Origin of the sequence: Nostoc sp. FACHB-892 (assembly GCF_014698795.1) — a bacterium.
GTDB lineage: Bacteria > Cyanobacteriota > Cyanobacteriia > Cyanobacteriales > Nostocaceae > Nostoc.
In genome coordinates, this window is record NZ_JACJTR010000021.1 from 1 (window position 1) to 115,343 (window position 115,343).

General features: G+C 41.2%; 98 protein-coding genes and 1 riboswitch (1 of these 99 running past the window's edge). Of the genes, 56 read left to right on the plus strand and 42 right to left on the minus strand.

The annotated features are described in order from the left end of the window. The 5 genes from H6G96_RS24120 to H6G96_RS24140 all read right to left on the minus strand — a co-directional run. A partial coding sequence (locus tag H6G96_RS24120; protein WP_199339727.1) for a hypothetical protein occupies nucleotides 1–496 on the minus strand: 496 nt, incomplete at its 3' end. Between the two features lie 367 nt (nucleotides 497–863). Continuing rightward, entirely contained in the window at nucleotides 864–1,058 is a 195-nt protein-coding gene (locus H6G96_RS41540) for a hypothetical protein (RefSeq protein ID WP_347242277.1), read from the minus strand. Between the two features lie 204 nt (nucleotides 1,059–1,262). Then, complete coding sequence (locus tag H6G96_RS24130) at nucleotides 1,263–2,003, minus strand: hypothetical protein (protein WP_190914214.1); 741 nt, start codon at nucleotides 2,001–2,003, stop codon at nucleotides 1,263–1,265. 450 nt (nucleotides 2,004–2,453) lie between these two features. Next, nucleotides 2,454–3,128, minus strand: a complete 675-nt coding sequence (locus H6G96_RS24135) for a hypothetical protein (RefSeq protein WP_190914216.1) — start codon at nucleotides 3,126–3,128, stop codon at nucleotides 2,454–2,456. A gap of 151 nt (nucleotides 3,129–3,279) precedes the next feature. Then, nucleotides 3,280–5,208, minus strand: a complete 1,929-nt coding sequence (locus tag H6G96_RS24140) for an alpha-amylase family glycosyl hydrolase (RefSeq protein ID WP_190914218.1) — start codon at nucleotides 5,206–5,208, stop codon at nucleotides 3,280–3,282. A 326-nt stretch (nucleotides 5,209–5,534) separates the two neighbouring features. On the opposite strand from H6G96_RS24140, the gene H6G96_RS24145 reads away from it, so the two are divergent. The 5 genes from H6G96_RS24145 (at nucleotide 5,535) to H6G96_RS24165 (ending at nucleotide 13,120) form a co-directional block, all read left to right on the plus strand. Beyond that, nucleotides 5,535–6,749 (plus strand): RNA-guided endonuclease TnpB family protein, encoded by a 1,215-nt coding sequence (locus tag H6G96_RS24145; protein ID WP_190914220.1) that lies wholly within the window; start codon nucleotides 5,535–5,537, stop codon nucleotides 6,747–6,749. A 193-nt stretch (nucleotides 6,750–6,942) separates the two neighbouring features. Further along, the gene (locus H6G96_RS24150) at nucleotides 6,943–7,980 is read left to right on the plus strand and encodes a hypothetical protein (RefSeq protein WP_190914222.1); all 1,038 of its coding nucleotides are present in this window, start codon (nucleotides 6,943–6,945) and stop codon (nucleotides 7,978–7,980) included. A gap of 221 nt (nucleotides 7,981–8,201) precedes the next feature. Next, nucleotides 8,202–9,188, plus strand: coding sequence for an AraC family transcriptional regulator (locus H6G96_RS24155; RefSeq protein WP_190914224.1), 987 nt, complete (start codon nucleotides 8,202–8,204; stop codon nucleotides 9,186–9,188). Nucleotides 9,189–9,379: 191 nt separating this feature from the next. Next, complete coding sequence (locus H6G96_RS24160; protein WP_190914226.1) at nucleotides 9,380–11,959, plus strand: TonB-dependent siderophore receptor; 2,580 nt, start codon at nucleotides 9,380–9,382, stop codon at nucleotides 11,957–11,959. A gap of 171 nt (nucleotides 11,960–12,130) precedes the next feature. Further along, nucleotides 12,131–13,120 (plus strand): iron-siderophore ABC transporter substrate-binding protein, encoded by a 990-nt coding sequence (locus H6G96_RS24165; protein WP_190914229.1) that lies wholly within the window; start codon nucleotides 12,131–12,133, stop codon nucleotides 13,118–13,120. 77 nt (nucleotides 13,121–13,197) lie between these two features. On the opposite strand, the gene H6G96_RS24170 is transcribed toward H6G96_RS24165, so the two are convergent. Then, the gene (locus tag H6G96_RS24170; protein WP_206757674.1) at nucleotides 13,198–13,350 is read right to left on the minus strand and encodes a hypothetical protein; all 153 of its coding nucleotides are present in this window, start codon (nucleotides 13,348–13,350) and stop codon (nucleotides 13,198–13,200) included. A gap of 149 nt (nucleotides 13,351–13,499) precedes the next feature. Here H6G96_RS24170 and H6G96_RS24175 point away from each other — a divergent pair, with 149 nt between their 5' ends. Both H6G96_RS24175 and H6G96_RS24180 read left to right on the plus strand, forming a co-directional pair. Then, nucleotides 13,500–15,305: a serine/threonine-protein kinase gene (locus tag H6G96_RS24175; RefSeq protein WP_190914231.1), complete on the plus strand. Its 1,806-nt coding sequence runs from the start codon at nucleotides 13,500–13,502 to the stop codon at nucleotides 15,303–15,305. A 385-nt stretch (nucleotides 15,306–15,690) separates the two neighbouring features. Continuing rightward, nucleotides 15,691–15,906 (plus strand): hypothetical protein, encoded by a 216-nt coding sequence (locus tag H6G96_RS24180; RefSeq protein WP_190914233.1) that lies wholly within the window; start codon nucleotides 15,691–15,693, stop codon nucleotides 15,904–15,906. A gap of 43 nt (nucleotides 15,907–15,949) precedes the next feature. Here the strand turns inward: H6G96_RS24180 and ribD are convergent, their stop codons facing one another. The 3 genes from ribD to H6G96_RS24195 all read right to left on the minus strand — a co-directional run bounded on the left by ribD (nucleotide 15,950) and on the right by H6G96_RS24195 (nucleotide 18,654). Then, nucleotides 15,950–17,164, minus strand: a complete 1,215-nt coding sequence (gene ribD / locus H6G96_RS24185; RefSeq protein WP_190914235.1) for a bifunctional diaminohydroxyphosphoribosylaminopyrimidine deaminase/5-amino-6-(5-phosphoribosylamino)uracil reductase RibD — start codon at nucleotides 17,162–17,164, stop codon at nucleotides 15,950–15,952. Nucleotides 17,165–17,384: 220 nt separating this feature from the next. Continuing rightward, nucleotides 17,385–17,930: a GNAT family N-acetyltransferase gene (locus H6G96_RS24190; RefSeq protein ID WP_190914237.1), complete on the minus strand. Its 546-nt coding sequence runs from the start codon at nucleotides 17,928–17,930 to the stop codon at nucleotides 17,385–17,387. A 124-nt stretch (nucleotides 17,931–18,054) separates the two neighbouring features. Beyond that, entirely contained in the window at nucleotides 18,055–18,654 is a 600-nt protein-coding gene (locus H6G96_RS24195; protein ID WP_190914238.1) for an MBL fold metallo-hydrolase, read from the minus strand. Between the two features lie 646 nt (nucleotides 18,655–19,300). On the opposite strand from H6G96_RS24195, the gene H6G96_RS24200 reads away from it, so the two are divergent. Beyond that, the gene (locus H6G96_RS24200; RefSeq protein WP_190914425.1) at nucleotides 19,301–19,672 is read left to right on the plus strand and encodes a four-helix bundle copper-binding protein; all 372 of its coding nucleotides are present in this window, start codon (nucleotides 19,301–19,303) and stop codon (nucleotides 19,670–19,672) included. 124 nt (nucleotides 19,673–19,796) lie between these two features. Here H6G96_RS24200 and modB read toward each other — a convergent pair whose 3' ends face one another. Next, entirely contained in the window at nucleotides 19,797–21,599 is a 1,803-nt protein-coding gene (gene modB, locus H6G96_RS24205; protein WP_190914240.1) for a molybdate ABC transporter permease subunit, read from the minus strand. Nucleotides 21,600–21,770: 171 nt separating this feature from the next. Then, a complete protein-coding gene (locus H6G96_RS24210; RefSeq protein ID WP_190914242.1) occupies nucleotides 21,771–22,673 on the minus strand; it encodes a class I SAM-dependent methyltransferase in 903 nt (300 codons plus the stop codon). A gap of 264 nt (nucleotides 22,674–22,937) precedes the next feature. Here H6G96_RS24210 and H6G96_RS24215 point away from each other — a divergent pair, with 264 nt between their 5' ends. Continuing rightward, entirely contained in the window at nucleotides 22,938–24,449 is a 1,512-nt protein-coding gene (locus H6G96_RS24215; protein ID WP_190914244.1) for an FAD-dependent oxidoreductase, read from the plus strand. Nucleotides 24,450–24,556: 107 nt separating this feature from the next. After that, nucleotides 24,557–24,922, plus strand: a complete 366-nt coding sequence (locus H6G96_RS24220; RefSeq protein WP_190914246.1) for a DUF6464 family protein — start codon at nucleotides 24,557–24,559, stop codon at nucleotides 24,920–24,922. A gap of 40 nt (nucleotides 24,923–24,962) precedes the next feature. On the opposite strand, the gene fmt is transcribed toward H6G96_RS24220, so the two are convergent. Beyond that, nucleotides 24,963–25,961 carry a methionyl-tRNA formyltransferase gene (fmt, locus tag H6G96_RS24225; RefSeq protein ID WP_190914248.1) on the minus strand — a complete coding sequence of 333 codons (999 nt, stop codon included), beginning with the start codon at nucleotides 25,959–25,961 and terminating at the stop codon, nucleotides 24,963–24,965. A gap of 872 nt (nucleotides 25,962–26,833) precedes the next feature. On the opposite strand from fmt, the gene H6G96_RS24230 reads away from it, so the two are divergent. Continuing rightward, complete coding sequence (locus H6G96_RS24230) at nucleotides 26,834–28,153, plus strand: hypothetical protein (protein WP_190914250.1); 1,320 nt, start codon at nucleotides 26,834–26,836, stop codon at nucleotides 28,151–28,153. 91 nt (nucleotides 28,154–28,244) lie between these two features. Here H6G96_RS24230 and H6G96_RS24235 read toward each other — a convergent pair whose 3' ends face one another. From H6G96_RS24235 to H6G96_RS24260, 6 genes are all read right to left on the minus strand, one after another. Continuing rightward, nucleotides 28,245–28,790 carry a DUF3592 domain-containing protein gene (locus H6G96_RS24235; RefSeq protein ID WP_190914252.1) on the minus strand — a complete coding sequence of 182 codons (546 nt, stop codon included), beginning with the start codon at nucleotides 28,788–28,790 and terminating at the stop codon, nucleotides 28,245–28,247. A 198-nt stretch (nucleotides 28,791–28,988) separates the two neighbouring features. Continuing rightward, on the minus strand, nucleotides 28,989–29,279 hold the full coding sequence (minE, locus tag H6G96_RS24240) for a cell division topological specificity factor MinE (protein WP_190731996.1): 291 nt from the start codon (nucleotides 29,277–29,279) through the stop codon (nucleotides 28,989–28,991). Nucleotides 29,280–29,314: 35 nt separating this feature from the next. After that, nucleotides 29,315–30,121 (minus strand): septum site-determining protein MinD, encoded by an 807-nt coding sequence (gene minD / locus H6G96_RS24245; RefSeq protein WP_190914254.1) that lies wholly within the window; start codon nucleotides 30,119–30,121, stop codon nucleotides 29,315–29,317. Nucleotides 30,122–30,307: 186 nt separating this feature from the next. After that, complete coding sequence (gene minC, locus H6G96_RS24250; protein WP_190914256.1) at nucleotides 30,308–31,357, minus strand: septum site-determining protein MinC; 1,050 nt, start codon at nucleotides 31,355–31,357, stop codon at nucleotides 30,308–30,310. Between the two features lie 148 nt (nucleotides 31,358–31,505). Then, entirely contained in the window at nucleotides 31,506–32,828 is a 1,323-nt protein-coding gene (locus H6G96_RS24255) for a four-carbon acid sugar kinase family protein (protein WP_190914258.1), read from the minus strand. 57 nt (nucleotides 32,829–32,885) lie between these two features. Continuing rightward, entirely contained in the window at nucleotides 32,886–33,548 is a 663-nt protein-coding gene (locus H6G96_RS24260; RefSeq protein WP_190914260.1) for a hypothetical protein, read from the minus strand. A 956-nt stretch (nucleotides 33,549–34,504) separates the two neighbouring features. Here H6G96_RS24260 and H6G96_RS24265 point away from each other — a divergent pair. Together H6G96_RS24265 and H6G96_RS24270 are read left to right on the plus strand one after the other, a co-directional pair. Further along, nucleotides 34,505–34,978, plus strand: coding sequence for a hemerythrin domain-containing protein (locus H6G96_RS24265; RefSeq protein ID WP_190914262.1), 474 nt, complete (start codon nucleotides 34,505–34,507; stop codon nucleotides 34,976–34,978). A 101-nt stretch (nucleotides 34,979–35,079) separates the two neighbouring features. Then, on the plus strand, nucleotides 35,080–36,201 hold the full coding sequence (locus H6G96_RS24270; protein WP_190914264.1) for a Gfo/Idh/MocA family oxidoreductase: 1,122 nt from the start codon (nucleotides 35,080–35,082) through the stop codon (nucleotides 36,199–36,201). A 244-nt stretch (nucleotides 36,202–36,445) separates the two neighbouring features. Here the strand turns inward: H6G96_RS24270 and H6G96_RS24275 are convergent, their stop codons facing one another. The 5 genes from H6G96_RS24275 to H6G96_RS24295 form a co-directional block, all read right to left on the minus strand. Further along, entirely contained in the window at nucleotides 36,446–37,006 is a 561-nt protein-coding gene (locus tag H6G96_RS24275; RefSeq protein ID WP_190914266.1) for an SH3 domain-containing protein, read from the minus strand. A 401-nt stretch (nucleotides 37,007–37,407) separates the two neighbouring features. Then, nucleotides 37,408–38,697 (minus strand): Glu/Leu/Phe/Val dehydrogenase, encoded by a 1,290-nt coding sequence (locus tag H6G96_RS24280; protein ID WP_190914268.1) that lies wholly within the window; start codon nucleotides 38,695–38,697, stop codon nucleotides 37,408–37,410. A gap of 358 nt (nucleotides 38,698–39,055) precedes the next feature. Next, on the minus strand, nucleotides 39,056–40,201 hold the full coding sequence (locus H6G96_RS24285) for a beta-ketoacyl-ACP synthase (RefSeq protein WP_190914270.1): 1,146 nt from the start codon (nucleotides 40,199–40,201) through the stop codon (nucleotides 39,056–39,058). Between the two features lie 74 nt (nucleotides 40,202–40,275). Then, entirely contained in the window at nucleotides 40,276–41,073 is a 798-nt protein-coding gene (locus H6G96_RS24290) for a peptidylprolyl isomerase (RefSeq protein ID WP_190914272.1), read from the minus strand. A 119-nt stretch (nucleotides 41,074–41,192) separates the two neighbouring features. Next, nucleotides 41,193–41,762 carry a photosystem I assembly protein Ycf4 gene (locus H6G96_RS24295; protein WP_190914274.1) on the minus strand — a complete coding sequence of 190 codons (570 nt, stop codon included), beginning with the start codon at nucleotides 41,760–41,762 and terminating at the stop codon, nucleotides 41,193–41,195. Nucleotides 41,763–42,679: 917 nt separating this feature from the next. Here H6G96_RS24295 and psbD point away from each other — a divergent pair. The 4 genes from psbD to H6G96_RS24315 all read left to right on the plus strand — a co-directional run bounded on the left by psbD (nucleotide 42,680) and on the right by H6G96_RS24315 (nucleotide 46,092). After that, nucleotides 42,680–43,735 carry a photosystem II D2 protein (photosystem q(a) protein) gene (gene psbD / locus H6G96_RS24300; protein ID WP_100900373.1) on the plus strand — a complete coding sequence of 352 codons (1,056 nt, stop codon included), beginning with the start codon at nucleotides 42,680–42,682 and terminating at the stop codon, nucleotides 43,733–43,735. Continuing rightward, nucleotides 43,719–45,110, plus strand: a complete 1,392-nt coding sequence (gene psbC / locus H6G96_RS24305; protein ID WP_190914275.1) for a photosystem II reaction center protein CP43 — start codon at nucleotides 43,719–43,721, stop codon at nucleotides 45,108–45,110. The genes psbD and psbC overlap by 17 nt, the downstream gene beginning before the upstream one ends. A gap of 130 nt (nucleotides 45,111–45,240) precedes the next feature. Next, nucleotides 45,241–45,426 (plus strand): PCP reductase family protein, encoded by a 186-nt coding sequence (locus tag H6G96_RS24310; protein ID WP_190914277.1) that lies wholly within the window; start codon nucleotides 45,241–45,243, stop codon nucleotides 45,424–45,426. Nucleotides 45,427–45,447: 21 nt separating this feature from the next. Beyond that, on the plus strand, nucleotides 45,448–46,092 hold the full coding sequence (locus tag H6G96_RS24315) for a Uma2 family endonuclease (protein WP_190914279.1): 645 nt from the start codon (nucleotides 45,448–45,450) through the stop codon (nucleotides 46,090–46,092). Between the two features lie 20 nt (nucleotides 46,093–46,112). Here the strand turns inward: H6G96_RS24315 and H6G96_RS24320 are convergent, their stop codons facing one another. Together H6G96_RS24320 and H6G96_RS24325 are read right to left on the minus strand one after the other, a co-directional pair. Then, nucleotides 46,113–46,949: an SWIM zinc finger family protein gene (locus H6G96_RS24320; RefSeq protein WP_190914281.1), complete on the minus strand. Its 837-nt coding sequence runs from the start codon at nucleotides 46,947–46,949 to the stop codon at nucleotides 46,113–46,115. Between the two features lie 69 nt (nucleotides 46,950–47,018). Beyond that, a complete protein-coding gene (locus H6G96_RS24325) occupies nucleotides 47,019–50,282 on the minus strand; it encodes a DEAD/DEAH box helicase (protein WP_190914283.1) in 3,264 nt (1,087 codons plus the stop codon). Nucleotides 50,283–50,425: 143 nt separating this feature from the next. On the opposite strand from H6G96_RS24325, the gene H6G96_RS24330 reads away from it, so the two are divergent. The 4 genes from H6G96_RS24330 (at nucleotide 50,426) to H6G96_RS24345 (ending at nucleotide 55,462) form a co-directional block, all read left to right on the plus strand. Then, nucleotides 50,426–50,986: an N-acetyltransferase gene (locus H6G96_RS24330; RefSeq protein WP_190914284.1), complete on the plus strand. Its 561-nt coding sequence runs from the start codon at nucleotides 50,426–50,428 to the stop codon at nucleotides 50,984–50,986. Between the two features lie 117 nt (nucleotides 50,987–51,103). Continuing rightward, nucleotides 51,104–53,260 (plus strand): polyribonucleotide nucleotidyltransferase, encoded by a 2,157-nt coding sequence (locus H6G96_RS24335; RefSeq protein ID WP_190914286.1) that lies wholly within the window; start codon nucleotides 51,104–51,106, stop codon nucleotides 53,258–53,260. A 341-nt stretch (nucleotides 53,261–53,601) separates the two neighbouring features. Next, nucleotides 53,602–54,951: a 5-histidylcysteine sulfoxide synthase gene (ovoA, locus tag H6G96_RS24340; RefSeq protein ID WP_190914288.1), complete on the plus strand. Its 1,350-nt coding sequence runs from the start codon at nucleotides 53,602–53,604 to the stop codon at nucleotides 54,949–54,951. A gap of 16 nt (nucleotides 54,952–54,967) precedes the next feature. Next, on the plus strand, nucleotides 54,968–55,462 hold the full coding sequence (locus H6G96_RS24345; protein ID WP_190914290.1) for a DUF427 domain-containing protein: 495 nt from the start codon (nucleotides 54,968–54,970) through the stop codon (nucleotides 55,460–55,462). Between the two features lie 144 nt (nucleotides 55,463–55,606). On the opposite strand, the gene H6G96_RS24350 is transcribed toward H6G96_RS24345, so the two are convergent. From H6G96_RS24350 to H6G96_RS42450, 3 genes are all read right to left on the minus strand, one after another. Next, a complete protein-coding gene (locus H6G96_RS24350; RefSeq protein WP_190914427.1) occupies nucleotides 55,607–57,181 on the minus strand; it encodes a mechanosensitive ion channel domain-containing protein in 1,575 nt (524 codons plus the stop codon). Between the two features lie 231 nt (nucleotides 57,182–57,412). Beyond that, a complete protein-coding gene (ilvC, locus tag H6G96_RS24355) occupies nucleotides 57,413–58,408 on the minus strand; it encodes a ketol-acid reductoisomerase (protein ID WP_190914429.1) in 996 nt (331 codons plus the stop codon). 96 nt (nucleotides 58,409–58,504) lie between these two features. After that, nucleotides 58,505–58,639: a hypothetical protein gene (locus H6G96_RS42450; protein ID WP_277932944.1), complete on the minus strand. Its 135-nt coding sequence runs from the start codon at nucleotides 58,637–58,639 to the stop codon at nucleotides 58,505–58,507. 13 nt (nucleotides 58,640–58,652) lie between these two features. On the opposite strand from H6G96_RS42450, the gene H6G96_RS24360 reads away from it, so the two are divergent. The 5 genes from H6G96_RS24360 (at nucleotide 58,653) to H6G96_RS24380 (ending at nucleotide 65,217) form a co-directional block, all read left to right on the plus strand. Then, complete coding sequence (locus H6G96_RS24360) at nucleotides 58,653–59,573, plus strand: DUF4349 domain-containing protein (RefSeq protein ID WP_190914292.1); 921 nt, start codon at nucleotides 58,653–58,655, stop codon at nucleotides 59,571–59,573. A gap of 235 nt (nucleotides 59,574–59,808) precedes the next feature. Then, nucleotides 59,809–61,164 (plus strand): NAD(P)/FAD-dependent oxidoreductase, encoded by a 1,356-nt coding sequence (locus H6G96_RS24365; RefSeq protein WP_190914294.1) that lies wholly within the window; start codon nucleotides 59,809–59,811, stop codon nucleotides 61,162–61,164. A 127-nt stretch (nucleotides 61,165–61,291) separates the two neighbouring features. Then, nucleotides 61,292–62,527: an LL-diaminopimelate aminotransferase gene (locus H6G96_RS24370; protein WP_190914296.1), complete on the plus strand. Its 1,236-nt coding sequence runs from the start codon at nucleotides 61,292–61,294 to the stop codon at nucleotides 62,525–62,527. A 112-nt stretch (nucleotides 62,528–62,639) separates the two neighbouring features. Next, nucleotides 62,640–63,278: a Uma2 family endonuclease gene (locus tag H6G96_RS24375; protein ID WP_190914298.1), complete on the plus strand. Its 639-nt coding sequence runs from the start codon at nucleotides 62,640–62,642 to the stop codon at nucleotides 63,276–63,278. A 238-nt stretch (nucleotides 63,279–63,516) separates the two neighbouring features. After that, nucleotides 63,517–65,217: an AIPR family protein gene (locus H6G96_RS24380; protein WP_190914300.1), complete on the plus strand. Its 1,701-nt coding sequence runs from the start codon at nucleotides 63,517–63,519 to the stop codon at nucleotides 65,215–65,217. Between the two features lie 76 nt (nucleotides 65,218–65,293). Here the strand turns inward: H6G96_RS24380 and H6G96_RS24385 are convergent, their stop codons facing one another. Both H6G96_RS24385 and H6G96_RS24390 read right to left on the minus strand, forming a co-directional pair. Then, on the minus strand, nucleotides 65,294–65,590 hold the full coding sequence (locus H6G96_RS24385) for a hypothetical protein (protein WP_190914302.1): 297 nt from the start codon (nucleotides 65,588–65,590) through the stop codon (nucleotides 65,294–65,296). Between the two features lie 512 nt (nucleotides 65,591–66,102). Beyond that, nucleotides 66,103–67,731, minus strand: a complete 1,629-nt coding sequence (locus tag H6G96_RS24390) for a cation:proton antiporter (protein ID WP_190914304.1) — start codon at nucleotides 67,729–67,731, stop codon at nucleotides 66,103–66,105. A gap of 95 nt (nucleotides 67,732–67,826) precedes the next feature. Next, a riboswitch (Fluoride riboswitch) is annotated at nucleotides 67,827–67,913 on the minus strand. A gap of 416 nt (nucleotides 67,914–68,329) precedes the next feature. On the opposite strand from H6G96_RS24390, the gene H6G96_RS24395 reads away from it, so the two are divergent. From H6G96_RS24395 to H6G96_RS24410, 4 genes are all read left to right on the plus strand, one after another. Then, on the plus strand, nucleotides 68,330–69,199 hold the full coding sequence (locus H6G96_RS24395) for a zinc metalloprotease HtpX (protein WP_190914306.1): 870 nt from the start codon (nucleotides 68,330–68,332) through the stop codon (nucleotides 69,197–69,199). Between the two features lie 102 nt (nucleotides 69,200–69,301). Beyond that, nucleotides 69,302–69,724, plus strand: a complete 423-nt coding sequence (locus H6G96_RS24400) for a hypothetical protein (protein ID WP_190914308.1) — start codon at nucleotides 69,302–69,304, stop codon at nucleotides 69,722–69,724. A 163-nt stretch (nucleotides 69,725–69,887) separates the two neighbouring features. Next, nucleotides 69,888–71,168, plus strand: coding sequence for a pitrilysin family protein (locus H6G96_RS24405; RefSeq protein WP_190914310.1), 1,281 nt, complete (start codon nucleotides 69,888–69,890; stop codon nucleotides 71,166–71,168). A gap of 154 nt (nucleotides 71,169–71,322) precedes the next feature. Continuing rightward, a complete protein-coding gene (locus H6G96_RS24410) occupies nucleotides 71,323–72,183 on the plus strand; it encodes a fructosamine kinase family protein (RefSeq protein WP_190914312.1) in 861 nt (286 codons plus the stop codon). A gap of 60 nt (nucleotides 72,184–72,243) precedes the next feature. On the opposite strand, the gene H6G96_RS24415 is transcribed toward H6G96_RS24410, so the two are convergent. Next, complete coding sequence (locus H6G96_RS24415) at nucleotides 72,244–72,561, minus strand: TMEM14 family protein (protein ID WP_190914313.1); 318 nt, start codon at nucleotides 72,559–72,561, stop codon at nucleotides 72,244–72,246. 102 nt (nucleotides 72,562–72,663) lie between these two features. On the opposite strand from H6G96_RS24415, the gene H6G96_RS24420 reads away from it, so the two are divergent. The 3 genes from H6G96_RS24420 to H6G96_RS24430 all read left to right on the plus strand — a co-directional run bounded on the left by H6G96_RS24420 (nucleotide 72,664) and on the right by H6G96_RS24430 (nucleotide 76,959). Further along, nucleotides 72,664–74,001, plus strand: coding sequence for an ATP-binding protein (locus H6G96_RS24420; protein WP_190914315.1), 1,338 nt, complete (start codon nucleotides 72,664–72,666; stop codon nucleotides 73,999–74,001). A 243-nt stretch (nucleotides 74,002–74,244) separates the two neighbouring features. Further along, entirely contained in the window at nucleotides 74,245–75,534 is a 1,290-nt protein-coding gene (locus H6G96_RS24425) for a tellurite resistance TerB C-terminal domain-containing protein (protein ID WP_190914317.1), read from the plus strand. 96 nt (nucleotides 75,535–75,630) lie between these two features. Beyond that, nucleotides 75,631–76,959 (plus strand): ATP-binding protein, encoded by a 1,329-nt coding sequence (locus H6G96_RS24430; protein ID WP_190914319.1) that lies wholly within the window; start codon nucleotides 75,631–75,633, stop codon nucleotides 76,957–76,959. A 51-nt stretch (nucleotides 76,960–77,010) separates the two neighbouring features. On the opposite strand, the gene H6G96_RS24435 is transcribed toward H6G96_RS24430, so the two are convergent. Beyond that, nucleotides 77,011–78,387 (minus strand): serine/threonine-protein kinase, encoded by a 1,377-nt coding sequence (locus tag H6G96_RS24435; protein ID WP_190914321.1) that lies wholly within the window; start codon nucleotides 78,385–78,387, stop codon nucleotides 77,011–77,013. A gap of 199 nt (nucleotides 78,388–78,586) precedes the next feature. On the opposite strand from H6G96_RS24435, the gene H6G96_RS24440 reads away from it, so the two are divergent. Together H6G96_RS24440 and H6G96_RS24445 are read left to right on the plus strand one after the other, a co-directional pair. After that, nucleotides 78,587–79,006 carry a XisH family protein gene (locus H6G96_RS24440; protein ID WP_190914323.1) on the plus strand — a complete coding sequence of 140 codons (420 nt, stop codon included), beginning with the start codon at nucleotides 78,587–78,589 and terminating at the stop codon, nucleotides 79,004–79,006. Continuing rightward, the gene (locus H6G96_RS24445; RefSeq protein WP_190914325.1) at nucleotides 78,994–79,329 is read left to right on the plus strand and encodes a XisI protein; all 336 of its coding nucleotides are present in this window, start codon (nucleotides 78,994–78,996) and stop codon (nucleotides 79,327–79,329) included. Before H6G96_RS24440 ends, H6G96_RS24445 begins: the two co-directional genes overlap by 13 nt. Before the next feature lie 51 nt (nucleotides 79,330–79,380). On the opposite strand, the gene H6G96_RS24450 is transcribed toward H6G96_RS24445, so the two are convergent. After that, entirely contained in the window at nucleotides 79,381–79,968 is a 588-nt protein-coding gene (locus tag H6G96_RS24450) for a Uma2 family endonuclease (RefSeq protein WP_190914327.1), read from the minus strand. A gap of 71 nt (nucleotides 79,969–80,039) precedes the next feature. After that, the gene (locus tag H6G96_RS24455) at nucleotides 80,040–81,227 is read right to left on the minus strand and encodes an AGE family epimerase/isomerase (protein WP_190914329.1); all 1,188 of its coding nucleotides are present in this window, start codon (nucleotides 81,225–81,227) and stop codon (nucleotides 80,040–80,042) included. A gap of 187 nt (nucleotides 81,228–81,414) precedes the next feature. On the opposite strand from H6G96_RS24455, the gene H6G96_RS24460 reads away from it, so the two are divergent. From H6G96_RS24460 to H6G96_RS24495, 8 genes are all read left to right on the plus strand, one after another. Next, entirely contained in the window at nucleotides 81,415–82,293 is an 879-nt protein-coding gene (locus H6G96_RS24460; RefSeq protein WP_190914432.1) for an aspartoacylase, read from the plus strand. Between the two features lie 639 nt (nucleotides 82,294–82,932). Next, on the plus strand, nucleotides 82,933–83,964 hold the full coding sequence (locus tag H6G96_RS24465) for an iron ABC transporter permease (protein ID WP_190914332.1): 1,032 nt from the start codon (nucleotides 82,933–82,935) through the stop codon (nucleotides 83,962–83,964). Continuing rightward, nucleotides 83,961–85,001: an iron ABC transporter permease gene (locus H6G96_RS24470; protein WP_190914334.1), complete on the plus strand. Its 1,041-nt coding sequence runs from the start codon at nucleotides 83,961–83,963 to the stop codon at nucleotides 84,999–85,001. The genes H6G96_RS24465 and H6G96_RS24470 overlap by 4 nt, the downstream gene beginning before the upstream one ends. Nucleotides 85,002–85,092: 91 nt before the next feature. Continuing rightward, entirely contained in the window at nucleotides 85,093–85,896 is an 804-nt protein-coding gene (locus H6G96_RS24475) for an ABC transporter ATP-binding protein (protein ID WP_190914336.1), read from the plus strand. A 29-nt stretch (nucleotides 85,897–85,925) separates the two neighbouring features. Continuing rightward, nucleotides 85,926–86,948 (plus strand): AraC family transcriptional regulator, encoded by a 1,023-nt coding sequence (locus tag H6G96_RS24480; RefSeq protein ID WP_190914338.1) that lies wholly within the window; start codon nucleotides 85,926–85,928, stop codon nucleotides 86,946–86,948. Nucleotides 86,949–87,044: 96 nt separating this feature from the next. After that, nucleotides 87,045–89,606 carry a TonB-dependent siderophore receptor gene (locus tag H6G96_RS24485; protein WP_190914340.1) on the plus strand — a complete coding sequence of 854 codons (2,562 nt, stop codon included), beginning with the start codon at nucleotides 87,045–87,047 and terminating at the stop codon, nucleotides 89,604–89,606. Nucleotides 89,607–89,709: 103 nt separating this feature from the next. Continuing rightward, nucleotides 89,710–90,786: an iron-siderophore ABC transporter substrate-binding protein gene (locus H6G96_RS24490; protein WP_190914342.1), complete on the plus strand. Its 1,077-nt coding sequence runs from the start codon at nucleotides 89,710–89,712 to the stop codon at nucleotides 90,784–90,786. Nucleotides 90,787–91,142: 356 nt separating this feature from the next. Then, nucleotides 91,143–92,948, plus strand: coding sequence for an ABC transporter ATP-binding protein (locus tag H6G96_RS24495; protein ID WP_190914344.1), 1,806 nt, complete (start codon nucleotides 91,143–91,145; stop codon nucleotides 92,946–92,948). A gap of 39 nt (nucleotides 92,949–92,987) precedes the next feature. Here the strand turns inward: H6G96_RS24495 and H6G96_RS24500 are convergent, their stop codons facing one another. Next, nucleotides 92,988–95,204 (minus strand): hypothetical protein, encoded by a 2,217-nt coding sequence (locus tag H6G96_RS24500; protein ID WP_190914345.1) that lies wholly within the window; start codon nucleotides 95,202–95,204, stop codon nucleotides 92,988–92,990. A 526-nt stretch (nucleotides 95,205–95,730) separates the two neighbouring features. Between H6G96_RS24500 and H6G96_RS24505 the strand changes: the two genes are divergently transcribed. Beyond that, nucleotides 95,731–96,900 carry a glycosyltransferase gene (locus H6G96_RS24505; protein ID WP_190914347.1) on the plus strand — a complete coding sequence of 390 codons (1,170 nt, stop codon included), beginning with the start codon at nucleotides 95,731–95,733 and terminating at the stop codon, nucleotides 96,898–96,900. A gap of 212 nt (nucleotides 96,901–97,112) precedes the next feature. Then, a complete protein-coding gene (locus H6G96_RS24510) occupies nucleotides 97,113–98,297 on the plus strand; it encodes a glycosyltransferase family 4 protein (protein WP_190914349.1) in 1,185 nt (394 codons plus the stop codon). 85 nt (nucleotides 98,298–98,382) lie between these two features. Here H6G96_RS24510 and H6G96_RS24515 read toward each other — a convergent pair whose 3' ends face one another. Together H6G96_RS24515 and H6G96_RS24520 are read right to left on the minus strand one after the other, a co-directional pair. Then, nucleotides 98,383–98,754, minus strand: coding sequence for a hypothetical protein (locus H6G96_RS24515; protein WP_190914351.1), 372 nt, complete (start codon nucleotides 98,752–98,754; stop codon nucleotides 98,383–98,385). 370 nt (nucleotides 98,755–99,124) lie between these two features. Then, nucleotides 99,125–99,394, minus strand: coding sequence for a hypothetical protein (locus H6G96_RS24520; protein WP_069069307.1), 270 nt, complete (start codon nucleotides 99,392–99,394; stop codon nucleotides 99,125–99,127). 444 nt (nucleotides 99,395–99,838) lie between these two features. Here H6G96_RS24520 and H6G96_RS24525 point away from each other — a divergent pair, with 444 nt between their 5' ends. Then, nucleotides 99,839–101,137 carry a sodium:proton antiporter gene (locus H6G96_RS24525; RefSeq protein WP_190914353.1) on the plus strand — a complete coding sequence of 433 codons (1,299 nt, stop codon included), beginning with the start codon at nucleotides 99,839–99,841 and terminating at the stop codon, nucleotides 101,135–101,137. A gap of 190 nt (nucleotides 101,138–101,327) precedes the next feature. Here the strand turns inward: H6G96_RS24525 and H6G96_RS24530 are convergent, their stop codons facing one another. Both H6G96_RS24530 and H6G96_RS24535 read right to left on the minus strand, forming a co-directional pair. Beyond that, nucleotides 101,328–101,717 carry a hypothetical protein gene (locus H6G96_RS24530; protein ID WP_190914355.1) on the minus strand — a complete coding sequence of 130 codons (390 nt, stop codon included), beginning with the start codon at nucleotides 101,715–101,717 and terminating at the stop codon, nucleotides 101,328–101,330. Nucleotides 101,718–101,949: 232 nt separating this feature from the next. Continuing rightward, nucleotides 101,950–103,056: a saccharopine dehydrogenase NADP-binding domain-containing protein gene (locus H6G96_RS24535; RefSeq protein WP_190914357.1), complete on the minus strand. Its 1,107-nt coding sequence runs from the start codon at nucleotides 103,054–103,056 to the stop codon at nucleotides 101,950–101,952. 197 nt (nucleotides 103,057–103,253) lie between these two features. On the opposite strand from H6G96_RS24535, the gene H6G96_RS24540 reads away from it, so the two are divergent. Then, the gene (locus tag H6G96_RS24540) at nucleotides 103,254–103,991 is read left to right on the plus strand and encodes a class I SAM-dependent methyltransferase (RefSeq protein WP_190914359.1); all 738 of its coding nucleotides are present in this window, start codon (nucleotides 103,254–103,256) and stop codon (nucleotides 103,989–103,991) included. A gap of 18 nt (nucleotides 103,992–104,009) precedes the next feature. Here the strand turns inward: H6G96_RS24540 and crtD are convergent, their stop codons facing one another. Continuing rightward, nucleotides 104,010–105,518, minus strand: coding sequence for a C-3',4' desaturase CrtD (gene crtD, locus H6G96_RS24545; protein ID WP_190914361.1), 1,509 nt, complete (start codon nucleotides 105,516–105,518; stop codon nucleotides 104,010–104,012). 324 nt (nucleotides 105,519–105,842) lie between these two features. On the opposite strand from crtD, the gene H6G96_RS24550 reads away from it, so the two are divergent. The 7 genes from H6G96_RS24550 to H6G96_RS24585 all read left to right on the plus strand — a co-directional run bounded on the left by H6G96_RS24550 (nucleotide 105,843) and on the right by H6G96_RS24585 (nucleotide 111,243). Next, nucleotides 105,843–106,469: a chloramphenicol phosphotransferase gene (locus tag H6G96_RS24550; RefSeq protein ID WP_190914363.1), complete on the plus strand. Its 627-nt coding sequence runs from the start codon at nucleotides 105,843–105,845 to the stop codon at nucleotides 106,467–106,469. Then, a complete protein-coding gene (locus tag H6G96_RS24555; protein ID WP_190914365.1) occupies nucleotides 106,450–106,737 on the plus strand; it encodes a hypothetical protein in 288 nt (95 codons plus the stop codon). Before H6G96_RS24550 ends, H6G96_RS24555 begins: the two co-directional genes overlap by 20 nt. Before the next feature lie 310 nt (nucleotides 106,738–107,047). Then, the gene (locus H6G96_RS24565) at nucleotides 107,048–107,290 is read left to right on the plus strand and encodes a type II toxin-antitoxin system HicB family antitoxin (RefSeq protein WP_242063383.1); all 243 of its coding nucleotides are present in this window, start codon (nucleotides 107,048–107,050) and stop codon (nucleotides 107,288–107,290) included. Continuing rightward, nucleotides 107,287–107,511 carry a type II toxin-antitoxin system HicA family toxin gene (locus H6G96_RS24570; RefSeq protein WP_190914369.1) on the plus strand — a complete coding sequence of 75 codons (225 nt, stop codon included), beginning with the start codon at nucleotides 107,287–107,289 and terminating at the stop codon, nucleotides 107,509–107,511. Before H6G96_RS24565 ends, H6G96_RS24570 begins: the two co-directional genes overlap by 4 nt. Before the next feature lie 167 nt (nucleotides 107,512–107,678). Beyond that, nucleotides 107,679–109,466: an aspartate--tRNA ligase gene (aspS, locus tag H6G96_RS24575; RefSeq protein ID WP_190914371.1), complete on the plus strand. Its 1,788-nt coding sequence runs from the start codon at nucleotides 107,679–107,681 to the stop codon at nucleotides 109,464–109,466. Nucleotides 109,467–109,799: 333 nt separating this feature from the next. After that, nucleotides 109,800–110,243: a GNAT family N-acetyltransferase gene (locus tag H6G96_RS24580; RefSeq protein WP_190914373.1), complete on the plus strand. Its 444-nt coding sequence runs from the start codon at nucleotides 109,800–109,802 to the stop codon at nucleotides 110,241–110,243. A 250-nt stretch (nucleotides 110,244–110,493) separates the two neighbouring features. Next, nucleotides 110,494–111,243, plus strand: coding sequence for a Uma2 family endonuclease (locus H6G96_RS24585; protein WP_190914375.1), 750 nt, complete (start codon nucleotides 110,494–110,496; stop codon nucleotides 111,241–111,243). A gap of 134 nt (nucleotides 111,244–111,377) precedes the next feature. Here the strand turns inward: H6G96_RS24585 and H6G96_RS24590 are convergent, their stop codons facing one another. Then, nucleotides 111,378–111,533: a hypothetical protein gene (locus H6G96_RS24590; RefSeq protein WP_190914377.1), complete on the minus strand. Its 156-nt coding sequence runs from the start codon at nucleotides 111,531–111,533 to the stop codon at nucleotides 111,378–111,380. A 111-nt stretch (nucleotides 111,534–111,644) separates the two neighbouring features. Between H6G96_RS24590 and H6G96_RS24595 the strand changes: the two genes are divergently transcribed. Then, nucleotides 111,645–112,448 carry an SAM-dependent chlorinase/fluorinase gene (locus H6G96_RS24595; RefSeq protein WP_190914379.1) on the plus strand — a complete coding sequence of 268 codons (804 nt, stop codon included), beginning with the start codon at nucleotides 111,645–111,647 and terminating at the stop codon, nucleotides 112,446–112,448. Between the two features lie 151 nt (nucleotides 112,449–112,599). Here the strand turns inward: H6G96_RS24595 and H6G96_RS24600 are convergent, their stop codons facing one another. Next, on the minus strand, nucleotides 112,600–113,871 hold the full coding sequence (locus H6G96_RS24600; protein WP_190914381.1) for a DUF4255 domain-containing protein: 1,272 nt from the start codon (nucleotides 113,869–113,871) through the stop codon (nucleotides 112,600–112,602). Between the two features lie 519 nt (nucleotides 113,872–114,390). Here H6G96_RS24600 and H6G96_RS24605 point away from each other — a divergent pair. Beyond that, nucleotides 114,391–115,343, plus strand: the 5' portion of a protein-coding gene (locus tag H6G96_RS24605) for a serine/threonine-protein kinase (protein WP_190914383.1). The gene runs 940 nt beyond the window's last position; the window shows 953 of its 1,893 coding nt (coding positions 1–953); it begins with the start codon at nucleotides 114,391–114,393; the stop codon falls past the right edge of the window.

Consider the following 115,343-nt stretch of genomic DNA (forward strand, 5'->3'; position numbering starts at 1 on the left):
AAAGTTGACTACCAAAGGTGCCATCTCCATTAAAGAGATAGACTTGAGCCGTCAGGAACTCGTCAACAGCATATGCACCTTTTTCTTGGCGAATAAAGTCATCTTTGCCATCGCCGTTATAGTCTCCCACAATCACATTGGTTAAGTCACCACTCAGTATTGTGTAATCGTCAGTCAAAATTTGACTACTAAACGTGTCATCGCCATTAAAGATATCATCGTCTTGAACTGCCAGGAGATCGTCAAGAGGATCTCCACCTATTATTTCTGGGAAAATCAAGCCATCTTTACCATCGCCGTTATAGTCTTCCACAATCGGATTGGTTAAGTCACCACTCAGTATTGTGTAATCATCAGTCAAAATTTGACTACTAAACGTGTCATCGCCATTAAAGATATCATCGTCTTGAACTGCCAGGAGATCGTCAAGAGGATCTCCACCTATTATTTCTGGGAAAATCAAGCCATCTTTACCATCGCCGTTATAGTCTTCCACAATCGGATTGGTTAAGTCACCGCTCAGTATTGTGTAATCATCAGTCAAAATTTGACTACTAAACGTATCATCGCTATTAAAATTAAAAGGCATTGAGTTTTTTCCTTTTACAAAATAATTGTATTATGTTATGCTGTTTGTTAGCCTATTAATTGCATTATAGTTCCTATTTACATTTTTCCTATAGGACTCCTAGCTGAACAAGAATTTGGCAATCGTTGTCTGAATCAAATAGACATCTCCGAAAACAATCAAAGCCTTTGTATCACTAGCTTATAAGACGTAAATGCAATTATCATGAATTAGCTAAAAGGTACGATAAAATCAGGCTTTGAGATATTTGATGTTGATAATTAGGTCAAAATATCTAGGTTATATGCATAAATTTTAGCCTGAGGTCAGTGGATGTATTAATGTTGGTAATACTTAGCGTTCCAATTCGGAATCTTACTAGTCCACAAATGGTCAGAATTACCTCAGCATACTTTTGGAAGTTTAACCTAAATCGTTCTTGGACTAATCGAAATATTTTGACTGAACGTATGCGATGTTCTACAAAAATTCGTTTGGCTGAAAATGCCTTATTTTTTTTGCTTTCTGTTCAGTTGTGAATTTCCGATTTTTTGGTTTCTTAATTGGAGTGGTAATTAAATCCTCTCCCATATAAGCTTTATCTCCCTTAAATCTCTGTTTATGGTCAAACTGTGAACGATATTCACAGTGGAATGTCTTGAGAAAACTTTTCGATTTACAGAAATTATTATTTTTATTGCCTCTTCACAGCAATCGTATAACTAGGTAAATGTGAGGCATCTGTTTGAGTTTTCACAAGCCGCAAGTCATTATCTATATATAAATGCTCAAACACTTGAGAAGTTACTATGGATGTTTTTTGAAATCCATTAACATCATTTATCTCTATATTTTCTGATTTTAGAGTTTTAGGTAAAACCCCTTTTGAGGCGTTCAGTTTGACTTTATTGTTAACTACATGAGTAAACCAGTTGCAAACTGATTCTAAAGTTAGAGGAATTTCTCTATTGTTAAAAGCCTGAAACCTATCAATGTTCTGAAGATACCATCTACCATTTTGAACTTCATATTTTTGGATCAACATGAAATCATAAGCTGGTAATGTTGATTGAAAGTTCTGGGATGAATCCGGCTCTTTTCCCATTATATAGCGAGCTACACTGCCACAATAACCATCTTGCTGAAAAATTTGGAACGACTGCTCTTGTATTCTTTTCGGTAAACTTTCATGAAACGATATGGTAGACCAGATTGGTGTCCAAACACCCACTAAAAGCCGTAATTGTTCCGTAACACTGAAAACAGGATTATGTTGGCTCAACTTGATAAAATAGGGAAGTAATTCAGTTTTATAAAAATCTATTTCGTCATTTAAATCTTTTAGATTTCGACCTTGAACTCGTGCAAAAATTTCATTTTTAAATTTTACTTTCTTTGGAGCACTTAATTCATTTTTCAGTAATAGGTCTAACATTACCATTTACCTTTTTCTCATTTTTTTGATGACTTGGTTGGTAAGTATTAAAAACTGCTGACTTTAGCGCTCATAAAGATATCATCTATTCTTTTATATCGTAAAAGCTAAAGCCTTTTGTCCCTCTTTTTAGCAGTTTTGGGTGCTTATCTGCTTGATATTACCTATTTTTAATTACAGAGTGGTGTGATCCAGATCACTGTAAACTAAAATATATTGAAGAAGTATTTAGAAATCAGGGTATCGCATACATAGAGGTGTAGCGGCTGAATATCTGAAATTTCTACCATTTTCTTCCCTATACCCAAGTATGACGCTATTTTACAGTGCCTTCTTTCGTAATCACTCAACGACGATTTACAAGTAATGCACCAAAAGAGCCAACTTGATATGTTACGCTGACGCTAACGCATCCTACAATTGATCCGCAACTAATTTTCCAAAAGTAATCTAGCAATTACTCCTTTTATCAATTTTGTCATCTTGTCGGTCGCGTTGGGGACGGCAACTGCTTATATCTCGTTCTAAAGTATATTCCTTTTTGAGTTGGGGTTGACCATGTAATTGGTTAGGCGTGTAACCTAAATTATTGATCCAAGTAACAAATTCATCTATGTATGGCTGATTTGCTGTCGATTTGTGTCCTTGGTTTTTATGAACAAGTGGAGTGAACAAAGCAGGTAAATGAACAGTCTTGTCACCGAAGTAGTAGAAGTGCCGTGACATCAAAACATTTATACCGCCTAAATCTGTTTCTTGATTACTGATGTCATGAACACTTAGTCGCAATACTGGTTGTTCTCCTTGGCTGTAATCATAGATGCAATCACCAACACGATACTCAAATATTTCGCTGTTCCACTTTGGAATTTTGTGAGGACAATGAACTCGGCAAAACTCGTCGTATTTTCGCAATGTCATTTTGTCCGTTACCTGCATTGCATATACAATGCAATCGGTAATATTCCCAATTGGTGACTGTGTAGAGCCAAGTCCTACAACCCAATCTCCAATGTTTGCGGCTCGTCGGATAACAGGCTTGCAAATTGCGAGAGTGCAAAGTTCCCAGAATGGGTTAGGAGCCGCGCCATCATCATAACGTAGGCAGTAGGAGAAGAGTCTCATCAGTACAAAATTACTAAAGCATCTAACTACTACACTATGGCGCACACTGCGGCTAAATACGCTTATTTGTGTATTTTTTGTTACTTAAAATTTATAAATAATAAAAAGTGAAGAATCAAAATTTTAATCCTTCACTCTTCATTCTATATTTCTACGATTCTCTTCCCGATGCCCAGGTATCACGCCATTTTACAGTACCTTCTTTGGCAATCACCCAACGGCGATTTACCAAATTTTCCCGCAGAGGCGATCGCCCTTCTCGCCACATGGCATATTTATAAGCAATCAGCTTACCAGCACTCTCATCAAAGGGAATCTCAGCAGACCAGGTATTTTGGTTGATGTACTCTAAAGGATACGCTTTACTGATATCCCAGTTACCCAACTCTGGGCAATCTCCAGTTACCACAATAGTTTCGCCGGGTTGGGTATCCACGCCATTGAGTTGCACGCGCACAATTGTCTGTGCTCTGATGCGTTCCCCAACGTGGCTGAAAACAAGCACCCCTCGTTCTTCTAGTACTAGGTCATAAATCTTGCCGTCTTTCACTTCATACTTATTGCGAGTCACTACGCAGGTATGCTCCCCATCGGGCAATTCTGTTTCTACTTCTGGTAGAGTAACTTCTCCTCCCCGGTTTAAAGCTACAAAACACACGGAGTCACGATAGCGACGCACATAACAGTAAATGTCAGGTGTTAAGTATTTTTGCCAGTGGCTACCCATTGACACTGCGGGATTTAGTCGCCGTAGTCCAGACAGCAGCCTGATGCAACGATAAATCTCGCTCTCGGTATCCCAAGTTTCCATCATCGGGCGGTTATATGGGTCGTTACCGCCGTCGGTGTCGTCATGCAGATACTGTTCTGTGCCGTAATATATACAGGGAATGCCACGACAGGTCATAATTAAGGCGATCGCAACCTTCAACATCGCTGGATCGGGGTTCAGCGATTGGAAGCGGGACATATCATGGTTATCGATGAAGGTAACTAACTCTGTTGCCCCCTTGTAGCGATAATCCTGGTCAAAAATGTATTGAATTGTCTGGAATCCGTTTTCTGAACCTTGCGCCAGTGCGGCTCGAATTGCCACGCACAAACCAAAGTCTAGCAGTGTCATGCCTGAGTGGTTGGCAAATTCCACTGAGCGATCGTCACTAGGATTACTGTAAATCCATTCACCAAAAATAAATACATCTGGTTTGTGATTGCTCATATCGCCAGTAAATTCTTGCCAAAACCAGATGGGCATATGCTTGACAGTATCTACCCGCAGTGCATCCACACCCCGGTCGAGCCATTGTTTAATTGCTGACTTGATATACTCCCGATATTCAGTATTGTTTTCATTAAAAGTTGCTAGACCAGATAGCTCACAGTTTTGTACTTGCCAATCGTCTTCCCAGTCTTGCACTTCGCCATAGTGGTGATACCAATGATTGACATCATCATTAAAATCAGCAATTTTAACGCCATCATCATACAATTCGCCTTTGCTACCGCTAGTATCAGGGCTGCTATGGTTGCAGACAATATCCAGCACCAGCTTCATATTCCGCTTGTGCAGTTCCGCAACTAACCGATCAAAGGTCGTATTTTTTTCTTCTTGGGTAGCGTTTAAAGAAGGATTCTCCCCATCAGCAATGTACCGAGGATTGAGCCGCTTAAAGTCTTTTGTCCAATAGCCATGTAGCGCTGCATTGCCAACAAATAACTCTTCAACCTGCTCAAACAGAGGAGTTAACCAAAGGGCGGTAACTCCCATGTTTTTGAGATAATCTAATTTATCGATGACACCTTGCAAATCACCACCCCAGTACTTACCCCAATCTTGTCTAGTTGGATCGTACAGTTCTGAGTTTGCACCTTCGCTGTTATCTGGATCGCCATCATAAAAGCGATCAACTACAAGAAAGTAAATGGTTTCCTGACGAAATTCAATATCTCTAGTGTACAGAAACTCTAGGTCAATCTCAGTTTCTGATGGTGATGTTTCTATAAGAGCTTCTACTTTTTCTTGTGCAGAATCAACTTTGTATTGATCTGGTGAAAATTGAGATGCAGGGGTTTTTATCATAAAAAAACTCAAAATTAATCTAATTCACATTTGTAGAACCAACAGTACAATGTTTTGAGTATTGAGTGCTACTACAAATATTGGTATAGTGACATCTCACCCACGGTGTAAGTATCTATCGCTAGCTAGTTTATAATTCTATCGGTAGACATAATTCATTTGTCAGAGGATAAAAACAAAAGAATATAGTACTTATTAACGGTAATTGCTTTAAGTTTTTACCGAAAAACGGGGTCTAAAGCCCCGTCCTTCTAGGACGGCTTTTTATTCTATTTTTAATGAATCTTATACCCAACATGGTAGTATAAAGTGCGGGGGTATAGGCTATGCTAGTTTTTGAGTTTAAAGCTTATGGGAAGTCATCGCAATTTATAGCGGTAGATGATGCAATTCGGACTGCAAAGTTCATCCGCAATAGCTGTATTCGGCTATGGATGGACTTTAAAGGTACAGGTAAAAATGACTTGCAGAAATACTGCGCTGTGCTTGCAGCCAATTTTCCGTTTGCTAATGAACTCAACTCAATGGCTCGTCAAGCTTCTGCTGAACGAGCATGGTCTTCTATCTCTCGGTTTTATGACAACTGCAAGAAGGGCATTTCTGGTCTAAAAGGATATCCCAAATTCCAGAAAGATTGTCGTTCTGTTGAATACAAAACGTCAGGATGGAAGCTTGCAGGCAATCGAAAATCCATCACCTTTACTGACAAAAAAGGTATTGGACGATTAAAGCTCAAGGGTACTGGTGATTTGCACTTCTACCAGGTCAACCAGATAAAACGGGTAAGATTAGTAAAACGTGCCGATGGTGTGTATGTTCAATTTTGCATTGATGTAGACCGTTCTGAAAACATAGAACCGACTGGCAATACAGTTGGTCTGGATGTCGGTTTGAAGGAATACTACACCGATTCCAACGGCGCTATGATTGAGAATCCTGAGTTTCTGCGTAAAGGCGAAAAGATTCTCAAACGTTCACAGCGTCGTGTTTCCAGAAAGGTGAAAGGTTCAAAGAATAGAGGCAAGGCAAGACAGATTTTAGGAAATCGCCACCTCAAAATAAGTAGGCAACGTAAAGACCATGCTGTGAAATTAGCACGGTGCGTAGTTCAGTCTAACGACTTGATTGCCTATGAAGATTTGAGGATTAAAAACATGGTGAAAAATCATTGTTTAGCTAAGTCTATTAATGACGTATCTTGGTATCAGTTTCGTGTCTGGGTTGAGTACTTTGGAAAGGTATTTAAACGAGTCACGGTTGCGGTTAATCCGCAATATAGTAGCCAGCAATGCTCTCGCTGTGGTGAACTTGTGAAGAAAACACTATCCACTAGAACGCACGTATGTTTGTGTGGTTGTGTAATGAATAGGGACGAAAATGCAGCGAGAATCATCCTTAGTCGGGGATTGGGTACGGTAGGGCATACCGGAACCTTTGCACTAGATGCAAGTAACGCTTGGGGAGATGAAGCCTCTACTCCGGTTGGTGAAAACCTGCTTGAGCAAGTTTTGTCAGTGAGCCAAGAATCTCGGTCTCTTTAGAGCGGGGAGTGTCAAAACAAGATTTAATTAGTGCCGGATATTAGCTGTCTAAAAGGTTTTATTACACCTAAGCAATACTGAGTAAACCACTTATTAGCTAACTTTTTCTCTAGAAGATTCGCTCCATTGGTAAACTGACCATTGTCACTTTCAATCTGTTATTACTATCAACCAATTAATTCAGGTAGCAATTATGACAAAATATGACAAGGTTTTTAACTCACCAAAGACATCAGAGGAATCACTAAGTCCAGAGGAAGCGGTGGCGGCGATCGCAACTGTCACGGCGATCGCTGATTCATCTATTGAAGATGTAGATGCAGAAAGTTTAGCGGGTATCCTCTGGGAATTCGAGGTCTTCGAGGAATACTCAGAAGATGAAATCGCTGAAATAGTTGATAGACTCATAGGCATTATAGAAGAAGAGGGAATTGGGCCTCTGTTTAATGCCGCCAAAGTATCTCTATCGGATGAATTAGTGCTGGATGGTTTTGCAGCTGGAGTGATAGTGCTTTTAGACGAAGAACTCGCTATTCCCAAATCGAAACAAGCCTACCTCAAAAAGCTACAAACGGCTTTGGAACTTGAAGATGAAGAAGCAGAAGAAATTATCAAGGAGGTAATTGCAGCTTTTGAGGAAGAAGATGCAGATGATGAAGATGAGACGGTAGTCATAGAAGATTTTAGCGACCAGACATATCAATCTCCTTTAGGTAATTTTACTGTACCGATTCCGGTTGATCCGCAGCAAGGCGGCAGAATTCAAAGCCAGGAAGGAGTAGTTGGCTTTTCTGATGACATCGGTACTTTACTGAGAATCGATTATTATCCTTTCCCTTTAGAACAGTTAGAGGAACTGGAAGCTGTTGGACAAGAAGAATATTTACAAACAATTTTAGTAGACAAGTATGTACCCCAGGCGATTTTTGCCAATGTACCAGATGCTTCTGTAGAGTATACCGAATATCTGGAAGACACTTTGCGAGGCGCTTACTACGTGTTAATCGATATGCCCAAAGGTTCAACGATTTCTAAGCAGGAAAATAATGGAACTGCTATGAGATTAGATGCGTACCGGGGGCTACTTACCTTTATCAGTGGTGAATTTTTGTATATAGTTAGTAGTCAGCACAGCTTTATTAACGGCGAAACTCCCGATTCCGTTGAAGAAGAGGCTGAAGATATCAAGGAGAGTATTTTAGAGTTTGTTGAGACTATAGAGTTCAATTGAGTAGTGTAAACCTTAGTTAACTTGTTCAAACTTTAGAAATTCTAGTAATATTGCTCAAATCACAGATGCGATCGCATCTGTGATTTCCACGCCTTTTTGATGATGCCCATCTCGGTAGACAACACTGTTACATTCTGATACACTAAGTTTCAAAAATAATTGAGAATTTTTATCTATAGTATTCTCAGTTAATTGGTATTAGGTGTTGTATAGAGTAGGACATGGCGAATATTATTTCACTGGTAGATTACCAAGAGTTGTGGAGAGAAAGCAATCAAAACACTAGACAACCAGACCCATCAGATCCATCTGATATTATTAATATATGCCCTAAACAATTTGGCAGTGGATATGAACGTTGGATTGAACTGCGGGACATTAATTTACTAATTATTGATGCTGAGTTCCAGGATGATTTAGTTATAGAAAAAAACTTTTCAGATAGTTATGTTGGCGGGCTAGAATTTGGATTTCATCTCTTAGGGTATTGGAATAATATTAATGCCGGAAAAAATTTCTTTCAGAGTGGTGCTGTCCAACAAACTAAGCAATCAGAATTCTTGCGATCGCAACGACTTTTAAAGGTAGATATACATACCGAATCCTCCGAATTAATTAATAGTTTTATTCCAGGTGGTTTAAATTCTATATCGCCGCAAATCCTGAAAAATGTCATCAAAACTAGTCAAGAGCCATATTTTAAAATTGATCATACTACTCCAGAAATGCGCGTTGCTCTTGAACAAATTATCAATTGTCCCTTTACAGGTTTAACGAAAAAAATTTATTTAGAAAGTAAATCTTTAGAATTAGTTGCCTTGAAACTGGAACAATTAGCCACTAGAGAAAATAGTTCTACAAAAGTCACTGCCTTAAAAGGAGATGATATCGATAGAATTCATTATGCCAAGGAAATTTTAAGCCAAAATCTAGATAGTCCTCCTTCCTTACTAGAACTAGCTAGGCAAGTAGGATTGAACGACTACAAGCTCAAGCTAGGCTTTCGCCAAGTATATGGTACAACTGCATTTGGCTACTTACACCAACAACGGATGGAAAAAGCACGCCAATTAGTTTTAGAGGGTCAAATGAATGTCAAAGAAGTGGCGCGTGCTGTTGGCTATACCAATCAAAGCCATTTTGCCACAGCTTTCCGCAAGCAATTTGGCACTAATCCTAAATCCTATGATTTGTTACTTAGAGCTTAAAAATTAATTGATATACAGCTATTTGCTATCAATTTATTATCAAAATCCGTTTGAGGTTCAAAAAAATCCGTTTTGGGTTCAATCATACCTTCAAAATCAAATCGATTATAGATTAAGCTTCTTGAAAAAGATTCTTAGCTATAACAATTAGAGCCTTTGATGTTGATAGAGGCTTTTCTACGTGAGGAGATATGAGGAGACAACCGCAATTATTGATGGGTTTATGGTTAGCAGGGGTATTAGTTACTGCACAACCTGCTTGGGGGAGTGGGAATAGTCCCTTATCTGAACGCGGTAGTACCTCTGCAAATTCTCAAGGATTACTATCTCAAGCATCAGCACCTCAATCTCTAATTCTTGTCAATGGAGTGCGAATTGATACTAAAGATAAAAGTGTAGAAGTAATTTTAGAGACTAAGCAAGGCGAACAATTGCAAGTAGCAAATAGCAGTTCGGGTAATAGCTTAATTGTTGATATTACTAATGCTCAACTGAGTTTGCCATCAGGAAATACATTTCGGCAAGAAAGACCGCTTGGGGGTATTGCTGAAGTTACAGTTGTCAACCAAGACAGTAACACTATTAGAATCACTGTCACGGGAGAAGTGGGAACACCCGCTTATGAACTATTTGATAGTGATGCAGGTTTAATTTTAAGTGTTACACCTGCGACACCTTCCGCATCTCAACCAGAAACACCACAACAGCCACCACAGGATAAACCTACTACAGAAACTCCCATAACAAAACCAACAGATGAGACTGATGCACCTATTGAACTGGTAGTTACAGGTGAACAAGATACATATCGAGCCACGGAAGCATCAACCGCCACAAAATTAGATGTACCACTGCGGGATGTTCCAGCATCGGTGCAGGTAATACCTAAAGAAGTCATTCAAGACCGCCAAGTAATCAGACTTAATGAACTAGCAGATAATGTCAGTGGTGTACGTCCTCAAGAAACTTATGGTGGACTGGCATCTCAAGGTTACTTTATTCGCGGTTTTTCTACAGGCTTTGAAACCCTGCGTGATGGCTTTAGAGATTTTGGCTTTTTTAGTCCCCGTGATGTAGCTAATATTGAGCGTGTAGAATTTCTCAAAGGCCCTGCATCAGTTTTGTATGGTAGTGCAACCAGTCCCGGTGGTGTCGTTAATACTATTACGAAAAAACCACTCGCAGACCCTTTTTATCAAATTAATGGTACTATTGGTAACAACGACTTTTACCGTACATCAATTGATTTTTCCGGCCCCCTCTTAGAAAATCGCGCAGCACTCTACCGGATCAATGCAGCTTACGAAAACGCCAAAAGTTTCCGTGACTTTGTAGAAAATGAAAGCACCTTTATTGCACCAATTATTACCGTCAAAGCCGGAGAACGGACAAATCTCACCTTTGGTTATGAATATCAAAAGTATGACTACACTTTTGATAGAGGTTTTTCTTCCGATAATCAAGTAGTTTTTGACCTCCCTATCAATCGGTTTTTAGGTGAACCTAACCTGAATAGAGGTGAAGCAACATCTAATAATTTCACCTATTCACTAGACAGTGAATTTGGTTACAACAATAACTGGAAATTTCGTCAGGCTTTCAACGTTATTAACGTTAACGGTAATACTAGAGGAGCGCAACCAAGGTTTATCAGAGAGGACGGACGTAATGTAGCACGAAGATATCGCAATGTTGATGAAGAGCAAAATAACCTGTCATTTCAAAATGAAATTAGTGGCAAATTTAATACTGGTTCAATTCGCCATAATGTTCTTGTAGGATTGGAATTGTCTAGTTACAAATACTCCTACGATCTCTTGAGTGGAGACATCGCCGACTTAGATATTTTTAACCCAGTTTATGGCGCACAAGCACCAGAGTCTCTTAGCAGGTCTAATGAGGAGTATGGTGGAGATAATATTGCACTGTATTTTCAGAATTTAATTGAACTGATACCTCAGATTAAATTACTGGCTGGTGGTCGCTTTGACTGGGTTGATTCCTTTTATCGAGATGTAGAAACTGGCACAAGCTATAATGAAAATTCAGATTCCGAATTTTCGCCACGGGTTGGAATAGTTTATCAACCGACTGATTTCACTTCAGTTTATGCTAGTTGGACAAATTCTTTTAACCCCCAAATATTTGGCACATCTCGCAATAACCAGCCTTTTCAACCAGAAACCGCAGAACAATTTGAAGTTGGGATTAAACAGGAGTTTTTTGATACGCGTTTATCAGCAACTTTAGCTTATTTTGATATAACTAAGAAAAATGTTTTGACTACAGACCCGGAAGATGACAATTTCCAAATTCAAGTAGGGGAACAAAAAAGCCGAGGTTTAGAGTTAGATGTTGTTGGGGAAATTCTCCCTGGCTGGAAAATTATTGGCACGTATACTTACACTGATGCTTATATCAGCCAAGATAATGATCCAAACTCAAACTTACTGAATAATAGATTAACAGGTGTACCTTACAACAGTGCGAGTTTATGGACTACCTACGAACTGCAACAAGGTAATTTGCAGGGTTTGGGATTAGGACTTGGTATTGTTTACGTTGGCGAACGAGAGGCGAGTTTACCCAATAATCTGAAAATTCCTTCGTATGTTAGAACAGATGCCAGTATTTTCTATAAACGGGATAATTGGCGTGCTGCTCTCAATTTTAAGAATCTTTTTGACACCAAATACTACGAGTCTCAGAGCTTTTTCATTGTTCCCGCAGCACCTCTTACTGTTTTAGGAACTATTTCTTTTGAATTTTGATGTTGGATTGTAAGGTACATTCAAGCAGTGCATTACGGCTAATTTATAAAACTGCAAATGCTCAAATTATCACATAGCCGTAACACAACGGCAATAAAGCGGGATGAACATCCACACCGCTTTTTGCCTTTCCTACTTATACTTAATCGTGATAAAATATATAAGTAAATAATGAAAAAGCATTTTTATTATTACCTTCAGCTATTTGTAGCGATCGCAGTTTCATGCTTCATAACTATTGCTTGTCATAGTAATTTGCCAGATAGAGCATCATCCAATTCAGAATGCCGATTAATTAAGCATGAATTAGGCGAAACTTGTATACCTCTAAATCCGCAGCGTATTGTTGTTACAGATCAAGTTGCGTTAGAAGATGTAATAGCATTAGGATTGAAACCTATAGGTGCGGCTGATACAGCTTATGTAGCTAGTAAATCTATTTTTCTCAAGAGCAAAATGGGTAATGTAAATTATATAGGCAAAGAACATCAGTTTAATTTAGAGAAAATATTAGATTTACATCCAGATTTAATTATTAGCTTATTCGGTATCAATTCTGCAACCTATCAATTATTTTCAAAAATAGCCCCTACAGTTCAATTTAAATATGTTCATGCTAAATGGCAAGAATCTTTTCGGCAGATTGGGAAAGTATTAGATAAAGCGGAGCAAGCTGAAAAACTTCTGGCTGAGTACGAACAGCGATTAACAAAATTGCGAATTACCCTAAATAATCAAATCAATACATTAAAAGTATCTGTCAGCCGTTTTCATGGACAAGTTCAACTACCTGAGTTTCGTTCTCAATTTTCATTCCCTGGTAGTATTTTACAAGAAGTGGGTATTTCTATGCCAAATGCTCAAAGTCAGTTAATTAAAAACCCTAATGATACTTTGGTAATTCTGAATTTAGAACGTATAGACTTACTTGATGCTGATATTTTATTTGTCGCGGTAGATCCTGGTGCTAGAGAATTATTCCAAAAATATCAGAATACTCGTCTTTGGAAAACATTGAATGTAGTACAGAATCAGCGAGCTTATAGTGTGGATTCTAGTTATTGGATTTTTGGTAGTATTTTATCAGCTAATGCCATAGTTGATGATTTATTTAAGTATTTACCAAGTTTTGTCAGCAAAACGTTAAGGGCAAAGGCTTAAATAATTCGCAATTCGCAATTCGCAATTCGCAATTCGCAATTCGCAATGACGCTCGCGGCGCAGACTCGCTAACGCAATTACGTTTTGTAATGGGGATTTAGACCCCAACACAAAACAAGCAACCTAAACACAACTGCTGCTAAAACGATCGCACTCTGGTAGACTGCATGACTAGGCAATGCTACCTCTTGCTTGAATAGCTTCCAGCCTAACCAGACAAGCAGCGACATGAAGCCCCAACGCATCCAAATCTCTTTGGTGGCGTTCTTAATTCAGTGTTTATAACTGATGAACTTATCTGATGTACATTTGAAAAGGGCCCTCTCTGACGACAAGCCCAGAGGCGGAATGCCTCCGGTATCTATGCTTGTGATTTTTCATGACAATAACCCTGCTAAACAATCGCTATCAAGTTATCCAGGTAATCGGTGCTGGTGGGTTTGGCGAAACCTTTCTGGCTGAAGATGTCCATATGCCTTCTCGCCGTCGCTGCGTGATTAAGCAACTAAAACCGATAACCAATAATGACCCGCAAGCCTACCAGATTATCCAACAACGGTTTGAACGGGAAGCCGCAACCTTAGAGTATTTGGGTGAAAGTAGTAACCAAATACCTAAACTCTACGCCTACTTTTCTGAGAACGGGCAGTTTTACCTCGTCCAAGAATGGATTCACGGTCAAACCCTAACAAACATTGTCGAAGCCAAAGGATTCGAGAGTGAAACTGCTGTTCGGCAAATTCTCTTGAGTCTGCTTCCAGTCTTAGATTATGTCCACAGCAAAGGCATTATTCACCGCGATATCAAGCCTGAGAACATAATTCTCCGTTCTGTTGATGGCAAACCAGTTTTGATTGATTTTGGTGCTGTTAAAGAAACAATCCGTTCAGTGGTGAATTCTCCAGGATACCCGACGCGATCGCTTGTGATTGGTACGCCTGGGTATATGCCAAGTGAACAAGCCGTTGGTCGCCCAGTTTACAGCACTGATATTTACAGCTTAGGCTTAACGGCGATTTATCTGCTGACTGGTAAACACCCGCAAGAACTACCAGCTGATCTCAAAACTGGAGAAATACTTTGGCAGCAGCACGCCCCTAACGTCTCTTCCCAATTTGCGACAATACTTAATCAAGCAATTAAGCCTCATGCTGGCGATCGCTACAGCACTGCCAGTAAAATGCTACAAGCTTTGCAGTCTGTTAACAATATACCTCCTGAGTTAGCTGCAAATACTTCTACAGTCCTTTTTTCTCCCACTACTAGATCGACTCGACAAACCCAGCCATTATATTCCCCACAAAAAACTTCTGCCTCCGCATCTCCTAGAAACTGGCAAAAACCTGCTGTGATTGTTGGTAGCTTGCTGATAGGCGGCTTGCTTAGTGCAGTAGCAATTTCTAACATCACTCGTCAGCAACAACCAGAAACAACCATTGCTACAAGTCCCACCCCATCGCCAGAATCTTTGCCCACTCCTGTATCTGCCGAACCGTCCGCTTCTTCTGAAACTTCTCCAGTCCCAGTTATACCCACCTCACCACCACGACGGCGAATAATTCCCGATGTGCCAACTTTTAATCCCCCAGTTGTATCCACACCACAGCCAGAAAAAGAGCCTGTAACTTCAGATACTCCAGCGCCAGAAGTGCGTTCTACACCACAGCCAGAACCAGAGAATATTCCATCTTCCACACCCCAAAACAACGATCAGCCGCCTAGTAAAGTAGCTACCACTAACAGTAGTCAAAGCGTTCCTGCATTTCCTACAGGTACACCTAGAAGCGCCGTAGAAGCTGCTCTCGGCAAACCAAATCAAGATTTAAGAGGTGTATGGGGCAATACCCGTGCTGTTGTTTACAAACTAGTACCAAACAAAATTGATCTTGGTTACTTATTTGATCGTAATTCTAAAGTGTTGCGTCAAACTGAGGTATCTTTTGCTCAATCGGTAGACTCGCAGGTAATGGAGGCTACCTTGAATGGATTGTTAAATGGGCAAGCCACTGAAGAAATTAAACAGGGACTCAAACAGGTACAACAGCGCCAGTCAGATAATTTTAGGTTTAAGAAAGGCTCAGTTAAGGGTCAGATTATTCGCCAAGAATGCAATTTTATTTACATCAGCATTTGGGATGCAAATTTACATGATTTTGTGAGTCCATCTACAGCCAAAAGGTGTTAATTTCTGGTAAAGATTATCTTCAAAAGTTAAGTTTTTGTATCCTATAAGACAAATATAGTATTCAATATAGTAATTAAAAAACTGGCATTCTTGGACAACAAGCAAAATAATTGCAGTCCTGACAAACATAAAAACCCAGTTTTTAGAATTTAGTCTATTTGTCTTCTAGGTTTTACAATAAACCCATAAAAATCTGTCTTTTGCATGCCCAATGCCCAATGCTCATTTTCAAACTAAGTTTCAAATTCTTAATCTTCATAAAGTTATAAATACCATTATTAAGTTTTTAATAATACTTGTCTCAGCTTCTACATTCATGTCGTAAAGTGCGATCGTAATTGTGTAATCTGAAGACAGCAAAGCTAAATTATTCAATTGAGGTCTGATGACTCCTACAATCATGCGTCAGCTTTGGTCAGTGGTTGAAACTACCCAAGCCAAGCTCCTCTTACAACTGGATGATGCTAGCTTGGTGCAGTGGTTAGTAAAACAAACCGAAACGCAGGTGTTGTTAGATTCTAACGAAACTGATTTTCTCTGCCACTACATCCAATCCCGGCTAGCCCTTATACGTGATATGGCTCATGAACGCCAATGTTGATGAGCAATATCACAATGAATTGATTGATAGTCAAATGTTATTACTATTGACTATTGGCTTTTTGAGGAAAATAACCTTCCACTAAGCAGTCAGAGCCTACTACACGCCAACGAACACGTTCTAGAGACAACGCCTCAGTCATGGTAGTAAAACCTAAATCGCCCACAGGTGTGGGAGCAATGGTACCACCAATGATTTTCGGGGCAATAAATGCTAAAACTTTTTGCACTGCTCCTTGAGCGATCGCACTAGCAGCTAAAATACCACCACACTCCCAAAGGACGCTACAAAAACCCCGTTCATACAAGTATGCCATTGCCTTATCTGGTGTAAGTGATGTTAATTCCACCACCTCCACCCCCTGCTTGAGCAACAGTTCTTGGAAGTCGGGATTAGCACCTTTCTGTGTCAACACCAAAGTTGGAGCATCCGCAGTTTGCCACAGATGGGCACTTTCCGGTAAGTCGAGATGGCGACTCATAACCACCCGCAGGGGATTATGTGCCTCCACCTGACGGGTAGTTAAGTAAGGATTATCTTGTCGGACTGTATTACCGCCGACAATTATTGCATCGCAAGCCGCCCGCAACTGATGTACTTCATTGCGGGCTTCTTGGCTTGTCACCCAGGTGCTATGACCAGAGGTAGTAGCAATTTTGCCGTCTAAAGTCATGGCATATTTTAAAATTCCCAAAGGTCGTTTGTAGAGAATGCGATGCACAAAAGCTTCATTTAGCTGATGACAAGCTGATTCTTCTACTCCTACCAAGACTTCGATCCCCGCCGCACGTAAACGGGCAATACCACCTCCAGCTACTAGTGGATTGGGATCAACCATACCCACCACCACTTTTGCCACCCCTGCTTGGATCAATCCTTCTGAACACGGGGGAGTACGCCCATAGTGATTGCAAGGTTCGAGGCTGACATAGATTGTTGCACCACGAGCGCGATCGCCTGCTGCCCTCAAGGCAAACACTTCTGCATGAGGCTCACCTGCACGAGGATGAAACCCTTCGCCGACAATTTCGCCATCCTTGACAATCACCGCTCCCACTAGCGGATTTGGCGAAGTCCGTCCTAAAGCGCGGCGAGCAAGTTCCAAACACCGGAGCATCATGCGAGAGTCAAAGTCACTTCCGATCTTTTCCTTTGGTGGTGAATTCAATCCTACTGCTGACTCCACTAGATGTATACTTTCCTGAGTGTAATTTTCTAAGGATGCATCTGCTTGAGCAACCACTGGGGAATTATCCATAATTTTAGGCAACACTGTAAATATTCTGCACGCGATCGCGCAGCCTTTTCACAGGAGAATCGCGCTTTGCTCCTGATAATTAAACAAATTAAATCCAGGCGCTATTATTGGCTATCTCAGCTTATGTGATATTTGACTCAACTGTAGCGTTAACTATCCCACTTCTAGTCAGGAGATATCAACATTCCTGCCTGTGCCGCTACCTGCACAGACAACTCTTTCAACCAGATGCACCAGCCCAAGGCCCAATAGGTTTCTCTGGTAGTTCCTGCTGATAGATTTCCTCTTTGTAGAGTTGAAAACCTCTTGCTTGGTAATTGGCAAGTGCATGACTACTATCCAAACTGCACGTATGAACCCACACTCGCTTTGCTCCCATTGCCCAAGCTTTTTCTACACCAACACTCAGTAAATGTCCGCCAATAGACTGCCCAATAAATTGTCGTAGTAGACCGAAGTAGGCAATTTCAACGTTATCGCCTGGCTGTGCTTCTAGCTCAACATAGCCTGCGGGTGTTCCTGAAAGGTATGCTACCCATGTGTGGAGTTCTGGACGGTTTAGATATTTTAACCAGCTTTCGTAGCTCCAGTTTAAACGGTTAATCCAATACCAGTCTCCACCTACGCTTTGGTATAAAAAGCGATTTAACTCAGGGCATGGAATCTCCGCACGGATGACCGTAAGTTTTGGATTGCTTGAAAAAGTAGGACGAAGCTGACTTGGATCAAGCATTTCTAAATACCAGGTGGTCACATCAATTAACATCTAGGAATCCGGTTTGATTGCTGAAAAGGTTTTAAATTACAATTCTTCCTATAGCCTTTTTCATCTATTTGAACCACAATCTCCTGTAGGGTAGCACAGCTAGCTAGCTGTGCTACTCACCCATTTACAACGTCGCTGCAAGTTCCTTTAAGCGATCGCGTCCGTCGCGGAAGACGGGCCAACCATCCCCTACCAACACTGCTTCAACCTGACTCAGTTGAGCTAACCTGTGAACAGAAGCAACAGCCTCCTCTCGATTCAGCAGCTTGTCATCTGGCAATATAGTTAAGCTACCTGCTTTGCGTGCCCTGACTAAATCCCCTGTAATCAAAGTTGTCTCGTCCAGTAACAAAGCCAATTCACCGGGAGTTTTTGAGCCTTGGAGTTCAATTACCTTAAGTCCTGGCACAAATTCTTCACCATCAGACAGCCAGCGATCGCAAGCTATAGGAAAAGTGTCTTTTTCTGCCACAGGGCCAGCTATTTTAGCGTATGTTTGATCGGCAATTTCTTTACTTGCCCTGACATGCTCGGAATTTGTCAGCACAATCCAAACCACACCACCGAGGGATTTTAGATGATTCCAATCATGGTTTGATAGGGCTACTGGGTCAATCAAGATGTTGCCATCTGGGCGAATCCAGGCAATCCCATTGAAATCAATATTTCTTGCCGGATTGAAATTAGACCAGCTATAGAGATCGGGACGGTGCAAAGATTTCATGATGATTCTGGATCAGTACTTCAGTAATTGACTATTTATATCAATAATTAAGTATATAGATAATGAGGGCATTGGGCATTGGGCATTGGGCATTGGGTACTTGTACTGAGTGTACTCCTACAGAAAAGTAAGCTACGCGTAGCTTCTCATAGAAAAGTATTGGTTATTTCCCCCTGCTCCTCTGGATCTGGGGTTTGAGTATACTACGTTAATCCTATCGGTATTATGATTTTTATTGGTTTTAGAAAAATTTTTGTATAACCGCAATAGAGATAACTAAGTTAATAAATAGCAGGTTATCATAAGTTCATAAATCTCTTTTTTAGGCATTTATTAAAAATAATAACATTATTTTTGCGCTAGATTTAACTCTAACTTTTGATCCCCAATGAGAAGTTGATCTGCTCAATAAAACCCCACTAAAAAATGGGGGATTATAAGCCTTAATGCATAGTAATCCTTAGAAAAACAACACTAACCTAGTGTAGAATTCGCTCTAATTATCGGTAATTAGATCGGGATAGTAGGCTTACAAATGCTAGATCAAAAACCCCATTGACTCTTTAAAAAGATAGAACTAATGTTAGAAGTAGTCCTTCTAAAGGACACTTTTTATGCATCAAAAAATCAAGAGGTATTTCCTATGATGATGATGATGATGACTGAAACTATGACTGCCGAAATGCAAACCTGCATAGAAGCTTGCATGGACTGCCACAAAATGTGCATGGAAACCATGACTTACTGCATGGCGAAAGATGGTAAGCACATGGATAGCAACATGATGAGTATGATGAGCATGATGCGCGATTGTTCTGAAATGTGCATGATGTGCATGAATATGATGATGAGCGGTTCTGAGTTCATGGGACGCACTTGTATGCTCTGTGCTGAAATGTGCGATCGCTGTGCAATGGCTTGTGAAATGATGAGCGATGATGCGAAAATGATGCAATGTGCTGCTGCTTGCCGCAAGTGTGCAGAGTCTTGTAGAAGTATGCAGATGATGCCCGCATAAATTACTTTAACTAGCAGAAGTTTCTCTGCAACCTAATATTCAAGCGCTCAGACTCTTTTGGTCTGGGCGCTTGAAGTAATAATATTATCTTGAAGAATTTCCCGCATCTTGTGTATCTCTGCGTTTATTCCATCAAAATCAAGCGCTGAGGATCTAAACGCACATACCAAGGAAAAGGTTGGTCTTTCATAATGGCCCATTTTTCTTTAAAGACTTCAGCTTGCAGATGGTAGTCTTGAGAGTTCTTGCCAACAGAATTTAGTTTGAGAAACAACGTCATTCGATGAGGCGTTTCACTTGTTCGTACTACCCAGCAGGGAAAAGTATTTTCCTGAGATGAGTCGTTGGTAAAAATAAACTGATGGGCACGAATGCCGATGTGAGATAATTCGCTCTTGATTGGTTCAATTATTTGAAGGGTACAATCCCAATCAATTGCTTCTACTTGTTGCGATGATTGGAGAACAACGCGGGAAAAGTTTTTACATCCAGTAAGTTGGGCAACACTAACGCTAGCAGGATGCTTAAAAATATCATGTTTGCTACCATAATGAACGGCTCTACCATGCTCCAATACCAACAGATTTGGGCATATCCGATAAGCTTCTTCCATATTATGAGTGACAAATAGAGTCACACCTTGATAACCAGCAAGAGTTTCTGTCATTTGCTGCTCTAATTGACTACGCAGATGGGTGTCAAGTGCCGAGAACGGCTCATCTAAAAGCAATGCTTCCGGTTGACTTGCTAATGCTCTTGCTAAAGCTACCCGTTGTTGTTGTCCTCCAGAAAGTTGATGCGGATAGCGATCGCCTAATCCCTGCAACTGCATTGCTATTAGTTGCTGTTCTACCTGGACTCTAATACTCCCAGCCGATAGTTTTTTGGGCAAACCAAAAGCGATGTTTTGCGCCACATTCATGTGCGGAAACAGAGCGTAATTCTGCACTAAAAAACCAATACGGCGATCGCGGCTGGGTAAATTAATTCCTTGTTCCGAGTCAAACAGAACTCTGCCATTTAAAACTATGCGCCCGGTTGTCGGCGTTTCTATCCCCGCAAGGCAGCGCAAAATCATGCTCTTCCCTGCACCAGAACCTCCCAATAATCCCAAGGGTTGCTCATCAGTACTAAAAGCAACTTTTAAATCAAAGCTAGGAAGGATTTTTTCAATGTTGACAAACAATCCACCAGATTCAAAGCTAGATTGCGGAGTATAAAGAATTTCTCCCCCCACTCCCCACTCCCCACTCCCCACTCCCCCCTTCTTTTCCCTCAATTCTTGCCAGAAGTTGGCTGCAATAATTCCAGATAGAGAAATCACCATAATAGCGATCGCCCAGAACCACGCCTCATTCATTGCTCCCGCTTCCACAGCAAAATAAATTGCCATTGGGATTGTCTGCGTTTGTCCAGGAATGTTACCAGCTAACATCAACGTCGCTCCGAATTCTCCCAAAGCACGGGCGAAAGCGAGCATTGTCGCGGCTGCAATACCGGGTAATGCTAGGGGAAAACTAATGCGCCAAAAGATTGTGGTTTCAGTTGCACCAAGGGTTCTGGCTACTCGCAGCAAATTAGCATCTATTTGTTCAAAAGCTCCCAATGTAGTTTTATACATTAAAGGGAAAGAAACTACAGTAGCTGCGATCGCGGCACCATACCAAGTAAAGACGATGCTGAAGTCAAAAGCCTGCATCAGTTTCCCTACAGGGCCATTTTTTCCAAAAAATAGCAGCAACAAGAAACCGACAACCGTGGGGGGCAAAATCAGTGGCGCAATAAAGATACTCTCAATCAACGATTTACCTTTGCCACGATATCCCAGCATCCAGTAGGCAGCAGCGATACCCAAAAAGAAGGTGATAAATGTAGCAAGTAATGAAGTTTTGAGTGATATCCAAAGAGGCGATAAATCCAATGGCATAGTTGTCTGGGAAAGAATTAGCTCAACTAATCCATAATTTACCAACTTTAGTTAAAATATGTTCGCAAAAGTTGGTAGATTACATTTTTTGGAAAAATAAAAGCACAACAATGTTGTGCTTCCGTAGTTCCTTTGTATTCAGTTAATTGTTACAACAAGATACTTGCTTAATTAGTCCAGTTTTGTGCTGTAGGCGCTAAAACCATAAGCCAAAGTTTCCTTTAGATTATCTGATGGCTTAAGGCTCCTATTGATCGCATTAGCAAATGGCACTGGAATTCCTTTAACGGTTTCCGGCAAAATTGCATATTCTTGCGTTGGTTCGACAATGTATTGTGGACACTTCGTTTGTATGCCAGCAGTTGCTAACATTTCATTTATTTCAGCAGATGTATATTGCTTAAGATAAACTGGATTTCTCACAAATGGATTCAACCTTCTGATAAAATTATGGATAATATGAGAAGGACAAGCTTTGTTGTGAAAAGAATGATTAAAAACAAAAATTCCACCAGGTTTTAATACGCGAGATATGTCAGCTAACAAATTTCTTAATTGTGCATCTGGGATATGCATAAAGACGCAGTTAGAAATTACCAAATCTATAGAATTATCTTCTAAAGGCAATATTTCAGCAGAAGTACAAATCAAGTTAAATTCAGCTTCTGGAAAAAAATCATATTCTTGTTTAACCTTAATTAACCGCCGCAACAAAGGTTCAGAAATATCAATTCCATAATATTTTTCGCATCTCAAATTTTTTGCTTTAGAGAGATGCAAAGGTGCGCGACCATAACCAGAACCAATCTCCAGAATAGAACCAACAGATTTATTCAAGGGAAATTTGTTCCAAGTACCTCCAGGTGTGCCAGTTAATAGAGTGTAATCTTGTTTGATGGGCGATGTATCTACAATTTTTTCGATTTTTTGGGAACCATAATATGTTTTACCAATTGCATCCCATGTTTTTTTATGTTGAGTATTATTCAATTGCTCATAGTCACTAGGGAAATAAATGCCATCTCGTAATTCAAAGTCATTCAAACTGAATTTTACATTTGCTAATTGAGCCATTAGAATTATTCCTTATGAATAGTTAAGTCTGTTTCCTGTTATACTCTTAACTCAGCATTAACCGCAAGTGATTTTTACTGACCTGCTCCACTTTAGCCTTTCTTTAAAGTCTATAACTGTTTTCAATCCGATGGAATATAGTTCGGAGGGCGCACAGATATCGTATTGCATCCAAACAAAAACCACTCTAATAGCAACCGTCATCTGATGAGAGCGGCAAGTTCGTATACATTAGTTGATAGACTGCAACAATCGGAGGCTGGGATGGTAGAAGGGTCACGACAAAAACGGGTGGTAGTTGTAGGTGCAGGTTGGGCTGGTTTAGGAGCAACCTACCATTTGGCAAAACAAGGGTATGATGTGACACTTCTAGAAGCAGGTCCCTATCCCGGTGGACTGGTAGCAGGTTGGCAAACAGGCGCAGGAAAGTCTGTTGAAGCTGGCATTCATGGCTTTTGGTATCCTTACAAAAATATTTTTTCCCTAATCAATGAATTAGGAATTAATCCTTTTACTACTTGGACTCGTTCTTCGCAATATTCGCCAGCAGGCTTGGAAGTTGAATCACCGATTTTTCAAGACTTACCGCGACTTCCTTCTCCATTAGGAACTTTTCTCTACACACAGTTTAAGCGGTTGCCACTAATTGACCGTCTCAGTGCCTTGCCTTTACTTTATGCTGTTGTTGATTTTGACAATTCCGATGAAGCTTGGCGGCGCTATGACTTTGTAACTGCTCGTGAATTGTTTAAAGATTTCAACGTTTCTGCACGGCTTTACCGCGATGCTTTTGAACCAATGTTATTAGTGGGCTTGTTTGCCCCTGGTGAACAATGTTCAGCCGCCGCAACTTTAGGGATGCTTTACTTTTTTATTCTGGCTCATCAACCAGATTTTGATGTAGTTTGGTGTCGGGGAACTGTTGGAGAAAAAATATTTCGTCCTTGGGTAGAACGTATTGAAAAAGCTGGTGCGCGAGTGTTACCCAAGCGCCGGGTTACAGACTTAATTGTTGATAGTCATCATCGAGCCAAGGGTGTAGTTTGCGGTGATGAAGTAATTGAAGCAGATGCCGTGATTTTTGCCGTTGGGATCACGGGAATGAAGAAAATTGTTTCAACTAGCCCTAGTTTACAAAGCCGTGAAGAATTCCGTAATTTGAGCAATTTAGGAGCAATTGATGTTTTAGCAACGCGACTATGGTTCGACCGCAAAATTGATATTCCTCGTCCTTCCAATGCTTGCTTTGGATTTGACGCAACTACAGGTTGGACATTTTTTGATTTGAATGCTCTACATGATGAATATCGGGATGAGGCGGGAACAGTGATTGAAGCTGATTTTTATCACGCAAATCAGTTTCTCAATTTGAGTGATGAGGAGATTTTACCAATAGTTCAGGGTTATTTAGCAACTTGTGTACCGGCGTTTCGAGGAGCAAAGATCATTGATAGCAGTGTAATTCGGCTACCTCAAGCGGTGACTCACTTTGCACCTGGTAGTTACCGTTATATGTTGCCTGCTAAAACAAGTTTTGAGAATGTGTTTATGAGTGGGGATTGGATTGTGAGCCGTCATGGTTCCTGGTCACAGGAAAAGGCTTATGTTAGTGGTTTAGAAGCGGCAAACTTGGTGGTGTCTTATTTGGGAGAAGGTCAGCCATCTGAGATTTTAGCTGTAGAAGAGGATGAAGCGCATATCCAAGTGGCGCGATCGCTCAACCAAACTTTGCGTGACTTGGGCAAATCTATCCTACCTGAATTTTGGTTGCCGTAATCCGTAGGAGCGCAAAGAGTTAATCATCAATTGTAATCTAAATTCGGTAAGCTAAAGAAAGCTATTGTTATACCATCCTTCTAATGTAAATCAAATCACATAAGCTTATGGAGCCAGACTCTTTACAAACCGAGGTGATTTTGACGCATCCGCGTGAGTCACTCGGTAAAGTGCAACTTGATTGGACACCCCAACCCGGAAATTACCTTGATTTTGAAGGTAAAACTTATGCGGTTTTAGAGCGCCGCCATAGATACCAACTTAAAGCTGGGCGCTACCGCTTACATAATGTTGCTATTTACGTACAGTCGGCTAAACGACCATCTGAGAAAAGTTTGGTAGGTGGACGTTGGGTAGTTGGCGATGCCACTTGCTCCTATAATGCTCATTCAGAACTCATTCGCTGTGCGGTTAACCCAGATGGCCCTTGCGAATCTTGCCGCTTTTATGAAAAGTTAGAAGTTACAAGTTAAAAGTTATTCTCCCTCATCTCCCACATCTCCCTCATCCCTCTCAACTACCCGCGCCAAAAACTTCTCCCACAGTTAAGCGGGTACCATTAACAAAATCCCATCCCGACTGGGGACGTTTACCAGCTAGCTGAACCTCTCGTACCAGCAACAAACCTTCCCCAGTTTGGACGATCGCTCCAATTCCTTTGGCAATGCTGACTACAACTCCCGGTCTGTCTGATAAATTTGACAAATCGGGCAATTTATGAATTAATTCTTGTAATTCTGGTGGGAGATCGCTTACAGAATCAAGGGGAGCAGAAGCGGTGATTTTTAGCAGGTTGTTACGAAAGGTAGCGGTGCAGTTAGGGTAAAAGCCTCTGATTTGATTGTGTAATTGGATAGCGCTTTTTGACCAATCCAAACCATAATCTTGTTTTTGAATCAGAGGTGCATAAGTAGCTTCTAAATTATCTTGGGGAATTGGTTGAATTTCCTGGCGTTCCAACTTCAATAGAGTTTCCACTAACAAATCCCCACCGATCCCAGCTAGTCTTTCAGCTAAATCTTGAGTATTATCCAGTAATCCAATCGGTGTAGTGGCTATTTGTAGCATTGGCCCGGTATCCATCCCCACATCCATTAACATGGTTGTGATCCCCGTTTCTTTCTCACCGTTGTACAAGCACCACTGAATCGGTGCTGCACCCCGATATTTGGGTAAAATCGAGCCATGCACATTAATACAGCCCAATTTTGGCATATTCAATATTTTTGACGATAATATCTGTCCATAGGCGACAACAACAAACACATCTGCGTCTGATTGTTTGAGTTGGGTTAAAGTTTCGGTGTCTTTTTTCACCCGATCCGGTTGCCATACTGGCAAGTTGTGAGCAGTTGCGATCGCTTTTACTGGTGAGGGGATCAGTTTATTTCCGCGTTCCCGGCGTTTATCTGGTTGAGTGACAACTGCCAACACCTCAAATTCTGAATGATTCAATAACTTTTCTAACGTGGGCACAGCAAACTGTGGTGTACCAAAGAATACAATTCTCATTAATAATTAGTTGTTAACTGTTAGTGATTAATTAATAGTAAATAATATTGGCTGTTTGGTGGTATAATGTTTTCGTATTGGTGAACCAGAAGACTGCAAGACTGCAAAATTTAACTTAATAGTTAAGTTGACAAGTATAAAAGCTAGTATTAACCGCATCTACCTTTAGTGATCCCAAGAGTTTAGTGGGGTATCGTCACGAACCGCTAGAGCATCTACCGAGTAAATTTTGTTGTGTTCCTGATAATTTCACCCAAACTAGCGTTAAATGCAATTGTGTTTATAAAAAAACTATTGCATTTTATAGCTATTTTTGCAGTAGTTGAGATTGCAATTTATAACTTTGGGTTGCTGACAGCAGTGTTTTCTGAGTATGATGTGTTATGCGTCCGCTTTAAGAGCTTTTCACTTAACGCCTCACGTTTACCATTATGAGGGTTTGCCCTCTGATATTAGTGTGTAACTTGGCTTGTTTGTTGTGTACTAGCGATCGCTAGTACGATCCCCAATAGCCGATTTATCTCACTCTTGGTTGCCAGCGTTATTGGCTAAACTATACGCTGAATATCCCTTGACTAATACCTGTTTTTGGTGTGTTTAGGTATAGCAACAGCAACATTACATATTGTGTAGTAATTACTGAATTCTCAGCATATTTACTATACTCGCATATTTTTGTACAAAAACATCCAATACCTGAGAAAGAAGGGGTGTAAAGATGATACTTAATTTGTGTAAAACTCTGCAAAATTTGAATAAAATATATCGTCAAAGTTCTTAGTTTCTTGTTATACATATAATTAACGCCTGCCCCATTGCTGCATAGGTATTGCTTCTCACATAGCAACCGCCCCCCTCTAGAGATTCTACAAATGCTTAAACTCCTTTTGCTGTCAGGATGGTTCCGCACGCAACCATTGATCAATTACGTTGTCGTTGTGATGCTAATCGCACCCTTGCTAGGCGCATCGGCTCACTCGTTCCCAGTAAAATCCGAAGTAGCTAAACTAACTTCGATCACTGGAGATTCTGATGTATCAAAGGAAATAGCTGTAGTTGGGGAACCTGAGATAGCTGAAATACTAACCACAGAGCAAACTTACTCCTTAACAGAAAAATTTGACTCTGTGCCAACACAAAGTACTGCTGTTCAGGAACCGCAAGTATTACCAGCAGAGAAAATTGAGTCTTTAGCTCAAATAGATAGTTTTGTCTCAAGTAGCGATTTAACTGTTCCCGATTCTTTGGCAGCAGTTGAACTCGCACCATTAACAGATGTTCCTGTTAGTCAGCTTAATTTAATCCGAAAACTCAAAGCTGCTAATATCAAGTCTTTGAAAGGACAAGAAAATTATTTCCTCAAAGAAAAATCTTTTACTGAATCATTGACAGCAACTCAAGTAACACCAACTCTTAGAGAATCAAAACCAACCACAACAACGGAAATACCTGTTTCTGAACCACGTGATGAGTCCCAAGCAGAACAAATAGATCCTATAGGTAGTCCTCATCCTATTCCTTGGAAATGGATTACAGCGACTCAAGAGGCGATTGGTTCCAAGGGCGGTTCGGGAGTACGCCACTACCGTAGCGTACCGGTGGTTTCTCCAGATGGGAAATATGCTGTTTATAGCCGGGTGCAACTGGAAGTAAAACCAGAAATGTACAACAGCCATGTTAACAGCGTTCTGTTTGTCCAAGATATGCACACCAAGAGGTTGTGGGTGATGGCTTCAACGACTCCTGTTAGCGATCCTTTATTAAAGCTAAAGGCTGTAAAGGTGGCGGCATCAGAAGAAACTGATACGAGTGGTAAAATTGGGGTATTAGTTCCAGTTAGCTGGTCGGAAAAAGGCGATCGCTTCTTGGCACGTAAATTTGAAGGTATATTTAATGCAGGTGATTCTACAGATAGTGCAGTGATTTGGGATCGGCAAAAAAATCACACTAATATAGTTGCTCCAGCTACTCAAGAAGATGAGCATGAGAAAATTGCCGTATTGTTAGGTTGGAGTAAAAGCCAACCAGATCATGCACTGTTCCGTGCAGGTGAATTGGGCGAGGAAAACTGGCCATTAATGCAAGTTGCTAATGATGGTAAAACTATCCCCATAACAGACGATGATCAACCTATTACTTTTGGTAAAAAGGTTACAGAAATTTGGGCAGGCCCACAAGTTGCTTATCGATAATTTAGGGAAAGAAAATTTTATAATCTCCCTTTGTTTTGTGAGCCGCATTTGTCGTCAGTAAGGCTTAGGACAGTGACCGACTAGGTTATCCCTAAGTCTTTCCAAGCCGCTTTGTAGCATCTAGCATCACTTTAGCAACCACAAGCAAAACTCCAGTCGGCACTGCTAGAGTATAAAATACTTTAATAGCATCTCCCAAGTTAGATTGAGCAGGTGCAGTAGTTCCAATAAAAGTGTTTTGAGGGTTGGTGCGATCGTACCAAACCTTTACTATTTGTCCCTTGTCAAATTGAGGATCTCTGGGACACGTTCTCTGCCTTGAATCTTGACAAGGACGGCGTTTTATAGAGCAAGGCGAACTTTGTTGTTCATACTGCTGACCTTGAACCATAAATCGAATTACCGGACAGCTGAGTTTTTTACCCTCTGGATCAGACTTTGTAAAGGTGAAGGTTTCTCGACGAACTACAGTTGCGGAGGTAGATTCCCATTTAATACGTGGCTGAGTTAGAACTGACCAAGTTGACAATCCAGTGATTGTAACAACCATCACCCCCAAAAGAATAGCCAGCCCGATAAAAATCGAAGCAGATACAAGCAAAGTGATGCGAAAAAAGATGATTTTAAGCCGTGACATACAAGGCTAAACATAGTATCGATAATACCTGTATGTAAGTATGCCCAAATCAAATACTGTGTTATCTCAACTCATTTGACGTAGAATCACTTTTTTATAAAAACTTTTATTAATTCAAAAGTTGGGATGATTCGTCGTAATTGGCCATAATTTCACTACATCCTAAATAAAAACACTTCAGGCTAAAACTATAAAGACTTATTTATCACCCCTTTCCCATTCAGGTATAGCCCCTTTGACTCTGCGGATGGGCAAATTAGCAATTAAAGCTGTAGTTCGTTGGTTGCTTTCTAAGGAAAACTCCAAGCCCTCCGTCTCAATTTCGACATAGCGACAGACTACATCTAAGATTTCTTTCCGCATTTTTTCCAATGTTTGAGGATCTAAATCAGCGCGATCGTGAGCAATCACCAATTGCAGGCGACGTTTGACTTGAGTTCGACTGCTATCAGTACCGCGAGAAAAAAGTCGTTCTAGAAGTTCAATCATTACGAATAGGTCTGGCGCGGAGACTGGAAAATAAATTAAACAATCTTTGTCCTGAACAATCTTCGTATCCGGGCGAAGATGCTGTCTTGGGATGAGTCGATCTCCAGAAATTCGACACTTTCCCCTTCTAATCTACGAGCAATGTTCTCAAAGGCTGTGGCAGCTAAAGAGGGATTTTCCGCTAACACTAAGGGTTCGCCGCGATTGGTAGATACAATAACACGCTCGTCGTCAGGGATTACCCCGATCAGGGGAATGGCGAGAAGTTCCTGAACATCTTGCACTGACATCATATCATTTGCTTGCACCATTGAGGGTCTGATGCGGTTAATTATTAAATGAACACGCTTGACACCTTGTGCTTCTAGTAACCCCACTACCCGATCGGCGTCACGAACTGAGGAAATTTCTGGTGTGCTGATAACTAGCGCTTCTTTTGCCGGGCCGATCGCATTTTTAAACCCATTTTCAATGCCGGCGGGGCTATCGATGATCACGTACTGATACTTTTGCGCCAATGCATTCACCAATAACTTCATCTGTTCAGGTGTGACTGCATCTTTAGAGCGATTTTGGGCTGCCGGCAAAAGTACGAGATTGGGTTGGCGCTTATCTTTCACCAAGGCTTGTTCTAAGCGGCATTCTCTGGCTAAGACTTCCACCGCAGTATAGACAATGCGGTTTTCTAGCCCTAGCAGCAAATCCAAATTTCTCAGACCAAAATCCGCATCAACCAAGGCAACTTGACGCCCCATTTTGGCTAAAGCCATGCCCAGATTTGCCGAAACTGTGGTTTTACCCACTCCTCCTTTGCCGGAGGTAATCACAATAATGCGAGTCATGATAGAAATACGGTCAATAAGGGTTCAGAAAATATAAAACAGTAAATTGCAGTATAAAGTATGAAGTATCGTATCAAGTATGAAGAAATATCTGGTCTTCCTCATCAGGGCGAGGCATGAATATTTGTATTATTTCATCCTTATCTACTTCATCCTTTAAGTAAATATTTATGGCTCTTGATTGCTTTAGGTAAATTGGTTTCTGGAAAAATCAGTAGCCCTAGCAATGCGAATTCCTTGGGGCGTAATATGTGCCACCTCTGGAAAAAACTGTATTGGCAATTTTTCTGGTGCCCTAGCGACAGCATCTGCGATCCGCAATTGGGTTGGTTCCATTTGCAAAGCCATAATCAGACACTCACGATTGCCTCCAGCACCAGCATGAGCGATTCCACGTAGGCGACCCCAGATGATAATATCTCCATCTGCAATTACAATACCACCTGGATTTAAATCTCCCAATAGAATTACTGTTCCAGGATGACGAATTTCAACTCCAGAGCGGACTGTCATTTCCAAATAGAGAGCGTCTTCTTGGGGTATGGCTGTAGGTTTTGGCTCGGAATTCAGGGAAGTTACGGGCTGCAATTGTTCTACAGAATACCCAGATGTGACGGCAGCGATCGCAGTTTGCCGACGACTAGTCGAGACTGATATGAGCCGGAGTTGGACTTCATTCAAAGCCTCAGCGAGTTCTTGGAGTTGTCTGGCATCTACTAGACGGTCTTGTGCCATCAGATACACAGGGGTATTAGATATGCGGAAGCGATCGCCTGCATTCAAACGTTGTCTTATTTGTTGCCAAATTTCAGACCAAGTGAGTTCTGAGGCAGATACTTGGGATTCCGGGGGCAAAATTAATAAAAGTCGTCCCTCCTTACTTTTTAACTGGACTTGAGTATTGTCATTTACGCGATGCCCTGGTAATGCTGACTCATTAGGGTTTGAATCAGTAAGGATAAAATCTAATGCTGTATCAGCATTTGACTCTACATTTGGGTTGCCAGGATTTGACTCTATATTTGGGTTAGCAGGATTTGACTCTACATCCTCAAGGACAGTATTTGATTTTAAATAAAGGAGGACAGATTTTAACTCCGCATCCGGGAGGATAGAATCTGACTCTACATCAGAAACAGTAGGATTTACCTCTACCTCAGAAAGGATAGAGTTTGGTTCTGCATTAGGAAGTGCAGAATTTGACTTTAGATCGGGAACCGCAGAATCAGAAGTCATGCATTACTAGCCAAAAGACAAAGGATACACAGATTTTGGATTTTAAATTTTGGATTTTGGATTTGTATTACCCACGAGGGCTGAAAGCGCGTAGCAAGAAGTTAGTCTGGCATGAAGCAGAAGATTATTTAATCTCAAATCTTAAATCTCAAATTGGCAGGGTCAACCTCTGATAAACTGTCCCCAAGGCATCAGCATCGCCGACATTACCGGGAAACAGCACCACAGGTAAATCAGGAAACTGGGGATGATCGGAAGGCGTTAACACTATTGAACAACCAGCTAAAATTTGACCGAGTAAACGGGCTGAAGTTAAAGCTAGTCCATTACTCAAGACATCATTAGAGGTAATGCCACCCTTGCTGATTAAGAATCCTATATCAGATGGTAAACCGCGTACAATATCCATCAATAAACCTGAAACTTTTTCCCCAAACTCCAATCGTGTGTTGACATCTTTAAAATTCAGTTCCTGACGGCTAGTATAAACCACTGGTGTTTTGCCAGCCTTGTGTGCCGCCCGTGTACTTTCTTTGATTTCAGTTAGTAGTACCGCAGATTGATTTGCATCATCAAGTAATCGCGCTACATTCACCTCGATGCCCACTGTTCCTTCTACTCGTAACAGTGCTTCTAACTGCTGAGTAGTCTTTTTCACATGGGAACCAACAATCACCGCACCTGGTTTGCCTTGCCGCACGTACTGGGCCATGTTTTCGGCGGCAATGGGTTGGGGAGGTAAAGCTGCTAAAGCTGTTAAAATACTTGCTGCACTGCGAAACAGAAAGCGTTTACCTTGACTTGCTGCGGCTAATATGTCTACTGCAAAGCGATTGAGATCATCTTGAGTTTCACCATCTACAACACCGCACTTATTACCACTCAGTTGTAACAAGCTCTCCAAACTACCAGCGCGAATATCAGCTAGGAGAAACCTTTCTACAGCTTCGGCACTAATTTGTCCTTGAGTCTTTTCTTCGACGTACTTGGGTAAGTAACTGTGATGGTAACTGAAGACTGAATCACGGGCAAATTCAGTTTCATGCACTGGGGTGGGTACACCGCCGATAATTAAATAATGAACGCTGTCGCGGGTGATCCGCCCACCCTCAAAAAAAGCTGGTACGAGAAAATGAGCATCAAAAGGGCCGAGTTCTTGTGCGATCGCATCAGTTTCAATGGGATAATGTCCCCGCAAAGTAGAATCAGAACGGCTGACAATCAGAAAATCTTCAATTCCTTCAGCATTCAAAGCGATTTTCAAGTTTTGGCAAACTTGTGTGGTGACAGATGCAGCTGACTCTGGCGTTAGCGATCTAGTATTAGTTAGCACAAAGAAAATCGGCGAATCATCCTGCAACCCGATGCGTAAAGTGTCCACATCCCAGTGCATTAGCAGCAAGCAGCTGTGGACTGTTTGAGAACCCGTAGGGTCATCATCCAGGACAATTATTTTTGGTTTGTTGCTCATTTTAAGTCAACGGGGCGATTGTTTTTTAGGAAATTTATCAGCAAATAAAAACTCTACTTAGCCTTTGTGCAATTTTCTGATTTCTGCTTGCACATCGATCGCAATTTGCAATGATTGATTTAGCAGTTGAGCATATTCGCCTGCTTGACTACTAACTTGTAAAGCTTGCAGACTGGCTAAATTATTCACAAATAACTCTTGGTTATTAGCAAGCAATTTTTTATTATCCCGCAAAATTCGTTCCGTTTTCAGAGCGCGGACTAAATCTTCTCTAATTAGTTGCAGGGCGGCGGTTACTTTATCTCGGTCATGAATACTGCTTTCTACGTTTCCTGATGCTGCCAATTGGTCATTAATATCTATGGCAGCAACTAGGTCATGATATTTATCAACTTCATCTAAAAGTATTGTCAGCCCTTCAGGACAGGTCAACTGCCGCCAGAGCCATCGCCCCACTAATATCGGCATTGGCACTAAAATAAGTAAAAGAATTCCAAGTCTAATTGAAGAACCAATTGTCGGCAGAATAATAAAAGCGTAAATAAAGCCCACAATTATTGGCGTTAGCGCCAGCGTCACCAGCATTTCATTGATCAAAAACCCTAATCGCTTCTTGCTGTCTCGCAAAACAGAGGGACGAAAAACGTCTTCTGGATCGAACCCAGTCAAACGTCTCAGTTCCCCCTTACTAATTTCCAAGCCTATTAAGTCCGGCTGCACGGCTCGATAACTCCTATGGAAGCCCAAGTTGCGTATTTATTTTAATCGGGTTTGGTAGATAAGCAATGGATGGTTACGTATAGTTATGATAAAAAGCAGATTGTGGAACACGATTAGATAAAGCTAAAAAGCATTTGCACTTATTTCCTGCTCTATTTTGGATACAATGCAGTACTTATGTAGGCGATCGCGTTTAAGCGCATACTAATTTGAGTAGTATGGCCCCAGAACACATAAAACTAAATTATCGACCGCAAGCCACTAATACAGCATTGATGCCGATAGTTATTTGTTTTCCCGGTTGCAAAAACTCTCACTTTAACAACGCATAAAAATGTTCGCGGCTCATGAAAGTGTGGTAAAAAAAACTTTGCCTTGCAGGAATTAAATCACAACATTGCAATGCTTCCGAGAAGGAAATTCGTTGTATATTTACGCGTGCTTTGTTGGCAGAAAAATTTTTCCAATTAAACTCTTATTGTTTGGACTTATTACAAACTGTGTGTTTTATGCACCAATTATGCTTCAGGTTTTGAATATTCAAAATTTCCTCTAACTCTGCACCAAAAGAAAAGTACCTTCTGTCACATCATCATAATAAGAAAGTTGAGTTACCCCAAGCGCTCCACCAGAAATCACCTGCATTTTATAAATAACTTCTAAGCTCTACTTTACCCAGCAATGGGCTTAGTACATTTCTGTGTAGGAATCTTCATCTGGTGTTCCAGGTTTAGGTCGTAGCTTTGAACTACTAATGATACATACTCAGTATCCATCATGCCAAGGTTATGGATTTCATTTAAAGTGCAATAGCGAAAATATTCCTTAAGTCTAAATTAAAGCTTACTGAAAGAATGAGGTTTTAATTTACTAAGTCATTGAGAATATACGGTATCTCATTTATCAACCCCCAAATTCTCAGCCCTATAAATAGATAATTACTAAGGGAAAAGAAAATGGCTAAAACTAAAGCAACAGACATTCTTTCATTAATTGAGGCAGAACATCGCCAAGTTGAGAAACTTTTTGCAGAAGCAGAAAAAGCTAAGGGCGCAAAATTGCTTGAACAATTTAATCAAATCTATATAGCACTGAACTTACACGCTAGAACTGAAGAATTAGTCTTCTACCCAGCTATGCGAGAACACGAAGAAACTGAACAATATATTGAAGAAGCTGAAGAAGAACATGAAGAAGTTTCAGTAATTTTAGAAGAGATTAAGGCGCTTAAACCTACTGATCCTGAGTTTAAAGAAAAAATGAGCGAATTGAAAGAATCAGTTGAGCATCATGTAGAAGAAGAAGAAAGCGAGATTTTTAATGCTGTGCGCGAATGTATGAGTGAGAAAGAGCTAACTGAATTGGGTCAGGAATTTCAGGAAGCGAAAGCTAAGTTGGTACCTGATATAGAAGCTGCATTAGCAATGTAATAATGCACTTTTGCTAAGTGTTTCATCAACAGTTAGCCATAATTTGCACGTAATTAGTGCATGAAAATTACACAAGTATTCCTTTATCGGAGAATAGAAAAATGACTGCTACAAATGGCAACCGCAAAATTCGCTACGCTGTCGTTGGTTTAGGTTGGTTTGCCCAAGAAGCTGCCTTACCTTCCTTTGCCCATGCCGACAACTCAGAATTAGTGGCACTGGTTTCAGATGACTCTACTAAAAACGAAGAATTGAGCAAAAAGTATGGCATTCAGCATACTTACTCTTATGAGGAGTATGAAGACTGTCTGGCAAGTGGCGAAGTGGATGCAGTTTATATTGCGCTACCCAATCACTTGCATTGTGACTACACTATGCGAGCTGCTAATCAGGCAATTCATGTGTTATGTGAGAAGCCGATGGCAATAACTGAACAAGAGTGTGAGGCAATGATTAAAGCTGCCAATGACAACAATGTGAAGCTGATGATTGCCTACCGTCTACATTTAGAAGAAGCCAACTTACAAGCAGTCGAAATTGTCCGCTCAAAGCAAATTGGTGAACCACGTATTTTCAACTCGATATTTACTCAGCAAGTAGAAGAAGGCAATATTCGTTTACGAGATGTTACAGGTGGTGGCACGCTTTATGATATTGGCATCTACTGTATTAATGCTGCACGTTACCTATTTCAAGATGAACCAATTGAAGTATTTGCTGTAGCTGCCAATAAGGGAGAACAACGCTTTAGCGAAGTGGAAGAAATGGCTAGCGTTATCTTGCGTTTCCCTAATGAGCGATTGGCAACATTTACCTGTAGCTTCGGAGCTGCAAGTGTTTCAACCTATCAGATTGTAGGTACTGAAGGCGATTTACGAGTAAAACCTGCATATCCTTGGCAGGGAGAACTGAAGCACTACTTGACAATTAATGGTGAAACTCAAGAGCGTACCTTTGAGGATCACGATCAACTAGCAGCTGAATTTACGTACTTCTCTGATTGTATTCTCGAAGATAAAGACCCAGAGCCATCTGGGACGGAAGGGCTGATTGATGTTGCTATCATTCAAGCGCTGTACCAGTCAATTGAGACGGGCCAACCAGTGCAGATCGAAACTCGCGATCGCCATCAACGTCCCACATCGGAACAAACTATTGAGCGTCCTCCTAGTGACGATAAGCCAGACTTGATTCATGCTGCTGCGCCTTCTGGGCAGTCGTAAATTTGGTTGAAGAAGATGTTTAAATGCTTTGCATGGGAATGCTTCATGTGTTCTGCTGACTCAATGTCTGACTGGAGACAGCAGCCCCTAATTAGTCATTCCCATGCAGAGCATAGGAACAAAAGAACAATGGGGAAATCTAGCTTTTTTCGACTTGTATATACACCGTAGATTCCTTAGTAGATGGCGATTAGTGGTGAGGGCTTAGGTTTAAGTAAAAGTTGCAATGGCGTTAATTCATAATCTATGTACAACTGCTGAGGACTATTGAAGGAATATATCCATTTGTAGGGGATGAAATTGGTACCCAACCATCTTTTCCACGATTTTTAATTGTTACTTGCTGACCACTTTGTAGAACTCCAAGAATAGGACTATTAATTGAGGGTTCTTGCCTTACACGCAGAACTCCTCCCACAAAAATTTTGCGACAGTTATCTGTTTGAGAAGTTGTTTGTGAGGGAGGTACTGGCTGTCCACATTGCTTGAGATAAGCGGCAGATACATAGCCAGACTGCGGCGATGATATTGGCACCCAGCTGCTTGAAGAATTGGTCTTTTCGATAATTACGAGTGAGTAATTACGCAATGTTCCAATAATTGCACCATCTGGACTAGATCGAATATTGAGATTATCACCATCAGTCTCAACTCGGCGACAGTTATCTGGGGTCTGTACGAGTTGGTATTTACTTGAATGTTGGAGTGATGTAGGAATATTAGAGTCAGCAGGATATGCTGTCAGCGTCAAGGAAAGTGTTGCAGTTATTGCTAAGTGTTTTCGCCAGTCAAAAAACGTTATCATAACCAAACTTCTCAGTCTAAAAATAATGACTACTAAATACCAATTCTTTGTGAAGCTGCACAAAATTAAGCTTGGTCAGACTTGGGGTTTAAGTCCTAAGTTCTAGAGCAACTTCACAGGTAATCGGTATAAGTTGTATTTCTAATAAATGACGTTGGTGAAGAAACTTGTGTTGCAAAAAAATGTGTGATTAGCCAAAAAGTTGCTTGAAGAATTAATAACGCCTTTTTTTGAGTTCGCTTGCTATATGTATTAAGTTTCTTATTGTAATATCTAAGACATTTAGTAGTAGTTATGTAGCGATTGCTCAACCAGAAAAGGCAGCAATTTTAATGGCTCTTCTAGTGAAATTGCTGCCAACAATGATCTATTCTGCCCTGTGAACAACTAAGTATAAAATCTTAAGGATAAAGGCCTCTGTCAATCAGCGCCTGAGCGACTCTACCCACCCCTAAAGTGTAAGCTGCTAATCGCATAGGAATTTGGCGCACCTCGGACTGATGAATCACCCGATGGTAAGCTTGTACCATCAAATGCTCCATTTCGCGGTTAACCCGCTCCTCATCCCAAAATACGTAGGAAAGACCCTGCACCCACTCCAAATAACTAACTACCACACCGCCAGCATTCGCCAAGATGTCGGGTAGCACTGTCACACCTCGCGCCTCTAAGGACAAGCTAGCCTCAAGAGTAACTGGCCCATTAGCCGCTTCGGCAACAATTTGCGCTTGCACTTGATTCGCATTTTCTTCAGTGATTTGGTTTTCCAAAGCGGCTGGAATCAAGACATCGCAGGGTAAAGTTAATAAATCTGCATTGCTAATTGGTACAGATTGCGGGAAACCCATAATACTCTTGCGATTTTCAGCAGCATAGACCTTCAACTTGGGAATATCAAGACCGACTTCGGAAAATATTCCTCCAGCACCCGTTGAAACAGCGATAACTTTCGCGCCTGCAAGATGTAGTAATTCTGCTGCGGCACTACCAACGTTACCGAAACCCTGAATAGCTACTCGCACTCCTGCTAAGGATTTACCTTGCTGTGCCAGCGCCTCACGAACAATAATCATCACGCCACGTCCGGTTGCCATTTCCCGTCCTAGCGAACCACCAATAGAAACTGGTTTCCCAGTTACAACCCCTGGTACAGCATGACCGACATTTACAGAGTAAGTGTCCATCATCCAAGCCATTTCACGGGCAGAAGTACCCATATCTGGGGCAGGAATATCTACAGCAGGCCCTATATCTTTAATTAACTCGCTGATATAACGGCGGGTAATTCGCTCTAATTCGCCAACACTGTAGCGTTTCGGATCTATCGGAATGCCACCCTTCCCACCACCGTAGGGAATACCTAACAAAGCACATTTCCAGGTCATCAGCATTGCGAGAGCAGATACTTCGCGTAATGTCACAGCTGGATGGTAACGGGTTCCACCCTTGTAGGGGCCTAAAACATCAGAGTGCTGCACCCGGTGTCCAGCAAGAACCTGTATTTGCCCATTATCTAATTTCACGGGGATGGAAACCGTCACAACCTTACGCGGGTGGCTAAGAATTTCCAGCAAACCCTGATTTAAATTTAATTCTTTAGCTGCCGCTTCTAAGTAGCTACAGGCTTGATCAAATGGGCATATATGCGCCGGAGAAGCTGGTTCTGGCAGCAATAGGGATTTTGAAATCATAGAATTTTCTCCTAATCGCGGTATCTTTACGAACCGGATATCATCTGTATTTAGCTTATCCTTTTTTTTGGAAAAAAAGAAGTTTTGTAGTTTTTGTTACAGTTTTATATCTTATATCCTGCTATGGCGGCCAAAGGAGAGTGTTTATACATTAACTGGTCGCGGTGAGGAGTCCCCCACCATACCTTTATGTTGATGGCGGGAGGAACGCCTCTCCGGTACTGGGGACTGGGAAACACCCCAAAATTTGGGAGGGGTCAGAGCAACTACCATAATTTTTCCCCAATCCCTTTTACAAACAAATGCTTAACTAAAACTTATATTATGATGTCGGTCAGATAGTTAAACTTATAAATTTTTACCTTGCTAGTGCGATCGCTGCATTCTGTCCCCCAAAGCCAAAACTGCAACATAGTACCTGCCTAATTTTACTTAAACGTGCAGATGTAACGATATCTAAATCAAACTCTGGCTGCTGAAATCCTACACAAGGTGGTAAAATTTGATGCTTTAAGGCCATGAGAGAAAAAGCTACACCTAAAGCTCCCGATGCTCCTAGTGTATGACCTGTACTTCCCTTGGTGGAACTAACTGCCACGCCTTGGGGAAACAAACGCTGGATTACCATGCTCTCCATCTGGTCATTTAGCTGGGTAGCTGTGCCATGAGCATGAATATAATCAATATCAGCTGGTGTTAGACAACTACGTTCTAGACATTGTTTGATAGCAGCGATCGCACTTTTCCCTTCAGGTTCTGGTGAATTACCATGATATGCGTCGTTGGTTAAGCCAAAACCGAGAATTTCACCATAAACTTTTGCTTGACGCTGTTTTGCCAACTCTGCTGATTCCAAGACAAATACAGCTGCGCCTTCACCTAACACTAAGCCTTCCCGGTACAAATCAAAGGGATAAGCCCCAGTTTTTGCCAAAGCACCCATCTGCTGAAATCCAGCTAAAGTTAGGGGTGTAATCGGCGCTTCCACTGCGCCAGCGATCGCCTGTTGACATTGCCCAGTTTGTATAAGCAAAGCTGCTTGAGCAATAGACCAAATTCCGGTTGCACAAGCTGCCATTGGTGCCAAAACTATCCCAGATGCACCAATTTGCCTTGCAGCTGCGATCGCATTCATGTGAGGTAATGTATCTAACCAATTTCCAAAAAAGGACACGGGCAAATTTGCCGCGTCTTCATACATTTGCCGCGCCAGCGTTTCCCAAGACGCTTGATAAGAGCGACTCGATCCAATTACTACAGCACAATCAGCTAAAGGTAGAACTAACCCAGAATCTTGCAAAGCAGAAGCAACAACCATCTGAGTTAACATTTTCAACTCAGATGGTTGTTGACCAATTAAACCTAGAGGAAGTGGTGTAAGTTCTGGAAAGGGTTGATGTAATCGAATTCCAGATTTACCTGCGATTAAATTTCGCCAACTATCCTCTAAGTTTCCACCCAAGGCGGAAATTAAACCAATACCAGTTACAAGAACCTTTGCCAATTTAGAAGTTAATAGTTAGGAGTTAGGAGTTAGTAGTTATTTTCCCCCTGCCCCCTGCCCCCTGCCCTCTTCCTCTACTGCCCTGGTGCTTTCAGATTTTCAGCACCTTGAGTGACTTTAGCCGAATCAATGCGATCGCCTTGCTGAATTTTGTTGACTACATCAAAGCCTTGAGTGACATTGCCAAACACGGCGTAGTTACCATCCAAGAAAGCTAGATCCGCTAAAGCAAAGTAAAACTGGGCAGAAGCGGAGTCTGGTGATTGCGATCGCGCCATCGCTACTGCACCCTGTTTATGAGGCAATATGACGGGTTGAGCAGTAGCATCAAATGGTTTGTTGTAAATCGGAGTATCTGAACCTTTCGCCTTAACTTCTAAAGGTATATAGCGAGCATTTCCCGTTTTTGGGTCAATATAACTACCGGTTCCCAAGCTATCTGCCGAAACTTTCGGGTCTTTGCTTTGGGGATCGCCCCCTTGAACTACAAACGGTTGGGGTTCGCGTACAACTCGATGGAAAGCTAAACCATCGTAAACACCTTTTTGCACTAAATCTACGAAGTTGCCAGCTGTAATGGGGGCATTAGTGCCGTCTACTTCGATAGTAATCGGCGAACCTTTAACCGTTAGCACCACAGTAGCTTTGCCTTCAAGACGTGGTAAATCAGTGATTCCAGGAATATCACTACTAGTTTGAGATACAGATGTTGCTTCAGTAGTCGTTTGGGTGCTTGACTCGCTTGTGTCCGAGGTAGCTGTCGAGGTTGGAGAAGAGGTATTAGAACCTACTTGCTGTGTTGAACATCCTCCCAACATCAAAGCACTGATAATCACAAGAGAAAGCAAAAATTGTGAAATTTTTAAACGCATTGCCAATTACTGATTTAACCAGAGTATCTTATCGTTAGTCATTGGTTATTGGTCATTGGTCATTAGTCTTGAGTTCTTCTCTTCCAATGCCCAATGTCCCATGCTCCATGCCCAATTAATTAAAGTCCTTCTAATGACACTCCCAAAAAGCGGGCTAATTTTGCGCCTTCTGTTTCCAACTCTGTTAAAGATAACGGTTGTCCAATCCGTGTTAAGGGTATATCTCGCCGCCCCTTAATGCGTAGATAGAGGGCGCGAAGGGGATTAAGTCCTTCTTTGACGGTTATTCGTACAGACTGCACATCTTCTATGCGACCGTCAATCTCAATTCGGCGGTTTTTGCCAGGAAATCCCCAACGGAATATTTTGATTGTGCCAGTTTCCTGATTAAATTCGTTGTAACCGCCTCCCACGTCCCATAAAATCACTAGCCACAGGTATGTAGCTAATAACAAGCCAGCAATACCATATAACCCCATCACCAATCCTTGGGGGACAAATACCAGTTGAGTTGGATCGGAAACTATGAGTAAATTAACTTTTAAATAACTGGATATCCCAGCCAATAAAAAGCCGCTTGCTCCCAAGGTAACGATAGTTGCCCAGCCGTAGTTGCTGAACCGACGAGAACCGAGAACATTTTGATGCAGGACGCGATCGCCTTTGTTAATCGTTGTTGATGCCGTCATTGAACTACCATTGCCCCGTGAGATACTCGCTGTAACATACAAAGCACACTGAATGCTCTTGCATAGAGTGGTGGCTCTCTGTACCAATCCGGCTATTGCTTAGGAGGCACTGAGAGCTATGTTTTAAGTCCACGGGATACTTTACCGCAGACGATGAATTTTTTACCCTGTATTCCAGAAATTTTACTGTTCCGGATGATACTGGCTTACTTGCACTATGGGACAAACCACTTAGGCTATTTGTATTAGTCAAGATGTGCCAACTTCCTTTCCCTTTATCCAAAGTTTCACATATTTTCCAGAGGTGTATCAATGGGTGTGGCGGCGAAGTAACCATCCACATTTTACCAAACATTGCTGACAAAAACTCAACTGCGCTCATCCCTGTTGCCGCTACCCATATAATAATTTCTTAGGGCACGTTATATTATTTATTCACTTAATGACGGATAAAAATTCTTTCTCTCCTGCCCTTTACCCCTCGGCTCCCCGCTCCCTGCCTCTTTTCGACCTCTTGGGAATGATTTACCTGCCTACCTCCATCTGCACTAATTTTTTTTACATTTCTGAGAAAAGTTGTGTCAAATTGTAAAATTTCTGATATTCATATTATTAATAAGGTTCGTGTTTCATACCTGATTTGCTTTTGTGTATCAGGCAAAAACCGTTACTAGTGTGATAAGTTAAGAATCATTAAGTTACCACAAGCTAGATTACTAGCCGATGGTACGTGTAATGGCATAAAGAAAGAGAAATGCTGATTTTACTGGTCAGCAAACTCTGAGAATCTCATTTGCTTTCACGCTGTTGAGATTGTCAAAAAAAAACGTTAATTCCTCACGGCAGTCGGTTACACTGGCTCTCCGTACTGTCTTAGAAACGTTGCAATTTTAGTAAAAAAAGAGGATTTTAGTCCGATGACCATCGCAGTTGGACGTGCCCCCAGTAGAGGGTGGTTTGACGTTCTAGACGACTGGCTCAAGCGCGATCGCTTCGTATTCGTAGGTTGGTCAGGGATACTATTGTTCCCCTGCGCCTTCCTAGCACTAGGCGGTTGGCTGACCGGCACCACCTTCGTCACCTCTTGGTACACCCACGGGTTAGCCTCCTCCTACCTAGAAGGCTGTAACTTCCTAACAGTGGCAGTATCCACCCCCGCCGACAGCATGGGACACTCCTTATTGCTGTTGTGGGGACCAGAAGCTCAAGGTAACCTCACCCGTTGGTTCCAATTGGGTGGGTTGTGGCCATTCGTTGCCCTACACGGAGCCTTCGGTTTGATTGGTTTCATGCTGCGCCAATTTGAAATTGCGCGTCTAGTAGGTATCCGTCCTTACAACGCTCTCGCCTTCTCAGCTCCCATTGCAGTATTTGTCAGTGTATTCCTGATGTATCCCTTGGGACAATCAAGCTGGTTCTTTGCACCCAGCTTTGGCGTAGCAGCAATTTTCCGGTTCCTGCTATTCTTGCAAGGTTTCCACAACTGGACACTCAACCCCTTCCACATGATGGGTGTTGCTGGTGTATTGGGTGGTGCTTTGTTGTGTGCTATTCACGGAGCCACAGTCGAAAATACCTTGTTTGAAGACGGTGATGGTGCTAACACCTTCCGCGCCTTCAATCCTACTCAGTCTGAAGAAACCTATTCAATGGTGACGGCAAACCGTTTCTGGTCACAGATTTTCGGTATTGCCTTCTCAAACAAACGCTGGTTGCACTTCTTCATGTTGTTCGTGCCAGTCACAGGCTTGTGGATGAGCGCCGTCGGCATCGTCGGTTTGGCACTCAACCTACGAGCTTATGATTTCGTTTCCCAAGAATTACGGGCGGCGGAAGACCCTGAGTTTGAAACCTTCTATACCAAAAACATTTTGCTGAACGAGGGTATCCGCGCTTGGATGGCTCCTCAAGATCAACCCCACGAACAATTTGTATTCCCTGAGGAGGTATTACCACGTGGTAACGCTCTCTAATAGACCAAATATATTAGGCGGTACTGGACGTGACCAAGAATCCACTGGCTTTGCCTGGTGGTCTGGTAACGCGCGTTTAATCAATCTATCTGGCAAACTACTGGGTGCTCACGTTGCCCATTCTGGTTTGATTGTATTCTGGGCTGGAGCGATGACTTTATTTGAAGTCGCTCACTTCGTTCCCGAAAAGCCCATGTACGAACAGGGCTTGATTTTGTTACCTCACCTTGCTACCCAAGGTTGGGGTGTTGGTGCTGGTGGTGAAGTTATCGACACCTTCCCCTACTTTGTTGTCGGTGTACTCCACCTAATTTCCTCAGCCGTCCTTGGCTTTGGCGGTATCTATCATGCCGTTCGTGGTCCAGAAACCTTAGAAGAATACTCTTCTTTCTTTGGTTACGACTGGAAAGACAAGAACAAGATGACCAATATCATCGGATTCCACCTGATTATTTTGGGATGCGGTGCGCTGCTATTGGTGTTAAAGGCAATGTTCTTTGGTGGTTTGTATGATACCTGGGCACCTGGTGGTGGTGACGTTCGTATTATTACCAATCCGACATTGAACCCAGCAGTTATCTTCGGCTATGTACTCAAATCTCCCTTCGGCGGCGAAGGCTGGATTGTCAGCGTCGATAACTTGGAAGATGTGGTCGGTGGTCACATCTGGATTGCCTTTATCTGTATTGCTGGTGGTATTTTCCACATTCTTACCAAGCCTTTTGCTTGGTCACGTCGTGCATCCATCTGGTCTGGTGAGGCTTACCTCTCCTACAGCTTGGGCGCTCTGTCGTTGATGGGCTTCATTGCCTCCATCTATGTTTGGTTTAACAACACCGTTTACCCTAGCGAATTCTACGGACCTACTGGTCCAGAAGCTTCTCAAGCTCAGGCTTTGACCTTCTTGATTCGTGACCAACGTTTGGGTGCTAACGTCGGTTCTGCTCAAGGCCCCACAGGATTGGGTAAATACTTGATGCGCTCTCCAACTGGTGAAATCATCTTCGGTGGTGAAACCATGCGCTTCTGGGATTTCCGTGGCCCTTGGTTGGAGCCTCTACGTGGTCCCAATGGTCTTGACCTGGAAAAAATCAAGAACGATATTCAGCCTTGGCAAGCTCGTCGCGCTGCTGAATACATGACCCACGCTCCTCTGGGTTCTTTGAACTCCGTGGGCGGTGTGGCTACCGAGATTAACTCCTTCAACTACGTATCTCCTCGCGCTTGGTTGGCGACTTCTCACTTCGTACTAGGATTCTTCTTCTTAGTTGGTCACTTGTGGCACGCTGGTCGCGCACGGGCTGCGGCTGGTGGTTTTGAGAAAGGAATTAACCGTGAGACTGAGCCAGTGATGTTCATGGACGACCTAGATTAGGTTGTAAAGTTTATTTCATCACTGACAATTAAATAATTTAGAGGCTCTTGCATAAAAGCAAGGGCTTTTTTTATAGGAAAATTAGTCATCTCTTGATTAAAGTGAGTGACTTACCAAGGTAATTAATACTATGAGCGATTCCAATTTTATTGATGCTTTGCGATGGACATCTGAAGCTAAAGAAAAGTTACAAAATATTCCCTTTTTTGTCCGCTCTCAAGCTAAAGCCAGAATTGAACAGTTGGCTCGTGAAGCAGGCCAAGAGGTTGTGACAGCGAATTTGGTAGAACAAGCTAGGCTTGAGTTTGGACAATAAAACATTCTGGAGGTCGTAACAATGACAGTCGCCAAGAATCGAGCAGACCGAGTAATGCTTTACGACATTAGCTGGCAACAGTTTGAAAATCTTCTAAAAGATTTGGGAGAGCATCGAGCAGCAAGGTTAGCTTACGATCGCACTACTTTGGAAATTATGACACCTTTACCAGAACACGAACATTACAAAGAGGTAATTAGCGATTTAGTCAAAGAAATTGCTGATGTGCTGGATTTAGACTATGAAAGTTATGGCTCGACTACTTGGAAGCGAGAAAGCCGAATGGCAGGGGTGGAGTCAGATAACTGCTTCTATTTCCAGAATGAAGCTGCGATTCGGGGTAGATTGGATCTGGACTTGAGACAAGACCCACCGCCTGATTTGGCACTGGAAATTGATGTTACCAGTAAGTCTCTGAATCGTTTTCCCATTTATGCCCGCCTGGGAGTACCAGAACTCTGGTGTTATGATTCCGGTGAACTAAAGATTTATCTCCTCCAAAATGGGGAATATGTCGAGTCAGAGAACAGTTTAGTATTTCCTACTTTAGCTATTCGGGATCTGCCCAAACTGATTGAGCAAAATCGGGCGGATGGCAGACGGGCAATTCGTCAGGCGGTGCGGAAGTGGGTGAAGATTGAACTACCCAATCAACCTAATTCATAATTACGAATTACGAATTATTATCAACTTCCTCCGACATTCATTGCTGTTAAAAAAGCCTTCTGGCTCACATCTCTGTAAACTGTATTCAAATGCTTCATTACCACATCGCTCGAAGTTGAATTTACTGGATTTTCCTCTTCTTTCGCTAGGGGTATTGCTCCTAATACATCTAATACCATCTCATTAGTAGACGGCGCAATCACTACCAAGGATGACTCTAGTGGCTCATTGTATTGCCAGAAAGAATCAATTTTTACGGAGTATTTGTTATTAGAAATTGATTCTTGAATTTCGGGTGTTTCTGTGGTATTGGGTTGAATCTTGGCACTACGTAATTGACGTAAATCGCTGATAATTTGCTCTTTGGTGCGTCCGCGCAATTGAAATAGTACAAAGGGGTCTTCACTGAAGCGATCGCCTAACTGATAGTACAGCGCACCAATGTGTTTACAGGGATTTGCTTTATCAGGACAAGAGCATTTACTCTGGACATCACCAAGGGTAAAAGGAAATATCGAAAGACCATTAGCCGTAAACACTTCTTCTATATTTTGTGGCATTTCTCCTGCTAGTAGCTTGGCAGCAAAAATTGCTCTTTGGGACATGGTTTCAATTACATAACCCCATTGTTCATCGCTAAAAGGTTCAAGGGAAAGGGAAACTTTATAAGGTTCTACTTCGCTACCTTGCACCCTAGCTAATACTTTTGCACCTTTAAATTCGATGCTGAGAACATTTCCTTGACGAGCATAATTTCTGGCACGTTCTAAACGCTTTTTAAAGCGATAGGAATCTAGCAAATCTAGCCATTGTTGTGACCACCATTCTCGACTTGCTTGTAATGTGTAATTAGTCATAGATCAATTGAAAAACTTTAGTAGTATTTTGGCGGTTTCGTAGTAATGACTTAAGTTTTTACTACAAACTTATTCTGCATCATCGTCAATTACTGCACTGCGATCGAGTATTAGTAAGTTGCGAAGTTGATCTGTATCTAGTTCAGTCAACCATTCTTCACCAGCACCTACAACTTGTTCAGCTAGTTGTTTCTTACTTTCAATCATGTCATGAATTTTTTCTTCTAAAGTGCCTGTGCAGACAAATTTATGTACTTGCACATTGCGGGTTTGACCAATCCGAAATACTCTATCTGTAGCTTGATTTTCTACGGCTGGATTCCACCATCTATCAAAGTGGAATACATGATTTGCTCGTGTTAAATTCAGTCCGACACCACCTGCTTTCAGAGAAAGAATCATAATCGGTGGCCCTTGAGGGTCATGTTGGAAACGGTCGATCATTTCCTCCCGTTGTTTTTTACTGGTGCTGCCATATAAAAAGAATATTTCTCGCCCAAGCTGTTTTTCTAAATAGGGTTTAAGTAACTTACCCCACTCAGCAAATTGTGTGAAAATTAAAGCGCGATCGCTTTCTGCTAAAACTTCTTCTAACATTTCTTCTAGCCGCAGAAGTTTGGCTGAATTATGTTGCTCTAATGTCGCCTGTTTCAAATATTGGGCTGGGTGATTGCAGATTTGTTTGAGTTTGATTAGCAAAGCTAAAATCATCCCCCGGCGTTGCAATCCTTCAGCAGATTCTATCTCTACTAAAGATTGTTCTACAACTTGTTGATAAAGTGCAGCTTGTTCGCCAGTTAAACCGCAAAATACGGTCATTTCTTGCTTATCTGGTAAGTCTTGAATAATGTCGCGATCGCTTTTCAATCGCCGCAGTATAAATGGCTGAACTAATGAACGTAATTGAGTCAAAGAAGCCGTATCACCATACTTTTCAATTGGCATGGCAAACCGACGCTGAAAAAATTGCTTATTGCCTAAATAGCCAGGATTGAGAAAATCTAAAATAGACCATAATTCTTGCAGTCTATTTTCTACTGGTGTTCCTGTTAATGCAATGCGAAATGTCGCTTCTAATTCCCGGACTGCTTTTGACTGCTTCGCCTCTGGGTTTTTCACATTCTGGGCTTCATCTAAAACAATTATCTGCCAAGAGACACTTTGCAATGATTTGATATCTCGATGAAGTAGTGAGTAGCTGGTAACGATTAAATCGTGCTTTTTCACTGCTTCTAAAAACGCTTTTCCTTTTGGGCGTTTGTCACCGTGATATTGCAAAATTTTCAGGCTTGGTGCAAACTTATTGACTTCCCTTTCCCAATTACCTAAAACAGAAGTTGGACAAACTAATAGTGTTGGATTTTCTAGTGCATCTTGTTCTTTGAGATGTAGCAAAAAAGCGATGAACTGCACGGTTTTACCGAGTCCCATATCGTCTGCAAGACATGCACCTAAACCCCAACGTTCCAAGAATGACAGCCAAGCAGCACCTCGTTCTTGATAAGGCCGCAACTGTCCTTTAAAGGCTGCTGGTGTCGGTAAAGGTGCGATCGCTTGATTATTGCTTAACGCCCCAATTAACTCTTGCAATGCCCCAGATGCCTCAAAGCTGACCACTGGTAATTTTTCAATTACTTGGGTATCCCCTGTACTGAAACGCAAGGCATCTTCCAAGGAAAGGGCCATTTGATCTTTGCGAGTGGTAAAAAAAGTTTGGGCTGTCTTAATGTCTTGGGGGCGCAATTCCACCCACTCACCGTTAATTTCTACTAGCGGACTATTTAAAGCCACAAGTTTATCAAACTCAGCTTTGGAAATAGTTTGTCCTCCAATTGCCAATTGCCATTGGAAATTTAGCAGACTCTGCAACCCTAAACGCCCCTGCTTTTTCTTTGGGGTTTCGGCTGAAATTTTCAAACCCAAACGATTCGCCCATCCTTCGCGGTTCGCTAAACTGGGAGGCAAAATTACTCCTAAACCACTGTCTTCTAACCTCCAAGCTACAGCTTTGATAAATTCATAAGCTTGCATGGGGGTGATCCGAGAAAATTGAGGATATTCGGTTTCAAAACTGGGTGCGATCGCTGGATATAATCGAGAAGCTAGCCCCAAACCTCGCAAAAATGTTTCCTGTGGTTGCTCAATTGTTCGATTTTCATAAACCAATCGTTCAACTGGATTGTTCCAAATAGTTGCTGCATCGACCAAAAACTCAGGATCGTCAGCCGCTTGCAGGAAATACGCCAATGTCCAATCTGTTTCGCCAGACTCTGGAGAACGCAGTTGAAAACAGGTGCGAAATAGAGTTTTAAGAGTTAATTGGTATTGTAGCGGCATAGTCCAAGCCTTCAATGCCGCTTCCAGTCGTTCCACTTCAATTGCATCTGCATTAACTGTACCAGCTGCACTAGTTAACCCTTGCAACCACTGCCGCACCGCAGATGGTAAAGATGCGATCGCCTTAGCTTCAGTTGGAGGTTGAGAACCCGCCATCCCGCGCACTTGGGCATCTATCGTACTGTTGAGAAATCCCAGCAACAATTCTTGAGGTTCAGTAGGGAAGTTTACTGCTAGGTGAGGGGATGAGGAGGATCTTACTCCCTCATCTCCCCCCACTCCCCACTCCCCACTCCCTACTCCCTCCTGATAAGTCCGACAAACCAACGGCATATTCGCAGAAAATTTTTCTAAGCGAGTTCCATCTACAGCACTATCTAAAAGTACTTGCCATTTAGCAGCAACATCTGATTGTCGGTTAATTGTTGGTAAAAACTTACACCGCGAGATTAAATCTAAACTCCACCGGGAAACTTGCGACCAAAAACGTAAATCTCCTCCTAAAAAGGCATCTTCCCCTTTAGCAGCATTTAAGGGAACAGCAGCGAGAAATTTTACCGCCTCGCTGGGGTTGAGACAAAAACCTTCAACTCGCCACGGTTGCAAATATTGTGGGGAGTCTGTATCTAGCCCTAAGCTTGCAGAATGTACCGGGAAAATTCCTGCTGTTCCTTCGCTACTGCCTTCTGGGATATAAGTTGGCACGGCAATTATCTGCAAATGCGTTGGCATTATCTGGGTAGGACTGGCGGCTTTACGTGTTCGTCCAGTAGTAGCCATTGCAACTTGAGGTTGCTGGATGAAGTTGGTAATTGCCATGTTCTGGGAAACCAACCACTCACTCAACTCTACTGATGTCATTGCCAATGGATGTAGTGGGATATCTCCAGATCCATTAGGCTCGAAATTCACTCGTGGCGATCGCCAAGTTTCCCCCCAAATAAATAAACAACCATTTTGATTTTTTAGTAACCAATTACAGTGTAAAATCGCCATTTGCTAATTACTCAGTTTCTCGTAAAATTCAATAATGAAAATTGCAACTATTCTACTTTTTACATCTTCACGAAAAGATTTTTTAGCTCAGATTTGCATATAATTAATATTTAAACAAACATTACATTTAAAGATTCTTAATAATGATTTTTCCCCTAATTAAAGTTTTAAAAAGTGGGATATTAGTGGAACTAGATTATATGCATCCTCAAGAACAGGAGGTTGTAAGAGCATTACTCAATGTTGTAATTGTTGAAGGTAAAACTTATCCCCAAAAGCAACCTCTATCTCAGGCAGAATTTTCAGCTTACTGGTTGAGTAAGGATGCCTTTGTTGTCAGAACATCTGGTCAGGATGGTACACACAAGCCAAAAGAAATATTAGGGGCGTTTTATTTAAAACCAAACTTTCCCAGTCGGTGTTGCCATATTTGCAACGCTGGTTTTATTGTACAACCTGCCTTACGCGGTCAGGGGATTGGGCGGTTCATGGGGGAGGCAATGCTCTTGATAGCAGCAAACCTGGGCTACGAAGCAGTAATGTTCAATTTGGTCTTTGAAACTAATATACCTTCAATTACCCTTTGGCAGTCGTTAGGATTTGAGATTATTGGGCGCATTGAGCGTGCGGCGAAGCTAGAAGATGAAGTAGTAGACGCACTGATGATGTATCGCACCTTGGATTTATTAACTGTTGACGATTAATCGTCAACAGTCATCAGTCAACAGTTATCTTTGTATGTACCAGAAGCCAGTCATAGTACATAAATGTTAGGATTGCCACAGAATAGAGAATAGCGAAAGAGAAGGAAAAAAAACTGAATGGCAGAAGTTGATAAGTCAATATCCTTCGATGGAAGGGATATTCGGCTGAAAGTAGGCTTGCTAGCTCCCCAGGCAGGTGGGTCGGTTTTGATAGAATCAGGGGACACATCCGTTTTAGTGACAGCTACGCGATCGCAAGCCAGAGAAGGCATTGATTTTCTTCCACTCACAGTAGATTACGAAGAAAGGCTGTATGCCGCTGGTAGAATTCCCGGAGGGATTATGCGCCGCGAAGGTCGTCCACCAGAAAAAACAATTCTCACCAGTCGTCTTATAGACCGTCCGATGCGTCCCCTGTTCCCTTCATGGCTACGGGATGACCTGCAAATTATTGCCTTAACGCTGTCGATGGACGAGTTAGTTCCACCCGATGTGCTAGCAGTTACAGGTGCTTCGATTGCTACCCTGATTGCCCAGATTCCTTTTAATGGGCCAATGGCAGCAGTGCGGGTTGGTTTAGTGGGAGATGATTTCATTATTAACCCCACTTATGCAGAAACTGAAGCTGGAGACTTGGATCTGGTAGTAGCAGGTTCACCACATGGTGTAATCATGGTGGAGGCGGGAGCCAATCAATTGCCAGAGCGAGATATTCTCGAGGCGATTGACTTTGGTTATGAAGCAGTGCGGGACTTAATCAAAGCGCAGCAAGATTTAATCGCAGAACTGGGCCTAGTAATAGTGCAAGAAGCACCACCAGAAGTAGACCAAACTCTGGAAAATTATATCCGCGATCGCGCTAGCGGTGAGATTAAGAAAATCCTGTCTCAATTTAGTTTCACCAAACCCGAACGCGATGCAGCTTTAGATGTCGTCAAGGATGAAATTGCCGCGACGATTACCGAACTGCCAGAAGAAGACCCAATTCGAGTTGCCGCAACTGCAAATAAGAAGGCACTTGGTAACACTTTTAAAGATATTACCAAACACTTCATGCGGCGACAAATTATTGAAGATAACGTCCGCGTTGATGGTCGTAAACTCGATCAAGTGCGTCCCGTTTCTTGTTTAGTTGATGTCTTACCAAAGCGAGTTCACGGTAGCGGTTTATTTAACCGGGAACTAACTCAGGTATTATCCACTTGTACTCTGGGTACACCTGGGGATGCTCAAAACCTTAACGATGATATGCAGCTAGATCAGCACAAGCGTTACCTGCATCATTACAACTTCCCGCCGTTCTCAGTCGGGGAAACCAAGCCAATGCGGGCCCCAGGAAGGCGCGAAATTGGTCACGGGGCATTAGCCGAGCGAGCATTATTACCTGTACTACCGTCAAAAGAACAATTTCCCTACGTGATTCGGATCGTATCGGAAGTACTTTCTTCCAACGGTTCCACCTCAATGGGTTCAGTGTGCGGTTCCACCCTAGCCCTGATGGATGCTGGTGTACCAATTATCAAACCCGTCAGTGGTGCAGCAATGGGTCTGATTAAGGATGGGGACGAAGTGCGAATCCTCACCGATATTCAGGGCATTGAAGACTTTTTGGGCGACATGGACTTCAAAGTTGCCGGGACGGATACCGGAATTACCGCCTTGCAAATGGATATGAAAATCTCCGGTTTGTCGTTGGAGGTTATTTCCCAAGCCGTTCACCAAGCTAAAGCAGCCCGGTTGCATATTCTGGAGAAAATGCTTGCCTGTATTGACACGCCACGGACTGAAACCTCAGCTTATGCCCCACGTCTGCTAACAATTAAGATTGATTCAGACATGATTGGTCTGATCATTGGCCCTGGAGGCAAAACTATTAAGGGTATTACAGAGGAAACTGGTGCAAAAATTGACATCGAAGATGATGGCACCGTGACGATTTCTGCTGTGGATGAGAACAAGGCCAAGAGAGCCAAAAACATCATCCAAGGCATGACTCGGAAGCTGCATGAAGGGGATGTTTATGCAGGGCGCATCACTCGAATTATACCGATAGGTGCATTTGTAGAATTTCTGCCTGGAAAAGAAGGGATGATCCACATCTCACAACTAGCTGACTACCGCGTTGGCAAAGTTGAGGATGAAGTAGCGGTGGGCGATGAAGTGATTATCAAAGTGCGCGAAATTGATAACAAAGGTCGGATTAATCTCACTCGCTTGGGTATCCACCCAGATCAAGCAGCAGCAGCACGGGAAGCTGCGGCGGTGAATCGGTAACTCGATTTGGGATTTTAGATATAAATCTAAAATCCGCGATGCCTACTGTGAAGGCATCGCCGTATGCTTCTCTAATTAGTTGCAATCTTAACTTAATAGCAAGAAGACAGTTAATAAATGTTTTAAACTCGCCTATACCTGTTGAGCAACGTTACTACATTATTTATATTATTTTGGCAAGCCGTAATTAAAGTAATTTAAACTATACCTTTTATGTATTTACAAATTGAGCAGATTGTTTGATCATAACGACACAAGACAAAAGATGATGAACAAAACTTTTTTTTATAAGAAGTATTAGTTTATGTAATTTGTCTGATGAATGTTATATCAAAAATCTCATGGCTTTAGTTCAAACGATAAAGAAACTGACATCAACTCAAGTCCCCAGACTTAATGATTGCAGTTCAGAAAGCCTGCTTAACTACTTTGAGACTTCTTGGCGACTTGAAGAAACACTTATGAAAAGTTTGGTCGGGGAAGAAACTTTTTATCTTAACCCCGATCCTTTAAGAAACCGTCTAATTTTTTATCTTGGTCATTCAGCCGTTTTTTTTATCAACAAGTTAATTGCCGTTGGTTTAATCAAAGCTCGAATTAATCCAGAATACGAAACCCTATTTGAAATCGGAGTTGATCCACAAACACCGACAGAACTCGAAGCAGCTATGCAAGGGGTTAGCTGGCCTGATGTAGAAAAAGTTTGGCAATATCGGGATCAGGCACAAGAGGCGATCGCAAAGGTCATTCAAAATACTCCCCTGGATCTGCCGATTCATCAACAGCATCCCTTCTGGGCTTTGCTGATGGGGATAGAACATAGTCGCATTCACTTTGAAACCTCTTCGATGCTGGTGCGTCAATTGCCTACCGATCGCTTAAAACGTCCCCAAGGCTGGAATTACGCACCTAGCAACGCGAAGATTCCCAACAATGAAATGCGCTCCATTCCAGGCGGTGTGGTGAAACTAGGAAAACCCAAGGATGATCTTACATTTGGTTGGGATAGCGAATATGGTGATCGCACTGTTGAAGTGAAACCGTTTTTAGCTAGTCAATATCTCATCACTAACGGCGAATATCTGAAATTTGTTCAAGCTGGTGGTTACAACAATCCAGACTACTGGAATGCTGAATCTTGGGATTGGAAACAACTCTACAACGTCCAACATCCCAAATTCTGGATACCTTTCGAGGATGGCTACCGCTATCGAGCCACATTCGACGAAATAGACTTACCCTTAGACTGGCCTGTAGAAGTCAATTACTACGAAGCGATCGCATTTTGTCGTTTTCAAGGCTCAGAAATTCGCTTGATGACTGAAGCTGAATGGAATCAAGCTTTACTTATCTCTGAGGATAACCAGTTATCAAATAACTATAATCTCAACTTACAATTCACTTCCCCCAGCCCAGTGGGAATGTTCAAACCAGCTAACAGTGCTTCTGGGCTTTACGATCTCAGAGGAAATCTCTGGGAATGGCTGGGAGACACATTCAACGCCCTACCAGGATTTGAACCTCATCCGCTTTATGAAGATCAAGCAGCACCCTTTTTTGATGATAAACATCAGATGATGCTCGGCGGTTCTTGGGCTACTAATGGTTCAATGGCATTACCAACATATCGCAACTGGTTTCGTCCCTACTTTTATCAACACTCTGGTTTTAGAATTGCCCAAGACATTTGAAAGGAGATTACAGAGAATGAGGCCAAATGCAATCCCACCAAAACCCGGTCAAGAATCAGTTTGGGATTATCCCCGTCCGGCTCGTTTAGAAGATAGCAACAAATCAATTCGGATAATTTGTAATGGTACTGTTTTAGCAGAAACAACTAAAGCTAAAAGAGTTTTAGAAACTAGCCATCCTCCTGTTTATTACCTTCCTTCTGAAGACATTAAACTAGAATATCTGATTGAAACACCTAAAAAAACTTGGTGTGAATGGAAAGGTAAGTGTCAATATTATGATATCAGCATCGGTGAAAAGTATATAAGGAATGCTGCTTGGCGATATATTGAACCCACACCTGATTTTATAACGATTCAAGAATACTATGCTTTTTACCCTAGTTTAATGGATGCTTGCTATGTAAATGATGAGCTAGTTATGTCTCAACCTGGCGATTTCTATGGTGGATGGATTACTGCTGATATTGTCGGGCCATTTAAAGGTAGCCCAGGAACAATGGGGTGGTAACTTAGGGACTTTCAAATGATAAAACTCCATCCCCTTGTGGGTGGAGTTTTTGGGCATGGGGAAGAAGGTACCAATGCCCTATGCCCCAAGCGACGGGGCGACTATCCCTCTACAGACACCTGGGGATGGAGTTTCCCGTCGCTTTCATTTTTCCTGTTGATTTTTTGCAGATTGATTAGTAGAATCATTTGGAGTGTCTGTCTGCAACTGGCTTTTTAACAAAGCAATCAAACCTTCAGAAAGTTGAGATAAAGAATTTTCTAACTTGGGTGAAACTTGTAATGGTAAACTTCCAGAATCTAAATGTAGTGAGCGTTGTGGAAAAGGAATATTAATATTTTGCTGCCGGAAAGTTTCGTCAATTTTAAAATATAAATCGCTCTTAATCTGAAACTGTTTGCGAGGTTTAGCAATCCAAACTAGCAATTGAAAATTTAAAAAATCTTCACCATATTGTTGAAACCAAACAAGAGGTGTTGGTTTTTTTAATATATCATGATTTTCATGCGCTACTTCTAATAATGCAGAACGGATAGTACTAATATTTGCACCATAAGCCACGCGCACGGGCAATACTAAACGAGATACCGAACCCCGATGGTTCCAATTGACTACTTCTGTATCTAACAAACGTGAATTGGGTACAATAACTACTATGTCGTCTAAAGTACGGATATGAGTACTGCGAGCATTTAATCGCTCTACGGTTCCCATAAATTCGCCAATTTCCACAAAGTCACCAACTTCAATAGCACGCTCAAAGGTAATCACAAAACCGCTAACTAGTTCTTTAGCAACTCCCTGTAAACCAAACCCGATGGCTACACCAAAAATACTGGCTAATATTGCTAGGGAACTGATATCTAAACCCCAAATTTGCAGCAACAAAACTGTACCGATAAAAATCAGACTGTACTGGATAGAAACTGCAATTGATTCTTGAACACCACGGCTAACATTGGTCATGTTTAGTACGCGCGATCGCAGCAAATTAGTCAGAGTTCCAGCTGTAGCCAATACTCCAAAAAATAAGCTGATGAAGATAATTATATTGATTACCGAATAAGAGCTTTCCCCAATGCTAATTACTGGTGACGTTAAGCTCATCCAAAGAATGTTGGCACTGCGCCTACTCCATTCTCGTGTTAAAGGAAATAAGTCAGTAATATAGATTGCGATCGCTATCCACAACAGCGATCGCACTACAAACAGGGTCAATTTTAAAAATAATTCAATTCCTTTGGGTTGCGCTCCAGTTTCGGGGTGATTCACTTCTCTCGGAAGCAGCCGCCGGAACCAATAGCGCGAAACCCAACCTAACATTAAATGCAGAGCGATCGCACCCAATATTGATAAACCTGCAAATAACATTGCCCGCCAAAAATAACTTAATCTTCGTTCTTCTTGACCTTGCTGAACTGCCTCACGAATTCGTTGTGCCCAGATTTTTGCTTGCTCTTGTTTTGTTCTACCAGTAAAGGTATCTTCTTGCGTTACCGTCAGTAAATGGCGGCTATTCACCAAAATTACAGGTAATTGATTAATTTCTACAATCTCTACCTTCACAGGTTCTGGGAAACGGACTGCTTCTCTTAAAATTAAGTTGGCATCCGCAGCACGACTTTCAGCACTAAATTGTCCTGCTTCACTCACTTCAAATAACTTGCGACCATCTACCGAAATCACATCTGTTGATATTGATTGAGCTTGCAGCGACATTTCAGTGGTTAAAAGGCATCCTATAATTATGTTTGCAACAATTACAAGGATGAAAAAACCAGTTATTTTCTTTAGCATTTACTGTGTCAAAAGTAGAAAGCCCATCAACTTTAGCCGTAGGATGAATACTTTATTTACCATAGATTATTCCATCCTATCGCGCTTCGTGTAGCGCAATAGGATGGCTTCGTTCATATACCTGTGACTTCAGTAGCTTGGCTTCTCCTTTGCTTAAGCTTTTTTCAACCAGCTAAACATAGCGCGTAAATCTTTGCCGACTTCTTCAATTTTGTGTTCAGCTTCTTTACGACGCATAGCGGTAAATCCTGGTTTACCAGATTGGTTTTCTAGAACAAATTCTCGTGCAAATTGCCCAGATTGAATTTCGCTGAGAATCTTCTGCATTTCGGCTTTGGTTTGTTCAGTCACAATCCGCGGCCCACGGGTATAATCGCCATATTCAGCTGTGTTAGAAATGCTGTCGCGCATTTTGGCTAAACCGCCTTCTACAACCAAGTCAACAATCAGTTTGACTTCATGCAGACATTCAAAATAAGCTAATTCGGGTTGATAACCAGCTTCTACCAAAGTTTCAAATCCGGCTTTGATTAAAGCACTCAAACCACCGCACAATACTGCTTGTTCGCCAAATAAATCTGTTTCGGTTTCTTCGCGGAAAGTAGTTTCGAGAACACCAGCGCGAGTACCACCGATACCTCTAGCATAAGCCATCGCGCGATCGCGTGCCTGACCACTAGCATCTTGATAAACTGCAAACAGTGCTGGTACGCCTTCACCCTGTTCATAAGTCCGTCGTACTAAATGCCCTGGCCCTTTGGGTGCTACCATCACCACATCTACGTTAGCCGGTGGTACAACTTGCCCAAAATGAATATTGAAACCGTGGGCAAAAGCTAATACATTCCCTTCTTCTAAATTGGGTTCAATCTCGTTTTTGTAAATCGTTTTTTGAACTTCATCAGGTAACAAAATCATGATGAAATCAGCAGCATTGGCAGCATCTGCAACATTTTTCACAGTTAACCCAGCAGCTTCAGCTTTTGCTACTGATTTACTACCCGGATATAATCCCACAATCACATTCAAACCACTATCTTTGAGATTGAGAGCGTGGGCATGACCTTGCGAACCATAGCCGATAATGGCAATAGTTTTTCCAGCCAAAAGGTCTAAATTGGCATCTTCGTCATAATACATCCGGGCCATAGAAGCATCTCCTGTCAGCAAGAATCATCATTAATTGGCAGGTTTATGATTGTACCCCAAATTGAGTAACTACAGATGAACTGTCAAATATTGAATTTATTGGGGACTGGGGATTAGGGACTGGGGAAGAATAATTATTGACAAATGACCAATGACTAACTCTGTTACATAAATCGCAACAACGCAGGCTTTAAGGTTTACCTCAGCAATACTGGGTTTAACTTCATCCATCTGAGGATAGATTATGTACACTTCAACTAAATTACCGCGCACATCTGTTTTATTTGTGAGTGCGTTATTAGGAGGGTTGATTTTGACTAGTTGTGCCTCTTCCGAACAGACAGCAAATAAGGCTGCACCTCCAATTGCAACCAATGGCGCGGTAAATCAATTACTTGCTAATGAAGGAAGTATTTCCCAAAAAACCGAAGTTGCATCAATAGTCCGTTCTCGTCCCCAACTGATCAAAAAGGCAGCAATCTCTTTGACTGTCAACTCTGTAGATAAGACTGTTGATGCTGTTTCGCAAATTATCAATAAACAACAAGGCGATTTGATTGGGTTGAAACAACAACAACCCAAAACCGACAACCCGCGCCACACAGCAACAATACAATTGCGGGTAGCAGAAAACTTGCTAGAACCCACCTTAGAGCAACTTGCTAAATTGGGCACTGTCGATAATCGTAATATCACTGCCGAAGATGTGGGCGATCACTTGGTAGATTACCAAGCTAGATTAACCAATTTGCAAAAAACGGAAGCCAATTTACAAAAAATTATGGATCGGGCGGGTTCTGTTAGAGATGTGCTTAGTGTTGCCCAAGAACTGAGTAATGTCCGACAAACAATAGAACAAATTAATGCCCAACTGAAAAGCCTACGAAATCAAGTTGCATATTCCACTATTACGCTGAACTTAAAAGCAGCAGTTTCTAGCACCAGTTCACAACCTGCCTTTGGTTTGCAAGTTCAGGAAACTTGGAACAAATCGACTCACTCTCTTAGTTCATTTTCCGTTGGCTTACTCAAGCTGGGTATTTGGTTAATTGTTTACAGTCCCTATTTGTTAATTTTTGCTGCTCTTTTCTATGGCTTTAGCCGTTGGCGGCAAACTCATTCGCCACGTTTGACACAAACCCCAGAATCAACTACTTCTGAGTGAATTTGCATAAATCTTACATCGCCCCTTGAGAGATTTACATAAGCAAAGAGCAATTTAAATATTACCAAATCTTATTGCCCGCACCTCCATCTTGAAAAGTTCTGTTTATCGTGTAGTTTTGGTTACTTTCAATACTTCATCAAATGTAAACAGGAATACAAAATATGTGATGACAATTTTGATACAAATTTGTTAAGAATAGTTACAATAGTGGGAATACACAATAATATTTCTTATGGTAAATTCACTTGACAATAATCCACCTCATCAAGTAGTTATTGTTGGCGGTGGTTTTGGTGGACTTTACGCAGCAAAAACGCTCGCTAAAGCTGCGGTAAACGTTACTCTGATCGATAAACGTAACTTTCATCTATTTCAACCCCTCTTATACCAAGTCGCCACAGGTGCGCTATCTCCTGCTGATATCTCCTCACCGTTGCGTTCTGTACTAAGCAAGAGCAAGAATACGAAAGTGCTGCTGGGAGAGGTGAATAATATTGATCCAGAAGCAAAACAAGTGACTGTAGGCGACGAAGCAATAGCTTACGACACGTTAATTGTCGCTACAGGAGCCAAGCATTCCTACTTTGGCAAAGATAACTGGGAAGAATTTGCTCCAGGCTTGAAAACAGTAGAAGATGCCATAGAAATGCGTCGCCGGATTTTTACGGCGTTTGAAGCCGCAGAAAAAGAAATCGATCCAGTAAAACGTCGTGCTTGGTTAACCTTTGTAATTGTTGGTGGTGGCCCAACTGGTGTAGAGTTAGCGGGTGCGATCGCAGAATTGGCAAATCAAACCCTCAAAGAAGATTTCCGCAACATCGACACCTCAGAAGCCAAGATTTTGCTACTAGAAGGGCTGGATCGCATTCTGCCACCCTTTGCACCAGAGTTATCGCAAGAAGCAGAAGCATCCCTGACACGGTTGGGGGTGGTTGTCCAGACAAAAACACTGGTGACGAATATTGAAAATGATATTGTTACCCTCAAACAAGGCGATGAAGTTAAAGAAATTGCCTCAAAAACGGTATTATGGGCAGCAGGTGTAAAAGCATCAGCAATGGGGAAAGTGCTAGCAGAACACACAGGTGCTGAATGCGATCGCGCTGGACGGATTATCGTTGAACCTGACTTGAGTATTAAGGGACATCCCAATATTTTTGTAATTGGCGACTTAGCAAATTTTTCTCATCAAAATGGTAAACCTCTACCTGGTGTCGCACCTGTAGCGAAGCAAGAAGGTGAATATGTAGCAGAACTAGTCCAAAAGCGGCTTGCAGGTAAAAGTTTACCACCCTTTGCTTATACTGATTATGGTAGTTTAGCTATGATTGGGCACAATTCTGCTGTGGTAGATTTAGGCTTTATCAAGCTGAAAGGTTTCTTTGCATGGCTGTTTTGGCTATTGATTCACATCTACTTCTTAATTGAATTTAACAACAAATTAGTAGTAATGATTCAGTGGGCATGGAACTATTTCACCCGTAATCGTGGAGCAAGATTAATTACAGGACAAGAATCGCTCACCGAGATTGTAATTAGCGATCGCAACAGTTATTCAGCCGATAATAAACAGCCAGTAAATGTCTAATTGGGCATGGGGCATTGAGTATGGTTATTCTCCTTGTCCCCTTGTCTCCCCCATCTACCTCATCCCCATTTCCCGCCCTTATAAATTAGCAGTAAGCTATTTGAGGGCGTTTTTCATAATCTATATAATGGCAACTATTAACGACAACTACCTGAAACTGAAAGCGGGTTATCTGTTTCCAGAAATTGCTCGGCGGGTGAATGCCTTTGCAGAAGCAAACAGTAATGCTAAAATCATCCGCTTGGGCATTGGTGATGTTACCGAACCTCTGCCGGAGGCTTGCCGCACAGCTATGATTAAAGCTGTGGAAGAAATGGGCGATCGCAATACCTTCAAAGGCTACGGCCCAGAGCAAGGCTACGCTTGGTTACGAGAAAAAATTGCTACTCACGATTTCCAAGCACGGGGAGCGGATATAGATGCTTCCGAAATTTTTATCTCCGACGGTTCCAAGTGCGACACCGGTAATATTCTGGAAATTTTTGGTCATGACAACATCATCGCCGTTACTGACCCCGTTTACCCTGTGTATGTAGACACTAACGTAATGGTGGGAAATACCGGAGATGCCAACGATAAAGGCGAATTTGAGGGTTTAGTTTATCTACCGATTACTGCTGAGAACAACTTCACCGCAGAGATTCCCTCAAAGAAAGTCGATTTAATTTATCTCTGCTTTCCCAATAATCCCACTGGCGCAACTGCTACCAAGGAATATTTAAAGGCATGGGTAGACTATGCCAAAGCTAATAACTCGATTATTTTCTTTGATGCAGCCTACGAAGCTTATATTACCGATCCGTCGCTTCCTCACTCAATTTATGAAATTGAAGGTGCAAGAGAAGTTGCGATCGAATTTCGGTCTTTTTCCAAGAATGCAGGTTTTACAGGAACTCGTTGCGCGTTAACCGTTGTACCGAAGACACTCACAGCAAAAGCCGCCGATGGTTCCGATGTGGAACTATGGAAACTCTGGAATCGTCGCCAGTCTACCAAATTTAATGGCGTTTCTTACATTGTCCAACGGGGAGCAGAAGCGGTTTACTCTGAAGAAGGACAGGCACAAATCAAAGGATTGGTTAGTTTCTATCTAGAAAACGCCAAAATTATCCGCGAGAAACTCACAGCCGCCGGATTATCAGTTTATGGTGGCGTGAATGCACCTTACGTCTGGGTGAAAACTCCTAATGGTTTATCCAGTTGGGAATTCTTTGATAAGTTGCTGCAAACTGTCAACGTTGTGGGGACACCTGGTTCTGGCTTTGGTGCTGCGGGTGAAGGTTACTTCCGCATTTCGGCGTTTAACAGCCGGGAGAATGTCGAAGAGGCGATGAAGCGGATTACTGAGAAGTTTAAGGTGTAAAGCGATCGCTTTTGTTAAACTCATTCTATTAGTCTAAAGGTTACGGTGGGCTGTATTTTCCACCGCAACCTAATAGATAATTATTGAGATTTAGCTTATTGATATTTTGGTTATGACTGCTGCTATCCCCGTTTTTAAAGCTGTTAGCCAGATGCAATTAGCACCTGGTAGTACGGTGACAATTCCTGATGTTAGCTGGGAAGAATTTGAATCTATTTTAGAAGAATTGGGACAAAAAAGAACTACACGAATTGCCTACAGCCAGGGTGTTTTAGAAATTATGGCTCCTTTACCAGAACATGAAATTCCCAAAGATTTAATTTCTGATATTGTCAAAATATTGCTGAAGGCTAAAGATATCAGATACCAACCTTTTGGTTCCACTACTTTTAAACGGCAAGGTGTAGCAGGAGTTGAACCTGATGCTTGCTTTTATATTCAGAATTATCAACAAATGATTGGTCATCGCCGCTTGCAAGCTGATGATCCGCCGCCAGATTTAGCGATTGAGACTGATGCCACATCGAAAACTACTCTTGATGCTTATGAAGCCATTGGAGTTCCAGAATTATGGGTTTACGATAGTGGAAACCTTTCTATTTATTTGTTGAGAAATGGGAAATACATAAAATTTAATACCAGCCCTAATTTTGAGGATATAGCTATTACTCAAATTATTCATGCTGCCGTGGAACGTAGTTGGCAAGTGGGAAGTTTGCAAGCTTTGGAAGAATTGGAAGCGATGATTTAGTAAATGATCAATTAGGCATCGCTTATTGTCAGTTACTGCCAAATGTGGAGATTGGAATTATAACGCTATATGCAGTAGCACCCGATCTGCTGGAAGCTGCGATCACATTTAGGCAAAAAGTTAGAAAAATACCGAGTTAAATAGTTTTTTTATTTGTGTTTGCAACATTTACACCTAGAATATTCCGTACTAGCTTGTCTTTTGCTATACTACAATATCCACAAGGAATAAGGAAATTATGGACAGAATCACAAGTGGATTTTTAAAAGCTTTTAGGCAAGAACAGTCTCTTCCTGAAGATTTAGCACAATTTGAGCTTTTTGAGCATTTCGTTAATTATTGTATAGTATCTAAAGAATATAATGATACCTTTTCAATTGAAGATATCCATGTTGGCGGTGGTACTGATAAAGCCTTAGATGGTATTGCAATTCTTGTTAATGGTAGTTTGATTAGCTCGAAAGAAGAGCTTGAAGATTTAGAGAAAAGAAATAAATATTTAGATGTTGAATTTATTTTAGTTCAATCCAAGACCAGTAGCACTTTTGATGCTAGTGATATTGCTAAATTTTTATTAGGCTCTCAAGACTTTTTTAGTGAAAATCCAGAACTACCTGAAAATTATAAGGTACGAGACAAATCAGAAATAATAAGGTTAATATATAACCAAAGCAATCTTTTTAAAAATAGGAACCCTATATGTAAACTGTACTATGTTACAACTGATAAATGGTTTGATGATCAGCATCTGAAGGGAACAATTGAGACTTTAAAGAAAAACATTGAAAATATGCAAATGTTTGAAAAAGTTTCTTTTTATCCTATTGATGCTGACAGCCTTCAAAATTTATATCGGTTAGCAAACAATAAAATATCAAGACAAATTAAATTTGAAAAGCGTACTGCACTCCCTGAGATAGAAGATGTAAGAGAGGCGTATATTGGAATCTTACCAGCACGCGAGTATTTGAAATTGATTACTGATGAATCTGATAATATTATCAGAGGACTATTCTACGATAATGTACGAGATTTTCAGGGAAAAAATGATGTAAATCAAGAAATAGAGGCAACGATAAAATCTGATGACCACAAATCATTTGTACTCTACAATAACGGCATAACTATTGTTGCAGAAAATATCAATGTTGTTGGAGATCGGATTACTATTACAGATTATCAGATTGTTAATGGATGCCAAACCAGCTATGTTTTGTATCATAACCGAGAATCGATTGATGATTCTCTTTGTATACCAATCAAAGTAATTGCTCTAGCTCGTGACAGTAGATTAAAAAACAACATTATTAAAGCTAATAACAGACAGACACCAGTAAAACTGGAAGAGCTTGAATCATTAACTGATTTTCAGAAAAAACTTGAGGAATATTACAAATCTTTACCAGAAGAAAAACAACTATATTATGAAAGAAGACCAAGACAATTTAATGGAATTGAAGGTATTGAAAAAATAAGAATAGTGGATATACCGTCTCAAATGAGATGTTTTGCATCTATGTTTCTTGAACAAGCTCATAATGCAGGTAGATACCATGCAAATTTGCAAGATGAAACTAGACAAAATATATTTTTATCCGATCATCATCCAATAGGGTATTACGTCAGTGCATATGCAAAATTCCGTTTAGATGCACTCTTTAGAAAGAAACACATAGACGCAAAATATAGTCCGTTTAAATACCATATGCTTAATATTCTTAGAATACAGGTATCAGGCAAGGATATGCCTAGCATAATATCGAATAAGTTCATTAAGTATTGCGAAATAATGGAAATAACTTTGTCGGAAGACAATAAATGTAAAGAGGCTTTCTTGAATACTACTGCAATCATTGATAGTCAGGGAAATGGAAATTATGATCGTGCCGTTGCAAAAACTGTAGCTCTTTCAAGAAGCATAAAAAGTTTTTTATTTTAAATTAAGCGAGAATTGATACATTATATATGCCCCGATTAAAGGTGAAATTTTTCAGGTGAGGTGAAGCGCGATCGCTTCATGTCGTGCTTGTCAACTTAGCATTTTGGGTAAGTTTGGCAGAATGATTTTCTGGTTCTGAATACATAGCGAATAACTCACTAAAAACCTCTTCCCCATTAATCTCTCCACTACTAACAAATCTTTCTACCTCAACCGAACCATCCTCAAAAAATTCCACTTCCCATCGTTCACCAGCCACCGCCACATTCACCATAATGGTTTCATCCCGATTATGGGCTAAGGTATAACTAATTTTCTCTTGTTCCAATTGATTTAGAAAGGTAACTAGTTTGCCAAATCCATGATTCTTCATTTGTCAAACCTCTTATCGCTTAATAACTTGCGAACAACTTTAAAACCTGATCGATTTACCTCTGCTCCCGCTTCAATCTCCTCCCATAACATTTCACAAAACTCATCCCAACTGGGCGATTCTTCTGGGAGTGGAGCCTGTTTTATACTACCCTTCTTGTACTTCAGGATTTCAGACACCTTTTGCCCAGCAAATTTGTGTACGATTTCTCCCTCTCCTTTTGATTGAGTGGCTAATTTATTTTATACAATAGCGATCGTGCATACATGACTACTTTAACTAAACCTCGTCCATGTTGAAACCTGGAGTTTTGAATTATCCTGTTGTGTCATGGCGACATTCGCTCTTAGCGTTCCCCTAGGGTAGGAAGCAATCGCAATTTATTAATTACATCAAAAACTATTCCTGAGAATTACTTCTTCCTTCTTTAGTATCATCGGGTAAATCAATTTTTGGTTGCCCATAATTAGCCAAAGTCATCCCTCCTTATAAATATACAGCAGAGTATTCACTCAACCAAACTCACGGTTTTCCAGCACAATGACAGGTATTAAACTAGCTTCTAAAACTGCTTGTGAGACTGAGCCAATTAATACTTGCTCCCAAGGTTTATGCCCGCGTTTTCCCATAACGATCGCAGTTACACGATACTCCTCGGCAATGCGAATAATTTCTTCTGGTATAGCGCCTGTAACAGTCAAAAATTCATATTTGATATCAGATAAAAACTGTTTGGCTTGTTCTTCGATTTGTTGGATATCTTGCTGATTTAAAGTGTTAACTACGTGTAAAATGATCGCTTCTCCATTACTGCGGCGTGCTAAATCTGCGACTTTTGTTAAAACTTCTGTGGCTAAACTCGATGTATCCACTGCTGCTAGGAACAAGGTACGAGTAACAACTGTGACTTTGGTGGGGTCAACTTCGCCTTTGGTGAGCAATTTCGGAGCAAAGGTCATGGTTGCCCAAGCGCCTAACGGTGCAGTGATTAAAATTGAAAGAGCTGCGATCGCTAAAATTATCTCACCCCCCGCAATTCCTTGGGAGAGGGGTATTGCCCCAATAGCAGCTTGGACTGTGGCTTTAGCTGAGTTTCCTGGGAGCAAAAATAATCTTTCTCGCCAATTCCAATTACTACCCAAAGTTGAGAGATACCAGCCCAGCATCCGACCTATAAGCAAACCAATTGCTAAAATTAAAATGCCTGGTAACAGAATCTTCTCTAATACTTGCAGTTGAATAGTTGCCCCTAATAAGACAAATAAAAAAATCTCAGCTACTATCCATAAACTGTCAAATCCGCCCCGTAATCTTCGAGCTAGGGGAGCATCTAATTCAATTAAGAAAAATCCCATAGCCATTGCTGCTAAATAACCAGAAAAGTAAGGTAAGGCATGAGAGGCAATTACCAGGAATAGAGCTAAACTGGCAGCAATCACAGTATCTTGAACGATATTCTGAGTCCAGTTTTGTTTAATTAATAGTAGAACTAATAAACGAGCTGCTAAATAGCCAAATAATATTCCTAGCAATATTTGCATGATAATTTGAAATGGCAGTAGTTGTAGAGCAGTTAAAGTCAATCCCCCAGGTAAGACAATCTGCTCAACACCTCCGTCACCTAAGAAACTTAGCAGTAGGCTAAAAACTAGCAATAGCAGCACATCAGATAAAGCACTACCAGTTAAAATTGCATCGGGAATTCCTTTAGTGACACCCCAGCCTAAACTTTTCAGCCTGAGCATTCCTGGAACAATTACAGCCGGAGATTCCGCGCCAATCACACAGCCCAACAGTAACCCAGTGGGAAAGTCAAATTTAAAAATTATCATAGCGGTAAGAGCGATCGCGATCGCTTCTGTTGCTGCTGGCAAAAATCCCAAACGTAGCGCCACAGTTCCCTGTTGAGCTAGCTTTTCTCTATCTAAACCCAGTCCGGCTTTCATTAAAATAATCATTACCGCCAAAGTTCTTAACTCATCAGCAGCACCCAGCACATCTGAACTGATGACATTCCGAACTTGGGGACCAAGAATAATCCCCACTAAAACCATGCCAATTAAAGGCGGAGCTACTAAACGACGGGCAAGTTGACCGGCAAAAAAGCCCATCATTAAAATCCACAATACACTGGCTAGCATCCCATGACTCCTTGAGGCGCGATTTGTAGACTTACACTTTCTACAGGGGAGTCAGGTAATGCATTTAGCCAAGCCCTACTCTCCCGCAGTCAGCGAAGAAAGTAGGAGCCATCAGCCTTCCAGTCATGAATTTAACCTGTACTAGAAAGGCGGTTTTGGCGAGCTCCATCGCCATAAATACTATTTAATTAATTCAACAATACCATTTTGACTTCTGTATTGCTTTTTCGTACTTGTAATTTCTACCTGGATAAACAATTTATTTCTATAGATAGATGCGTTTATGATATTTATAAAGATATATAACTTACGCAAAATATCTTTCAAACTCTCATTTCTCTGTGTCCTCTGCGTCTCTGTGGTTCGTTATTCCCTAACTCATGCGTAAGTTATAAATAAATCTTCTTCCCAAAAGAACAAAGATCAAAAAGAACTATAGAACTATAATTAATATTTATAGAAGTTAAGTAGGAAAACCGTACTTATCTGATAGGTTTTCTGTACCATATATCTAAGTTTAGCTGGATAAAATCAAAATGTAGCTTAATGAATGCTGTTTAAGAGAAAAATAATACAGCATTAGCAGGAGAGCGAAAATATGACAAATCAATTGAAAACGGCTGTTTTGCTAGCTGCGCTAAGTGGTCTTTTGATCGCAATTAGTTACTGGGTAATTGGCGGTTCTGGTGGCTTAATTATCGGAATTGCGTTGGCAGCAGTAACAAACCTGTTTTCTTGGTATCAATCAGATAAGATTGCCCTGGCAGCATACCGCGCCCAGCCTGTAAGTGAAAGGGAAGCACCGGGACTTTATCGGATGGTGCAAAGATTAAGCGATCGCGCTAATATTCCTATGCCTAGAGTTTACATTGTCCCAAGTCTTGGTGCTAATGCCTTCGCTACAGGACGCGATCCAGAACACGCTGCTGTTGCTGTCACCGAAGGCATTTTGAATATATTGCCAGAGGACGAACTCGAAGGCGTTATCGCCCACGAACTCACCCACATTATTAATCGTGATACCCTCACACAAGCTGTTGCTGCTACTGTTGCTGGTGCGATTTCATTCCTAGCGCAAATGGTGAGTTACAGCTTATGGTTTGGCGGTGGTTCACGAGATGATAACAGAGGTGCAAATCCTTTGGGAGTCTTATTAACAGTAATGCTTGCGCCATTGGCTGCGACGATTATTCAGTTAGGAATTTCGCGCACACGAGAATTTTCTGCTGATGCAGGTTCAGCTAGATTAACTGGTAATCCCCGCGCCTTAGCTAGGGCACTGCAACGGTTAGAAAGCTCAGCAAAACAGATGCCTTTAAATGCCAATCCAGCTTATGAGCCGTTATTAATTATCAATCCTATCTCTGGGCAGTTTATGGGTAACTTGTTCTCCAGTCACCCTGCTACTGAGGAGCGAGTTGCAGCATTACTGAAACTAGAGCAACAACTGCCAATCACAACTTATTAATTAGTCATTAGTCATTTGTGAAATTTATAATGACTAATGGCTAACAATATAGGGTGCAGTTTTCATCGGATAGTAAGCTTTGCAATTAAGGATGTTTTAACTATGAATGCTAACAATATCGATTCCTTTGGAACCGGAATAATTGAATCTAGTGAATCCATAGTAATTGTAGAAATTAGTCCTCAAACCGACAAATTAGTAGAAACCGAAATGGCTGGCGAAAGTGATGAAGTGAAGCGCGAAACCAAAGCGCTGATTGAGGCACTAGAAAGACGCAGCCAAGCAGAGTCAGCAGGTACTCTCACGCGTGAAACTTATTTGAAAGCTGTGCGACAAGCACGGGAATTGATTGAAGGAAGGAAACTGATAGAACGCGATCGCTTAGAAGATTCTTGGGCGATAATTCAGGCTGAAGCTGAGAGAAACTGGCATTTAATGATGAAAGACTTTGTAGATTTCAGCTTTCGCCTGCAAAAAGCGGCTATTGCTGCTTGGGAAACCTTCAATCACCCTTACTCTCGTTAGTTCCACAAACTTCTCTCTGTCTTGAATTAAAGTTCAAATCTGTCCCTCTCCGACTCGGAGAGGGACAGGTTTTGCGTAGTAAAACCAGGGAGAGGTCTTTTTATATAGATTTTCGGTCACGGATAAGATAAAGGAGTAATTACAGCTCCTCACATAAATAGCAATGACTTCAACCCTGCGGAAACTTCCTCGTCTTAATACTCCAACCCTGCATCAGTTGCCCAATGGTTTGACAATCATAGCGGAGCAGATGCCAGTTGAAGCTGTAAACCTCAACTTATGGATTAAAGTTGGTTCAGCCGTAGAATCTGATGCCATTAATGGCATGGCTCACTTTTTAGAGCACATGATTTTTAAGGGAACAGAACGACTAACTAGCGGCGAGTTTGAACGTCGAATTGAAGAACGGGGTGCTGTCACCAATGCCGCAACTAGTCAAGACTATACTCATTACTATATAACCACTGCCCCCAAAGATTTTGCCGAGCTTGCTCCACTACAAATAGATGTAGTAACAAATGCGAGTATTCCTGATGATGCTTTTGAACGTGAGCGATTAGTCGTTTTAGAAGAAATTAGGCGTTCAGAGGATAATCCCCAACGGCGGACATTTAGGCGGGCGATGGAAACAGCCTTTGATAAACTACCTTATCGTCGGGCGGTATTGGGGCCAGAATCAGTAATAGCCGAACTTAAACCCCAGCAGATGCGGGATTTTCATACTAGTTGGTATCAACCCCAGTCAATTACTGCTGTAGCTGTGGGCAATTTGCCCGTGGAAGAATTAATTGCGATCGTTGCTGAAGGATTTACAAAAGCTAATAAAACTCAGTACTCCCCACTCCCCACTCCCCACTCCCCACTCCCCACTGAATCACCATTTACAGAAATTGTCCGTCAAGAATTCACAGATGAAAGTCTCCAGCAAGCAAGGCTAGTGATGGTTTGGCGGGTTCCAGGAATGGTTCAGTTAGATTGCACCTATGGACTGGACGTTTTAGCAGGAATTTTGGGACACGGACGAACATCAAGGCTGGTGAGGGATTTACGAGAAGAACGGGGATTAGTTTCTTCAATTTCTGTGAGCAATATGAGCAATCAGCTGCAAGGAACATTTTATATTTCAGCTAAATGTGCAGTGGAAAATTTAGCAGAAGTAGAGGATGCGATCGCTCAACATATTCGCACAGTTCAAACCGAGTTAGTCACAGAATCAGAAATTGCCCGTGTGCGGCGGCGAGTAGCGAACAGATTTATTTTTGGCAACGAAACACCAAGCGATCGCTCTGGGTTGTATGGTTATTATCAGTCTTTGGTGGGAGATTTAGAACCCGCCCTTAACTACCCAAATTATATTCAGAGCCAAGATGCAACTGATTTAATGCAAGCAGCCAAAGAGTATCTTTCCCCAGATGCTTATGGTGTAGTTGTCGTTAAGCCGTAAATTAAAAATGGGGAATTATAAAGTTAGGAGTTAGGAGTTATGAGTTATGAGTAAAAAGCCATGATTGTGTCTCCTTACTTCTAACTTTGGTTTAACTCCTAACTTTGATTTAACTCCTCACTCCTAACTTCTCACTCCTAACTTTTATTTAACAATGTGGACTCAAATCGATGCTCATATTAACCAAGTGACTGGTGAAAAATTTCAGAGCCAGCAACGGCGATCGGTTGGTGGCGGATGCATCAACCAAGGTTATGCTATTTCCAATGGTGAGATAACCTACTTCCTTAAAATTAATCAAGCATCTCAAGTTGCGATGTTTGAGGCTGAGGCAATGGGTTTAAAGGAAATGCTAGCCACAGCTAGTATTCGCGTCCCAAATCCTATTTGCTGGGGTGTGGCTGACAATTCTAGCTACATCGTGCTGGAATGGTTAGAACTTGGTAACGGTAACAGCAATTCATGGGAAGAGATGGGGCGCAAGTTGGCGGCAATGCATAAAGCTAGCAGCAGTCAAGGTTTTGGTTGGAAAATTAACAATACCATTGGTTCCACGCCCCAAATCAATAGTTGGACAGCAGACTGGACAGAATTTTATATTAAACATCGCCTGGGTTATCAATTTCAGCTGGCAAGGCGACGAGGAGGGAATTTCCCTCAGCAAGAAAAATTACTAGCAGCTATCCCTGAACTATTGGCGCATCAGGTGCAACCTTCCTTAGTACATGGCGATTTATGGGGCGGAAATGCCGGGTGTACTAACTCAGGAGAACCCGTGATTTTTGATCCAGCAACTTATTTTGGCGATCGCGAAGTTGATATTGCCATGACAGAATTATTTGGTGGATTCCCCGCAGCATTTTACAAAGGTTACAACGAAGTCTTTCCTTTAGATGCAGGCTATGAGCAGAGAAAAACGCTCTATAACCTGTATCACATTTTGAATCACTTCAATTTATTTGGCGGCGGTTATGCTTCCCAGGCAAACCGGATGATTGACCAGATTTTGCGCTAACCACAACTTTGCGCTCCTCTGCGTTTCCCTCCGCGCTCCTCTGCGTTTAAATTTCACCCCTCAATTCCCCACCATTTGACTCACCATCACCCCCAAAGCCAATATACCCAAAATCGTCATTAATCCCGCCGGCATAAACTTACGTGTTTTTACCAACCTAATTGCAAAGACAACTACCAAAACACCAGTAACTATCACTGCTAAAATCGCACCCCAGCTTTGCCCTTGGAGTTGAAAATAAGCAGCAAATATTAGTAATAAACCACTAATGCTACCACTGATGAGTGAAACCTTACTTGTAGCCTGAATGTAGCCAATAATGCCCCCTGCGATCGCTAATATGCCGTAGGCGAAAGCAGCAATTATGCTTAGATTCATTGTTAAAACATCTGTAGATTTTGACTTTACTGCCAAGGTCAGCAGACAATTTACCATAGCTATTTAGCTATATCACACAGTTAATTGATGGATAATTAAGCGATGCCAATGGCAAGTACTTCCTCATATACAAAGGTTCAATATCTCCAACGCCAAGCAGCCTCACTTTTACTGTACCAGTCTGTTCTCCAAGGCGAAGTGGGGATGGCATTTCTGGAACTGTTGCAAGCTATACGTTACACTGATGCCGATGCACGGGGTTGTCTCCAAGCCTACGGCAGTTACTTCCACGCTTTGGCTGCTAGAAATGAAAATTGGGAAGACTATTTAATTACTCAACTTCTCTTGTCTAAGAATCCTTTCACAAGGCTGGCTGAAGTGCGAGAATTTAAAGATTTGCCCCCAGCTTTAGTAACAGCAGTTAAGCATGATTTACAAATATTGCAAAGTCTCTACGAATGTAGCAGCGCTTCTTTAAGTGAGTGGGTACAAGGCGTAGCTCATATGCCGATTTCACCAGTAGTGTGGTATAAAGAGCAAGAATTGGTAGGAGTAGAGACATTCGCTACGCATCTACAACAGTTAGACAATTGGGGTGATGCTGTAGAAGAATTAGCAGCTTATTATCGGCAATGTGGCTCTGGTTTATTTGCAGAATATCGCGCTTTACGCTGGCAATCTGGGCAGTTTATCGGTATTCGGTATTCTGATCCTGTTAAGCTGAGTGCGCTTGTAGGTTACGAGTCTCAAAGAGATGCTTTGCTAAAAAATACAGAGTTTTTATTATCAGGAGAGATGGCACTACATGTATTACTTTACGGGAGTCGGGGTTCTGGCAAATCTTCCTTGGTGAAATCTTTGTTAAATGAATATAGTAATCGCAGCCTCCGCTTGTTAGAAGTAGCAAAATCTGATTTAAAAGACTTACCAGAAATTGTGGAACATTTACGGGGAGTGTCACAAAAATTTATCATCTTTGTCGATGATCTTTCCTTTGAAGAAGATGATGATGCCTTTAAAGCGCTTAAGGTAGTTTTAGAAGGTAATTTAACCGCGCGACCGCAAAATGTAGTTGTGTATGCTACCTCCAATCGCCGCCACCTGATTCGGGAGTTTTTTGTGGATAGGCCTACGCCTAAGGATAACGAGGAAATCCATGCCTGGGATACCATGCAGGAGAAGCTTTCGTTTAGCGATCGCTTTGGTTTAACCTTGACTTTTGAACCAGCCGATCAAAAAACTTATTTGAAGATTGTACAGCATCTAGCGGCACAAGCTGAAATTAATATTACCCAAAAAGATTTAGAATTTCAAGCATTACAATGGGCAACTCGCCACAATGGTCGTTCTGGACGCACAGCACGGCAGTTTGTTGATTTTTTAAAAGCAGATTTAAGACTTTTTCATGCAAATACCAATATATCTAACACTTCAGATTAAAATTATTTTATTGATGATTGTAGTTTTTTGTTAGTTACATAACAATATTATGCACCAGTAACTAAAACTAAATATTTCAGAACTACTATGATACAAATTTTGGAAAAATGCCTTATTTAACCAAACAGAATAACCTGTCTACTCTAATTACCAATTACATAGCTTGCTTCCCGTCTTCGGTAAGTATTACAGATTAGAATGATTAATTATTCTGATAACTTAACTACGCTAAAAACTAGCAATATGCAATCAGTAACGATCAGCAATCGATTTATCTTAGGCATAGTTGCCTTTAGTGTGAGTTTTGGCCTTAGCCTTGTTCCAAACTGGGATTTTAATAAAGCCTTTCTCACAGGTTTAATTACTGCCGTTACTATCTATGCAGCAGCATTATTCGTAGATAAGCGACGCAGAAATTATGAAGTGTTTGTTGTAGGTTCTCTCCGCAAACGAATTAAAGAAATGGAGGGTTTGAAGGCTCGTGTCGTCAGAGAAATTAATCAAATCGAAGAACATCATAATTTATTATATGCAGAGTCTCAACAACTGCAAAACCAAGTAACAGAAAGCCGTAACCAAAGGGATAGTATACATCGAGAGTTAAGAACATTTGCGGGGCAAAAAAAGCAGTTAGAAGCCGAAATTAATATCCTGCAAACTGAAATTAATAATTTGCAGAAAACTCAAACAGAATTGAACAATGCTTTTTCTGTTCTGGCAGCAGAGAAACGTCGTTTAGAGTCTAATTGTAATGTATCTCGAAGTGAAATTACCCATTTGCAAAGTAAAATTTCCGAACTCCAGCAGGAGAAACAAGAAATTGAAAGTAATTTAACTCTTTTAGGCAGACTAAAACCCCAATTAGAAGAAAAACTATACGAACTGCGGATTGCAATTCAAGAACTAGAAGTTGAGACAACCCAAAAAAATCAATTGCTGGTAGCGACAAAAACCGAAAGAGAAAATATCCAAGCTATCCTGAATTCTTCACAAACTCAACTCGTAGAACAAAAAGCCGAATTACAGCAGTTGCAAAGCCAAGTTTCATTATTGCAAGAAGAACGCGATTCATTGCAAAATCAAGTATGGGAACTACTCCAACAAATAGAAACATTCAATCCAGAACCTTTGGTTGATAATTCCAAAGAAGATGATACTGAATTGTTTCCCTTTTCTGAAATAATAGAAACTACAACAGTCTTAGACAGTTCGGAAGTTAAGACATCAGAGAATCTACCTAAAGAATGGACTGATTTTTTAGAAAATCTTCCAGTATATGAACTAGAAGTATTAAAAGCCATAACGGAACAAGAGAATCCCAAAGCTGCTATTAAAAAAATTGCCGAAGCAAATATTACTATGCCAAATCTTTTAATTGATTCTATAAATGAACGAGCAAATGATACTATTGGTGAATTAATAATTAATACAGATTCGGAAAGCCTAGAAGTTTACCCTGAGCATATTACCCATGTCCAAAAAATGATTGCAATGCATGAAACCCTCATAGCTAGACATACTTCGTCAAATTAAATTATTATTGCCGTCGTAAGATTAGTATTAAGGTGAATATATACCTTACCTATTTACTGCGTGCTTCTGTGTTTAGAATAAAGTGAAGTTTAATACATGGCAAAGCTCAAAATCTCGAAAAAAATCTCCACTGCTTTAATCAATTCCCTTGGTGCGGGGGTAGTACCAAGAGTGGGAGTTGAATATATAGCAGTAGGTCGAGAAAAAGAACTCAAAAGCCTATTACAAAATCTCGATGATATTGCAGAAGGTGTAGCAGCATTTCGCTTCATAATTGGTAACTACGGTTCCGGGAAAAGTTTTTTATTGCAACTAATCCGCAACCGCGCTATGGAGCAAGGTTTTGTAGTAGCTGATGCTGATTTATCCCCTGAACGCCGATTAGCTGGAAGCAGCAATGAAGGTGTAGCTACCTATCGAGAATTAATGAGTCACCTAGCTACAAAAACTCGTCCTGATGGTGGTGCTTTAGTCTCGATTTTAGAAGGATGGATTAATAAAATTCAACAAGAAGTTGTTAAAGAAACTGAAATGCGTCCGAATGACGATGGTTTTGATGACAAAGTTGAATCAAAAATTAGAGAAGTAGTTCAGTATATTGAAGACTTAGTTCACGGTTTTGATTTTGGTAGCGTGATTATTGCTTATTGGCGTGGCTACCGAATGGATGATGAAAATTTAAAAAATGCGGCAATGCGCTGGTTGCGGGGAGAATTTACGACTAAAGTTGAGGCGAAAGCAGCTTTAGGAGTGCGCGTGATTATTGATGATGATAGTTGGTATGACTATATAAAGCTGTTTGCGAAGTTTGTCGCTGAAATTGGTTATAAAGGGCTATTAATTTTAGTTGATGAAGCCGTACATTTATATCAAATATCTACCACCGTTACACGAGAAAAGAATTATAATCGGCTCCTCGCAATGTTTAACGATACCATGCAATGTAAAGCAGAACATCTTGGTATTGTTATTGGTGGAACAACTAAATTTTTAGAAGACCCCAAACGGGGACTTTTTGCAGACCAAGCTTGGCAAAGACGCACAAAAGAAAGCCGTTTTGCTGCACAAGCTAATGTTCAGGAACATTTAGGGCCAGTAATTCGGCTAAATCCGTTGAGTGAAGCAGAAATATTGACGCTTCTGCAACGTTTAGCTGAGATTCATGCACTCAATTTTGGGTATGAACAGACTTTGACAAATCGGGAGTTGAAGGAGTTTGTGCAAGAAATTATTAATCGCTTGGGTGCAGAAGCATTATTAACACCAGGGGAAATTGTGCGAGATTTTATGAGTGTGCTGAATATTCTTCACCAAAATCCAGTAATTGCGTTTGCTGAATTAATTCATGGCTCTAAATTTAAACCTACTGCTATGGGGAAGGATGCAGATGTGGATGAGGATGGCGCAGCAGAATTTAGTTTGTGATTAATGATGAAGAGACTGAACAATAAAAGTAAGTACATTACTCTACAAAGTTTACTTTTTTGTAATTGGTAAACCTAGCCACTCACTAAGTTCATGAGCTAGCCAATCAAGTTCCAAAAGAGTTACAGTAAAAATATCGAGTTCACTACTGGAAATTACATATTTTTTTATACCTACCCATATTGTTAAATAATATTTATTGAAATCACTTTTGTTTATATCTAAACGTAGAATCTCTTGTCTAGAACTTGGAAGCGGATTGTAACGCTCAAGCTTAAATATTTTGTAAATCAAATAAATCTGCTGGCGATTTATGTAAAGTCGCTTTCGCCCAAATACACATATACAAATCAGAATAAAAGCTACAGGGGAAATTACTAAAATACCTCTAATTAAACTACTCACATCACCACTTAAAAGCGGAATACTCATCATAAAAAGTATAAAAAAGTAGAGAATTATAAATGTAAGTGTTTGAATAGATAATAATCCTACCCCTGGAATGATGATATCTATAAAACTAGCATTCTTCTTCAACAAAATTTTACTACCAGGAGGTTTTTTAGGAATTGAATTAGTTGCCCTGCCCCTAAGTTGACTCTGATTATCCTCTAAGGTTCGCATAGCATCTTCAGTAGAAGCCAAGCGTTGACTCATAATAGGTTCTGTCATCTGCCTTAACCAACTGCTAAAACCAAGACTAATATTAGCAGCCTGTTCAAATTCAATTCGTAGGTCTGTTTGTGGTAAGTCTGCGGGATGTTGACCTGTAACTAAATAAATTAAAGTTGTTCCTAAACTGTAAAGGTCAGAAGTACAAGTAGCTCTACCATTAAATTGTTCTGGTGGCATATAGCCGTAACTTCCCACAACTGTCATAGTGCTACTTGTTCTGACGATGGTTTGCACTGAACCAAAATCTACTAAGTAGACTTCACCCACACTATTACCAGAGCGATTTTTTAATAAAATATTACTTGGTTTGATATCACGATGAATTACGGGCGGCTGACGGCCATGCAAATATTTGAGAATTTCTAGAATAGCTTTTGCTAGTTCCTTAACTTCTTCTTCACTGAAACTACGCCCAGCTTTGAGTTGTGCTTCTAGAGATTGGGCTGGGATATGACTTTGTACGAGTGCAAATCCTCTGCTGCTGGGTGAATCTAGCTCAAAGTAGTCAAGGTAACGGGGAATGGCTGGGTGAGAGAGTGCTTTGAGAGTTTCAGCTTCCCGCTCAAATAGTTTGAGGTCGTTCCATTCAAATTCATTACCAAAGGACAGTATTTTGACTACTACTAATTCTTGAGTTTGTAAGTCACGAGCTAGCAGCGTCCGCCGTCCGGCTTTTTTGCCTAGTTCCTGTTGCACTTGATACCGTTCCAACAAGATTTCTTGGTTAGAATCGGGCGATTCCTGAATTGTCATTTGCTCGTGACTCCAAAGCTTTGTTGCTTTTATAGCAATCCTATTTGTTACTGCCCCACTGTAATATTACTTAAGTCAGCAATAAGTATCAGGGAAAGTATTTTTTCAAAATTCGACCTACTATCTGTTAGCACGCCTAGATTAAAATTCTGGGTTACTACGCTGATTTAAAATAAGTAAAAAAAGTGTGTGAGTAGAAATGTCAGCTAAAGACTTATTCCATGAAGCAGTTAAGAAGGGTCTTCAGAAAGAGCAGTGGATAATTACACATGACCCATTAAGGATTGAGTTTGGCAAACAGGATGAAGTTAGAATAGATTTGGGTGCAGAAAGACTCTTAGCGGCTGAAAAAGCAGGAGAAAAGATTGCTGTTGAAATTAAAAGTTTTTTGAGTGACTCAGCATTGTTTGATTTTCATCTGGCACTGGGCCAATTTTTGAATTACCGTTTAGTTTTAGAAGCTAGTCAAAGAGAACGCATATTATACTTAGCAGTGCCAATTGCCACTTATGAATCGTTTTTCCAACGCGATTTACCCCAAGCATCAGTGCGGCAATACCAAATAAAGTTGATTGTATATGATCCAGTGGATGAGGTGATAGTTAAATGGATAAACTAGCATTTTATCGTCAGTGTATTCAACAACTATTGACTGAATACGGCGATGTTAGACCGATAAACGACGAAATTGAGACGCAAATACTTTTTGATACAGAACACGACCATTATCAAATTGTTGATTTGGGATGGGATAAACATTACCGCATTTATAATTGCGTGATGCATTTGGACATTAAGAGCCATAAAATTTGGATTCAACGTAACCAAACGGATAAGTTGATTGCTGATGAATTGGTAGCAATGGGTGTACTAAAACAAGATATTGTATTAGGCTTGCAGCCTGTCTATGCCAGAGAATATACAGGTTATGGTGTAGGTTAGGGCTAACCAAGTTCAATCGTATTCAACTACAGGGGCGATGCCTGCGGCGAGCTACGCTAATGCACCCTCTGGAAACAAGCGACTCAAGTCCAATAATGCATCTTCAAATCCAGGAATCGTCACTGATTGATTCGATAAAGAAATCTGCTTGTTGAGATAGCTAAACTTATTTTGAGCATTTTGATACGGCTGGCTATGACGCTCAAGTTGACGAGCCGGCAAATTCACAATCCAGTAATCAGAAATTCCGGCTTCTGCATACAATGACAACTTGATGGTTTGGTCGTAATCTATGGTTTTATCCGAAATTTCAATTACTAACAAAATATCTTCGGGATAGGGATGATGAGCGAGATAATCTTCATCTCTTCCTCTTGCAATGACAACATCCGGCTCAGGCTCACTCTGATTAGGAAGGGTGATAGGATCTTGTCCACGGATGACTGCCAAATCGCCTAGAAGTCGATCCAATTGACGGCACAAGATAGAACTACAAACTGTATGAGGCGTTCCTTTTGCTGTCATTTGAATCAGTTCTCCTCGAATCAATTCAATATGATTGGCCTCTGTTATAAATCCGAGTTCAATCAATCGATGGTATTCTGCGATCGTAAATCGCTTAGGTGTCACAACATTCATGAGACATCTTTCCAATAGTACTTGTACACTAGCAGAGATTAAACTGACTGCGTTGTTTACCGCCGCAGGTATCACAATGCCTCAAACTGCTGCCAACAAAGGTACAATGCACGCGGTACGTGAAAACATCCTTTCCATTTGCCACCTTTGAGGTTTAACAATACTTCTCCACGCCGATTGAGGTAGCCGAACCATTCACCGTATTCTGAATCAGCAAAATGTGACCAAGTGTAATCGTGCATCTTTTGATACCATTCCCAACACACCTCACGCCCCGTCAGGCGATAGCCCATTGCTAATGCAACCAAAGATTCTAGGTGAACCCACCACAGCTTTTGATCCCATTCCAATTGTTGTGGGGGATGACCGTCTGCATCCATAAAGTAATACAATCCGCCGTACTCGCTATCCCAAGCAAAATTCAGGATATTTAGCACCACATCAACGGCTTGATTAATAGTTTTGGTGTCGTTTTGGCGATGGGCGATATCCATGATAAACCACATAGCTTCAATACCGTGACCTGGATTAATTAGCCGTCCCTCAAAAGAATCTATGTGAGAACCCTCAGGGGCAACGTTTTCGTACATTAATCCCCGTTCCTGGTCGAGAAAATCGGTCATCACTTCGCGGACAGTCTCAGCTAGGACATTCTCTAGTGTTTCTTTTGGTAGCAACCATTCCATTTCTAGAGTCAGGTTGGCTAAAATCATCGGTACAGCCAATGATTTCATGGGGCGTGTGCCGGGATAGGTTTTATTATATTTGCCCTTCGGGTTATCTTTGCGGCGTAAAACGTTGTTGTAAGCCTGCATCGCCACATCTTTTGCCCATTCTTCGCTGCTAGCGAGTGCATATTTACTAAATGCCATCGCTGCAAAGCAATCAGAGAAGATGTTGTAAGGCTCAACTAGTGGTTTCCCTTCACGGGTGAGGGCAAAGTACCAGTTACCATCACTATCTCTGCCATGTTGGGCGAGAAAATTAGCGCCATTGCTGGCAACTTTCAACCAGTTTTCGCGTTTTTCTAGTTGGTTGTAAAGCATAGAAAAAGTCCACACTTGGCGGTTTTGCAGCCAAATGAATTTGTCGGTATCATAAATTTTGCCATAGCGATCAAGGCAGGTAAAATAGCCGCCTTGCTGCCAATCGAGAGAATATTTTTCCCAAAATGGGAGGACATCGTTGAGGAGAGCGTTTTTGTAAAGTTCAGCGTAGGCGTAGCCCGCCGGAGGCATCGCTTTAAAATCATACTCCATAATTTTCCTCCCCTTTTTTCCTAAGACCAACAGCGTAACAGTTATCAGTTACCAACTATCAATCAATTTTCTCAAATTTACAACATTGAAACCGCTTTTAAAAACAGAGTTTACCCGGTTTTTCATTCCCAAAGGTCTGGTGGAAGGTTTACGCTTATTTGGTAAGGTTTTGAGATATGAGGTTGTTATGAGTCACATTGAACGAGTTGCGATCGTTGGAGGTAACCACGGTAATGAGTTAACAGGAGTACATCTAGTCAAAAGGTTTCAGCAGTATCCAAATTTAATCAGTCGATCAAGTTTTGAAACTCTGGCATTACTTGGCAATCCCAAAGCTATTGAAGAAGGTAAACGATACATTGACAAGGATTTAAATCGTTGCTTCACTAATCAAGGCTTACAAAATCTCCAACTATCCAGTTATGAAGATACGCGGGCAAAAGCAATCCAACAGATACTGCAACCGCACAATCAGCCATTTGTAGACGTAATTGTTGATTTACACAGTACAACTGCCAATATGGGGTTAAGTCTGATTTTTTGCAATATGCATCCTTTCTTACTTCGGTTAGGTGCTTATTTAAGTTCTATCAATCCGATGGTAAAGGTTTTTATTAATCCACAATCTAAAGAAGGTGGTTTTCTCCGTTCTTTGTGCGAATTAGGTTTTGTCATAGAAGTTGGTGCTGTAGCTCAGAATATCTTAAACGCCGAATTATTTCAGCAAACAGAGCAGCTTATTTATGCAATTTTAGACTATTTTGAAGGTTGCAACCAAGGTAATATTCCGCAGACCAAAAGCACGCTTACATTCTATCAATATATTGAAACAATTGATTATCCTAGAAGCAATCATCAAGAAATTCAAGCTATGATTCATCCCCAGCTTCAGTTTAGAGATTATGAGCCTTTGAATCCAGGTGATCCAATGTTTCTGACTTTTACAGGACAAGATATTTTCTACGAGGGAGCGTCTACTGTTTATCCTATTTTTATTAATGAAGCAGCTTATTACGAGAAAGGAATTGCCATGTATCTCACTCAAAAACAACAAGAGGTAGTTTAAGAGGTTGTTTGAAAAGTGGCAAAGTATACTAAGAACCCCTCTCCAAACCTCTCCCCGAAACGGAGAGAGGCTTTGAAAGTCCCATTCTCTTGTAAGGAAGAGGGGCTGGGGGGTTAGGTTTTCGTGGACTTTTTCACATAACGTGAAAAGTTAGAAAAACACCAACTAGAAATTTACGCTCGTCAATTGAATTACTGATAATATAGATTCTCGATAAAATAAACCGGGTAAGAGACACGATCTACATCAGTAGTGCTTATATCATAACTGCACAACAAACTTGAGAAAACTAATCACTTTTAACCTCACCTAATAATTAGCGATCGCACATACGATCTGCTTTCTTTAGATGGACAAGATGCTTACCTCGCATCCATTTCATGTAATTTATCTGTGCAAATTAGAAGTTTATTCAGCTTAGTCTCTCTTTTTTTTACGCAATGAGTTGAAAAAATGTTGCAATAAGTTTAAAGTAATATTCTGATTTTCTATGCAACATCTAGAAAATAACAAGCCAAAATTGGTATATTTAGTTACTTTTTTGCGGTTCAATAGCTGAAAATTTGCTCAAATTATCAAAAAAGATTATTAATTTTATGGTTGAGAAACAGTTAACTATTGACACAGCAGACAAATAGAATGACAAAAGCTTCCACAATGTCACCTAGAGGATGGAAAAAGCCCGAATTATCACCCTTAGCTGGCCTGGTTTTGGGGCTGGTTATCCTGTCGATTTGCTTGGTATATAGTGTGACTCTAGGCGCAGCAGAAATACCCCTAGACAAGATTTTGGCATCCTTTGTCACCTTTGATGGTTCCTATGATCACTTAGTCATCCAGACTGTGAGATTACCGCGATCGCTCATTGGTATCCTTGTAGGCGCAGCTTTAGCTGTTGCAGGAGCTTTAATGCAAGGTTTGACACGCAACCCTTTGGCAGACCCAGGCATTTTAGGTATTGAGGCGGGTGCAACACTGGCTGTTGTTGGAACAATTTTTGCTTTTGGTAACTTGCCTTTGAGTGTTTTAACCTTTGTGGCCTTCTTGGGTACAGCAACTACAGCAATTTTAGTCTACTTTCTAGGTTCCTTGGGACGGGGAGGGCTTACACCCCTGAATTTGACAGTAGCAGGCGCAGCACTCATGGCACTTATCTCCTCCTTAACTACTGCTATTCTCATTGTCAGTCAAAAAACATTAGATGAAATTAGATTTTGGTTAGCTGGTTCACTGGCTGGTCGCGATATCAACATACTTTTACAGGTACTACCTTTTGTCAGCGTCGGATTATTAGTTGCTTTTGCCCTTGGTAGACAAATTACTACCATGAGTCTCGGTGAAGATGTAGCAAAAGGTTTAGGTCAACAAACAGCTTGGATCAAAATCATTACAGGCATCAGCGTAGTTTTACTGGTTGGAAGTTCAGTATCTCTGGCAGGGCCAATCGGTTTTATTGGTTTAGTAGTTCCGCACATTGTGAAATTTTTCATTAAAGCTGATTACCGTTGGATTTTGCCTTATTCCGCAGTTGTGGGGGCAATTTTAATCTTAATTGCAGATATTGCTGCGCGTGTATTACTCAAACCGCAAGAACTACCTGTAGGTGTAATGACCGCACTTGTAGGCGCTCCCTTCTTTGTATATCTAGCTAAGTCAAAGGTGAAAAAATGAAAGTTGATTGGCTAGTCATCCGTTCCGAAGCGATATCTTTTCGCATAGACCGACGTGTACCACTCATGCTGCTTTGTTTAGCAGCAGTGATTGCAGTGGCAATGGTGATGAATGTAGGACGGGGTGAATACCCAATCTCGCCCTTAGATATTGTCAAAACTGTATTAGGGTTAGATACAGGCAACCGGGATCATGCTTTTGTGATTCACAATCTGCGTCTACCCCGTACCCTTGTAGCTTTTATGGTGGGGGTAGCACTGGCTATTTCTGGTACTATTTTCCAAGGTTTAACACGCAACCCCTTAGCTGACCCTGCTATTATTGGCATCAATGCTGGGGCAAGCCTAGCAGCCGTTACAGTAATTGTACTATTCCCTTCAGCCCCAATTTACACCTTACCTTTATCAGCCTTTGCTGGTGCTTTGTTGATGGCTGGTTTAATTTATTGGCTGGCTTGGAACAATGGTAGTTCTCCTCTTCTATTTATTTTGATGGGTATTGGCTTAGATGCGATCGCCAGGGCAATAACTAGCTTGTTGATTACCTTTGGAGAAATTTATGATGTCAGCAATGCTCTGGTATGGTTGGCTGGCAGTGTCTATGGGCGTACCTGGGAGCAAGTCTTTTTATTGTTACCCTGGTTAATTGTTTTTGTGCCTATGGCGTTGACATTAGCAAGACATTTGAATGCCTTGAATTTGGGAGATGATGTTGCCAAAGGTTTAGGTAGTCGTGTGGAATGGCAGCGTGGTTTACTCGTGCTAGTGGGTGTAGCATTAGCAGGTGCAGGAGTCGCCACCGCCGGCATGATTGGCTTTGTTGGTTTAATTGCACCCCATTTAGGAAGACAGTTAGTAGGCACAAATCATGAAGGTTTGATTCCTGTCTCGGCACTGTTGGGGGGAATGATTGTTGTGATGGCAGACTTGGTAGGAAGAACGCTGTTTGCACCTATTGAACTGCCCTGTGGAGTCGTCACTGCTGCTATTGGCGCTCCTTATTTTCTGTATTTGTTAATTCGTAACCGCAAAAAATAAGAGACTGAGGACTTGGTAAAAATAATACTTTATCAACCCAAACATCAGGTTTTCATAAATCCAAAATCTAAAATCCAAAATGGGAGCAACTATGAAAGGGCTATCAACCAAAGGTCTGTCTTTAGCTTACGATGGTGTACCAATTATCCGTGACTTGAATTTAGCAATCCCCACTGGAAAAATTAGTGCTTTAGTTGGTGGTAATGGGTGTGGTAAATCTACCTTATTAAGAGGTTTGGCTAGACTGCTTAAACCTCATGGCGGTACGGTATATCTAGATGGGGAATCTATTTTTCAGCTTTCCACCAAAGAAGTAGCGCAACAGTTGGGTATTTTACCCCAAGGGCCAGTAGCACCAGAAGGTCTAACAGTACGAGATTTGGTAGCACAAGGGCGTTATCCTTATCAAAATTGGTTGCAGCAATGGTCATTAAAAGATGAAAAAATTGTCCAACAGGCGCTAGAGATTACAGATTTGTTGAAGTTGGCAGATAGAGCTTTAGATACTTTATCTGGTGGACAACGACAACGAGCTTGGATTGCAATGGCTTTAGCACAGGATACAGATATTTTATTGTTGGATGAGCCGACTACTTTTTTAGATTTGGCACATCAAATAGAAGTTCTGGATTTATTGTATGAATTGAACCAAACTCAGGGACGGACTATTGTGATGGTCTTGCATGACTTGAATCAAGCTTGCCGTTATGCTGATTATTTGGTTGCTGTCAAAGAAGGTCGGATTTTTGCAGCTGGTGAACCCAAACAAGCGATGACCGAAGAAATGGTGCAGGAAGTCTTTGGGTTGGAGTGTCGTGTTGTTGCTGACCCCGTTGTGGGTACACCGATGTGTGTACCGATAGGACGTAAAGCAAGAAAAAGGAGTCCTATTTAATTTCTTAACTTACTTGTCAACAAAGGCAAATGGAAATACTAACACAAGAAGAATATTCGCAACTGCGCGAAGAAAGTATCAAAGCAAATGGTAAGCGATTATTAAATCATGATGGATTTGATGAGATTTGGGAGTGTAAAAATAAATTTTCTACAGATTTAGTTTATACGATAGAGCTACGTCCGGGATTTGAAATGAATATAGGACTCCATACACATAGTTGTGACTTAAGTTATTGGAGTCCTCATGAGCAGACATTTCCATTAATTTCTAAATTTCTTATTTCTGGAAATTACCGAACAATTACCCCAGGCATTAAAGAAATTGCTGATGATTACATTGAGCAAATTGGAAGGAACTACTTATTTTATTTACCTGATTTAAAGGAAATCCATCAGGTTTTAGCCGGAGAGAATATATTATGTTTATCTATTTGTATAGATATCGATGTATTTAAAACTTTCAGTCAAGGTTTTGAAACATTACCTACTCCATTACAAGCATTAATCAATGGAAATTCCCCACGCAGATTTCATTATCCTGTTGGGGAAATTACACCTGTAATGTTTGGAGTTTTGCAGCAAATTCTCAAACCGCCTTTTCAGGGAATGATGAAGCGGATGTACTTAGAAAGTAAAGTCTTAGAATTGTTAGCTCTGCAATTAAATCAATTTCGGAATTGCGAAGAAGCTATTGGAGCGATCGCCAATTTAAGACCTGTAGATATAGAAAAAGTTTATCACGCCAGAGATATTTTAATTCGTCAAGTCGAAAATCCACCATCGCTACTAGATTTAGCAGAATTAGTCGGTTTAGGAGAACGCAAACTGCGGTATTGTTTTCGAGAAATATTTGCAACTACCGTATTTGGATATTTACACGACTACCGCATGGAGCAAGCAAAAATGATGTTAGGCGGAACTAAAATGCAAGTTGCGGAAGTAGCGAATGCTGTTGGTTATTCACACTTGGGTTATTTTGCTAAAGCTTTTAAAAAAAAATTTGGAATTTCACCAAAAGAGTTTCAGTTTGGAAAAAAGCCGCTCAAATGATAAAAAATTGCAGCTCTACAGATAGACGGAATTCTGCAAACCTCGTAGTCTAAGTTGATGAGGTTTTGAGAATTTTTATCTATAGGTGTGAGCGTTATGCAAATAACCTTTGGGAGGTTAAATTGGCAATTATGGGTTGTAACTTTTTTACTAGTTGGATCTCAACCAGCTTGGGCAGGTAAAAAAGAATTACAAATACAAAAGTATTTTGCTTCAACAAAAGCAGCAGATTTATTGGTACAGCAACCGAGCAATCTAGCAGTGGAAATTACTGCTGTTAAAATTACTCAAACAGCTACAGGCATTGAAGTAATTTTGGGAACAAAAAATGCCGAATCGTTGCAAGTAATTAACAAAAGCGATGCAAAAAATTTTATAGTAGAAATTCCTAACTCTCAACTACGCTTAACCAACGGTAACTCCTTTCGTGAAGAAAAACCGTTTGCTGGAATTACTGAAGTATTGGTAGTTAATCAAGATAGTAATACGGTTCGGGTGACAGTGACGAGTGAGGCCGGGATACCAACAGTTAAGTTATTTGATGGGGATGAAGGTTTAATTTTAGGTTTGACACCTGCTGCAACTGCGATGCAACCACAGCCGCAGTTAGATAAACCTGCTAATGAGACACCGCAAGAGGAACCGATTGAGTTAGTGGTGACAGGTGAGCAAGATGGGTATCGCGTGCAGAATGCTACGACTGCAACAAGAACCGACACACCTTTGCGCGATATTCCTCAATCAATTCAGGTCGTACCCCAAACAGTCCTTCGAGAACAACGAGCCACTCGCTTAGGTGATGCATTGAGAAACGTGAGTGGTGTTAACGCAACCAGAGGATCTGGTGACAGAGCGGATTCTTTTGTAATTAGAGGCTTCGAGATTTTTAGTGGTAACGTCCTGAATAATGGACTACCCGATCGCACACTTACTGAAACTAGAGACTTATACAATGTTGAGAGAGTAGAAGTTCTCAAAGGGCCAGCTTCAGTGCTGTATGGTTTAGGAAACCCCGGCGGCACAGTGAACATCGTCACAAAACAGCCTCTTCGTGACCCCTTTTATCAGATAGAAGCCACAGTTGGGAATTATGATTTATATCGAGGTGCTATCGACTTCTCTGGGCCTTTGAATGATTCTAAGACGGTACTGTATCGTCTAAATCTTGCCTACCAAGATTCTGGTAGTTATATTGATTTTATTGGTAATCGCTCATTCTTTGCTGCACCTGCAATCAGTGTGGCACTCAGCGAAAATACAACCGTGACATTCGAGGCTGAATACTCCAATAAGACCATTGATTCTAGGTCAGTTGTTGTCCTACCAGCAGTTGGTACTGTGCTGCCTGGCCCAGATGGTCGCCGGATTCCACGCGATCGCACCGTGTATGAACCAGACGGTTATTCTGAAATTGAAACCACAAGGCTAGGGTATCGATTAGAGCATCGATTTAGCGAAAACTGGTTATTGCGAAACGATTTCCGCGTCACTTTTGATCATTATAGTGATAACGATCAAACGTTTTTTCTTGGTCTTGACGATGACGGTCGAACTGCAAATCGGAGTACTTATACTTCCAAGAGCGATGCTAATATTTATAACCTCACAACAGATATATCTGGGCGCTTTTCAACTGGCTCAATTGAACACCAGTTGTTGTTTGGTATCAATTTGAGCCGATTTGATGAGTTTAACAATTTCGGAATTGATTTAGCAGAGCTTGCCCCACTTGATATCTACAATCCTATTTATCGTCAGCCAATCGCTGGTCGAATTGATACGGTATACGATGATAGTTCTCGTTTAACAGACACATTGGGCATTTATATTCAAGATCAAATTGCGATCGCTAATAACCTAAAGCTTTTGCTCGGTGGTAGATTCGATTTGTTCACGCAAAAGAATAAGAATTTTCTAGGAGATACACAGGAGACTCAAGGGGGCGATGCCTTTACACCTCGTGTAGGGATTGTCTATCAACCCATTCCAGCCATTTCGCTGTATACCAGTTACAGTCAATCCTTTAACCCTACCCAAGGAAGGGCTGAAGATGGTAGTCTATTTGAACCAGAACGGGGTACTCAGTATGAAGTTGGTGTTAAAGCAGAGTTGAATAGCCAACTTGCAGCAACCCTAGCTTTTTATGATTTAACACGCTCCAATCTATTGACACAAAACCCCGACCCGGAGTCCCGTTTTCAGATTCAAACAGGTAAACAACGAAGTCGAGGAATTGAATTAGATATTTCTGGGGAAATCTTACCTGGGTTAAATGTTTTTGCGGGCTACGCCTACACAGATGCACGAATTATTGAAGATAATCAGTTCGCAGATGGCAATCGTTTGACTAATACCCCTAAACATAGCTTTAATCTTTGGACAACTTACGAAATCCAATCTGGGGATCTCCAAGGACTAGGGTTTGGCTTAGGGTTATTTTATATTGGCGATCGCACGGGAGATTTAGATAACTCCTTTGAAGTGCCTAGTTATTTACGCACCGATGCAACAGTTTTTTACCGAAAAGATAGAATGCGAGTCTCATTGAACGTGAAAAACTTGTTAGATACAGATTATTTTGTATCTGTATCCAGTAGAGATTTTGTTCTGCGGGGCGATCCATTCACTATATCAGGTACAATTTCTTGGGAGTTTTAAGAAAAACTTATCTAAACACAGTCCTAGTCTTCTAGACAACCTGCCAAATTTTAGTAAAAGAACAATATTCCTCACAATCACAAAGAGAGCCATTAGTACAATTATGCTATTGTTACTTATTGTTAAAGGTGTTTGCCTTTTGACTTTTGCTAAGTTTGTTTGGGTTGTCAAGACTGTTTTTTCTAGCTTGCGTATTTTGTGGCAACCTCGGCAGATTTCGAGCAATTACAAATTTTTATCATTCTTTCTGACAATAGTTGTGGTATTAGCGATCGCAGCCTGTAACCACAACACATCGCAGCAAGAAAAAAGTCAAACAACGAAAAACTGTCGAATTGTACAACATGCAATGGGAGAAATTTGCGTTCCTGATCATCCAAAACGGATTGTGACTTTAAACCCTGCTGCCTTGGGCAATGCGATCGCGCTTGGCATTCAACCTACTGGAAGTGTTACTGAAGTAATTAATCAGTGGCCCCCTTATCTTCAAGAAAAAATTGAGGGAATCAAGTTTTTAGGTACTTGGGGAGAGCCTAACTTAGAGAGTATTGCCTTACTTAAGCCTGATGTTATTATTGGCTGGAAACATAATCAGCAATCAACCTATTCTCAACTGTCCTATATTGCACCGACAATTTTATACGACTGGATAGTTAATATAAACTATCCAGATAATTGGAAAGAGTATTTTAATTTTACAGCAAAAGTACTAGGCAAAGAAGATATTGGTCAGCAACTTTGGCAACATTACAATCAGCGTATTGAACAATTAAAAAGCGCAATAGGCGATCGCTATAAGAATAAAACAATTTCTGTGATCGTATTTCGTGCTGGTACGATTTACAGTATGGGAGAAAATTCATTTATTGGTTCTATATTGAGTGATCTTGGATTAAAGCGTCCAGAATCACAAAAAATTACCTCAAATGGATCTTTTAGTCTCTCTGAAGAAACTTTAGAAATGGCTGATGGCGATGTGATGTTTATTGCAGACTATGATGGTAAACACAACTTAAGTATTCTCAAGAGGAAGTCGCTGTGGAAAAAGCTGAAAGCAGTTCAACAAAATCATATTTATGATGTAGAACCTACTACCTGGGAATCATCAAGAAATCTCCTGGCTGCCAATACTGTCATTGATGACTTATTTAAATACTTAGTGCGATCGGGTGAAGTATAGCGGCAGTTGAAAAATATCATTTAACTCTAAACTAAACCTCATCTATGTTGAGAACCGTAGTTTTTGTCTTTACCCTAAATCCCTCTCTCTGCTTGGGAGAGGGACTTAGGGTGAGGGCAATATTGCTAGAAGCGGCTGGGGGATGAGGGTTTTTTCTGTTCATACGGAAAGAACTACAGTTTTCAAGGTGGGCGCAGTTTATAAATTTTTCATTATTCCTTGTGTATACTTGCCAAATTTAACTTAAAATTGCCGTTTTAGGCTAAAAAATTACCGTTATTGGATAGACTCATGCACGAAAAGATAGTAAACTCTGCTAGGTAAAAAACATAAGTTATCCACTTTTAATTATTACAATGAAGTCAAAATTTAACCTAGTAGCAGATAAACGCTCTCCCCTCCAACGCTTACTCAACTACGGGAACAAATATCGCCCACAAATTTATCAAGCCACAGCCTATTCTATTATCAATACAATTTTAGATTTAGCACCACCTTGGCTAATTGGCGTTGCTGTAGATATATTAGTTCAACAGCAAGATTCGTTTATAGCTAAAATTGGCATTAAAGAAGTAGTATGGCAATTTGCTCTACTTTCATTAATCACTGTGATTGTTTGGATATTTGAATCACTTTCTGAGTATGCCTATAATAGACTTTGGCGAAACTTAGCCCAAAATATTCAACATAATTTACGCTTAGATGCCTACGATCATTTACAAGAATTAGAATCAGCTTATTTTGAAGATAGTAGTACAGGCGGTTTGATGTCTATTCTCGGTGATGATATCAACCAACTCGAAGACTTTTTAAATGGGGGAGCTAATGAAATTATCCAAGTCACCACTTCATTTATAATTTTAATCGGTGGTGCATTCTTCATTTTACCTCTCAACATTACCTTAGCAGCAATGCTACCAATGCCGTTTATTCTCTGGGGTTCATTAGTATATCAAAAACGCCTCGAACCTCGTTATGCTGATGTTAGAGAAAAAGTGAGTTTTTTGAATTCTCGTTTAGCTAATAATATTACTGGTATTAGCACAATTAAAAGTTTCACTGCCGAAAATTACGAAAGTGATAGACTAGCGATCGAAAGTGAAGCTTATAAAAAAAGTAACGCCAAAGCAATTAAACTTTCTGCTGCTTTTGTACCTGTAATTAGAATGTTGGTTTTAGTTGGATTTACCTCTTTATTATTTCTGGGAGGTATGGCAGCATATTCTCGTAAAATATCTATTGGGAATTACAGTGTTTTACTAGTTTTAGTCCAAAGATTATTGTGGCCATTGGTATTTTTAGGAGAAACTTTTGATCGATATCAACGGGCGATGGCTTCTACAAAGCGAGTTATGGATTTGTTAGATACTCCCATAGAAATTACTACGGGAGATATGTCTTTAGTTGTTGAACAAGTGGAGGGAGAAGTTGAGTTTAAAAATATTAATTTTGCTTATCGAAATAGTAAAACAATAATTAAAGATTTATCTTTATATATTCCTGCTGGAAAAACTATTGCGGTTGTTGGTTCTACTGGTTCAGGTAAAAGCACCTTAGTAAAACTATTGTTACGATTTTATGATGTTTCTAATGGCTCAATTACCATTGATGGAATTGATATTCAAAAGTTAAATTTATCTGACTTGCGTCGCAGTATTGGTTTAGTTAGTCAAGATGTATTTTTATTTCATGGTACGGTGGCAGAAAATATCGCCTACGGTACTTTTGAAGCTACAAATGAAGCAATTATTAATGCAGCAAAAATAGCTGAGGCACACGATTTTATTACACAACTATCCCAAGGCTATGAAACAATAGTTGGGGAGCGAGGACAAAAGTTATCTGGAGGACAACGCCAACGGATAGCTATTGCTAGAGCAGTTTTGAAAAACCCGCCGATTTTGATTTTGGATGAAGCGACATCTGCTGTGGATAATGAAACTGAAGCTGCCATCCAACGTTCTTTAGATAAGATTACCCAAAATCGGACAACAATTGCGATCGCTCATCGTCTTTCGACAATTCGCCACAGTCATTGTATTTATGTGATGGATCATGGTCAAATTGTGGAGCAGGGTAAGCACGAGGATTTACTACTACTTGATGGTATCTATGCCAGTTTGTGGCGCGTACAGTCTGGGTACTTGGGACTGACGCAGTAAGCTGATGATAAACCTTTAAGCAGACACGATATTAAATGCTCACCCCGCCAGCCGATACACAATGACTTTTCCTTTCCAATTTTCTTCCACAAATACCAGATACTCACCATTTGAACGCCGAAAAGCGCGGATACCGTAGGGTATATCAATCCAGCCACTTTCACTGCCAACTTCTGGGCCTGGTTTTAACTGTTGTACTTGCGCTCCTGTCTTGGCATTGTAGACATATACCTCTGCGGTTTTGACTGTCACAGCAAATACATAATCTCCCGCCATACTCATGGCCGCCGTAGACACTTCGCGTTTGCCAGTGGTGTCGTAAGGAATTACAATGCGCCAACGGGGAGTCCGATTTCCTTTACTCCAATTGTCAAAACGGGCAATCTCAGATCCAGCAACTCCAGCATCGTCACCGAATGCGGGGTGATCTACTGTGAAACCTGACAAATACATAGTATCTGTTTTGGGGAAATATTCGATCCGCCGCAAGTCGTTAAAGATGTTGGGAGTAGTTTGCTTCTCCATCGAACTATAGCTGTAGATGGGGTTGCCTTTAGCATCTATTCCCTGTAGAGGATAGTGTCGAATGCCATCTTCTGTTCGCAAGGCTTTCCAAACATCTCCTTTGCTATCTACCCACCATCCGCCGATATATGGATAATCTTTGCTGCTATCATATTCGTTTTTTTCAAATTTGCCATTACCGTTGCGATCGCGCCAGATCCATTCTCCTTGTTTTGGTTGATGGGGTGGCCAATTTCCCTTGAGAAATGGTTTATCGGCGCTATTAGTACCGACAAACATTCCGGCTGGTATGGCAACTTTGCCATCTTTGTCTGGATTAAAACGATATATTTGCAGAAAGCTGTTATACATATCTGTGAGGAACAAAAACGGCTTTCCTTGGATGCGGCGGACAAAGGTTCCATCTGGCGATGTATGCAGTCGGGGATCTTGAGGATATTTGAAAGCATTTAATGTGTAAGCTTTGTAAGTCCATTGCTTACCAGCAGGCTTACTGTAATCCATCAGATAGTGTTCTTGTTTGGTGAATACATCTACACCATCAGTTTTAGGATCAGCATCTGCATTATCGACGAATATTAATCCTAGCGATCGCCACATTAGTTTTCCCGATGGCGAAAATTTCCGTAAATCTGTTCCCGATTTGTTGAAACCATTACTATTTATATAGATATTGCCGGAAGCATCTGTACCAACTCCGGTAAGTCCGTAAAGTTTCAAATCTCGAACTTCACCCGGAACTCCTGCATAGATACCACCCTTACAGCCAAAACTACCCGTCTGCACTGGCTTATCTTTGATATCATAAATCAACATTTGCTGACGCGGCCCATTTTCTGCCACTAACAGCTTACCTTGATGATCAATTGCGATCACAGATGGTTCAACGATATCTGCAATCTCTTGGGGTAATTGCTTTCCACTCTGGGAATAATGGAGAATCTTGGCAGGTTTACTACCATTTTTGCTTTGAATAATCCACAATTTTTTTTGTGGATCAATAGTTATTGCTCCCGGATTAGCAAAGGTAAAGCTGCGGAGTTCCTTCATCGTATCAGTATCATAGACACGAATCCGGTTAGCAGCAAAATCACTCGCATACAATTCGTTCCCCACAGTTGCTAATCCAGTTACTTCACTTTTAGTACTGGTAATTAACATACTTTTATCCCAGCCGCGCCCTTCAGGAAAAGGTGCTGGTTTTCCCGACAAGTCATAGCGTCTAACGCAATGCCAAGTTGTTCCTTCTGGTGGGTAATCTTCTTTTGTATTGCCCCTCGATCCCTGAGTCATGGCAATATAAATATATTTACTATTTGCTGTTACAGCTTTGCCACCGCCACGACTCCAGCCGTGAGTATCCCCAAGGGCACCAATAACCTTACCATCCTTATATATTCCTGCCTCCATTCCCGCCTCATCCCAATGGCTATTGGTGTAGACTGTGCCATCAGGGACAACATACATTGCTTCGATATTGTTCTGTACCCGCAGATTTCCACTGCCAATCGTATTACCTATCCACGATGTTGTATAGGTAAGTGTGGATGTTCCAGTTGTCGCCCAGTCTGTTGTAATTCCAATGGTAGTAAAAATAACTCCAACAGTCAGACTGAGTAAAAAGTTAAAAGTTTTGCTTTTTTGTAAATATCTAATACTTAATATTTTTTTGATATACCGATTTAGTTTGTGACGGAGTTTTAGTAACTGCGTCAGAAATTTATTTTTCATATACTTTTTAGGCTTTTAATTATTTATCTACAGCCATTTTCTATAAAATCCGCAATAAAAATAACTATTTTTAAGTAGTTAAGATACTCGCTAACCCTGAATACGATAAGTAGGAACTTATTTTACATAAGCTTTACAAAGCTCACCTTATTCTTTAAATTATTAGCTAATATCTTTAAAAAACTATTCAGGTATTAATATTTACTTTTGATTCAAACAAAGTTGTAATAATGAATACATAATTTTGCTGTATTCATTGCTTAATGGCGGATTTTATCTTTCCCAGCACAGCATTCACCTTCCTTGATTGGTAGGTATAATATATATCTATTTCGGTATTATCTAGTTAATAAAAACACAACAATTATTTATTGACGTTGACATATAAATAGTTTATAAATTGGTGTTCTATAAAAAACTCTTATTGGTAATGTGTATTCGGAAATTCTAGTGATTCAGGTTTGGATACAGATATAGACGCGCACGACTGTGCGCCTGTTTTAATATATTTATAGGAAATACATCAGTGCAAAAAAAATCAGAAAACTTCTCTTCATCATCTGCATCTATTCTCACGCTGGGATTAGGCTGGTTTCCTAAAAATCCCGGAGGACTAGAAAGGTATATTTATGAACTAACTCATAAATTAGCAGCAAATCAAGATCAAGTTGAATTATGTGGAGTTGGTTTACCAGAGGCTGAAATAAATTCGCCGATTAAACTGACTAATTTGGCTTCTGTTGATAGTGCTATTTGGCTAAGATTATGGTCGATTCGCAATAATTTTCAGAAAACAAGAACAAGCAAACCAGATGCTATTAATCTGCACTTTGCACTATATAGCTTTCCTATTTTAGATATTTTACCAAAGGGAGTACCAGTTACTTTTAACTTTCATGGCCCTTGGGCTTCTGAGAGTCAGCAAGAAGTGGTTAATAAAAATCTCAGTCTTTTGATCAAGCACTGGCTAATAGAAAAAAATACTTATAATCGCTGCGATCGCTTCATTGTTTTGAGCAAAGCATTTGGTAAAATTCTACATGATAAGTATCAAGTACCGTGGAGCAAAATTAATATTATTCCTGGTGGAGTTGATATTAACTGGTTTCAGCCAAATTTATCACCCCAAGAGGCTTGTGCAAAGCTAGGCTGGCCTAGTAATCGCCGGATAATATTTACATCCCGCCGCTTAGTACATCGAACCGGAGTTGACAAATTATTGCAAGCCCTGGCTATAATTAAGCCCAGAATACCAGATGTTTGGCTAGCGATCGCAGGTCGTGGTCATATCCAAGCTGCACTACAACAACAAGCTATAGAATTAGGGCTAGCCGACAACGTTAAATTTTTAGGTTTTCTACCTGATGAGCAATTGCCCATAGCTTATCAAGCTGCTGAATTGACTATTATGCCTAGCCAATCTTTTGAAGGATTCGGATTAGTAATAATCGAGTCTTTAGCCTGCGGCACTCCTGTTTTATGTACCCCAGTTGGGGGAATGCCAGAAATTTTATCGGAGTTTTCACCCGATTTAATTACTACTTCACCAGAAGCCTCAGCTATTGCTGAAAAATTAGAGCAAGCACTATTAGGAAATATCCCCATCCCTTCACGAAAAGCCTGTCGCCAGTACGCTATCACACACTATGACTGGAATCAAATCGCCCAACAAGTACGGAAAATTTTATTAGCTTAAAGAAGTGATTGTAATAGCTGACTTTTTAAGTTATGTGGAAAAGTACATCAAAAACCTAACCCCCTTCCCAACGCGGTAAGGGGGAAAATTCAAAGTCTCTCTCCTTTTAGGAGAGAGATTTAGAGAGAGGTTTTTCAGATACCGTGAAAAGTCAGATTGTAATAGATATTAGGGCCAGTACACGGGTCAAAATTAGATAAAGTAGAGGCTTTATGAAAATTCTTTTCTTAGACCAAAGTGGTAAACCAGGCGGTGCAGAATTATGTTTAATAGATATTGCTAAACCTTATGGTGAGAGTGCTTTGGTCGGTTTATTTGCAGATGGCCCATTTAAAGATTTACTACAACAAAATCATATCCCCGTGGAAGTTCTCGCAACTCAAGCAATCCAAGTTCGTAAAGAAAGCAGTTTGCTACAAGGATTAAAGAGTCTGGGACAGCTTGTACCTTTGATTACTAAGGTAGTTAAAAAAGCACGTGAATACGATTTAATCTATGCCAATACGCAAAAAGCATTAGTTGTCGGAGCATTAGCAAGTTTTTTTAGCCGCCGCCCTTTGGTTTATCATTTACATGATATTCTTTCCATAGAGCATTTTAGCCAAACTAATCTTCGTATTGCTGTTAATTTAGCTAATCGTTTTGCATCATTAGTAATTGCCAATTCCCAAGCAAGTAAAACAGCCTTTGTAAAGGCACGAGGACGCGCAGATATTATCGAAGTTGTCTATAACGGCTTTGATTCAAAAAAATATCAAACTGATGAATCTGATATTAATAAATTACAGCAACAGTTAGGATTGCAAAGAAAATTTGTAGTTGGACACTTTAGCCGCCTTGCACCTTGGAAAGGGCAGCATATTTTAATTGATGCCCTTGCCAAATGTCCGCCAGAGGTGACGGCAGTTTTAGTGGGTGATGCACTATTTGGCGAGCAAGATTATGTCCAACAGTTACACCAACAAGTTGCTGAACTGGGATTAGAAAACCGCGTCAAATTTTTAGGATTTCGTTCTGATATTCCCCAGTTAATGGCAGCTTGTGACTTAGTGGCACACACCTCTACTTCCCCAGAACCCTTTGGTAGAGTGATTGTTGAGGCGATGCTATGTGGAAAAACTGTAGTTGCAGCAAAAGCTGGAGGTGCAATGGAATTAGTAGAACATGGACTTAATGGTTTTCTAGTGACACCAGGAGAACCCCAAGAACTTGCACAAGTAATTATCACCTGTCTTCAGGAGACGGAAATAACTGCAACTATAGCCAATAATGCCCGAACTACTGCTAGTGGGCGTTTTGATGTTGCAATTATTAATCAGCAAATTGCCCAACTGCTATCTCAAAGATTATATACAGACCTAACCCCCAGCCCCTTCCCTACTAGCGTTGGGGAGTAAGATTCAAAGCTTCTCTCCTTTTAGGAGAGAGGTCAAAGTGTATTGCAGAATAACCCCAGATTTAAATCTAGGTTTATAGGCGTGATTACAAACCAACTAATTCACGAGATTCTAAATCAGAAAGTTGTTGAGCGATCGCTAATCTTGCTTCTAACTTAGCTACACTAAACTGGTTACGCAGATATTCCAAATGACCGATCGCATTTGCTTTATCGATAGTTAATCGAATTTGGGTGTCTATTGCCTTTTGATATTCCTGATTTACAAGCAGCACTTCAAAGCGACGAGCCTTGCGTTGAGCATCGTTTTTCAAATCTATCTCAAAAGCAGCGACACGATCAGCATTGCCTTCAAATCGGTTAATTTGGTGCTGCACTGCCATCAACTGAGAATCTATTTCATTAGCCCGTTGGGCAGCTTGTGCGATCGCAGCTGGATAATGACTCAGTTGCATCATTTAATAATTTTCCTCTAAGGTCAAAAATGTCGTGTTTAAGTATAAAACTAACCCTTGAATCCATTTTCCAAAAGGCTGTCACAGAGCAGTTTTATACTTAACTAAGCTTGGTGAACGCTATATATCTATTATAGTATAAATGTACTTAAATGTGGTGGAAAAGGCGATGTTTGAAGTGCAGAGATAGCGATCATTATCCACTTGTTATTTACAGTCGCTTTCATGAATTTTAACGCTATTAATTTTCCGTTCTAAAATTAATTCCACCCATAAAGTTATGATTTTGTTAGCCGTCAGACCAAAGTCTGCGGCTATACGAAGTAAGCCTGTATAGGCAGGCTTGATTTTCTGCTAAATTCTGCACTATAGCTCAAGCCGCTTCTCGCAGTTGTGGTTGTGACGGCACACTCACTTCAGGAAATGAAAGCGAGAGTTGTTCGGCTTGAGGGACTGCGGCTTGCTGCAAAACTTGAACTTCGATATTCACACTTACTAAATAACTGCCTGTATCAGCACCAACCGCTTCAGCAATTAATTTAGCAATGTCTGGGCGTTTGGCAGTCAGTGGGTCACGTAAAATACACCGATCCCATTCATGCTTGGCAGTCGGATTGAGGTTGAGAATGTAATGCTTCATCATCGAACTAACCCTTGAATCCATCTTCCAGAAGGTTTTCACAGAGCCGTTATACATTTCGCTAGGCTTTGTGAACGCTATATCTACTATAGTATATTTGTACTAAAAAGGCAATGTCTGAGTGAGAAAGTAGGAAATATAGACTAATTTCTCTCCCCCTGCTCCCCTGCCTCCCCTCAACAGCTAACTTTATTAACCGAACTGTATTGGTGCTACATCCCATTGTTTTATGGGCTGTGTTTTAATCCAAACGCGAAAAATCAAAACGCGATACCTAAGTTGGGCAAAGCCAACGCCACATTTATCTATTTTCTTTTTCTCAAATTTGGTAGCGTGTGTAAATCCCCAATCTGCAATTCAAGAAAATCTGCCCATAGGTAAGTTCTAACATCATGGTATTGCAACTAAGCTTACAAAGTAACGCCTAATTTATATATAAATTGCTATATGGTAGATATCTATATTATTGACCTATTTGTGATTGGTCTACTTCTACTGATAGTCACATTAGGGTCAGGTTGGATTGCTCGCTTACCTCTTTCTTTTGCTATTATCTACCTACTAGTTGGTATTTTGCTAGGTCCTTACGCCTTTGGGCTGATTCAATTACGTCGAGATGAAGTTTTTAATGCCGAACTGCTAGAAAAAATAACAGAACTTGTAGTAATTATTTCTGTGTTTAGCTGCGGTTTAAAAATAGTTCGTCCTTTAAGATTGGGGGATTGGGGTATTACAGCCCGATTGGTTATATTTTTGATGCCAATTTCCATCTTTGCTCTGGCTGTTGTGGGTAAATTCTTTTTAGGAATGAATTGGGGAGAAGCGATTTTATTAGGAGCAATTCTTGCACCTACCGATCCAGTATTAGCATCAGAAGTACAACTTACCGATACAAATGACCAAGATGAGTTGAGATTTGGTTTAACTTCTGAAGGTGGCTTAAATGATGCTTTAGCTTTTCCCTTCGTTTATTTTGGCATTCATGCATTAAAAGATGACAACTGGGGCAACTGGTTTAAAGAGTGGATTGCGGTTGATTTAATTTGGGCGATCGCAGCTGGCATTGTTATGGGAATTGTTGTCGCCAAATCTATAGTTTGGATTGAAAAAAGAATTCAAAAACGCCGTCGTGCCGATAAGCTAATGGAAGATTTTATTGCTATCAGCACAATTCTACTAACTTATTCCTTAACAGAAATGGTGAATGGCTATGGATTTTTGGCAGTATTTGTTGCTGGCTTAGTTGTCCAACGCAGTTACAGAAATCCTGAAAAACCGCTAGCACAGTTGGAATTTGTTGAGCAAGTTGAAAAGCTCCTAGAAGTTGGGACAATTTTAGTATTGGGTTCAATATTATTATTGCAGCCAATCCTTAAGTATGGTATGCAATCTTTATTAGTTATAATTTTATTATTATTCATAATCCGACCTGTAGGAGTTTGGATTAGCACAATAGGTAAACGCCCTGTAGAGGCACACCGCCGAACCATGCACCCAGGAACTAGGTGGTTGTTTGGATGGTTTGGTATTCGCGGCGTAGGCTCTTTATATTATCTTGCCTATGCGTTTGGTAATGGCTTAAAAGGTGAAGCAGCCGAACAAATTGCTTGGATAACTTACACTACTATTGTGGCTTCTGTGATTATACATGGCATTAGTGCAACTCCATTAATGAAGTGGTATGAGCGCAATATTGTTAATCGGAGAAATGCTACTCCTCCTGCCACAATAGATGAATTTGAGTAAAAGCAATTTTTGTTTGTAGGGTGTGGCATATCAAAGCTTAACGTACTTTAAGTTTTTAGTGGTGCCGTACTCTCAGCGATAACACACCCTACAATTTAATCTTCTAAACCTAACTTAAAACCGGACAGAGGCTTTGAATATTACTCCCATTCCCTACAAGAGAGGGGGTTAAGAGTTAGGTCTATATTTCCTATTTACCTGTCACCTTTTCAATAACTTCTTTCGCTTTCTCACCAAAAGTTTCTGGGGGATTTTGTGCTTGTTCAGCCTTCAAATTCCTTTCGTAAGTCTTCTCTAGAGTAGTAAGATTTTTTGAATCTTTTATTGCTTGCTCATAAGCTTCTTGTCGTTCTTCTTCTTGAATACCAATACCTGGGTCAAATTCGTTAGCACGATTAATTTTTTCTTCAGAATTTGGTTTATACTCTGGGGGTATTAGCTTTAATTCTTCAAGAGTAGTTGCATAACTAGCTTGCTGAACGAAAATGAAAGAACCTGACAAGCTAATGAAAATAATTAAACCAATAACCAAACAGCTTGAACGTAATACTTGTTTTAAAGTTAATAGAATTTTTTGCACGAAAAACTCCTCCTGTTGTTCTGTTATAAGCCTTGGTTATGTATAAATATATTCAATACTTCAGGCTCACAGGCATCCTAAATGTTTAGGTACAGTTTTTACTTCTACCGCAAGGTATATTAATTTTCACATCTAGTAGGGGCGTACATTTGTACGCCCCTACCTATGTATCTTAATATTTCGTAAAATCGGATAGAATTCTTACCAGTGTGCCTAACCTAAGCGTATTAACCTATAACCAACTGTGATTAACTTTAATTCCTCGGCTTTGCATTACTTCTTCAAATAAATCTGTTGGAAGTGCTTCTTCCACAGTAAAAACACCTGGTTTTTTAAGTTTACCTTCTAGCAATAATTGAGCAATACTACCTGTGCCGCAACCAGAAGCCACTGCTGTATTTTCATGCACTACAGTTGAACAATAAACGGCGGTTTCACCATCTTTTTGCCCTGTAACTTCTGAACGAACTGCTACACCAATCCCAGTAAAGTTATTAGTGACATCTGTCATTGAATGGCTGACATGAGACAGAAATTCAATCATGTAACGACGCTGCATTAACCACTTGGGAAAAATATGTGCCGCAATCCAGGTTAGGTGATTGTAAAAATCGGGAACAGAGCCAAACTTAGTAATTACAGTTTTTACTGATGGGAAAGCTTTGGGCAGTGTAAAGGTTTCTGGCATATCAAACCAGTAAACTCCGGTGCGTCCATAGGGAGGTGGAAAATCAACTAATTCTCTTTCACTATAAGGCTTGATTATCTTCCATTTTCCATCTATCCAAGTCTCAAAAGGATACTGCAACCCAAGAAAAGTTGTCCGCATCACTGTAATGCCAGCACCGCCAGAACCCGAAACTAAATAACTTAAATGGATCTTTTCTGGTTTATCAAATTGTTCAACACCTTGACGCACCATGCTGTTAGAAATACCAGGAAAAATGCCAGTATTAATAATTGCTGTCACACCAGCAGCAGCAGCTTGTTCATTATAATTGAGAGCTTTGCTGGTATAAGAACGATGATCGCTGACATCTACATAATTAACGCCTTGAGCAATACAGGTTTCAAGAACATTAGTATCTCGATAGTGAAATGGGCCAGCACAATGGATGACTAAGTTAGAGTTTGCGATCGCATCTTGCAACTTGTCAACTTCTGCCAAATCCAACACCAAAAACTCAACTTGTCCTCCTGAAGACAAGCTAACAGCCTTCCCAAACTCCGCAGAACGTCCAGTAATCGTAATTTGAGCTTGCGTATGGGTAGCGAGATCATGAGCAACACTGCTACCAATCCGCCCTCGTCCACCTAGAATTAAAACGCTGTCTGTCATTACTCCAGATTCGCAACACTAACCTTATTTCATCAGTTTTGTGTCCTGTTTGCCATCGGTTATAAGTATGACTTGCCTTTACAATCAAGGCAGAGTTTTTAATTAAAGTTAAATTGCTCCCCGTACTAACCTGTATTCATTGTTGATCTGCTAATATGCCAATGATGTCATCAGCCTACTGCAAAGGAACAGCAAGTATGGAGCAGACAGGCCCAAATTTCTATGATGATGAGGCGGTTTTTGCAACCTATATGCGCCATCGTCAACGTATAGATACACCGAATGATACCCTTGAAAAGCCAGTGATGATGGATCTGATTCGACCCATTACTGGTAAACATATCCTCGATTTAGGATGTGGCGATGCGGCAATTGGGCGAGAACTCTTTGATCGCGGCGCTGCGAGCTACACTGGTATCGAAGGCTCACACAAGATGGCTGCCGTCGCAACCAAAACACTTGCTGATACGAATGGTCAGATCATTGAGCAGACGATTGAGAATTGGATATATCCACAGGCAGCATTTGATTTAGTTATTGCGCGACTCTCTCTGCATTATGTCGCTGATTTAGCACCAATTTGCACCCAGATATTCCACACACTCACACCTGGGGGACTGTTTGTTTTTTCGGTCGAGCATCCTGTAATTACTTCTTCTGACGCTGGATGGACTTCTGGGACGCTCCGCCAAGATTGGATTATCGATAACTATTTTACGACTGGACTGCGAGTTACGGATTGGCTCGGTGGCACGGTGCAAAAGTATCACCGCACGGTGGAAGACTATTTTCATCTCCTCAATGCAGCTGGATTTATCATTGAGGATTTGCGTGAAGCGTGTCCGCAACGCGAACACTTTCAAGACGTGCAAATCTATGAGCGACGAAAGCGTATTCCTCTGTTTTTGATATTCGCAGCACGTAAGCCTGGATAGCACAAGCGCATCTAATTTTTAGGCTTCAATTTGCCTAACTACCGTCAGCGCCGAATAACTCACCCCAGCCGTACCTTCGCCGGGATGGGTGGAGTCACCAACTAACCACAAATTTTGGATGGGTGTACGATTGGCGAATCCAAAGGGGCCAAAGGTAGGAATTCTTTGACCAATACCGCCAACTATACCGCGATCGCGAGCTGTGAAATGGGCAAAAGTGCGCGGTGTTGCCGCTTCTTGATAAATAATCGTTTCTGGTTTGAGATAAAAGTATTGAGCAAGACGAGCGATCGCTTCTTGGGTAAACTTTTCTTTTAGTTTTTCATAATCTTCAGTCTCCCACCACTGTGCAGGATCGACAAATGAAGAAGCAATAATTGTCGCTTTCCCCTCTGGTGCGCGGCCATCTCCAGGATGACTGACGGAAACAAATAAGGAATTATTCTCGCCAATGGGGCCATTGACATCGTACAGAAATTGCAGGTGCGGAGGGCATTCAGGCGGAATCGCGCTGGCATCTACACCCAAATAAACTACAAATGCGCCCGATGCTTGGGGCAGTTTTTCCACCCGATTTTTATATCCAGATGGTGCTTGTTCTCCCAATAACTGCACCAAGTTTTGCACGGTGACATTGCTAACTATGTGGTCAGCAGCTTCTGTCCAGACTTCGCCAGTTTTCTGATTTCTAATGACTACAGCAGTAGCTTTGCCGTTTTCTACTTTGATTTGTTCTACAGTGTGGCGCATCAACAACTTGCCGCCATCTCTTTCTAAGGATTGTACCAAGCGATCGCTTAATACTTGCATACTTCCCTGGAGGTGAAACAATCCTTGGGGCAGTTGGGATACACTCAACGCTGTGGCTGCATAAAGTAATGCTGTCTGTTCTGCATCCACCTGGGAGTAGAGCTTCAATTGCAAATCTAAAAAAGTTCTCAGTCTTTGGTCATTTCCCAATCCACATAACCGTAAAGCATCTCCTACCGTAAACAAAGTGAAGGGGACGGTAATTAATGTACTGGGACGCACCGCTTGCGCTAGTTGCCACAAATCCCATAAATTACGTGGTGGTAGCACCGGGTCGCGTCCTTGAAATTCCCAACTGGCATCAAACAAAGTTGCCATCAATTGCCAGAATGGTTCGCTACCAGGAAACTGTTTTTGTCGTTCCTCTTGCCATTTCTCTTGGTCGCGCCAGACATTAATCGGTGTGCTTTCCCCAGGTAAATAGACCGCACAAGCCGGATCACAAGGCGTTGCTTGTGGCAAATCTATTTCTAATTCTGAGAAAATGCGGTGGTGAATTCCCCCTGGTTCCAACCCCGCCACCTGAGTTGCGCCCACATCAAAGGTAAATCCCTGGCGTTTAAATGTTGAAGCACAGCCTCCGGGGACGAGAGCCTGATCCAAAATTAAGACGCTGTAACCTCTATGAGCTAATAATGCTCCAGCAGTCAGTCCACCTATTCCCGCACCGATAACAACAACATGAGAGTTACTTTTGTCAAGAGAAATGCTGGACATCGATTAGTTTCTTTAAATTTCTTAATATTCTTACTCATAATTTTACCTTAATCTCTAAGTTGAATGGGATCCGATTTCTCAGTTGAGACAATACAGACCTAACCCCCAACCCCTTCCCTATAAGGGAAGGGGAGTAAGATTCAAAGCCTCTCTCTTAAAAGGAGAGAGGTCAAAGTCTATTGCATACAAACGAGAAGCGCTATATTATCCACGCGGTATAAGAGCATAACTGAGGCATCAGCTGAGATAGAAGCATTTTCAATTGCCGATTCAACGTTTTAGCTTTAACGTGGAACTGCTAACTATATATATTGAGGAGCAATCATGGGGCAGACACAGGAGCTAGGACAGATTATCATCCTGAATGGTGCCCCACGATCAGGGAAGTCGAGCATTGTCGCAGTTATCCAGGAGACATTTGATGGTCTTTGGATGAACTTGGGTGTCGATAGGTTTATGCAAATGACTCCCCCACGATACCTGCCTGGGATCGGTCTGCGGCCAGGGGGAGAACGCCAGGACATCGAACCTCTTGTTCCTATTCTGTACAGCGCCATGTATGAGTCCATCGCCGCCCACAGCCGCTTGGGTCTGAATGTCGTGGTTGATGTTGGACACCATGATGCCTACGCAATCCCACGGGGCATTTTAGCCGATAGTGCGCGGCGTTTGAACGGATTGCCGGTCTTGTTTGTAGGCGTTTGTTGCCCCATTGAAACCATTATGGAACGGCGACAAAACACAGGGGGGAAAGTGGGAAGTACAGCCGACTCGTTGATGCCACATCCGGTTCAGTTATGGCAACGTGAAGTTCACATCCCTGGCATCTATGATCTTGAAGTCGATACCTCGTTGTTAAGCCCAGGTGCGTGTGCAGAGGTGATACGTCAGCACCTCGCAAATATTCCAGCATCGTCGGCATTCCAACGACTTGCTGCACACCATATTTAAGCTGTACTTATCAATAATTGCAACTGTAGCGGCTCCCGAACTTATGGAAGCGGCTCCCGAACTTATGGGAGCAGCTACCGAACTTATGGAAGCAGCTCCCGAACTTATGGGAGCGGTTCCCGAACTTATGGGAGCGGTTCCCGAACTTATGGGAGCGGCTCCCGAACTTATGGGAGCGGTTCCCGAACTTATGGGAGCGGCTCCCGAACTTATGGGAGCGGTTCCCGAACTTATGGGAGCGGTTCCCGGACTTATGGGAGCGGTCTAACTCATGACCGGAGTGGTCTCAATACAGTTCGGTTAAGATCCCCCCGCCTACGGCGACCCCCTTTTTAAGGGGGTAAATAGAAGGAAGAGCAGCCAAATGGCTACAAGATTGGGCACAGCGTTTACAGTGATCATTATCGTGTTTTTCACATTCACTGGCACAGCGATCGCAAGCTTCTGCACAATTTTGCACATTTGAGCATGGAGAATCGTTTTCAAGTAAAAAAGGATTTAGAAGAAAATCCTTCTTTTAAATTTGTGGGTTGCATCAGCGATAATTGCCCGCAGCTACTCAATTACTCTAAAATTAGATGACCTCACCAAACAACAACCTCCAGATGACCAGAGAATTTAACGTCATTATAGAACGCGACTCTGAGGGTTATTTTGTTGCCTCCGTGCCTAATCTTGCTGGATGTCACACCCAAGCCAAATCTCTAGACGAACTTATAGAGCGGATTAAAGAAGCTATTGAACTTTGTTTAGAGGTTGAACAAGAAAACGCTGAAGCATTAGAGTTTATTGGTGTGCAGAGGGTTTCTGTTCAAGTATGAGCAAGCTACCGAGTTTGACTGGACGGGAAGTAATTACAGCTTTAAAAAAAGCAGGTTTTGAGATAGCAAGAATCCGAGGTAGTCACCATTTTTTGATACACAGTGATGGTCGTCGAACTGTTGTTCCAGTGCATTCTGGTGAAACAATTGGTTCTGGTTTGTTAGCACAGATACTCCGTGACTGTCAGATCAGCCGTGATGAATTCCGGGAACTATTGTAAAAATAGGTAAAACTTACCCTTCTGATCTCATGGATTCTCCTATATATGTAGTGTGATATTCCATTTTTTCTTCAACTAGAACTACTACAATTACTATTGATGCTAGATAATGGGAAAGCTTTGACATTTTCTTGCTAATCTAGCCCAGGAAACAATAATTAACACTTATGCGAACTCATTATTGCGGCGAACTCCGAAAAGAACATATTGGAGAAACTGTTACCTTTTACGGATGGGTAGACCGTCGCCGCGATCACGGTGGTGTGATATTTTTAGATTTACGCGATCGCTCTGGAATTGTCCAAATCGTCAGCGATCCGCAACGCACCCCAGATTCTTATGAGCAGGCGAACGCCCTGCGAAATGAATATGTTGTCGAAATCACTGGTAGGGTAACGCAACGTCCCGAAGAATCGCTGAATACCCGCATCCCAACAGGCGAGGTAGAAATCTATGCCGATAAAATTGAACTCCTGAATGCTGTCCGCAAACAGTTACCTTTCCAAGTTTCTGTAGCTGACACCGAGACAGTGCGGGAAGACTTGCGGCTAAAATATCGCTATTTGGATTTGCGACGCGAACGCATGGCGCAAAATTTGCAAATGCGTCATCAAATTGTCAAAGCCATGCGTCGTTATCTGGAAGATTTGGAAGGTTTTATCGAAGTCGAAACCCCAATCCTTACCCGTTCTACCCCAGAAGGGGCACGGGATTATGTTCTACCCAGCCGCGTCAATCCTGGTGAGTGGTATGCTTTGCCGCAATCACCCCAGCTATTTAAACAATTGCTGATGGTATCCGGCTTAGATAGATATTATCAGATTGCCCGTTGCTTTCGTGACGAAGATTTACGCGCCGACAGACAACCAGAATTCACTCAGTTGGACATGGAAATGAGCTTCATGTCCCAAGAAGAAATTATCGAACTAAACGAGAACTTAGTTTGTCATATCTTCAAAACCGTTAAAGGCATTGAGTTACAGCGTCCTTTCCCCCGTTTGACTTACGCTGAGGGGATGGAACGCTACGGTAGTGATAAACCAGATACCCGCTATGGTTTGGAATTAGTTGATGTCTCAGATATTGTCAAAGACTCCGGTTTCAAAGTCTTTCGAGACACTGTAACTAATGGTGGTATCGTCAAAATCCTGCCCATTCCCAACGGTAACGATGTAATTTCTAATGTCCGCATTAAACCAGGCGGCGATTTATTTAAAGAAGCCAGCGAAGCCGGTGCTAAAGGTTTAGCTTATATCCGCGTCAGAGATGATGGCGAAATTGACACCATTGGCGCGATTAAAGACAACCTAAGCGTTGAACAAAAACAAGAAATTTTACACCGTACAGGTGCAAAAGCTGGACATTTGCTATTGTTTGGCGCAGGGGAAGCTGGTACAGTTAATAAGACTTTAGATAGATTACGGCAAGCGATCGCTAAAGAATTTAACTTAATTGATCCAGAAAAAATTAACTTGCTCTGGATTACAGATTTCCCGATGTTCGAGTGGAATGCTGACGAAAAACGTTTAGAAGCACTGCACCACCCGTTTACAGCACCACATCCTGATGATTTGAGCGACTTAAAAACTGCACGCGCCCAAGCTTACGACTTGGTACTCAACGGCGTAGAAGTTGGCGGCGGAAGTCTGCGGATTTATCAGCGAGAAGTTCAACAGCAGGTGTTTGAAGCGATTGGTTTATCTCCTGAAGAAGCACAAAGTAAATTTGGCTTTCTCTTAGAAGCATTTGAATATGGTACACCACCGCATGGTGGCATCGCCTACGGTTTAGATCGTTTGGTAATGTTGCTAGCTGGCGAAGAATCTATTCGAGATGTCATTGCTTTCCCGAAGACACAACAAGCACGTTGTTTATTAACAGATGCACCTTCGAGTGTAGATGCTAAACAGTTGAAAGAATTGCACGTTGCTTCGACTTATAAACCAAAATCTTAATGAACTAAGAAATTGTCTAAGTAGGGTGGGCAATGCTTACTAGCGCTTTCAAAGTGGGTAAAATTTTCGGATAATAATTCCTCTTCTCTCTGTGTTCTCTGCGCCTCTGTGGTTCAATAAATCACTTTTAAACCGCAGAGTTACAAAGAGCGCAGAGAGGAAACCAGAGATTTTAGGAGTGAACTTGCAAGGGCTAGATTGCCCACTAACTACTTGCAATTATGCATTGATTCTCTTTAAAATACTAGGTTGACTTGTACAACAATCTCAAAAATAAAAACTAAGTTTAATTATGAAAGCTTGCTGTTCTTGTTGAATTGATAAGGATACTCAATGGAAGTTTTATTAGCTAATATTAATCATCTTGAAAGTGTTTCAGTACTATTTGATCGATATCGCATTTTTTACAATCAGCCATCAAACCTTGAAGCTGCCAAGGAGTTTCTCAAAGAACGTTTCAACAATAATGACTCGGTAGTGTTTGCAGCTAATGACAATGGAGAATTAGTTGGATTTACTCAGCTTTATCCCAGTTTTTCTTCAGTGTCGATGAAACGAGTATGGATATTGAACGATTTGTATGTAGAAGAGTCACATCGCCGCAGGGGAATTGCAAAATTATTGATGAGTGTTGCGGAAGAATACGCAAAAGAAAGTAGAGCAATTCGAGTAATTTTATCTACTCAAATTTCTAACATAACCGCACAAAAACTCTATGAAGCGCGAGATTACGTTAAGAATGAAGAGTTTTACCATTATGCTTTGCGGTTGCAATAGTGGCATGACAACAAACAAACTCAAAGCCTTAGAGCTTTTTGCTGGTATCGGTGGGTTTCGCCTTTGCAGCAACCGCTATAAATTGGCTATCTAACAGTTTTTAATGCACTACAGTGGCGATCGCAATACGGTAGGATTATCCAGGTAGCAACTACGACGACAACAATAGGTGTAGAAAATCTACTGGTAGGATGAAAGGGATTAATGCTGCTGCCACAATAGAATTAAGCTGCTACCCCCAGAATTCCTTATGAGTGAATCTATCATCTTGACAGACGCTGGCTTATTACCAGAAGATTTGTTACCAGATGTTAGTCATCTGGTGACAGAGGACGATGAACCCTTGGATAGTCTGCCATCTGAAAAACAACAACGGCTGCTGACAGAAACACTTTACAGTTCTTGGAACGGGCCTAGTAATGCCCAAGGGTTTCTCGTGGCTGCCAATGTGGGGTTGTTTCCCAGTAACAAACAACCGCCGATTGTGCCTGATGTATTTTTGAGCCTGGATGTACAAGTAGCTGATAACTGGTGGGAAAGACGGCATCGCTCTTATTTTTTCTGGGATTTTGGTAAACCGCCAGAGGTGGTGATTGAAATTGTTTCAAATCGAGAAGGCAATGAAACAGGACGAAAAATCTTAGAGTATGCCAGGATGCGGGTAATGTACTACATTATCTTTGATCCAACTCGACAACTTGGTGGTGAAGTTCTACAGATGTACGAGTTACGTGGGCGGCAATATATACCCATGAGTGAGCAATGGCTGACTGAAGTTGAGCTAGGTTTATGTTTGTGGGAAGGTGCGTATGAAGGTAAGCGGGATGTTTGGCTGAGGTGGTGTGACGCGACGGGTAATGTAATTCCTACTGGTGCAGAACGAGCTGAACAAGAACGTTTACGAGCCGAACAAGAGCGAGAAGCTAAAGAAACTGCTTTGCAACGAGCTGAACGCTTGGCGGCACAGTTACGAGCCTTGGGTGTTGAGCCAGAAGTATGAGGTGAGGATGGGAGTGGGGTAATTCAACTAATTGAAAAACGCTGTAAGAACCAAATTACCAGGAAACACCTTAAAAACAAAAAAAACCCGCCATAGCGGGTTACACAACAAACTAAGAACATTGAAAACTTGATTTAGCTGGAATACCTCATTTCAGCTTCCAGTTGACGAATAAGTTGTTCGTCGCCCTTTGCTCTAGCTACTTGCAAGCGATGCTCTAAGCTTTTTTGAATATTCTCTCTGTGGGCTTCTTGTGATTTTCTGGTACTTTGTAGTCTATTTTGATTCATAGTGATTACCTTCTTTAATTTTTTGCTTTATATCTTGCATTCTTAACATAGCATAAATTTTGTAGCTGTTGCTACAGAAAGTTACTACTTAATGTATATTTTACCTAAAATATGTCTAAGAACCAGATAGGTCAGCAACTACTCCTAACTTTATTGAGCGATTTTGGCGATCGCGATGTTTATGTAGGCATAATGAAGGGTGTCATAGCCCAAATCAACCCCAGACTTACGGTAGTAGACTTAACGCACCAAATTCCGCCGCAAGATATAGCCGCAGCTAGGTTTTGCCTGATGAATGCTTATCCTTATTTCCCAGTTGGGACAGTGCATATGGCGGTAGTAGATCCGGGTGTAGGAAGCAAGCGACGAGCGATCGCAGTAGAATTTGCTCAAGGGTTTCTCGTAGGTCCAGATAATGGTATCTTTAGCGGGGTACTTAGTCAAAGTCCTGCGATCGCAGCCGTCGAACTTACAAATCTTAACTATTGGCGAACTCCTCAACCAAGCAACACTTTTCACGGTAGAGATATCTTTGCACCAGTGGGAGCTAATCTTGCTAGTGGTGTTTCCCTTAAAGAGCTAGGACAAGAAATTGATCCAGAAAGTTTGGTAAAACTGGATATAGGCGAGTGCAAACAGACAAGCAATGGTCTAGTGGGTTGCATTCAATATATTGACAATTTTGGCAACCTAGTGAGCAACATTCCCGGCAGTTACGTACAAGGTAAAGCTTGGTGTGTGCAAGCCGATAAGTTGAGTATACCAGGCTGTGAAACTTACAGTGATGTCAACGTGGGAGAGGTAGTAGCTTTAATTGGCAGTCACGGCTGGGTAGAAATTGCCATTAATAGCGGCAATGCTCACTCAAAGTTGCAGTTAGATTGGCAAGAAACGCTTCAAGTTGTGCTAAGGTGAACCACTCACGCTGCCTTCTGCCTTTTGCCTCCTTAAAGCAGTTTGCTTTTTAAGTGAGGTACAAGCAGCACTCACGCATCAGACATACTTCGATGTTTGCATAGTGATCGCATTCAACCGCCCTGTATAATCAGTATCCAGATCGTTGCATTCATAAAATTGTCACCTGTGGCGAATCATATTCCCCAGACTGATTTTTGTGCAGTGGACTTTCTGCTCCATCTACCTGCACCCGGACAATATAAGTTGCTGGCTTTACGTTTTTGACAGGAATAGTTATAACATCAGTATCTTCAGTGCGTGGCGCAACCAAGAAAGAGTAAGCTACCGGACTATCACCTGAGGCTTCGTTAAGTAGCAAAACTACCCTCTGTGCCTTACCAACTTTAGGCTGGAATTTAACGGTAATTTCTGCCGTGCGTAAATTGTCACTGCTATTCTCCACTTGAGCCACAAATGCTGTAATTGTTGGATGGAGGACAAAAGCCGCAACGTTGGATTCAACTAAATGATCCATTTGTTCTGCATTGCCTATTGTTAGATGTACAACTTGGATACCCTGCACACTTGCGTACAAATCTGGTGGGAGTAACAGACTAATTTGCGTTTCTTTAACTTCTTGAGGTACTAGCAATGTCTCGGTATTACTTAATCGGATTTGAGTGATTTCACCGCGTAACCGCTTCCCACGAATTACTAATGTTGTGCCCGCAACAATCATTTGATCAGTTTTTGCTGGAGCCAAAACTTGCTCTATATTCGGTTGAGACAAGGGCATCATATATAAACCTTCAGACTTATCATTGCTACTTTCAATCAATACCATTGATGCCAGATAGGTAGCTGAAGGTCGATAGTGGGTTTGTAAAGCAGACCATAACTTAGAAGTTTCTTCCATATTAAAAAACTCCGGAGTCAATTTAATCTGCCCAATTTGTTCAGCTAAATCGTATACAGACACACTTGCTAAAGCTTGTGAAAAACCACTTGAGGTATTTGTTGTAGAGGCATTTATCAGAGCATTTTCAATAATATCAGATGTAATAGCTGGTGTTTTATGTAATAAATGCATTGCATAGCCCAATAAAAGCTCCGCCTGAAAATCCTTAGCTCCGTAGGCTGTAAGCAAGTAATGGAGGTCAAGAGCTAGTGGTGGAGTCGGAGAGCGCGGGTTACCATTCATCCGTGAGTGTTTGCTCCGAAATTCCTGAGATAACCAATCAACATTGCGATTCTGCGTTACCTGATAGAGAAAAAGGTTGATTTGAGCGCGCTCGTCAGCTTCAACTGAAATTCGGTCAGGTGGTAGGGCAGTTACAATTACATCACCAACACTAGCAGTGATCGGATCACTGACTAAACCATTTTCCAGCAAGGCTTTTAGTACTGCTGTCACGGCGGCTATAGAGAGCACATTACTCATCCTCGTTCCTCATGGCAATAGCACATATTAATCATGTAAGCCAGAGTACATTGACAGAATATATTTTGCAAAACTTTAATTATTCTGTAGCAAAAACTATTAGCAAGGCATACAAAAGCGCATTTTCAACTACTAGTACAGCACGGTGTAAATCCAGCTACTATCTCAATTAACAAGACTTCGCAAGAGGCAAAATCCCCTTGTTAAAAACAGGTCAACTTTCGCCACAGTGTACTATACTTAGCAATCAGCACTACTGAAACTGATAACCTCATAAAATTTGCGTGAACTTCACATCAGGAACAAATTTCAACCGCCACGGGTCTTAATTTTAAACATTTTATCAAATTGTTAGCATTACTTTAAGCTACTAATATGTTAAGCTGAGTATGATTAGATAAACACTAGTAGCATATATTACTAAGATTTATCTAAGTTAAGAGTAATCATATTTGTAACACTAGTAGTATATCTGAACTAAAGTTAACAGTTTAAAATAACTAGGATGGGTTGCCCCAGATGAAATCCCCACCTCCTTCAAATTCTTGGATTGGTCGCTTCGTAGGTGATAACCAGCGATACCGTTTAGATAGACGACTAGGCGGGGGTGGCATGGGAGAAGTCTTCCTGGCAACGGACACCCGTGTAGGTCAGCAGGTAGCGTTAAAGTTGCTCAAAGATACACTGCTGGCATCACAAGAAATGAGAAAGCGTTTTGAGCGTGAGGTGGCAGTTTGTGCTGCTTTGCAAAGTGACCACATTGTTAAGATTAGTGATTGTGGTGTCACCGCAGAAGGTTTTCCATTTTACGTAATGGAATATTTGCGGGGGCAAACGCTCAGACAATTAATGCTGCGCGAAAAGCGGCTATCTGTTGAGCGGACTGTGAATATTATGGGGCAAGTTTGTCAAGGTCTACAGCTTGCCCATCAAGGAGTGACTCTCCAACGGGATGGCGGAAAAAGCACTGAGCATATTCAGGTAGTTCATCGTGACTTGAAACCAGATAATATATTTTTAGTGCCTACAGATTTGGGAGAGTGGGTAAAAGTTTTGGATTTTGGTGTCGCCAAAATTCGCAGTGAATCTTCAGAAAATTCCAACATTACAAATATAACTAGTACATTTATCGGTACATTTCGTTACGCACCTCCAGAGCAAATCCAAAGTGATAAAAACCTGGATGCTAGAGGTGATATTTACAGTTTAGGGATTATCCTTTACGAAATGCTGAGTGGAGCTGACCCATTTGGAATCAGCATTAAGGGCAGTCATATCAGCGAAGCTTCTTGGGTATTAGCTCATGCTTATGAGCCACCGAAACCACTGCGATCGCAACCAGGGTGTGAGCATTTATCCGTACAATTAGAAGCTGTGGTGATGAAATGCCTCCACAAGAACCCAGCTAACCGATTTGCAACCGTAGAAGAACTGAATCAGGCTTTGCAAGCTGCTGCCAAATTTGCTACAGG

Bases quoted from the DNA above. Each gene is read 5' to 3' on its own strand.
- H6G96_RS24130 (WP_190914214.1), bottom strand. From the start codon at position 2,003: ATGTTAGACCTATTACTGAAAAATGAATTAAGTGCTCCAAAGAAAGTA.
- H6G96_RS24135 (WP_190914216.1), bottom strand. From the start codon at position 3,128: ATGAGACTCTTCTCCTACTGCCTACGTTATGATGATGGCGCGGCTCCT.
- H6G96_RS24140 (WP_190914218.1), bottom strand. From the start codon at position 5,208: ATGATAAAAACCCCTGCATCTCAATTTTCACCAGATCAATACAAAGTT.
- H6G96_RS24145 (WP_190914220.1), top strand. From the start codon at position 5,535: ATGCTAGTTTTTGAGTTTAAAGCTTATGGGAAGTCATCGCAATTTATA.
- H6G96_RS24150 (WP_190914222.1), top strand. From the start codon at position 6,943: ATGACAAAATATGACAAGGTTTTTAACTCACCAAAGACATCAGAGGAA.
- H6G96_RS24155 (WP_190914224.1), top strand. From the start codon at position 8,202: ATGGCGAATATTATTTCACTGGTAGATTACCAAGAGTTGTGGAGAGAA.
- H6G96_RS24160 (WP_190914226.1), top strand. From the start codon at position 9,380: ATGAGGAGACAACCGCAATTATTGATGGGTTTATGGTTAGCAGGGGTA.
- H6G96_RS24165 (WP_190914229.1), top strand. From the start codon at position 12,131: ATGAAAAAGCATTTTTATTATTACCTTCAGCTATTTGTAGCGATCGCA.
- H6G96_RS24170 (WP_206757674.1), bottom strand. From the start codon at position 13,350: ATGTCGCTGCTTGTCTGGTTAGGCTGGAAGCTATTCAAGCAAGAGGTA.
- H6G96_RS24175 (WP_190914231.1), top strand. From the start codon at position 13,500: ATGACAATAACCCTGCTAAACAATCGCTATCAAGTTATCCAGGTAATC.
- H6G96_RS24180 (WP_190914233.1), top strand. From the start codon at position 15,691: ATGACTCCTACAATCATGCGTCAGCTTTGGTCAGTGGTTGAAACTACC.
- ribD (WP_190914235.1), bottom strand. From the start codon at position 17,164: ATGGATAATTCCCCAGTGGTTGCTCAAGCAGATGCATCCTTAGAAAAT.
- H6G96_RS24190 (WP_190914237.1), bottom strand. From the start codon at position 17,930: ATGTTAATTGATGTGACCACCTGGTATTTAGAAATGCTTGATCCAAGT.
- H6G96_RS24195 (WP_190914238.1), bottom strand. From the start codon at position 18,654: ATGAAATCTTTGCACCGTCCCGATCTCTATAGCTGGTCTAATTTCAAT.
- H6G96_RS24200 (WP_190914425.1), top strand. From the start codon at position 19,301: ATGATGATGATGATGACTGAAACTATGACTGCCGAAATGCAAACCTGC.
- modB (WP_190914240.1), bottom strand. From the start codon at position 21,599: ATGCCATTGGATTTATCGCCTCTTTGGATATCACTCAAAACTTCATTA.
- H6G96_RS24210 (WP_190914242.1), bottom strand. From the start codon at position 22,673: ATGGCTCAATTAGCAAATGTAAAATTCAGTTTGAATGACTTTGAATTA.
- H6G96_RS24215 (WP_190914244.1), top strand. From the start codon at position 22,938: ATGGTAGAAGGGTCACGACAAAAACGGGTGGTAGTTGTAGGTGCAGGT.
- H6G96_RS24220 (WP_190914246.1), top strand. From the start codon at position 24,557: ATGGAGCCAGACTCTTTACAAACCGAGGTGATTTTGACGCATCCGCGT.
- fmt (WP_190914248.1), bottom strand. From the start codon at position 25,961: ATGAGAATTGTATTCTTTGGTACACCACAGTTTGCTGTGCCCACGTTA.
- H6G96_RS24230 (WP_190914250.1), top strand. From the start codon at position 26,834: ATGCTTAAACTCCTTTTGCTGTCAGGATGGTTCCGCACGCAACCATTG.
- H6G96_RS24235 (WP_190914252.1), bottom strand. From the start codon at position 28,790: ATGTCACGGCTTAAAATCATCTTTTTTCGCATCACTTTGCTTGTATCT.
- minE (WP_190731996.1), bottom strand. From the start codon at position 29,279: ATGATTGAACTTCTAGAACGACTTTTTTCTCGCGGTACTGATAGCAGT.
- minD (WP_190914254.1), bottom strand. From the start codon at position 30,121: ATGACTCGCATTATTGTGATTACCTCCGGCAAAGGAGGAGTGGGTAAA.
- minC (WP_190914256.1), bottom strand. From the start codon at position 31,357: ATGACTTCTGATTCTGCGGTTCCCGATCTAAAGTCAAATTCTGCACTT.
- H6G96_RS24255 (WP_190914258.1), bottom strand. From the start codon at position 32,828: ATGAGCAACAAACCAAAAATAATTGTCCTGGATGATGACCCTACGGGT.
- H6G96_RS24265 (WP_190914262.1), top strand. From the start codon at position 34,505: ATGGCTAAAACTAAAGCAACAGACATTCTTTCATTAATTGAGGCAGAA.
- H6G96_RS24270 (WP_190914264.1), top strand. From the start codon at position 35,080: ATGACTGCTACAAATGGCAACCGCAAAATTCGCTACGCTGTCGTTGGT.
- H6G96_RS24275 (WP_190914266.1), bottom strand. From the start codon at position 37,006: ATGATAACGTTTTTTGACTGGCGAAAACACTTAGCAATAACTGCAACA.
- H6G96_RS24280 (WP_190914268.1), bottom strand. From the start codon at position 38,697: ATGATTTCAAAATCCCTATTGCTGCCAGAACCAGCTTCTCCGGCGCAT.
- H6G96_RS24290 (WP_190914272.1), bottom strand. From the start codon at position 41,073: ATGCGTTTAAAAATTTCACAATTTTTGCTTTCTCTTGTGATTATCAGT.
- H6G96_RS24295 (WP_190914274.1), bottom strand. From the start codon at position 41,762: ATGACGGCATCAACAACGATTAACAAAGGCGATCGCGTCCTGCATCAA.
- psbD (WP_100900373.1), top strand. From the start codon at position 42,680: ATGACCATCGCAGTTGGACGTGCCCCCAGTAGAGGGTGGTTTGACGTT.
- H6G96_RS24310 (WP_190914277.1), top strand. From the start codon at position 45,241: ATGAGCGATTCCAATTTTATTGATGCTTTGCGATGGACATCTGAAGCT.
- H6G96_RS24315 (WP_190914279.1), top strand. From the start codon at position 45,448: ATGACAGTCGCCAAGAATCGAGCAGACCGAGTAATGCTTTACGACATT.
- H6G96_RS24320 (WP_190914281.1), bottom strand. From the start codon at position 46,949: ATGACTAATTACACATTACAAGCAAGTCGAGAATGGTGGTCACAACAA.
- H6G96_RS24325 (WP_190914283.1), bottom strand. From the start codon at position 50,282: ATGGCGATTTTACACTGTAATTGGTTACTAAAAAATCAAAATGGTTGT.
- H6G96_RS24330 (WP_190914284.1), top strand. From the start codon at position 50,426: ATGATTTTTCCCCTAATTAAAGTTTTAAAAAGTGGGATATTAGTGGAA.
- H6G96_RS24335 (WP_190914286.1), top strand. From the start codon at position 51,104: ATGGCAGAAGTTGATAAGTCAATATCCTTCGATGGAAGGGATATTCGG.
- ovoA (WP_190914288.1), top strand. From the start codon at position 53,602: ATGGCTTTAGTTCAAACGATAAAGAAACTGACATCAACTCAAGTCCCC.
- H6G96_RS24345 (WP_190914290.1), top strand. From the start codon at position 54,968: ATGAGGCCAAATGCAATCCCACCAAAACCCGGTCAAGAATCAGTTTGG.
- H6G96_RS24350 (WP_190914427.1), bottom strand. From the start codon at position 57,181: ATGTCGCTGCAAGCTCAATCAATATCAACAGATGTGATTTCGGTAGAT.
- ilvC (WP_190914429.1), bottom strand. From the start codon at position 58,408: ATGGCCCGGATGTATTATGACGAAGATGCCAATTTAGACCTTTTGGCT.
- H6G96_RS42450 (WP_277932944.1), bottom strand. From the start codon at position 58,639: ATGGATGAAGTTAAACCCAGTATTGCTGAGGTAAACCTTAAAGCCTGC.
- H6G96_RS24360 (WP_190914292.1), top strand. From the start codon at position 58,653: ATGTACACTTCAACTAAATTACCGCGCACATCTGTTTTATTTGTGAGT.
- H6G96_RS24365 (WP_190914294.1), top strand. From the start codon at position 59,809: ATGGTAAATTCACTTGACAATAATCCACCTCATCAAGTAGTTATTGTT.
- H6G96_RS24370 (WP_190914296.1), top strand. From the start codon at position 61,292: ATGGCAACTATTAACGACAACTACCTGAAACTGAAAGCGGGTTATCTG.
- H6G96_RS24375 (WP_190914298.1), top strand. From the start codon at position 62,640: ATGACTGCTGCTATCCCCGTTTTTAAAGCTGTTAGCCAGATGCAATTA.
- H6G96_RS24380 (WP_190914300.1), top strand. From the start codon at position 63,517: ATGGACAGAATCACAAGTGGATTTTTAAAAGCTTTTAGGCAAGAACAG.
- H6G96_RS24385 (WP_190914302.1), bottom strand. From the start codon at position 65,590: ATGAAGAATCATGGATTTGGCAAACTAGTTACCTTTCTAAATCAATTG.
- H6G96_RS24390 (WP_190914304.1), bottom strand. From the start codon at position 67,731: ATGCTAGCCAGTGTATTGTGGATTTTAATGATGGGCTTTTTTGCCGGT.
- H6G96_RS24395 (WP_190914306.1), top strand. From the start codon at position 68,330: ATGACAAATCAATTGAAAACGGCTGTTTTGCTAGCTGCGCTAAGTGGT.
- H6G96_RS24400 (WP_190914308.1), top strand. From the start codon at position 69,302: ATGAATGCTAACAATATCGATTCCTTTGGAACCGGAATAATTGAATCT.
- H6G96_RS24405 (WP_190914310.1), top strand. From the start codon at position 69,888: ATGACTTCAACCCTGCGGAAACTTCCTCGTCTTAATACTCCAACCCTG.
- H6G96_RS24410 (WP_190914312.1), top strand. From the start codon at position 71,323: ATGTGGACTCAAATCGATGCTCATATTAACCAAGTGACTGGTGAAAAA.
- H6G96_RS24415 (WP_190914313.1), bottom strand. From the start codon at position 72,561: ATGAATCTAAGCATAATTGCTGCTTTCGCCTACGGCATATTAGCGATC.
- H6G96_RS24420 (WP_190914315.1), top strand. From the start codon at position 72,664: ATGCCAATGGCAAGTACTTCCTCATATACAAAGGTTCAATATCTCCAA.
- H6G96_RS24425 (WP_190914317.1), top strand. From the start codon at position 74,245: ATGCAATCAGTAACGATCAGCAATCGATTTATCTTAGGCATAGTTGCC.
- H6G96_RS24430 (WP_190914319.1), top strand. From the start codon at position 75,631: ATGGCAAAGCTCAAAATCTCGAAAAAAATCTCCACTGCTTTAATCAAT.
- H6G96_RS24435 (WP_190914321.1), bottom strand. From the start codon at position 78,387: ATGACAATTCAGGAATCGCCCGATTCTAACCAAGAAATCTTGTTGGAA.
- H6G96_RS24440 (WP_190914323.1), top strand. From the start codon at position 78,587: ATGTCAGCTAAAGACTTATTCCATGAAGCAGTTAAGAAGGGTCTTCAG.
- H6G96_RS24445 (WP_190914325.1), top strand. From the start codon at position 78,994: ATGGATAAACTAGCATTTTATCGTCAGTGTATTCAACAACTATTGACT.
- H6G96_RS24450 (WP_190914327.1), bottom strand. From the start codon at position 79,968: ATGAATGTTGTGACACCTAAGCGATTTACGATCGCAGAATACCATCGA.
- H6G96_RS24455 (WP_190914329.1), bottom strand. From the start codon at position 81,227: ATGGAGTATGATTTTAAAGCGATGCCTCCGGCGGGCTACGCCTACGCT.
- H6G96_RS24460 (WP_190914432.1), top strand. From the start codon at position 81,415: ATGAGTCACATTGAACGAGTTGCGATCGTTGGAGGTAACCACGGTAAT.
- H6G96_RS24465 (WP_190914332.1), top strand. From the start codon at position 82,933: ATGACAAAAGCTTCCACAATGTCACCTAGAGGATGGAAAAAGCCCGAA.
- H6G96_RS24470 (WP_190914334.1), top strand. From the start codon at position 83,961: ATGAAAGTTGATTGGCTAGTCATCCGTTCCGAAGCGATATCTTTTCGC.
- H6G96_RS24475 (WP_190914336.1), top strand. From the start codon at position 85,093: ATGAAAGGGCTATCAACCAAAGGTCTGTCTTTAGCTTACGATGGTGTA.
- H6G96_RS24480 (WP_190914338.1), top strand. From the start codon at position 85,926: ATGGAAATACTAACACAAGAAGAATATTCGCAACTGCGCGAAGAAAGT.
- H6G96_RS24485 (WP_190914340.1), top strand. From the start codon at position 87,045: ATGCAAATAACCTTTGGGAGGTTAAATTGGCAATTATGGGTTGTAACT.
- H6G96_RS24490 (WP_190914342.1), top strand. From the start codon at position 89,710: ATGCTATTGTTACTTATTGTTAAAGGTGTTTGCCTTTTGACTTTTGCT.
- H6G96_RS24495 (WP_190914344.1), top strand. From the start codon at position 91,143: ATGAAGTCAAAATTTAACCTAGTAGCAGATAAACGCTCTCCCCTCCAA.
- H6G96_RS24500 (WP_190914345.1), bottom strand. From the start codon at position 95,204: ATGAAAAATAAATTTCTGACGCAGTTACTAAAACTCCGTCACAAACTA.
- H6G96_RS24510 (WP_190914349.1), top strand. From the start codon at position 97,113: ATGAAAATTCTTTTCTTAGACCAAAGTGGTAAACCAGGCGGTGCAGAA.
- H6G96_RS24515 (WP_190914351.1), bottom strand. From the start codon at position 98,754: ATGATGCAACTGAGTCATTATCCAGCTGCGATCGCACAAGCTGCCCAA.
- H6G96_RS24520 (WP_069069307.1), bottom strand. From the start codon at position 99,394: ATGATGAAGCATTACATTCTCAACCTCAATCCGACTGCCAAGCATGAA.
- H6G96_RS24525 (WP_190914353.1), top strand. From the start codon at position 99,839: ATGGTAGATATCTATATTATTGACCTATTTGTGATTGGTCTACTTCTA.
- H6G96_RS24535 (WP_190914357.1), bottom strand. From the start codon at position 103,056: ATGACAGACAGCGTTTTAATTCTAGGTGGACGAGGGCGGATTGGTAGC.
- H6G96_RS24540 (WP_190914359.1), top strand. From the start codon at position 103,254: ATGGAGCAGACAGGCCCAAATTTCTATGATGATGAGGCGGTTTTTGCA.
- crtD (WP_190914361.1), bottom strand. From the start codon at position 105,518: ATGTCCAGCATTTCTCTTGACAAAAGTAACTCTCATGTTGTTGTTATC.
- H6G96_RS24550 (WP_190914363.1), top strand. From the start codon at position 105,843: ATGGGGCAGACACAGGAGCTAGGACAGATTATCATCCTGAATGGTGCC.
- H6G96_RS24565 (WP_242063383.1), top strand. From the start codon at position 107,048: ATGACCTCACCAAACAACAACCTCCAGATGACCAGAGAATTTAACGTC.
- H6G96_RS24570 (WP_190914369.1), top strand. From the start codon at position 107,287: ATGAGCAAGCTACCGAGTTTGACTGGACGGGAAGTAATTACAGCTTTA.
- aspS (WP_190914371.1), top strand. From the start codon at position 107,679: ATGCGAACTCATTATTGCGGCGAACTCCGAAAAGAACATATTGGAGAA.
- H6G96_RS24580 (WP_190914373.1), top strand. From the start codon at position 109,800: ATGGAAGTTTTATTAGCTAATATTAATCATCTTGAAAGTGTTTCAGTA.
- H6G96_RS24585 (WP_190914375.1), top strand. From the start codon at position 110,494: ATGAGTGAATCTATCATCTTGACAGACGCTGGCTTATTACCAGAAGAT.
- H6G96_RS24590 (WP_190914377.1), bottom strand. From the start codon at position 111,533: ATGAATCAAAATAGACTACAAAGTACCAGAAAATCACAAGAAGCCCAC.
- H6G96_RS24595 (WP_190914379.1), top strand. From the start codon at position 111,645: ATGTCTAAGAACCAGATAGGTCAGCAACTACTCCTAACTTTATTGAGC.
- H6G96_RS24600 (WP_190914381.1), bottom strand. From the start codon at position 113,871: ATGAGTAATGTGCTCTCTATAGCCGCCGTGACAGCAGTACTAAAAGCC.